The sequence below is a fragment of the Ruegeria sp. YTSA219 genome (assembly GCF_059609985.1).
Genome location: NZ_JBXWMT010000006.1, coordinates 111,280 through 220,712, shown reverse-complemented (window position 1 = coordinate 220,712; position 109,433 = coordinate 111,280). Strand labels below are relative to the sequence as shown.

Annotated in this window: 115 protein-coding genes (2 of these 115 only partly in view); 61 read left to right on the top strand and 54 right to left on the bottom strand. The window is 57.4% G+C overall.

The window, feature by feature from the left end; all coding sequences use genetic code 11:
* Positions 1–430: the 5' portion of an Lrp/AsnC family transcriptional regulator gene (locus AC2FFB_RS11240; RefSeq protein ID WP_496874907.1), read on the bottom strand. The gene continues 32 nt to the left of window position 1, outside the view; the window shows 430 of its 462 coding nt (coding positions 1–430); it begins with the start codon at positions 428–430; the stop codon falls past the left edge of the window.
* 103 nt (positions 431–533) lie between these two features.
* On the opposite strand from AC2FFB_RS11240, the gene AC2FFB_RS11235 reads away from it, so the two are divergent.
* From AC2FFB_RS11235 to AC2FFB_RS11220, 4 genes are all read left to right on the top strand, one after another.
* The gene (locus tag AC2FFB_RS11235; protein ID WP_282027584.1) at positions 534–1,949 is read left to right on the top strand and encodes an aminotransferase class V-fold PLP-dependent enzyme; all 1,416 of its coding nucleotides are present in this window, start codon (positions 534–536) and stop codon (positions 1,947–1,949) included.
* A 65-nt stretch (positions 1,950–2,014) separates the two neighbouring features.
* Complete coding sequence (gene hisC / locus AC2FFB_RS11230) at positions 2,015–3,100, top strand: histidinol-phosphate transaminase (protein WP_496677614.1); 1,086 nt, start codon at positions 2,015–2,017, stop codon at positions 3,098–3,100.
* Positions 3,097–4,017 carry a prephenate/arogenate dehydrogenase family protein gene (locus AC2FFB_RS11225; RefSeq protein WP_496677616.1) on the top strand — a complete coding sequence of 307 codons (921 nt, stop codon included), beginning with the start codon at positions 3,097–3,099 and terminating at the stop codon, positions 4,015–4,017. Before hisC ends, AC2FFB_RS11225 begins: the two co-directional genes overlap by 4 nt.
* A complete protein-coding gene (locus AC2FFB_RS11220) occupies positions 4,014–4,733 on the top strand; it encodes an extensin-like domain-containing protein (RefSeq protein WP_496874906.1) in 720 nt (239 codons plus the stop codon). Before AC2FFB_RS11225 ends, AC2FFB_RS11220 begins: the two co-directional genes overlap by 4 nt.
* On the opposite strand, the gene AC2FFB_RS11215 is transcribed toward AC2FFB_RS11220, so the two are convergent.
* Entirely contained in the window at positions 4,730–5,731 is a 1,002-nt protein-coding gene (locus AC2FFB_RS11215) for a DUF2125 domain-containing protein (protein WP_142636475.1), read from the bottom strand. The two genes, AC2FFB_RS11220 and AC2FFB_RS11215, sit on opposite strands and share 4 nt — an antisense overlap.
* 67 nt (positions 5,732–5,798) lie before the next feature.
* Here AC2FFB_RS11215 and AC2FFB_RS11210 point away from each other — a divergent pair, with 67 nt between their 5' ends.
* The 3 genes from AC2FFB_RS11210 (at position 5,799) to AC2FFB_RS11200 (ending at position 9,263) form a co-directional block, all read left to right on the top strand.
* On the top strand, positions 5,799–6,329 hold the full coding sequence (locus tag AC2FFB_RS11210; RefSeq protein WP_142636477.1) for a gamma-glutamylcyclotransferase: 531 nt from the start codon (positions 5,799–5,801) through the stop codon (positions 6,327–6,329).
* 69 nt (positions 6,330–6,398) lie between these two features.
* Positions 6,399–7,580 carry a biopolymer transporter ExbB gene (locus AC2FFB_RS11205; protein ID WP_282021534.1) on the top strand — a complete coding sequence of 394 codons (1,182 nt, stop codon included), beginning with the start codon at positions 6,399–6,401 and terminating at the stop codon, positions 7,578–7,580.
* A 3-nt stretch (positions 7,581–7,583) separates the two neighbouring features.
* Entirely contained in the window at positions 7,584–9,263 is a 1,680-nt protein-coding gene (locus tag AC2FFB_RS11200; RefSeq protein ID WP_271949158.1) for a peptidoglycan -binding protein, read from the top strand.
* A gap of 137 nt (positions 9,264–9,400) precedes the next feature.
* Here AC2FFB_RS11200 and clpA read toward each other — a convergent pair whose 3' ends face one another.
* Together clpA and gloB are read right to left on the bottom strand one after the other, a co-directional pair.
* Entirely contained in the window at positions 9,401–11,725 is a 2,325-nt protein-coding gene (gene clpA / locus AC2FFB_RS11195; RefSeq protein WP_142636483.1) for an ATP-dependent Clp protease ATP-binding subunit ClpA, read from the bottom strand.
* A 174-nt stretch (positions 11,726–11,899) separates the two neighbouring features.
* Positions 11,900–12,667, bottom strand: a complete 768-nt coding sequence (gloB, locus tag AC2FFB_RS11190) for a hydroxyacylglutathione hydrolase (RefSeq protein WP_496712657.1) — start codon at positions 12,665–12,667, stop codon at positions 11,900–11,902.
* Positions 12,668–12,728: 61 nt separating this feature from the next.
* Between gloB and AC2FFB_RS11185 the strand changes: the two genes are divergently transcribed.
* The 7 genes from AC2FFB_RS11185 to AC2FFB_RS11155 all read left to right on the top strand — a co-directional run bounded on the left by AC2FFB_RS11185 (position 12,729) and on the right by AC2FFB_RS11155 (position 19,097).
* Positions 12,729–13,463 (top strand): class I SAM-dependent methyltransferase, encoded by a 735-nt coding sequence (locus tag AC2FFB_RS11185; protein ID WP_281994985.1) that lies wholly within the window; start codon positions 12,729–12,731, stop codon positions 13,461–13,463.
* Between the two features lie 310 nt (positions 13,464–13,773).
* Positions 13,774–14,334, top strand: a complete 561-nt coding sequence (locus AC2FFB_RS11180) for a F0F1 ATP synthase subunit delta (RefSeq protein ID WP_142636489.1) — start codon at positions 13,774–13,776, stop codon at positions 14,332–14,334.
* Positions 14,335–15,873 carry a F0F1 ATP synthase subunit alpha gene (atpA, locus tag AC2FFB_RS11175; RefSeq protein WP_282027582.1) on the top strand — a complete coding sequence of 513 codons (1,539 nt, stop codon included), beginning with the start codon at positions 14,335–14,337 and terminating at the stop codon, positions 15,871–15,873.
* 15 nt (positions 15,874–15,888) lie between these two features.
* On the top strand, positions 15,889–16,764 hold the full coding sequence (locus AC2FFB_RS11170) for a F0F1 ATP synthase subunit gamma (RefSeq protein WP_496691024.1): 876 nt from the start codon (positions 15,889–15,891) through the stop codon (positions 16,762–16,764).
* 20 nt (positions 16,765–16,784) lie between these two features.
* Positions 16,785–18,209: a F0F1 ATP synthase subunit beta gene (atpD, locus tag AC2FFB_RS11165; RefSeq protein ID WP_142636495.1), complete on the top strand. Its 1,425-nt coding sequence runs from the start codon at positions 16,785–16,787 to the stop codon at positions 18,207–18,209.
* Positions 18,210–18,221: 12 nt separating this feature from the next.
* Complete coding sequence (locus tag AC2FFB_RS11160; RefSeq protein WP_142636498.1) at positions 18,222–18,632, top strand: F0F1 ATP synthase subunit epsilon; 411 nt, start codon at positions 18,222–18,224, stop codon at positions 18,630–18,632.
* Between the two features lie 114 nt (positions 18,633–18,746).
* Entirely contained in the window at positions 18,747–19,097 is a 351-nt protein-coding gene (locus AC2FFB_RS11155) for an H-type lectin domain-containing protein (RefSeq protein ID WP_142636499.1), read from the top strand.
* A 14-nt stretch (positions 19,098–19,111) separates the two neighbouring features.
* Here the strand turns inward: AC2FFB_RS11155 and rpiB are convergent, their stop codons facing one another.
* The gene (gene rpiB / locus AC2FFB_RS11150; protein WP_142636502.1) at positions 19,112–19,564 is read right to left on the bottom strand and encodes a ribose 5-phosphate isomerase B; all 453 of its coding nucleotides are present in this window, start codon (positions 19,562–19,564) and stop codon (positions 19,112–19,114) included.
* 60 nt (positions 19,565–19,624) lie between these two features.
* Complete coding sequence (locus AC2FFB_RS11145; protein WP_142636504.1) at positions 19,625–20,644, bottom strand: ribose-phosphate pyrophosphokinase; 1,020 nt, start codon at positions 20,642–20,644, stop codon at positions 19,625–19,627.
* A 108-nt stretch (positions 20,645–20,752) separates the two neighbouring features.
* Between AC2FFB_RS11145 and AC2FFB_RS11140 the strand changes: the two genes are divergently transcribed.
* Both AC2FFB_RS11140 and AC2FFB_RS11135 read left to right on the top strand, forming a co-directional pair.
* Positions 20,753–21,355, top strand: coding sequence for a 2-hydroxychromene-2-carboxylate isomerase (locus tag AC2FFB_RS11140; protein WP_496693890.1), 603 nt, complete (start codon positions 20,753–20,755; stop codon positions 21,353–21,355).
* A gap of 9 nt (positions 21,356–21,364) precedes the next feature.
* Positions 21,365–22,177 carry an alpha/beta fold hydrolase gene (locus AC2FFB_RS11135; protein WP_496874905.1) on the top strand — a complete coding sequence of 271 codons (813 nt, stop codon included), beginning with the start codon at positions 21,365–21,367 and terminating at the stop codon, positions 22,175–22,177.
* A gap of 16 nt (positions 22,178–22,193) precedes the next feature.
* On the opposite strand, the gene AC2FFB_RS11130 is transcribed toward AC2FFB_RS11135, so the two are convergent.
* From AC2FFB_RS11130 to AC2FFB_RS11100, 7 genes are all read right to left on the bottom strand, one after another.
* Positions 22,194–23,228 carry a threonine aldolase family protein gene (locus AC2FFB_RS11130; RefSeq protein ID WP_496874904.1) on the bottom strand — a complete coding sequence of 345 codons (1,035 nt, stop codon included), beginning with the start codon at positions 23,226–23,228 and terminating at the stop codon, positions 22,194–22,196.
* Entirely contained in the window at positions 23,228–23,701 is a 474-nt protein-coding gene (locus AC2FFB_RS11125) for a YcgN family cysteine cluster protein (RefSeq protein WP_142636512.1), read from the bottom strand. Before AC2FFB_RS11125 ends, AC2FFB_RS11130 begins: the two co-directional genes overlap by 1 nt.
* Positions 23,698–24,630, bottom strand: coding sequence for a bifunctional riboflavin kinase/FAD synthetase (locus AC2FFB_RS11120; protein ID WP_496874903.1), 933 nt, complete (start codon positions 24,628–24,630; stop codon positions 23,698–23,700). Before AC2FFB_RS11120 ends, AC2FFB_RS11125 begins: the two co-directional genes overlap by 4 nt.
* Positions 24,631–24,688: 58 nt before the next feature.
* A complete protein-coding gene (locus tag AC2FFB_RS11115) occupies positions 24,689–25,132 on the bottom strand; it encodes a MaoC family dehydratase (RefSeq protein ID WP_074736482.1) in 444 nt (147 codons plus the stop codon).
* A gap of 100 nt (positions 25,133–25,232) precedes the next feature.
* A complete protein-coding gene (locus AC2FFB_RS11110) occupies positions 25,233–26,108 on the bottom strand; it encodes an HAD family hydrolase (RefSeq protein ID WP_496874902.1) in 876 nt (291 codons plus the stop codon).
* A gap of 126 nt (positions 26,109–26,234) precedes the next feature.
* Positions 26,235–27,155, bottom strand: a complete 921-nt coding sequence (locus AC2FFB_RS11105) for a manganese-dependent inorganic pyrophosphatase (protein WP_496689538.1) — start codon at positions 27,153–27,155, stop codon at positions 26,235–26,237.
* A 100-nt stretch (positions 27,156–27,255) separates the two neighbouring features.
* Complete coding sequence (locus AC2FFB_RS11100) at positions 27,256–28,236, bottom strand: TraB/GumN family protein (protein ID WP_271949178.1); 981 nt, start codon at positions 28,234–28,236, stop codon at positions 27,256–27,258.
* A 136-nt stretch (positions 28,237–28,372) separates the two neighbouring features.
* Between AC2FFB_RS11100 and AC2FFB_RS11095 the strand changes: the two genes are divergently transcribed.
* The 6 genes from AC2FFB_RS11095 (at position 28,373) to AC2FFB_RS11070 (ending at position 34,224) form a co-directional block, all read left to right on the top strand.
* Positions 28,373–29,047, top strand: a complete 675-nt coding sequence (locus AC2FFB_RS11095) for a DUF2161 domain-containing phosphodiesterase (protein WP_142636525.1) — start codon at positions 28,373–28,375, stop codon at positions 29,045–29,047.
* 151 nt (positions 29,048–29,198) lie between these two features.
* Entirely contained in the window at positions 29,199–29,486 is a 288-nt protein-coding gene (locus AC2FFB_RS11090) for a co-chaperone GroES (protein WP_120632017.1), read from the top strand.
* Between the two features lie 55 nt (positions 29,487–29,541).
* Positions 29,542–31,182: a chaperonin GroEL gene (gene groL / locus AC2FFB_RS11085; RefSeq protein WP_142636527.1), complete on the top strand. Its 1,641-nt coding sequence runs from the start codon at positions 29,542–29,544 to the stop codon at positions 31,180–31,182.
* Positions 31,183–31,421: 239 nt separating this feature from the next.
* The gene (locus AC2FFB_RS11080; protein ID WP_496689542.1) at positions 31,422–32,264 is read left to right on the top strand and encodes a DMT family transporter; all 843 of its coding nucleotides are present in this window, start codon (positions 31,422–31,424) and stop codon (positions 32,262–32,264) included.
* Between the two features lie 38 nt (positions 32,265–32,302).
* Complete coding sequence (locus AC2FFB_RS11075) at positions 32,303–33,076, top strand: alpha/beta fold hydrolase (RefSeq protein ID WP_496689544.1); 774 nt, start codon at positions 32,303–32,305, stop codon at positions 33,074–33,076.
* Complete coding sequence (locus tag AC2FFB_RS11070) at positions 33,073–34,224, top strand: alpha-D-ribose 1-methylphosphonate 5-triphosphate diphosphatase (RefSeq protein WP_496693885.1); 1,152 nt, start codon at positions 33,073–33,075, stop codon at positions 34,222–34,224. The genes AC2FFB_RS11075 and AC2FFB_RS11070 overlap by 4 nt, the downstream gene beginning before the upstream one ends.
* 1 nt (position 34,225) lies before the next feature.
* Here the strand turns inward: AC2FFB_RS11070 and AC2FFB_RS11065 are convergent, their stop codons facing one another.
* The 4 genes from AC2FFB_RS11065 to AC2FFB_RS11050 all read right to left on the bottom strand — a co-directional run bounded on the left by AC2FFB_RS11065 (position 34,226) and on the right by AC2FFB_RS11050 (position 36,834).
* Positions 34,226–35,293: a 5-(carboxyamino)imidazole ribonucleotide synthase gene (locus AC2FFB_RS11065; RefSeq protein WP_271949191.1), complete on the bottom strand. Its 1,068-nt coding sequence runs from the start codon at positions 35,291–35,293 to the stop codon at positions 34,226–34,228.
* A 2-nt stretch (positions 35,294–35,295) separates the two neighbouring features.
* Entirely contained in the window at positions 35,296–36,051 is a 756-nt protein-coding gene (locus AC2FFB_RS11060; RefSeq protein WP_496874901.1) for an NAD(P)-binding domain-containing protein, read from the bottom strand.
* On the bottom strand, positions 36,048–36,533 hold the full coding sequence (gene purE / locus AC2FFB_RS11055; protein ID WP_271949196.1) for a 5-(carboxyamino)imidazole ribonucleotide mutase: 486 nt from the start codon (positions 36,531–36,533) through the stop codon (positions 36,048–36,050). Before purE ends, AC2FFB_RS11060 begins: the two co-directional genes overlap by 4 nt.
* Positions 36,534–36,609: 76 nt before the next feature.
* Complete coding sequence (locus AC2FFB_RS11050; protein ID WP_037308505.1) at positions 36,610–36,834, bottom strand: YdcH family protein; 225 nt, start codon at positions 36,832–36,834, stop codon at positions 36,610–36,612.
* Positions 36,835–36,997: 163 nt separating this feature from the next.
* Here AC2FFB_RS11050 and AC2FFB_RS11045 point away from each other — a divergent pair, with 163 nt between their 5' ends.
* From AC2FFB_RS11045 to AC2FFB_RS11030, 4 genes are all read left to right on the top strand, one after another.
* On the top strand, positions 36,998–37,411 hold the full coding sequence (locus AC2FFB_RS11045; protein ID WP_142636541.1) for an Hsp20 family protein: 414 nt from the start codon (positions 36,998–37,000) through the stop codon (positions 37,409–37,411).
* Positions 37,412–37,416: 5 nt separating this feature from the next.
* Positions 37,417–37,641, top strand: coding sequence for a DUF1150 family protein (locus tag AC2FFB_RS11040; RefSeq protein ID WP_142636543.1), 225 nt, complete (start codon positions 37,417–37,419; stop codon positions 37,639–37,641).
* A 92-nt stretch (positions 37,642–37,733) separates the two neighbouring features.
* Positions 37,734–38,618 carry a PhzF family phenazine biosynthesis protein gene (locus AC2FFB_RS11035; protein WP_142636545.1) on the top strand — a complete coding sequence of 295 codons (885 nt, stop codon included), beginning with the start codon at positions 37,734–37,736 and terminating at the stop codon, positions 38,616–38,618.
* A complete protein-coding gene (locus tag AC2FFB_RS11030) occupies positions 38,618–39,478 on the top strand; it encodes a hypothetical protein (RefSeq protein ID WP_496689551.1) in 861 nt (286 codons plus the stop codon). Before AC2FFB_RS11035 ends, AC2FFB_RS11030 begins: the two co-directional genes overlap by 1 nt.
* A 57-nt stretch (positions 39,479–39,535) precedes the next feature.
* Here the strand turns inward: AC2FFB_RS11030 and AC2FFB_RS11025 are convergent, their stop codons facing one another.
* The 4 genes from AC2FFB_RS11025 to trxB form a co-directional block, all read right to left on the bottom strand.
* On the bottom strand, positions 39,536–41,254 hold the full coding sequence (locus tag AC2FFB_RS11025; protein ID WP_142636548.1) for a bifunctional sulfate adenylyltransferase/adenylylsulfate kinase: 1,719 nt from the start codon (positions 41,252–41,254) through the stop codon (positions 39,536–39,538).
* Between the two features lie 217 nt (positions 41,255–41,471).
* Positions 41,472–43,142, bottom strand: a complete 1,671-nt coding sequence (locus AC2FFB_RS11020; RefSeq protein WP_271949208.1) for an adenylate/guanylate cyclase domain-containing protein — start codon at positions 43,140–43,142, stop codon at positions 41,472–41,474.
* Positions 43,143–43,202: 60 nt separating this feature from the next.
* Positions 43,203–43,670, bottom strand: coding sequence for an RES family NAD+ phosphorylase (locus tag AC2FFB_RS11015; RefSeq protein WP_282021516.1), 468 nt, complete (start codon positions 43,668–43,670; stop codon positions 43,203–43,205).
* Between the two features lie 4 nt (positions 43,671–43,674).
* Positions 43,675–44,616: a thioredoxin-disulfide reductase gene (gene trxB, locus AC2FFB_RS11010; protein ID WP_496677643.1), complete on the bottom strand. Its 942-nt coding sequence runs from the start codon at positions 44,614–44,616 to the stop codon at positions 43,675–43,677.
* A gap of 225 nt (positions 44,617–44,841) precedes the next feature.
* Between trxB and AC2FFB_RS11005 the strand changes: the two genes are divergently transcribed.
* The gene (locus AC2FFB_RS11005) at positions 44,842–45,342 is read left to right on the top strand and encodes an Lrp/AsnC family transcriptional regulator (RefSeq protein WP_142636556.1); all 501 of its coding nucleotides are present in this window, start codon (positions 44,842–44,844) and stop codon (positions 45,340–45,342) included.
* 116 nt (positions 45,343–45,458) lie between these two features.
* Here AC2FFB_RS11005 and AC2FFB_RS11000 read toward each other — a convergent pair whose 3' ends face one another.
* Positions 45,459–46,241 carry a Hint domain-containing protein gene (locus AC2FFB_RS11000; RefSeq protein WP_271949219.1) on the bottom strand — a complete coding sequence of 261 codons (783 nt, stop codon included), beginning with the start codon at positions 46,239–46,241 and terminating at the stop codon, positions 45,459–45,461.
* Between the two features lie 305 nt (positions 46,242–46,546).
* On the opposite strand from AC2FFB_RS11000, the gene AC2FFB_RS10995 reads away from it, so the two are divergent.
* Positions 46,547–46,726, top strand: coding sequence for a hypothetical protein (locus AC2FFB_RS10995; protein WP_185956677.1), 180 nt, complete (start codon positions 46,547–46,549; stop codon positions 46,724–46,726).
* A 241-nt stretch (positions 46,727–46,967) separates the two neighbouring features.
* Here the strand turns inward: AC2FFB_RS10995 and pgeF are convergent, their stop codons facing one another.
* Genes pgeF through lgt form a run of 3 tightly spaced genes read right to left on the bottom strand, consistent with a single transcriptional unit; the run spans position 46,968 to position 49,671 of the window.
* Entirely contained in the window at positions 46,968–47,726 is a 759-nt protein-coding gene (gene pgeF, locus AC2FFB_RS10990) for a peptidoglycan editing factor PgeF (protein ID WP_496689554.1), read from the bottom strand.
* Positions 47,723–48,790 (bottom strand): class I SAM-dependent methyltransferase, encoded by a 1,068-nt coding sequence (locus AC2FFB_RS10985; RefSeq protein WP_142636562.1) that lies wholly within the window; start codon positions 48,788–48,790, stop codon positions 47,723–47,725. The genes pgeF and AC2FFB_RS10985 overlap by 4 nt, the downstream gene beginning before the upstream one ends.
* Positions 48,790–49,671: a prolipoprotein diacylglyceryl transferase gene (gene lgt / locus AC2FFB_RS10980; RefSeq protein ID WP_496693879.1), complete on the bottom strand. Its 882-nt coding sequence runs from the start codon at positions 49,669–49,671 to the stop codon at positions 48,790–48,792. The genes AC2FFB_RS10985 and lgt overlap by 1 nt, the downstream gene beginning before the upstream one ends.
* Positions 49,672–49,768: 97 nt before the next feature.
* Between lgt and AC2FFB_RS10975 the strand changes: the two genes are divergently transcribed.
* The 5 genes from AC2FFB_RS10975 (at position 49,769) to AC2FFB_RS10955 (ending at position 52,959) form a co-directional block, all read left to right on the top strand.
* Entirely contained in the window at positions 49,769–50,017 is a 249-nt protein-coding gene (locus AC2FFB_RS10975) for an accessory factor UbiK family protein (RefSeq protein ID WP_142636566.1), read from the top strand.
* Positions 50,018–50,325: 308 nt separating this feature from the next.
* Positions 50,326–50,826, top strand: coding sequence for a type III secretion system chaperone family protein (locus AC2FFB_RS10970; protein ID WP_281972666.1), 501 nt, complete (start codon positions 50,326–50,328; stop codon positions 50,824–50,826).
* Between the two features lie 36 nt (positions 50,827–50,862).
* The gene (gene proC, locus AC2FFB_RS10965) at positions 50,863–51,678 is read left to right on the top strand and encodes a pyrroline-5-carboxylate reductase (protein WP_142636570.1); all 816 of its coding nucleotides are present in this window, start codon (positions 50,863–50,865) and stop codon (positions 51,676–51,678) included.
* Positions 51,671–52,009, top strand: a complete 339-nt coding sequence (locus AC2FFB_RS10960; protein WP_271949232.1) for a tRNA-binding protein — start codon at positions 51,671–51,673, stop codon at positions 52,007–52,009. Before proC ends, AC2FFB_RS10960 begins: the two co-directional genes overlap by 8 nt.
* Positions 52,009–52,959, top strand: coding sequence for a 2-hydroxyacid dehydrogenase (locus AC2FFB_RS10955; protein ID WP_271949234.1), 951 nt, complete (start codon positions 52,009–52,011; stop codon positions 52,957–52,959). Before AC2FFB_RS10960 ends, AC2FFB_RS10955 begins: the two co-directional genes overlap by 1 nt.
* Here AC2FFB_RS10955 and AC2FFB_RS10950 read toward each other — a convergent pair.
* Entirely contained in the window at positions 52,956–53,534 is a 579-nt protein-coding gene (locus AC2FFB_RS10950) for a thymidine kinase (RefSeq protein ID WP_142636576.1), read from the bottom strand. The genes AC2FFB_RS10955 and AC2FFB_RS10950 overlap by 4 nt on opposite strands.
* A 353-nt stretch (positions 53,535–53,887) precedes the next feature.
* Here AC2FFB_RS10950 and AC2FFB_RS10945 point away from each other — a divergent pair, with 353 nt between their 5' ends.
* The gene (locus AC2FFB_RS10945; RefSeq protein WP_142636888.1) at positions 53,888–54,349 is read left to right on the top strand and encodes a hypothetical protein; all 462 of its coding nucleotides are present in this window, start codon (positions 53,888–53,890) and stop codon (positions 54,347–54,349) included.
* A 220-nt stretch (positions 54,350–54,569) separates the two neighbouring features.
* Here the strand turns inward: AC2FFB_RS10945 and AC2FFB_RS10940 are convergent, their stop codons facing one another.
* Positions 54,570–55,694: a beta-ketoacyl-ACP synthase III gene (locus AC2FFB_RS10940; RefSeq protein ID WP_281972669.1), complete on the bottom strand. Its 1,125-nt coding sequence runs from the start codon at positions 55,692–55,694 to the stop codon at positions 54,570–54,572.
* 166 nt (positions 55,695–55,860) lie between these two features.
* On the opposite strand from AC2FFB_RS10940, the gene AC2FFB_RS10935 reads away from it, so the two are divergent.
* From AC2FFB_RS10935 to AC2FFB_RS10925, 3 genes are read left to right on the top strand one after another with little or no spacing between them, the layout of a single operon-like run.
* On the top strand, positions 55,861–56,328 hold the full coding sequence (locus tag AC2FFB_RS10935) for a MarR family winged helix-turn-helix transcriptional regulator (protein WP_496708115.1): 468 nt from the start codon (positions 55,861–55,863) through the stop codon (positions 56,326–56,328).
* Positions 56,325–57,362 carry an efflux RND transporter periplasmic adaptor subunit gene (locus tag AC2FFB_RS10930; protein ID WP_496874900.1) on the top strand — a complete coding sequence of 346 codons (1,038 nt, stop codon included), beginning with the start codon at positions 56,325–56,327 and terminating at the stop codon, positions 57,360–57,362. Before AC2FFB_RS10935 ends, AC2FFB_RS10930 begins: the two co-directional genes overlap by 4 nt.
* 11 nt (positions 57,363–57,373) lie before the next feature.
* Positions 57,374–60,424, top strand: a complete 3,051-nt coding sequence (locus tag AC2FFB_RS10925; RefSeq protein ID WP_496874899.1) for an efflux RND transporter permease subunit — start codon at positions 57,374–57,376, stop codon at positions 60,422–60,424.
* Between the two features lie 60 nt (positions 60,425–60,484).
* On the opposite strand, the gene carB is transcribed toward AC2FFB_RS10925, so the two are convergent.
* Positions 60,485–63,829, bottom strand: a complete 3,345-nt coding sequence (gene carB, locus AC2FFB_RS10920) for a carbamoyl-phosphate synthase large subunit (protein WP_271949249.1) — start codon at positions 63,827–63,829, stop codon at positions 60,485–60,487.
* A 177-nt stretch (positions 63,830–64,006) separates the two neighbouring features.
* Here carB and AC2FFB_RS10915 point away from each other — a divergent pair, with 177 nt between their 5' ends.
* The 4 genes from AC2FFB_RS10915 to aspS all read left to right on the top strand — a co-directional run bounded on the left by AC2FFB_RS10915 (position 64,007) and on the right by aspS (position 68,259).
* Positions 64,007–65,134 carry an aminodeoxychorismate synthase component I gene (locus AC2FFB_RS10915; protein ID WP_496689565.1) on the top strand — a complete coding sequence of 376 codons (1,128 nt, stop codon included), beginning with the start codon at positions 64,007–64,009 and terminating at the stop codon, positions 65,132–65,134.
* Positions 65,089–65,736, top strand: coding sequence for an aminotransferase class IV family protein (locus AC2FFB_RS10910; RefSeq protein ID WP_496689567.1), 648 nt, complete (start codon positions 65,089–65,091; stop codon positions 65,734–65,736). The genes AC2FFB_RS10915 and AC2FFB_RS10910 overlap by 46 nt, the downstream gene beginning before the upstream one ends.
* Positions 65,733–66,404: a CPBP family intramembrane glutamic endopeptidase gene (locus AC2FFB_RS10905; RefSeq protein WP_496689569.1), complete on the top strand. Its 672-nt coding sequence runs from the start codon at positions 65,733–65,735 to the stop codon at positions 66,402–66,404. Before AC2FFB_RS10910 ends, AC2FFB_RS10905 begins: the two co-directional genes overlap by 4 nt.
* 79 nt (positions 66,405–66,483) lie before the next feature.
* Positions 66,484–68,259 (top strand): aspartate--tRNA ligase, encoded by a 1,776-nt coding sequence (gene aspS, locus AC2FFB_RS10900; protein ID WP_142636592.1) that lies wholly within the window; start codon positions 66,484–66,486, stop codon positions 68,257–68,259.
* Positions 68,260–68,453: 194 nt separating this feature from the next.
* Here aspS and AC2FFB_RS10895 read toward each other — a convergent pair whose 3' ends face one another.
* Positions 68,454–69,170, bottom strand: coding sequence for a response regulator (locus AC2FFB_RS10895; protein WP_496874898.1), 717 nt, complete (start codon positions 69,168–69,170; stop codon positions 68,454–68,456).
* Positions 69,171–69,304: 134 nt separating this feature from the next.
* Here AC2FFB_RS10895 and mce point away from each other — a divergent pair, with 134 nt between their 5' ends.
* Both mce and AC2FFB_RS10885 read left to right on the top strand, forming a co-directional pair.
* The gene (gene mce / locus AC2FFB_RS10890) at positions 69,305–69,709 is read left to right on the top strand and encodes a methylmalonyl-CoA epimerase (protein WP_281972677.1); all 405 of its coding nucleotides are present in this window, start codon (positions 69,305–69,307) and stop codon (positions 69,707–69,709) included.
* Between the two features lie 17 nt (positions 69,710–69,726).
* Positions 69,727–70,002, top strand: coding sequence for a DUF1467 family protein (locus AC2FFB_RS10885; RefSeq protein ID WP_496689574.1), 276 nt, complete (start codon positions 69,727–69,729; stop codon positions 70,000–70,002).
* Positions 70,003–70,005: 3 nt separating this feature from the next.
* Here AC2FFB_RS10885 and AC2FFB_RS10880 read toward each other — a convergent pair whose 3' ends face one another.
* Together AC2FFB_RS10880 and AC2FFB_RS10875 are read right to left on the bottom strand one after the other, a co-directional pair.
* On the bottom strand, positions 70,006–70,704 hold the full coding sequence (locus AC2FFB_RS10880; RefSeq protein WP_282021506.1) for an EI24 domain-containing protein: 699 nt from the start codon (positions 70,702–70,704) through the stop codon (positions 70,006–70,008).
* On the bottom strand, positions 70,701–71,279 hold the full coding sequence (locus tag AC2FFB_RS10875) for a nitroreductase family protein (protein ID WP_496874897.1): 579 nt from the start codon (positions 71,277–71,279) through the stop codon (positions 70,701–70,703). The genes AC2FFB_RS10880 and AC2FFB_RS10875 overlap by 4 nt, the downstream gene beginning before the upstream one ends.
* Before the next feature lie 136 nt (positions 71,280–71,415).
* Here AC2FFB_RS10875 and AC2FFB_RS10870 point away from each other — a divergent pair, with 136 nt between their 5' ends.
* Positions 71,416–71,691, top strand: coding sequence for a DUF167 domain-containing protein (locus AC2FFB_RS10870; protein WP_281994966.1), 276 nt, complete (start codon positions 71,416–71,418; stop codon positions 71,689–71,691).
* On the opposite strand, the gene AC2FFB_RS10865 is transcribed toward AC2FFB_RS10870, so the two are convergent.
* Positions 71,682–71,927, bottom strand: coding sequence for a DUF8831 family protein (locus tag AC2FFB_RS10865; protein WP_271949269.1), 246 nt, complete (start codon positions 71,925–71,927; stop codon positions 71,682–71,684). The two genes, AC2FFB_RS10870 and AC2FFB_RS10865, sit on opposite strands and share 10 nt — an antisense overlap.
* Before the next feature lie 122 nt (positions 71,928–72,049).
* Here AC2FFB_RS10865 and AC2FFB_RS10860 point away from each other — a divergent pair, with 122 nt between their 5' ends.
* From AC2FFB_RS10860 to AC2FFB_RS10840, 5 genes are all read left to right on the top strand, one after another.
* On the top strand, positions 72,050–72,757 hold the full coding sequence (locus tag AC2FFB_RS10860; RefSeq protein ID WP_271949271.1) for a M48 family metallopeptidase: 708 nt from the start codon (positions 72,050–72,052) through the stop codon (positions 72,755–72,757).
* Entirely contained in the window at positions 72,754–73,122 is a 369-nt protein-coding gene (locus AC2FFB_RS10855) for a YigZ family protein (protein WP_142636608.1), read from the top strand. Before AC2FFB_RS10860 ends, AC2FFB_RS10855 begins: the two co-directional genes overlap by 4 nt.
* A gap of 64 nt (positions 73,123–73,186) precedes the next feature.
* Positions 73,187–73,444, top strand: a complete 258-nt coding sequence (locus AC2FFB_RS10850) for a DUF6455 family protein (RefSeq protein WP_496693872.1) — start codon at positions 73,187–73,189, stop codon at positions 73,442–73,444.
* Positions 73,445–73,454: 10 nt separating this feature from the next.
* Positions 73,455–73,727: a DUF6455 family protein gene (locus AC2FFB_RS10845; protein ID WP_271949276.1), complete on the top strand. Its 273-nt coding sequence runs from the start codon at positions 73,455–73,457 to the stop codon at positions 73,725–73,727.
* Entirely contained in the window at positions 73,724–73,981 is a 258-nt protein-coding gene (locus tag AC2FFB_RS10840) for a DUF6455 family protein (RefSeq protein WP_271949278.1), read from the top strand. Before AC2FFB_RS10845 ends, AC2FFB_RS10840 begins: the two co-directional genes overlap by 4 nt.
* Here AC2FFB_RS10840 and AC2FFB_RS10835 read toward each other — a convergent pair whose 3' ends face one another.
* Positions 73,982–74,224: a CDGSH iron-sulfur domain-containing protein gene (locus AC2FFB_RS10835; protein WP_142636614.1), complete on the bottom strand. Its 243-nt coding sequence runs from the start codon at positions 74,222–74,224 to the stop codon at positions 73,982–73,984.
* 226 nt (positions 74,225–74,450) lie between these two features.
* Here AC2FFB_RS10835 and AC2FFB_RS10830 point away from each other — a divergent pair, with 226 nt between their 5' ends.
* Positions 74,451–74,639: a hypothetical protein gene (locus tag AC2FFB_RS10830; protein ID WP_142636616.1), complete on the top strand. Its 189-nt coding sequence runs from the start codon at positions 74,451–74,453 to the stop codon at positions 74,637–74,639.
* Between the two features lie 131 nt (positions 74,640–74,770).
* Positions 74,771–75,127 carry a diacylglycerol kinase gene (locus tag AC2FFB_RS10825; protein ID WP_496693871.1) on the top strand — a complete coding sequence of 119 codons (357 nt, stop codon included), beginning with the start codon at positions 74,771–74,773 and terminating at the stop codon, positions 75,125–75,127.
* 34 nt (positions 75,128–75,161) lie between these two features.
* Here the strand turns inward: AC2FFB_RS10825 and rimO are convergent, their stop codons facing one another.
* Complete coding sequence (gene rimO / locus AC2FFB_RS10820; protein WP_496693870.1) at positions 75,162–76,550, bottom strand: 30S ribosomal protein S12 methylthiotransferase RimO; 1,389 nt, start codon at positions 76,548–76,550, stop codon at positions 75,162–75,164.
* 96 nt (positions 76,551–76,646) lie between these two features.
* On the opposite strand from rimO, the gene AC2FFB_RS10815 reads away from it, so the two are divergent.
* A complete protein-coding gene (locus AC2FFB_RS10815) occupies positions 76,647–78,605 on the top strand; it encodes an AsmA family protein (RefSeq protein WP_496874896.1) in 1,959 nt (652 codons plus the stop codon).
* Positions 78,606–78,636: 31 nt separating this feature from the next.
* Here the strand turns inward: AC2FFB_RS10815 and AC2FFB_RS10810 are convergent, their stop codons facing one another.
* From AC2FFB_RS10810 to AC2FFB_RS10795, 4 genes are read right to left on the bottom strand one after another with little or no spacing between them, the layout of a single operon-like run.
* Positions 78,637–80,133 (bottom strand): phosphomannomutase/phosphoglucomutase, encoded by a 1,497-nt coding sequence (locus AC2FFB_RS10810; protein WP_496712743.1) that lies wholly within the window; start codon positions 80,131–80,133, stop codon positions 78,637–78,639.
* Between the two features lie 14 nt (positions 80,134–80,147).
* Positions 80,148–80,981 (bottom strand): 3-deoxy-8-phosphooctulonate synthase, encoded by an 834-nt coding sequence (gene kdsA, locus AC2FFB_RS10805; RefSeq protein ID WP_142636626.1) that lies wholly within the window; start codon positions 80,979–80,981, stop codon positions 80,148–80,150.
* Positions 80,982–80,986: 5 nt separating this feature from the next.
* A complete protein-coding gene (locus AC2FFB_RS10800) occupies positions 80,987–82,561 on the bottom strand; it encodes a KpsE/RkpR family capsule polysaccharide export protein (RefSeq protein ID WP_496874895.1) in 1,575 nt (524 codons plus the stop codon).
* Positions 82,539–83,198, bottom strand: coding sequence for an ABC transporter ATP-binding protein (locus AC2FFB_RS10795; protein ID WP_142636630.1), 660 nt, complete (start codon positions 83,196–83,198; stop codon positions 82,539–82,541). The genes AC2FFB_RS10800 and AC2FFB_RS10795 overlap by 23 nt, the downstream gene beginning before the upstream one ends.
* Positions 83,199–83,426: 228 nt before the next feature.
* On the opposite strand from AC2FFB_RS10795, the gene AC2FFB_RS10790 reads away from it, so the two are divergent.
* Both AC2FFB_RS10790 and AC2FFB_RS10785 read left to right on the top strand, forming a co-directional pair.
* The gene (locus AC2FFB_RS10790; RefSeq protein WP_496712749.1) at positions 83,427–84,014 is read left to right on the top strand and encodes a uracil-DNA glycosylase family protein; all 588 of its coding nucleotides are present in this window, start codon (positions 83,427–83,429) and stop codon (positions 84,012–84,014) included.
* Positions 84,007–84,795, top strand: coding sequence for an SseB family protein (locus tag AC2FFB_RS10785; RefSeq protein ID WP_281972684.1), 789 nt, complete (start codon positions 84,007–84,009; stop codon positions 84,793–84,795). The genes AC2FFB_RS10790 and AC2FFB_RS10785 overlap by 8 nt, the downstream gene beginning before the upstream one ends.
* A 45-nt stretch (positions 84,796–84,840) precedes the next feature.
* On the opposite strand, the gene yghU is transcribed toward AC2FFB_RS10785, so the two are convergent.
* On the bottom strand, positions 84,841–85,719 hold the full coding sequence (gene yghU / locus AC2FFB_RS10780; RefSeq protein ID WP_496821906.1) for a glutathione-dependent disulfide-bond oxidoreductase: 879 nt from the start codon (positions 85,717–85,719) through the stop codon (positions 84,841–84,843).
* A 246-nt stretch (positions 85,720–85,965) separates the two neighbouring features.
* Here yghU and AC2FFB_RS10775 point away from each other — a divergent pair, with 246 nt between their 5' ends.
* A complete protein-coding gene (locus tag AC2FFB_RS10775) occupies positions 85,966–86,484 on the top strand; it encodes a YHS domain-containing (seleno)protein (protein ID WP_496712751.1) in 519 nt (172 codons plus the stop codon).
* 53 nt (positions 86,485–86,537) lie between these two features.
* Here AC2FFB_RS10775 and AC2FFB_RS10770 read toward each other — a convergent pair whose 3' ends face one another.
* Positions 86,538–87,215 carry a J domain-containing protein gene (locus AC2FFB_RS10770; RefSeq protein WP_246097226.1) on the bottom strand — a complete coding sequence of 226 codons (678 nt, stop codon included), beginning with the start codon at positions 87,213–87,215 and terminating at the stop codon, positions 86,538–86,540.
* A 198-nt stretch (positions 87,216–87,413) separates the two neighbouring features.
* Entirely contained in the window at positions 87,414–88,280 is an 867-nt protein-coding gene (gene metF / locus AC2FFB_RS10765; RefSeq protein WP_496706658.1) for a methylenetetrahydrofolate reductase [NAD(P)H], read from the bottom strand.
* A gap of 93 nt (positions 88,281–88,373) precedes the next feature.
* Between metF and AC2FFB_RS10760 the strand changes: the two genes are divergently transcribed.
* Together AC2FFB_RS10760 and AC2FFB_RS10755 are read left to right on the top strand one after the other, a co-directional pair.
* Positions 88,374–89,279: a LysR family transcriptional regulator gene (locus tag AC2FFB_RS10760; protein WP_142636644.1), complete on the top strand. Its 906-nt coding sequence runs from the start codon at positions 88,374–88,376 to the stop codon at positions 89,277–89,279.
* 96 nt (positions 89,280–89,375) lie between these two features.
* Entirely contained in the window at positions 89,376–90,161 is a 786-nt protein-coding gene (locus AC2FFB_RS10755) for an inositol monophosphatase family protein (RefSeq protein ID WP_142636646.1), read from the top strand.
* A 54-nt stretch (positions 90,162–90,215) separates the two neighbouring features.
* Here the strand turns inward: AC2FFB_RS10755 and bhcD are convergent, their stop codons facing one another.
* From bhcD to bhcA, 4 genes are read right to left on the bottom strand one after another with little or no spacing between them, the layout of a single operon-like run.
* Positions 90,216–91,196, bottom strand: a complete 981-nt coding sequence (gene bhcD, locus AC2FFB_RS10750; RefSeq protein WP_496690987.1) for an iminosuccinate reductase BhcD — start codon at positions 91,194–91,196, stop codon at positions 90,216–90,218.
* Positions 91,197–91,209: 13 nt separating this feature from the next.
* Complete coding sequence (gene bhcC, locus AC2FFB_RS10745) at positions 91,210–92,373, bottom strand: 3-hydroxy-D-aspartate aldolase BhcC (protein WP_496874894.1); 1,164 nt, start codon at positions 92,371–92,373, stop codon at positions 91,210–91,212.
* Positions 92,374–92,384: 11 nt separating this feature from the next.
* Positions 92,385–93,356 carry a beta-hydroxyaspartate dehydratase BhcB gene (gene bhcB, locus AC2FFB_RS10740; protein ID WP_281972689.1) on the bottom strand — a complete coding sequence of 324 codons (972 nt, stop codon included), beginning with the start codon at positions 93,354–93,356 and terminating at the stop codon, positions 92,385–92,387.
* Between the two features lie 11 nt (positions 93,357–93,367).
* Entirely contained in the window at positions 93,368–94,558 is a 1,191-nt protein-coding gene (gene bhcA, locus AC2FFB_RS10735; RefSeq protein WP_496874893.1) for an L-aspartate--glyoxylate aminotransferase BhcA, read from the bottom strand.
* Between the two features lie 189 nt (positions 94,559–94,747).
* On the opposite strand from bhcA, the gene AC2FFB_RS10730 reads away from it, so the two are divergent.
* Positions 94,748–95,590 (top strand): IclR family transcriptional regulator, encoded by an 843-nt coding sequence (locus tag AC2FFB_RS10730; RefSeq protein WP_281972691.1) that lies wholly within the window; start codon positions 94,748–94,750, stop codon positions 95,588–95,590.
* Here AC2FFB_RS10730 and AC2FFB_RS10725 read toward each other — a convergent pair.
* Together AC2FFB_RS10725 and putA are read right to left on the bottom strand one after the other, a co-directional pair.
* Positions 95,555–96,298 (bottom strand): rhomboid family intramembrane serine protease, encoded by a 744-nt coding sequence (locus tag AC2FFB_RS10725; protein WP_281972692.1) that lies wholly within the window; start codon positions 96,296–96,298, stop codon positions 95,555–95,557. The two genes, AC2FFB_RS10730 and AC2FFB_RS10725, sit on opposite strands and share 36 nt — an antisense overlap.
* A gap of 42 nt (positions 96,299–96,340) precedes the next feature.
* Positions 96,341–99,742 (bottom strand): bifunctional proline dehydrogenase/L-glutamate gamma-semialdehyde dehydrogenase PutA, encoded by a 3,402-nt coding sequence (gene putA / locus AC2FFB_RS10720; RefSeq protein ID WP_496712761.1) that lies wholly within the window; start codon positions 99,740–99,742, stop codon positions 96,341–96,343.
* Positions 99,743–99,850: 108 nt separating this feature from the next.
* On the opposite strand from putA, the gene AC2FFB_RS10715 reads away from it, so the two are divergent.
* Positions 99,851–100,333: an Lrp/AsnC family transcriptional regulator gene (locus tag AC2FFB_RS10715; protein WP_142636662.1), complete on the top strand. Its 483-nt coding sequence runs from the start codon at positions 99,851–99,853 to the stop codon at positions 100,331–100,333.
* Between the two features lie 30 nt (positions 100,334–100,363).
* A complete protein-coding gene (locus AC2FFB_RS10710; protein WP_496689625.1) occupies positions 100,364–100,930 on the top strand; it encodes a tetratricopeptide repeat protein in 567 nt (188 codons plus the stop codon).
* A 47-nt stretch (positions 100,931–100,977) separates the two neighbouring features.
* Here AC2FFB_RS10710 and AC2FFB_RS10705 read toward each other — a convergent pair whose 3' ends face one another.
* The 7 genes from AC2FFB_RS10705 to AC2FFB_RS10675 form a co-directional block, all read right to left on the bottom strand.
* On the bottom strand, positions 100,978–102,867 hold the full coding sequence (locus AC2FFB_RS10705; protein ID WP_496693858.1) for a PhoX family protein: 1,890 nt from the start codon (positions 102,865–102,867) through the stop codon (positions 100,978–100,980).
* Positions 102,868–103,073: 206 nt separating this feature from the next.
* Positions 103,074–104,069, bottom strand: coding sequence for an ABC transporter ATP-binding protein (locus tag AC2FFB_RS10700; protein WP_496874892.1), 996 nt, complete (start codon positions 104,067–104,069; stop codon positions 103,074–103,076).
* Positions 104,066–105,100: a Gfo/Idh/MocA family protein gene (locus tag AC2FFB_RS10695; RefSeq protein ID WP_496874891.1), complete on the bottom strand. Its 1,035-nt coding sequence runs from the start codon at positions 105,098–105,100 to the stop codon at positions 104,066–104,068. Before AC2FFB_RS10695 ends, AC2FFB_RS10700 begins: the two co-directional genes overlap by 4 nt.
* Entirely contained in the window at positions 105,097–105,936 is an 840-nt protein-coding gene (locus AC2FFB_RS10690; RefSeq protein WP_271949335.1) for a carbohydrate ABC transporter permease, read from the bottom strand. The genes AC2FFB_RS10695 and AC2FFB_RS10690 overlap by 4 nt, the downstream gene beginning before the upstream one ends.
* Positions 105,937–105,946: 10 nt before the next feature.
* Positions 105,947–106,861 (bottom strand): carbohydrate ABC transporter permease, encoded by a 915-nt coding sequence (locus AC2FFB_RS10685; protein WP_142636674.1) that lies wholly within the window; start codon positions 106,859–106,861, stop codon positions 105,947–105,949.
* 65 nt (positions 106,862–106,926) lie between these two features.
* The gene (locus AC2FFB_RS10680) at positions 106,927–108,180 is read right to left on the bottom strand and encodes an ABC transporter substrate-binding protein (RefSeq protein WP_281994953.1); all 1,254 of its coding nucleotides are present in this window, start codon (positions 108,178–108,180) and stop codon (positions 106,927–106,929) included.
* Positions 108,181–108,204: 24 nt separating this feature from the next.
* Positions 108,205–109,089: an N-acetylmuramic acid 6-phosphate etherase gene (locus AC2FFB_RS10675; protein WP_281994952.1), complete on the bottom strand. Its 885-nt coding sequence runs from the start codon at positions 109,087–109,089 to the stop codon at positions 108,205–108,207.
* Between the two features lie 171 nt (positions 109,090–109,260).
* On the opposite strand from AC2FFB_RS10675, the gene AC2FFB_RS10670 reads away from it, so the two are divergent.
* Positions 109,261–109,433: the beginning of a glucosamine kinase nucleotide-binding domain-containing protein gene (locus AC2FFB_RS10670; protein WP_496689635.1), read on the top strand. The gene runs 703 nt beyond the window's last position; 173 of the gene's 876 nt are visible here — the first part of the coding sequence; its start codon is at positions 109,261–109,263; its stop codon lies beyond the right edge, outside the window.

Below are 109,433 nucleotides of genomic sequence, written 5' to 3'. Positions count from 1 at the left end.
CCTCCATCGCGAAATATGAAGTTACGCTGTCCAGCTCGACTTTTTCGATGAGGCGTTGATAGACCTTGTCGTACGAAGCCATATCCTGCGTAACAACCTTGAGCTGATAGTCGTAGTCGCCGCCAATGCGGTGGAAGTCCACGACCTCTGGTATCGTCAGAACATGCCTGCGAAAGGCCTGTAACCACTCGGCCGAGTGGTGCCGCGTACGCAGCATGACGAAGACCACAAGGCTCAGCCCTAGTTTTTCGCGCGCGATTTGCGCCGTCGATCCGATGATGACGCCCTGATCATTCAGGGCCTTCAGCCGACGCCAGCAGGCGTTTTGCGACAGCCCGATGCGGTCGGCCAGTTCACGTTGGGACAGCGTAGCGTCGGTTTGCAGTTCACGCAGCAGGCGGTGGTCAGTATGATCTAGATTTTTGGACATTCCAAATCATATGACACAAGATTTATGAATACCATCTAAAAATATGCATTATATACACAACACATATCAATCATATTTGTTGGGAAACTTCGGAGTCCGTATAATGACACTTTCCCAATTTCGTTCTGACATTGAAGCTGCTGTTCGTAGCGACACGTTGCGCGATGGCTTAATCGGCGAGAATGTAATGATCCCGGGGCTGCGCGGGGACATACCTTTGGTTTACGCGGATTATGTCGCGTCGGGTCGCGCATTGAAGCAGGTCGAGGATTTTGTGGCCGCGCATGTGTTGCCGTTTTATGCCAACAGCCACACCGAGGCGTCTTATTGCGGGGCCTACATGACCCGACTGCGCCGCGAGGCCCGTGCGGAAATCTCCCGGATTGTTGGCGCCGGGGAAAATGATGCGGTGATCTTTACGGGATCGGGCGCTACAGCGGGTCTCAACCGGCTGGTCAATCTGTTGGGGATCGAGGCTGCTGCACGACCAGTGGTAATGATCGGCCCATATGAGCACCATTCGAACATCCTGCCGTGGCGGGAAAGCAAAGCGCTGGTGATTGAAATCCCCGAAGCACCCGAAGGGGGTGTCGATCTGTCGGCTTTAGAGCGTGCCTTGGTTGAAAACGCGGATGCGGATCTGATCGTCGGATCATTTTCGGCCGCTTCGAATGTGACGGGCATAATCACTGATCCCGACCCGGTTACGCGGCTGCTCAAGGCTAATGGCGCTGTAGCGGTTTGGGATTATGCGGGCGGTGGGCCTTATCTGCCAATGGAAATGGGCCCGGCGGATGCGCGCAAGGATGCGATCGTGGTCTCTCCTCATAAATTTGCCGGTGGGCCCGGCGCGTCTGGTGTATTGATCGTCAATCAAAACGTTGTGCAGCGCACATGCCCCAGCTGGCCCGGTGGTGGCACTGTGAGTTTCGTGTCCCCTTGGGGGCATGACTACAGCGCCGATCTTGCAACGCGCGAAGAGGCGGGAACGCCGAATGTCATAGGCGACATCCGTGCCGCGTTGGCTTTCATGGTCAAAGATGCAGTTGGCGCAGACGAAATCGCAAGGCGCGAGGCGCTTTACAACCAGATGGCATTGGAAGGGTGGGGAGATAACCCAGGTCTGACCTTGTTGGGCGCGGACAATCCACATCGGTTGCCGATTTTTTCCTTTCTTGTTCATGACAGTAAAGGTCAGCCGGTGCACCAGCAGTTATTCACCCGGATGCTGAGTGATGTTTATGGCATTCAAGCCCGGGGTGGGTGTGCTTGTGCCGGGCCGTATGCCCATCGGTTGCTGGGTATTGATCGTGCAGCCTCGGAGCAGTTGCATGCGGCGCTTGGTGCTGGAGAAGAGTTGAAAAAACCCGGTTGGGTGCGTCTGAACTTTTCATATCTGATGTCCCAAGAGACTGTCCGCTTCATCATCGACAGCGTCAATGACCTGTCCCGGCGGACCGAAGAGTTTACTCCCTTTTACGACGCCGACCCGGCGACAGCCCGCTTCAAGGCGGCATAAGGGAATTGCCGCTTTTCTCAACGCTTTGAGACGGGTATGAGGGGCTTCTAAATACGGAGCCTCTTATGACCCAGATCACCCCTCAACCCGGCATTATGGACATCGCGCTTTATCAGGGCGGCCAGTCGAAGGTGGCGGGGGTCGACCATGTGATCAAGTTGAGCTCGAACGAAAACCCCTTTGGCCCCAGCCCCAAAGCGATCGAGGCAGTACGGGACAGTGCGGCCACCCTGAATCGGTATCCCAGTACAGATCACGCCAGTCTGCGTAAGGCCATTGGCGAACGCCACGGGCTGGACCCAGCGCGCATTATCTGCGGCGTGGGCAGTGACGAGGTGCTGCAATTCGTGGCACAGGCTTATGCCGGTTCGGGGGATGAGGTTATCTATACCGAACACGGATTTTCGATGTACCCGATCATCGCTCGGATGGCGGGGGCAACTCCGGTGATGGTGCCTGAAACCGATCGTCACGTGGATGTGGACAACATTCTTGCCGCTGTGACTGACCAGACCCGGATCGTGTTCGTGACCAATCCGGGCAATCCGACATCGACCATGATCCCCGAGGCTGATCTTATCCGACTGGCCGAAAGCTTGCCGCAGACTTGTCTGATGGTGATTGATGGCGCCTATGCCGAGTTTGTCGAAGGGTTCGACGGAGGCCGCGCTCTGGTGGATCGGTTCGAGAATGTGATCATGACGCGGACCTTTTCCAAGATCTATGGACTGGGCGGGATGCGGGTCGGTTGGGGCTATGCGGCGCAAGAGATCATTGATGTGCTGAACCGGGTGCGCCAGCCCTTCAACCTGTCGCTGACTGCGTTGGCCGCTGCCGAAGCCGCCATAAAGGACGAAGAGTACCTGACCTTTTGCCACAGCGAAAATGCACGCTTGCGGGTTTGGCTTTCGGCCCAGTTGTCCAAAATCGGCGTATCTTCGGATGCGTCCAGCACCAATTTTATTCTCGCCCGCTTTAAGGATCAGGCCGAGGCCGAAGCGTGCGACGATTACCTCAAGACACAGGGTTTGATCGTGCGCCGCGTCGCGGGATATAACCTGCCAAATGCTCTTCGGATCACGGTTGGGGACGAGGAGGCTTGTCGCCGTGTCGTTGCGGCCATAACCGCTTTCAAAGGGGGCGCCGCATGAGCCAGGTATATGACCGCGTTGCGCTGATCGGTTTGGGCCTGATCGCATCGTCGATGTTCTGGGCGATTAAACGTGCTGGATTGGCCGCCGAAGTAACCGGCTATGCCCGGTCCGAGGCCACGCGCGACACCGCGCGCAAGATTGGCCTATGCGACCGGATCTGTGACACCGCGCAAGAGGCCGTTGAGGGTGCAGACCTTGTGGTTCTGTGCGTGCCTGTTGGCGCGATGGGTGCGGTAGCGCAGGAGATTGCGCCTGCCCTGAAGTCGGGCGCGACCGTGTCAGATGTGGGTTCGGTAAAGCGACACGTCATTCAGGATGTCTCACCTCACATCCCGCAGGATGTTCATTTCATTCCCGCGCATCCGCTGGCCGGGACCGAGCATTCCGGCCCTGAATCCGGATTTGCCGAGCTGTTCGATAATCGGTGGTGCCTTTTGGTGCCGGTAGAGGGCTCGGACCCGGAGGCCGTTGCGCGACTACGCTCGTTGTGGACGGGTTTGGGTTCGAATGTTGATGAGATGGATGCCGATCACCATGATCTGGTTCTTGCAGTGACATCCCATGCGCCACACCTTATCGCCTATACGATGGTCGGCGTAGCGGATGATCTGCGCCGTGTGACCGATAGCGAGGTCATCAAATACTCGGCCGCGGGCTTTCGGGATTTCACCCGGATCGCGGCCTCGGACCCGACTATGTGGCGCGATGTGTTTCTGACTAACAAGGATGCGACGCTAGAGATATTGGGGCGTTTCACCGAAGAACTGTTTGCGCTGCAGCGGGCCATTCGTACAGGTGACGGCGATCAGCTGTTCGATTATTTCACGCGCACACGTGCGATCCGGCGCGGGATCATTGATGCCGGGCAGGATACGGATGCCCCGGATTTCGGTCGCGGGAAAACCAACCCATGAGGCGCGGCTGGAGCGTTCTGTCGATTGGGTGGTTGGTACTTGGTGCCACAATGGGGAATGCAACGCCGTCTGAACACCGGTTGACCCCCGATGACCAACCGGTTCTGGCCTTTGCCGCTCCGGCCGGGATGCAGCCAGAGTTGCAACCGAATACGCTGGTACAGCAGGTGCTGTTCAAAAAGCGTAAGCTGCGCAAAACATCGGTCTGCGGGAATATCGAAATTCAGGGCAAGCCGGTGGGTAATGTTCCCGGCAAGATCAAAGCCTGCGGGATCAAGGAAGCGGTACAGATCACCTCAGTTTCTGGTGTGTCGCTTAGCCGTCCGTCCACCATGGATTGCGGCACAGCAATTGCGCTGAACCAATGGGTCGAGAAAAGCGTGAAGCCCACCTTCAAAAGGCGCGGTCCCGTTGTCGAACTGCAGGTCGCGGCCCACTACGCATGCCGAACGCGCAACAACCGCAAGGGTGCGCGGATATCGGAACACGGTAAGGGCCGGGCCATAGACATATCAGGTTTCAAGATGGCGAATGGCGAGGTTGTGACCGTTCTGAACGGTTGGCGCAAGAACCCGTCAAAGAAGCAACTGACCAAGATCTGGCGCGCCGCCTGCGGGCCGTTCGGAACGGTACTTGGCCCGAATGCGGACCGGTATCACCGGGATCATTTTCACTTGGACACAGCCCGGTATCGCCGTGGCCCGTACTGCCGTTAACGCAGGATCAACCGTGGGGCCGGACCAAGGGGTAGCGGGCCAAGCGCCACATAGCCCTCACGGAAGTTCAACTGCAGATCCAGCGAATCGGGATTGCCCCCCAAGCCAGCCATGAATTTCAGGGCACGTGTCACAGGGTCTACCGCCTGATCGGGCAGGGCCCCTGCGGCGTTGGCCATGGCAACCATCTCACGCCAATTTTCGGCCTTGATCGAAATCTCTCCGGTAGGAATACCCTGATCGTCTACGTCCAGCTCTCCGGCAGCGAACAGGCGCAATGCACCCCATTTCATCTCAGCCAGACGCAGGTCGATCCGGGTGGGCTGAGGTCGGCTTTGTTCCAGTGCAGATCGATCCCACGGTTTGTCAAAGGTGGCGACCATATCCATTTCCAGCGCATCGAATGTCTGGGGCAGTGTGGTGGCGGAATGCATCATGGCGCGCAGATCATCGCCGGGGGAAAAGCCATCGATCCGCGCGCTGATCGCATAGGCTTGAGGATTTTCGGTTTGCTCCATCACCAGACCAAGCGTGGTTCCCGCTGCTAGCAAATCAGCATCATTGGCAACGGACCATGGTCCGGCAGTCAGAGACATTTTCTCTAGCACCAGCGCGACACCAGGTTGCAACTGCAGCTCGGCCTGCAGGTCAGCTGCAACGATGGTCGACGTTTGATCGAAATAGGACAGCAGCTGCGGCGTTTCCGCGAAACGCAGAACCTGTCGACCCGGCCAGATCGCGGGGCTTTGGAATTCGATCCAGTCGGCGCTCCAGGCGGTGCCGTTGACCGGGTCGGCCAGAGCGGGGCTGTTCAGTCGGGTGACGTGGTTGAATGGATAGCCTGCTGTGGCTACGTCCGAAAAATCGGCCAGCCAGCCTCTTTCTTGTTGGTTGTCGAACCAAGTTGTGATCGCGTTGCGCAATCCATATCCGGCGACGAACCAATAGGCGCTCCAGATCGCAGTGATGAAAATGACTACTCGTATTAGCCCGCGCATTGCTAATGGCCCTTTTTCCCGCCTTGAAATTGATGTTTATAGGCGCAAACGGGCAAGGACCAGTGCTATGACGATGTGGGTTTTCGGATATGGGTCGCTGCTGTGGAATCCCGGCTTTCCCGTGTCCCGCAGCGAACGCGCAACCCTGAATGGATATGCGCGGTCTTTCTGCATGAGTTCGATTCATCACCGCGGAACCGAAGAGAAACCCGGCCTTGTTCTGGCGTTGGATGAACAGCGTGACACCCTGTGCAAAGGTCTGGCCCTCGCCGTCGAGGCAGGCCACGAAGAGCGTACCTTGCATGAACTGCGCGAGCGCGAGCTGATCTCGTCGGCCTATGTCGAAAAGATGCTTGATGTGCATTTGGAAACGGACGAGGTCGTAACGGCTGTCACCTATGTTATCGACGCAGATCACGTGCAGTATTGCGGGGGCATGCCGTTGGAAGACCAGGCGCAGATCATTGCCCATGCTGTCGGCGGGCGCGGTCCAAATACCGAATACCTTTATAACACAGCTGAACATCTGACCGAGATTGGTCTGCGTGATCCCGATCTTGAGTGGTTAGCGCAACGGGTGCGAAGCATTACCTCATAAACCCTTGGCGTCACCGGCAGATTTTCGGTAGATTCGCGTCAGAGCAGAAAAGAACCGGGAAAAACGCGCATGGCGCAGGCACAACAGGGCGCGAGACCGCATTTCTCGCAACCCATTCGTCAGATCGTAACGATGCTTGTGGCGATCGGCCTGGCTGGTATGGGCATCTTCATGGCGCTGCCTTACGTTTTGCCGGTTTTCTATGCAAACCCGTATCTGAACGGTTTTATCCTTCTGGTATTTTTCGTCGGCGTAATTGCCTGTTTTTATCAGGTGACACAGTTGATCGGTTCGGTGCGCTGGATCGAGTCCTTCGTTGGTGGCGTTGTTCATGAGGACGCGCGCACGCCTCAGCTTTTGGCACCGCTGGCGTCGCTGCTGCGGGACCGGGGTGCGCGGTCGCAGATCAGTTCCAGTTCGACCCGGTCTATTTTGGATTCGGTGGCCGAACGGGTCGAGGAAGAGCGTGAGATCACGCGTTATATCACCAATGTTCTGATCTATCTTGGGCTTTTGGGAACGTTTTTTGGCTTGGCCACGACGGTCCCCGCTATTGTCGACACGATCCGCAGTCTCAATCCGCAGGATGGCGAAGAAGGTCTGGCCGTGTTCAATCGCCTGATGGTTGGCCTTGAAACCCAACTGCAGGGAATGGGCGTGGCCTTTGGGTCTTCGTTGCTGGGCCTTGCCGGATCGCTGATTGTGGGGTTGCTGGAACTGTTCGCGGGCCACGGGCAGAACCGGTTTTATCGAGAGCTCGAAGAATGGTTGTCCTCGATCACCCGTGTCGGCTTTGCAGCAGGCGATGACGGCAGCAGCACCGAACTGGCGGTTCTGACACCGGTTCTGGATGCAATGTCCGAACAGATGAACGCCCTGCAGGACTTGTTTTCGGCGCAGGAAACCGACCGGGCCGAGCTGTCGGGCAAGCTGGGGCATCTTGTCGGCGCAATCGGAGATATGAACCAGCGTCAGTCTGAGACCGAGAATGTCACCGCTGCGCTGGAACGTGTCGCACTGGGGCAGGACGCTCTGCTGGATCATCTGCGGGAACAGGGGACCAGCGAAGGAATAGACGCAGAAAGCCGCATGCGCCTGCGCTCGATGGATGTTCAGTTGCTGCGTATCCTCGAAGAAATTTCTGCAGGCCGCCAAGAAAGCATGAGCGAGCTGCGCAAGGACATCGAACTGTTGGTCAAAGCTCTTACATTGCCCCGAGGCGCCGTTCGAACCGCTCCGGAAGGAGAGTAATCCATGGCTCTGTCCCGTCGCACAGGTCAGCGGTTTCAGGGGTCGGTCTGGCCGGGTTTCGTGGATGCGATGACCGGGCTGTTGATGGTGCTGACCTTTGTGTTGACCATCTTCATGGTGGTGCAATTCGTGCTGCGCGAGACGATTTCGGGGCAAGAGGATGAACTGACCGCCCTGTCCGGCGAAGTGGCGGCCCTTGCGGGTGCGCTTGGGTTGGAAGAACGGGAAAACAGCCGCCTTCAGGCCCGGTTAGGGGCGCTGAATGCGACCCTGACGCAGGCCGAGGAAGATCTGGCGCAGGCGGAAACCAGGATCACGTCATTCGAAGCACAGGTCGCATCTCTGTTGGCCGATCAGGAGCGGTCGCTGGGGGTTATCGCCTCACTGGAATCTGAGCGTTCGGAATTGCTGAATGAACAAGAGGCCCTGAACCTGGCCCTTGCCCAAAGCCGTGCCGAGGTCGATGCCCAGGCCGAGGCCGCCCGGCTTGATGCTGCCCGCCGCGAAGCGCTTGAAGCGTTGGTGGCGGATCTGGAACAAAATGAGGCCGCGCAGGCCGCATTGGTCACCGAGCTTGAAGGCCAGCTTGACGCCGAAGAGGCCGCGCGCCTGGCCGAAGCTGCGGCTGCCGAAAACCTGCGCAATCGTCTGCAGGACGCGGATGCGGAACTGACCGCTATGACGCTGGCTCTGGAAGCGCAACGCAAGCAAGCCGAAGAAACCCTGACCCTGTTGGCCGCTGCGCAAGCTGCCAAGGCTGAGCTCGAGCGGCAATTTGGTGAACTTGATAGTCAGGAGTTGCAGGCCCAGCTGCAAGCGGCATTGGCCGCCCAAACCGACGCTCTGACAGCGGAGCAGATACAGCGTACATTGGCCGAAGAACGCGCAGCCTTGCTGGCCGTTGCGCGTGAGGCAATCTCTGCCGAGAAAGCCGTTTCAGCAAAGGCGCAGCGTCAGACTGCCTTGCTAAACCAGCAGATGGCAGCCCTGCGCGAGCAGTTGGGTGGATTGCAGGCCTTGCTGGACGATTACGAAGACCGCAACGCCGCCGCTGATATTCGTATTCAAACATTGGGTCAGGATCTGAACGCCGCACTCGCCCGCGCCGCCTCGGAAGAGCGTCGCCGCCGTTTGTTGGAAGAGGCCGAGCGCGCCCGGCTTGAGGCCGAGGCCGAAGCCCTTTCGGGCCAGAACCAAGAACTTACGGCGCAGGCCGAGGATCTTCAGCGATATCGCTCTGAATTTTTCGGCCGGTTGCGCGATGTGCTGGGTAATCAGGAAGGCGTTCGGATCGAAGGCGATCGGTTTGTGTTCTCGTCCGAAGTACTGTTCGATACAGGATCAGCAGTGCTGTCGCCCAAGGGTCAGCTTGAGATCGCCAAGGTGGCCAATATACTGCGCGGTGTCGCGGCTGAAATTCCCGAAGGCCTGAACTGGGTTATTCGCGTGGACGGCCATACCGACAATGTCCCGCTGGCCGGAACTGGCCGCTATCGGGACAACTGGGAGCTTAGCCAGGGACGCGCCTTGTCGGTTGTCCGTTATATGGTCGATGCGCTGGGTATTCCACCGCAACGTCTGGCGGCCAATGGCTTTGGTGAATTCCAACCCTTCAACCCCGCAAACACCCCAGAAGCGCGCGCTCAAAATCGCCGGATCGAATTGAAGCTGACCGAGCGCTAATTGCAGCAAGGAAGGCCCATTGTCAGAGTTGGGTGGTTTTCCGGGCGCCCCTGAGGTTTTCTTTTGAGACAGGTGACACGGCTTAGGCAAGAAAAAAGCCCGGCGTAGAAGCCGGGCTTTGATTTGATGCGCTGCTTTTAATCTGCAGTCAGAAGCGGGGGTTTGTCGCCAGGGATGCGCGGTTGATCGGGGCCAAAAATGTCCAGATCCAGCTCTCCCTTCTTGACCGAGACGCGAACGACACCGCCCTTGGCCAGCTTGCCGAACAGCAGCTCCTCGGCCAGAGGTTTCTTGATGTGTTCCTGAATGACGCGTCCCAATGGGCGTGCGCCCATCTTGTCGTCATAGCCTTTGTCGGCCAGCCATTCGGCGGCTTTTGGCGTCAGGTCGATGGTCACATTGCGGTCCAGTAGCTGTGCTTCAAGCTGCAGCACGAACTTCTCGACCACCTGCAGGATGACCTCTTTCGGCAGCGGCGCGAAGGAAATGACAGCATCCAAACGGTTGCGGAATTCCGGCGTGAACATACGTTCGATCGCGGCGGTATCCTCACCTTCGCGGCGGTCGCGGGCAAAGCCGATGGCCGCCTTTGCCTGTTCTTGCGCCCCTGCATTCGAGGTCATGATCAGCACCACGTTGCGGAAGTTCACCGTGCGACCATTGTGGTCGGTCAGCTCTCCGTGGTCCATCACTTGCAGCAGGATGTTGAACACGTCCGGGTGGGCTTTTTCAATCTCATCCAGCAGCAGAACGCAATGCGGATGCTGGTCGACGCCATCAGTCAGCAAACCGCCTTGGTCGAACCCGACATAGCCCGGAGGCGCACCGATCAGGCGGCTGACCGCGTGTTTCTCCATGTATTCCGACATATCAAAACGCAGCAGTTCCACTCCCAGCGTATCCGCCAGCTGTTTCGCGACCTCGGTCTTTCCCACACCGGTTGGGCCAGCAAACAGATAGTTGCCGATGGGCTTTTCCGGCTCGCGCAGACCGGCGCGCGCCAGTTTGATGGCGCTGGACAGCGCCTCAATCGCCACGTCTTGTCCGAAGACCACCCGTTTGAGCGACTTTTCAAGGTCTTTCAGAACCTCGGCATCGTCCTTGGTGACATTCTTGGGTGGAATGCGGGCGATCTTGGCAACAACGGCCTCAATCTCTTTGACGCCGATGGTTTTGCGACGCTTGCTTTCAGCAACCAGATGCTGGGCCGCACCGGCTTCGTCAATCACGTCGATCGCCTTGTCGGGCAGCTTGCGGTCATTGATGTAGCGTGCTGACAACTCGACCGCGGTTTTAATCGCGTCGGCTGTATATTTGATCTCGTGATGCTTTTCGAAATAGGGCTTCAGACCGCGCAGGATTTTTACGCTGTCCTCGACCGAAGGTTCGTTCACGTCAATCTTCTGGAACCGGCGGCTGAGCGCGCGATCCTTTTCGAAATGCTGGCGAAACTCTTTGTAGGTGGTCGAACCCATAGTGCGCAGTTTTCCACCCTGAAGGGCCGGTTTCAGCAGGTTCGAGGCATCCATTGCCCCGCCCGAGGTGGCACCGGCACCGATGACGGTGTGGATTTCATCAATGAACAGAACCGCGTCTGGGTGATCCTCAAGCTCGGTCACGACCGCTTTCAGGCGTTCTTCGAAATCACCGCGATAGCGGGTGCCCGCCAGCAATGCACCCATATCCAGCGAATAGATGGTGGTTTCTGACAGGACATCGGGGGCCTCGCCAGAGATGATCTTAAATGCCAGTCCCTCTGCGATTGCGGTTTTGCCAACGCCCGGATCACCGACCAGAAGCGGGTTGTTCTTGCGCCGGCGGCATAGCACCTGAATGCAGCGCTCAACCTCATCGGCACGACCGATCAGCGGGTCGATATCGCCCGCGCGCGATTTCGCGTTCAGGTCGATGCAGTATTTCCCCAGCGCGCTTTCTTTTTGCTCGCCATCGGCGGTGCTGGCCGGAGTTTCCTCTTCTGCCTGATCCGCGCCCGATACCGAACGGCTTTCGCCGTAGGCCGGGTCCTTGGCCACACCATGGGCGATGAAATTCACCGCATCGTACCGGGTCATATCCTGTTCCTGCAGGAAATAGGCTGCGTTGCTTTCGCGTTCGGCAAAGATCGCGACCAGAACATTCGCCCCGGTCACTTCGGTCCGGCCCGAACTTTGAACATGGATCGCAGCGCGCTGGATCACACGTTGGAAAGCGGCTGTCGGTACAGCCTCGGACCCGTCAATATCGGTGACAAGGTTCGATAGGTCTTCGTCGATGAATTCCACCAGAGTGCTGCGCAATTCGTCAAGATCGACGCTGCAGGCTTTCATCACGCGGATCGCATCGGGCTCTTCCAACAATGCCAGAAGCAGATGCTCCAGCGTTGCGAATTCATGTCGCCGTTCATTCGCAGCCGCCAGGGCCGCGTGGATGGCTTGTTCTAGTGTGCTCGAGAATGAAGGCACGCGGGTGCTCCTCTGTCTTGGGTCAGAAGGGGGCGGGCTGAAGGCCGGATCCCCATCCCAACCATGTCCTCATACTATTAGAGTTTGGTTGATCAGAGCCCGGCTTCAAGGGTTTTCTTGCTCTTGACAGTCACATTTGTTGTGACCGTGGCTGTGAAGTAGGTGAAATAGGTATCAAAACCGATCTTTTCTAGCCCTGATTTCAGCAAAAATTTTGGCTGGTTCGGCGCCTGCCATACCCAGATGCGCCTGAATCGCCGGGTCAGCGGCGCGCAGGAAGGGGTTAGTGGCCTTTTCCAGCGCCAGAGTGGAGGGAACTGTAGGCTGTTGTGCGGCTCGGGTGCTGTCAATTTCTGCGACGCGTTTCTGCAGCGCAGAATTTCCTGGATCGACGGTGAGAGCGAATTTGGCATTGGACTGCGTGTATTCGTGCCCTGAACAAACCAGCGTGTCATCCGGCAAGGCGCTCAGTTTACACAGCGATTCCCACATCTGCGGTGCGGTGCCTTCAAACAGGCGTCCACAACCCATTGCCATCAGGCTGTCGGCGGTAAAGACCACCGCGCTTTGCGGCATGTGAAAGGCGATGTGACCAAGAGTATGCCCCGAAACGTCCAGAACAAGGACGGGTTCCCCGCCGATTTCAAAACTGTCGCCGTCATTGACCTGTTGATCCAAAGGTGGCAGGCGATGTGCGTCGGCTGCCGCGCCGATCACCGTCGCCGGGTGCTGTTCCAAAATGGCCGGCAACCCGTCTACGTGGTCGAAATGGTGATGCGTGAGCAACACATGAGACAAGCCCCAGCCACGTCGTTCCAGTTCTGACAGAATCGGTTCGCTTTCGGGCGCGTCGATTAATGCGGTGTTGCCGCTAACCGCGTCATGCGCCAGAAATGCGTAGTTATCACTGAGACATGGGATGGTGACGATCTCAAGAGGCATGGCCTTTTGCCCTTTCGTTGCTAGACTGCGCTCAGCTAATCCGATTGGCCAGGTGTCCGCAATGCATCTTGATGTGCAGGATCTGAGGAATTTCTACTACCGCAGCACTCTTGGTCGTGCAGCGCAGGCGGCCATTCGTGGGCGAATGATTGATCTGTGGCCCGAGGCCAAAGGTCAAACCGTCGTAGGGTTTGGCTTTGCTGTGCCGTTGTTGCGGCCCTACCTGAAAGATGCGCGCCGCGTCATCGGGCTGATGCCCGGGCCGCAGGGGGTGATGCCCTGGCCTGCTGGAATGGCCAACGTATCTGTTTTGACGGAAGAGACCTTGTGGCCGATTGAAACGGGCCATGTGGACAAGCTGGTGGTGATGCATGGACTTGAAACGTCACAACGTCCCGCCGAATTGCTGGCGGAATGCTGGCGTGTGCTTGGTCCCGGTGGACGGGCGCTTTTTATCGTACCGAACCGTGCGGGGCTGTGGTCACGGACCGATCGAACGCCATTTGGATTCGGGCGCCCTTATTCTGCCTCGCAGTTGGAAAGCCAGCTAAGGGCGCATCACTTTATGACGGATAACTATTGTTCCGCCTTGTATTTGCCTCCGTCCTTCCGTCGGTTCTGGTTGAAATCCGGCAGCCTGATAGAGAAAACTGGCCAGCGTTTGCCGACGATCATGGCAGGCGGCGTTCTGATGGTTGAGGCGACAAAGCAAATCAGACCGCCCAGCGGAACCGTCACCAAAGCGACAGGGCGCCGTCAGATCAAGGCGCTGGATGGCCTGCTCAAGCCAGCCTAGCGCAACGCCGGTACTAGCTTCCATCATAAGGCCGAAACACGCGAAAATGGCTGCAGGAATCGCAAAACCTTGCGGTTTGGTAACATTTTTCACCCTCATCAGCCGTATAAAAGGGTCGCACCCAAGCTAAGTATCTGAAATAGAACGCTTTGTGGATAAGGTGCCCATGGTGATAATATGTTGCTAGCTGGGTTTACCTCTGCTACATCCCCGTTGATTTTGATCCCCGGCCTTATGGACGGGGTTTCTTCACGCCCCCGGGTAGCTGCCGCAACGCGAATTCGGGGCCCAAAATATCGGAAGGGTGGACGTGTCCGAACCAGCTTCGATTTCCACAGGCATCGCCGAGCGCTATGCCACAGCGATTTTTGAGATCGCTAAAGAGAATAAAGACCTGGCAGGTCTGGAAACCGGAATCAACGATCTGGCAGCAGCATTGGGTGACAGTGCCGATCTGCGCGACCTGATCGCCTCGCCTCTGGTTTCGCGCGCTGAACAAGAAGGCGCGATTACAGCGATTGCCGACAAGATGGGTCTGAACGCCATCCTGCGCAACACGCTGGGTCTGATGGCGCAGAAACGCCGTCTGTTCGTTGTGCCGCAACTGGTGCAGGTTCTGCGCGACATGCTGGCCGAAGAGCGTGGCGAAGTGACCGCCGATGTCGCCTCGGCCAAGGCGCTGACTAAGACACAGATGGATAAACTGTCCAAAACGCTGTCCGAGCGTGTGGGCAAGACCGTGACAATAAATGCGACCGTTGATGAAAGCCTCATCGGCGGTCTTGTCGTTAAAGTGGGCTCGAAGATGATCGACAGCTCGATCCGCTCCAAGCTCAACTCCCTACAGAATGCAATGAAAGAGGTCGGATAAATGGGAATCCAAGCTGCAGAGATTTCTGCAATCCTGAAGGACCAGATCAAGAATTTTGGTCAGGAAGCCGAAGTGGCCGAAATCGGTCGCGTGCTGAGCGTCGGTGACGGGATTGCCCGTGTATACGGCCTGGACAATGTGCAAGCCGGTGAGATGGTCGAATTCCCCGGTGGCATCATGGGCATGGCGCTGAACCTGGAAAGCGACAACGTCGGTGTTGTTATCTTTGGTTCTGACCGTGACATCAAAGAAGGTGACACTGTTAAGCGCACCAACTCGATCGTGGACGTGCCAATCGGCAACGGTCTGCTGGGTCGTGTTGTTGACGGCCTGGGCAACCCGCTGGACGGCAAGGGCCCGATCGAATCCACCGAGCGCGGCGTTGCAGACGTCAAAGCGCCGGGCATCATCCCGCGTAAATCGGTTCACGAGCCGATGGCAACCGGCCTGAAATCGGTCGATGCGATGATCCCGATTGGCCGTGGCCAGCGTGAGCTGATCATTGGCGACCGTCAGACCGGTAAAACTGCCGTTGCTCTGGACGCAATCCTGAACCAGAAAGTGTACAACGAAGCAGCGGGCGACGATGAGTCCAAGAAGCTGTACTGCGTTTACGTGGCCATCGGCCAAAAGCGTTCGACTGTTGCTCAGCTGGTGAAGAAACTGGAAGAATCCGGTGCGATTGAATATTCGATCGTTGTGGCCGCAACCGCGTCCGATCCGGCGCCGATGCAGTTCCTGGCACCCTATGCCGCGACCGCGATGGCTGAGTTCTTCCGTGACAATGGCCGCCACGCGCTGATCATCTATGATGACCTGTCGAAACAGGCCGTGTCCTATCGTCAGATGTCGCTGCTGCTGCGTCGTCCGCCCGGACGTGAAGCCTATCCTGGCGACGTTTTCTACCTCCACTCCCGCCTGCTGGAGCGTTCGGCGAAGTTGAACGAAGATTTTGGCGCGGGCTCGCTGACGGCTCTGCCGGTTATCGAAACCCAGGGTGGCGACGTTTCGGCGTTTATTCCGACCAACGTGATCTCGATCACCGACGGCCAGATCTTCCTGGAAACCGAGCTGTTCTATCAGGGTATCCGTCCTGCTGTGAACACCGGTCTGTCGGTTTCGCGTGTGGGCTCCTCGGCTCAAACCAACTCGATGAAGTCGGTTGCCGGCCCGGTTAAGCTGGAACTGGCTCAGTACCGTGAAATGGCTGCCTTCGCGCAGTTCGGTTCCGACCTTGACGCCGCAACCCAGCAGCTGCTGAACCGTGGTGCGCGTCTGACCGAGCTGATGAAACAGCCGCAGTACTCACCGCTGACCAACGCTGAAATCGTTTGCGTCATCTTCGCCGGAACCAACGGTTACCTCGACAAGATCGACGTATCCGAAGTTGGCCGCTATGAAGCTGGTCTGCTAGCGCATCTGCGTGGCAAGCACGCGGATCTGCTTCAGTGGATCACGGACGAAGATCCCAAGATCAAGGGTGATGCTTCCGACAAGATCAAGGCTGCGCTGGACGAATACGCCGCAACCTTCGCTTAAGGGAGAGGCGGGCACATGCCAAATCTTAAGGATCTAAAAAACAGGATCGAGTCGGTCAAATCGACCCGCAAGATCACCAAGGCCATGCAGATGGTCGCGGCCGCAAAACTGCGCCGCGCCCAGGAATCTGCCGAAGCCTCGCGCCCCTATGCCGCACGGTTCAATGCCGTGATGGCGGGGCTGGCGGCATCGGTCGGGGGCAGCGACAGCGCCCCCAAGCTGCTCCGTGGTACGGGCAGTGATGATGTCCATCTGCTGGTTGTCATGACAGCTGAACGCGGCCTGTGTGGCGGCTTCAACTCGAACATCGCCAAGCTGGCCCGCGCCAAAGCTTACGAGCTGAAGGCAAAAGGCAAGACGGTCAAAATTCTGACCGTTGGCAAAAAAGGTCGTGATGCAATCAAGCGCGACTTTGGCGACCTGTTCGTGGGCCATGTCGATCTGAGCGAGGTCAAACGTCTGGGGTATACCAACGCGCAGGACATCGCAAAAGACGTCCTGTCCCGTTTCGACGCGGGTGAGTTCGACGTAGCCACGATCTTCTACTCGAAGTTCGTCAACGTCGTAAGCCAGACCCCGACGGCACAGCAGATCATCCCTGCCTCGTTCGAGGATGTCGAAGGGGACGACAGCGGCGCGGTCTTTGATTACGAGCCCAGCGAAGAGGCCATCCTGGCCGATCTGCTGCCCAAGGCGGTTGCGACTGCGATCTTCTCGGGACTGCTCGAAAACGGGGCCTCGGAACAGGGTGCACGGATGTCCGCGATGGACAACGCGACACGCAACGCGGGTGAGATGATCGACAAGCTGACGATCCAGTTCAACCGTTCGCGTCAGGCCGTGATCACCAACGAGCTGATTGAAATTATTTCCGGCGCCGAAGCGCTGTAGAGACAAACCGGAGACGAAACATGGCGAATGCAAAAGGCAAAGTCACTCAGATTATCGGGGCCGTCGTCGACGTGCAGTTCGATGACGCACTGCCTGAAATTCTGAACGCGCTGGACACCACCAACAACGGCAAGAAGCTGGTTTTGGAAGTGGCACAGCACCTGGGCGAAAACACTGTCCGCACCATTGCGATGGACGCGACAGAAGGTCTTGTACGTGGTGCCGAAGTCACGGACACCGGCGCACCCATCGCGGTTCCGGTCGGCAACGCCACCCTGGGCCGTATCCTGAACGTTGTGGGCGAGCCCATCGACGAAAAAGGTCCCGTGGAAACCACCGAAACGCGCTCCATCCACCAGGACGCGCCGGATTTCGCGGATCAGGCCACTGAATCCGAAGTTCTGGTGACCGGCATCAAGGTTGTTGACCTGCTGGCCCCTTACGCCAAAGGCGGTAAGATCGGCCTGTTCGGCGGCGCCGGTGTTGGCAAAACCGTTCTGATCATGGAACTGATCAACAACATCGCCAAAGTGCACTCTGGCGTGTCCGTGTTCGCCGGTGTTGGTGAGCGGACCCGTGAAGGCAACGACCTGTATCACGAGATGATTGAATCCGGCGTTATCGTTCCCGACAAGCTGGAAGATTCGAAAATCGCGCTGGTTTACGGCCAGATGAACGAGCCTCCGGGAGCCCGTATGCGGATCGCTCTGTCGGGTCTGACCCTGGCGGAACAGTTCCGTGATGCAACCGGTGCCGACGTTCTGTTCTTTGTCGACAACATCTTCCGCTTTACGCAGGCGGGTTCCGAGGTTTCGGCTCTGCTGGGTCGTATTCCTTCGGCGGTGGGCTATCAGCCGACACTGGCGACCGACATGGGCGCGATGCAGGAACGCATCACCTCGACCAAATCCGGGTCGATCACCTCGGTTCAGGCCGTATATGTTCCTGCGGATGACTTGACCGACCCTGCGCCGGCCACCTCGTTCGCACACTTGGATGCGACCACCGTTCTGAACCGTGCGATTTCAGAAAAGGGTATCTACCCTGCCGTTGACCCGCTCGACTCGACCTCGCGTCTTCTCGACCCGGCCATCGTCGGTGAAGAGCATTATACCGTTGCGACTGACGTTCAGCAGATCCTCCAGCGCTATAAGTCGCTGCAGGACATCATCGCGATCCTCGGCATGGACGAACTGTCGGAAGAAGACAAACTGACCGTGGCCCGTGCCCGTAAGATTGAACGCTTCCTGTCGCAGCCGTTTGACGTGGCCGAAGTCTTCACTGGCTCGCCTGGTGTTCAGGTTCCTCTGGATGTCACCATCGCGTCGTTCAAGGCCGTTGTGGCCGGCGAATACGATCACCTGCCCGAGGCAGCCTTCCTGATGGTTGGCGGCATCGATGAAGTGATCGCCAAAGCGGAAAAGATGGCCGCAGAAGCCGCCTAAGGAGCACACCTGATGGCAAACACGATGCACTTTGACCTCGTCAGCCCCGAGCGGAGCCTTGCTTCGCTCGCGGTGACTGCGGTCCAGCTTCCCGGCGCGGACGGGGACATGACGGCGATGCCCGATCATGCCCCCACCATCACCACGTTGCGCCCCGGTCTGCTAAAGGTCGAGGCACCCGAAGGGTCCAGCGAATACCTGGTCACCGGCGGGTTTGCCCAGATCAATGGCGACAGCATGTCGGTTCTGGCCGAAAAGGCCATTCCGGTCTCTGAAGTGACCCGCGCGCATCTGGACGATCTGATCGCCGAGGCACGTGCGTCGCATGACGCGGCCAAAGGCGGCGACGATCAATCAGTCGTCGACGATGCGGCCAAGCTGCTGGCCGATATGGAAGCTCTTGGGACACATATGAGCCTGTAAGTTTCAGGACATGTAGATTTAGAAACGGCCCTGCCTGTGCGGGGCCGTTTTTTTGTGGTGATTTTGGATGAAGGGCGGTCTAAGGTTCCGTAATTCTTTATAAAAGACGACAAAATGCAGACTTTTAGTACCCATCCGATTGGAATCGACCAAGGCGAAGTTGTGCTGTTCTCCGACTTCGCAGATGGCGGTGACATGTGGACAGGCGAGGGGCCGCGCGAACGACGCTCGGACATAGAATTCAGCCAGCCATTCCGTTCCGCGCCTGTTGTACAGATCAGCGTGTCACTGTGGGATGTTGATACATCTTCGGCATTGCGCGCCGAGGTCAAGGCCGAGGACATCACGCCCGAGGGATTTGCTGCGGTGTTCCGTACCTGGTCGGATACCCGCATCGCGCGCATCCGAATATCTTGGACAGCGTTCGGCGAGGTGCCACATGAGGATGACTGGGATATTCTGTGAAGCCAGCCTTGGGTTTAGGACTCGTCCGATGCCTCTATCATGGCGACCCGGTGTGCATGCCGTCCGCCTTCGAATTCGGCTGACAGGAAGGCATCCACTATATCCAGCGCCTGACCCTCACCCACGACCCGGGCGCCGACAGACAGCATGTTGGCGTCGTTATGCTGGCGGATCATGCGTGCGGAAAAGGCATCCGAGCAGACACCGCAGCGAATGCCGGGGACCTTGTTGGCCGCCATCATGATACCTTGACCCGTTCCACACAGAACGATGCCAAGCTGACAATCCCCGGAAGCCACTGCTTGGGCGGCGGCCTTGCCATGAACAGGGTAATGGGTGCTCTCAGGTGTCTTGGGGCCGATATCGACGACGTCCCATCCCTGGGCCGCAATATGAGAGGCAACCGCCTGGCGTAATTCGATGGCTGCGTGGTCGCTGGATAGAACAATGCGTTTTGAGGCTGTCACGGTAAACTCCGACCTGTATTGCAGAAAGAAAAGAGGCGGCCCTTGGGCCGCCGCGTTCGATCAATCCCTATGATACATCGACTCGTAGATCGGCGTCAGGGTCTTATCCTCGAACAGTGACGATACACTGGTGCCGTTCCAGATATTCAGGATCGCCTGCGTAAAGATCGGGGCTGTGGGCACGATGCGGATGTTCTTGGCCTTGGTAATTTCTTCTGTCGGCTGGATCGTGTCGGTCAGCACCAGAGATTTCATCACCGAATTGGTCACGCGTTCGACCGCAGGGCCGCTCATGACGCCGTGTGTGATGTAGGAATGAACTTCTTTCGCACCATTATCCAGCAGTACTTGCGCCGCTTTGCACAGAGTACCGGCCGTGTCGCACATGTCGTCAACGATCAAACAGATCTTGTCTCTGACATCGCCAATTACGGTCATCTCAGCGACTTCGCCGGCTTTTTCGCGGCGTTTGTCCACGATCGACAGCGGGGCGTTGATCCGCTTGGCCAACTCGCGCGCGCGGGCCACGCCGCCCACATCGGGCGAAACGACCATGATCTCGTCGAGGCTGTCCTTGAACTGATGTTTCACATCCAGCGCAAAGATCGGCGAGGCATAAAGGTTGTCGACAGGCATGTCGAAGAACCCCTGAATCTGCGCTGCGTGCAGATCCATGGTCAGGATGCGCTCGATCCCGGCGCCAGTCAGCATGTTGGCCACCAGCTTGGCACTGATCGGTGTGCGGGCCTTGGTGCGGCGGTCCTGGCGGGCATAGCCGAAATAGGGGATCACGGCGGTAATCCGTTGGGCCGACGAACGGCGCAGCGCATCAGCAATGATGAGCAGCTCCATCAGATTGTCATTGGCCGGGTTCGAGGTGGGCTGGACGATGAACATATCTTCGCCGCGCACGTTCTCGAACACTTCGACAAAGATTTCACCGTCGTTAAACCGTTCGACCCGGGCATCGACCAGACCCTGATCGACGCCGCGATACAGGCTCATTCGGCGTGCAATGGATTCGGCAAGCGGAAGATTAGCGTTCCCAGCGATTAACTTGGGTTCGTGAAGTGTCGGCATCGGCTGAGGTCCCCGGGCAGCAATGGCAAATGTGACAGATTCGTGATGTTGACACCGCTTAGCATGGCCTTACCGTCCAGCAAAGATAACGCTGCGGAGAAAGTGAACATGGCCCAAATTGACTACTATTTTGCGACACTCTCACCATACACCTACCTGGCGGGACTGCGCCTGGAGGAGATTGCGGCCAAACATGGTGCGACAATCAACTACAAGCCGCTTGATATCGTCGCCCTGTTCGGACGTACGGGAGGTGTTCCGCCCAAGGACCGCCATATCTCGCGCATCGAATACCGGATGCAAGAAATGCAGCGACAGTCAAAAAAGCTGGATATGGCGTTCAACCTGCAACCGGCCCATTGGCCCACCAATGCGGCGCCGTCTTCCTATGCCATTATCGCGGCCATTCAGGACGGGTCGGGGAATGTGGGGCAGCTGGTGCATTCCTTTGTGCGCGCCTGCTGGGCCGAGGAAAAGGACATCGCGCAGGACGACGTGATCCGCGCTTGCCTGGCTGACGCTGGGTTTTCCCCGGATCTGGCCGTTAGCGGCTTGCTGCTCGGGGCTGAGACCTATACCGCCAATCTGGAAGAAGCCGTGGAACGCGGAGTTTTTGGAGCTCCGTTCTATATAACGGAAGACGATCAGCGGTTCTGGGGCCAAGACAGGTTGGACGATCTGGACAGGCATCTGGCCGGGCTGAAGGGATAGGACAACATAATGGCCGTTGCGCAGAACCTGCGTGTCACGCAGTTGGGGCAGGGTGATCGCCCTGTGCTGGCCTTGCATTGCACCATTGCTCATTCCGGGGTCTGGGCAGGCCTAGCCGCGGCGATGAAAGGGCAGGCAAGTTTTATTGCACCGGATATGCTGTCCCATGGGCGCAGCCCGGACTGGGATCGCCAGGGGGATCTGTATGACCGGCTGACCGAAGCCACACTTGAACATCTGACCGAGCCGATGGGCGTGATCGGGCATTCTTTTGGCGCGGCGATTGCATTGCGGCTGGCGGTCGAGCATCCCGCGTTGGTTCGCAGTGTCGTACTGATCGAACCGGTGTATTTTGCCGTGGCACAGCAGGATGCCCCGGACCTTGTGGCGGAATACGCGCATGTTGCCCAACCCTGTATGGACGCGCTTGCATCAGGCGACGAACCTCTGGCGGCAAGGCTGTTCAACCGGTTGTGGGCCGGAGATAGGGGGCCGCGTTGGTCAGACATGCCCGAAACTGCACGGGCGGGGATGGTGCGTGGAATTCATCTGGTATCCGAGGTCGAAAACGAACTGATAATGGATTCCAAAGGCTTGCTACGGCCCGAGCGGATCGCACACGCCAATATGCCGGTATTGCTGCTGCATGGCGCGCTCACCCACCCAGTGATGGTCGCGATAAACTCTGGATTGAAATCCCGTCTTCCAATGGCCGAAAGCGCCGTGATCGAAGGGGCAGGGCATATGGCTCCGATCTCTCACCCGACAGAGACCGGCGCTCTGATCGAGGCTTTTTGGAACAGACTGCCTGCCACTGCCTGAAGCTTCGGGCGCGTCGTTACAAGAGCGCGATGAACCGATCAATTTGCGCAGGCTCGATGGACCAGTCACAAACCAGCCGACAGGCTAGAATTTCGCTGTCATCTGCCCCGTCCAGCTCTGCCCCCCACAGGTGGTAAACAGCACCTGAGGCATGCAGTTGCTTGTGTTGGGCGCGTGAAAACTGGGCAAAAATCATATTCGCCTGCGGCGCGTGCAGGAAAGAGGCACCTTTGGCCCGCAATCCCTCGGTCAGACGGGCGCAGTTGTTATTGGCCTGACGGGCCAGTGTCAGCCACAGATCATCCTGCAGATACGCCGCCATTTGAGCGGACAGATAGCGGTGCTTGGAGAACAGGTGCGCCCCGCGCTTGCGGCGCAATTCGAATTCCCAGGCTTTGCTTTCATCAAAGAAGACAACGGCTTCGACGCCCATTAGCCCGTTTTTGGTCCCGCCAAAACTGACCGCATCCACGCCTGCTTTCCACGTCATCTCGGCGGGTGAGCAGTTCAACGCAACAAGGGCGTTGGAAAAACGCGCACCGTCTAAATGGACTGGCAGCCCATACTCTTTGGCCACGGCGCAGAGCGCCTGCAATTCTGACAGGGTGTAAACAGACCCTCGTTCGGTCACCTGCGTAATGGATACAGGTCCGCGCTGCGGTCCATGCACGCCGCGTGTTTCTTCGGCCAGAATCGAGCCGCGCAGCGCGTCCGGCGCCATCTTGTCCGCGCCCGGAACCAGCGTCAGCTTGGCGCCGCTGTAAAACTCGGGCGCGTTGCACTCATCCTCGTGGATATGTGCCACGGGTGAGCAGAACACCGTCTCCCACGGCTGCGCCAGCGTCGCCAGCGCCAGCGAATTCGCGGCCGTCCCGGTGGCCACCAGATACACGGCGGCGCCAGGTGCCTCGAACACCCCGCGAATGCGATCCCGGACCTCATTCATCAAGGTGTCGGTTCCATAGGCCATCTGATAGCCCTGATTGGCAGCATTCAGCGCTTCCATGACCGCCGGGTGAACCGGCCCCGAATTGTCAGAGGCAAAGTACATTAGCTGGGCTCCTCGATGATATGATCTTCCCACTCTTCCAGCGGAGTTTCGAATTCGGACACGGTCCGCCCCTGCACCGAGACTCCGGCGGCATGAACGCTGTCCGGTGTGCCCGAAATCAACGGGTGCCAATCGTGTAGGGGTTTGCCCTCCCACAACAGGCGATAGGCACAGGTCTGTGGCAGCCAATAGGCGTGATCGTTGATATTGCCCGGCGTCATCACGATACATTCCGGCACAAATTGGTGGCGGATATCGTATTGGGTGCAGCGGCAACTTTCGTCATCCAACAGACGGCAGGCGACGCAGGTCAGCGCAACCTCACCGGTGTCTTCATCTTCCAGTTTGTTCAGACAACATTTGCCGCAGCCATCGCACAAAGCTTCCCATTCAGCTTGGTTCATGCGGGTTAACGGTTTTCGTTCCCAGAACCTGGGGGCCAGGCCGGTGCGGTCGATCGGATCCGTTGTCATCGGTCCGCCAGCAGGCCGCGGGCCTTGTCGCAGTCGGCATCCATCTGCGCGATCAGGCCGTCCAGACTGTCAAAGGTCATCTCGGGGCGCAGGTATTCTACCAGACCCACCGACAGGGTCGCGCCATAAAGGTCACCCGAGAAGTCGAACAGGAAGGTTTCGATATTGGGGACCTCACCATTGAACATCGGTCGCGTCCCAACCGAGGCTGCGCCCTGATAGCTGCCCAGATGAGGTCCATCCAGAACATCGACCAGAACGGCATAGACGCCGAATCTTGGCGGATGCAGCCCCTCAATGGACATGTTTGCGGTGGGAAATCCCAGTTCACGGCCCCGTTGTTCGCCTCCGATCACCTCGCCTTCGATCCGGTGCCAGTGACCCAACATAGTAGCGGCATCCTGCGGGCGGCCCTCGGTCAGTGCAATACGGATCGCAGTGGATGAAACGACATTTTCGGACCGCTCCATCAACGGAGCGATGGTGACACCGAACCCCATCTCTTGCCCAAAGAGCACCAAGTCATCAGCGGTGCCGCTGCGGCCTTTGCCGAAACAGAAATCGGCACCTACGACGACATGCGACAGGCCGAGCCCGTCGCAGATCACGTTGCGGGCGAATTCCCTTGGCGTCAGGCCAGCCAATGCGGCGTTGAACGGCAGCTCATACAGCTTTTCGACCCCCAGTTTTGCTAACCGGTGCGCGCGGGCATTGCCGCGCATCAGGCGAAAGGGCGGGGTGTCCGGGGCGAAATATTCTCTGGGATGCGGCTCGAATGTCAGTACGCCCAAAGGTGCACTCGGCGCGGCGCTGCGGGCCAGTTCGATCACAGATTGGTGGCCGATATGAACGCCGTCGAAATTCCCGATCGCCACGCTGGCGCCGCGATCTTGGGGTTCGATGAATTGGAGGTCACGAATGATGCGCATAGCGACTGCCTAGCGGGACAGGCGCGCTTGTTCAAGGGTCTGAGACCCCCGGAAACGCTCAGTCGAATTTGCGCGACGGGGCCAGCACCATGGCTTCGCCGACCAGCACCTTCTTGCCATCCACTGCGCAGTGACAATCGAGCTTGACCCGACGCTTGGCAAAATCAATGTCGATCACCTTGACCTCGGCATAGACCATGTCACCCGGGCGAACAGGAGCGAGAAACTTCAGCGACTGCCCCATGTAAACTGTGCCGTGGCCTGGCAACTGCTCGCCGATCACGGCCGAGATCAGACCCGCGGTCAGCATCCCATGCGCGATGCGCCCCTCGAAGATCGTGTCGCGGGCGTAATCGTCGTCCAGATGTACGGGGTTTCTGTCGGTCGACACCTGAGCGAACATTTCGATATCCTCGTCCGTCACCACTTTGCGAAGGTGACGGGACATGCCCATCTCGATGTCTTCAATACAGATCGTGCCGCGTGGAAGATTATCCAACATGTTGCCCTCACTCGAATTCATCGGGCAACAAAAAAATCAAAGTCACCCCTGTTGGGAAACTTTATTACTTTGCAACTGCAGAAAATCAAGCCTTTTCTGACTACCTAAGGCGGCCGATCGTATAGGTCGGATTTATCTTTTCCTTTTGAATATAATCAGTTAGGGATTCATGATGCGGATGTGCTTCGGTTTTTGTCTCGGCCGCGGCTAGCCCGCCCGAGATGAAAAGAGAATCAATGCCTTCCCCCATTCCACCCAGAATGTCGGTGTGCGGACCGTCTCCGATGACAAGAATGTCCCCATCGGGAATGTCGTGGCCAAGTTTCTGCAACCTGCGGCGGGCAAGATCATAGATCGGCGGATGAGGCTTTCCGAAATATAGGCTTTCGCCACCCATTTCCGTATAAAGCCTGGCTAATGCACCTGCGCACCACTCCCGAACCTCGCCGCGGTCCACCACAATATCGGGATTGGCACAAAGCAGCTTCAGCCCCTTTTGTTTGGCGTACAGGAAATCAGCACGGTTCACGGACGGATCGGCCATGGGATCGAAGGGGCCGCAACAAGCAATGCCCTCTGCCTCGGCCAGCGGCACGCGCTCGATATGAATCGGGTGGTCCAACAACTTCAGCGGTTCAAAGAATCCCGCGTCCCGCTGCCATTCGCCCATGAAATAGACCTTTTCGCCCACTGCGCCCCGGAACATGGCCGACCGGGCCGAATCTCCGCTGGTTGCAATCGTGTCATAGGCGTCGTCTGGGACATTGAATTGCGCCAGCTGGGTGGCGACTCCAGCACGCGGCTTGGGAGAGTTGGTCACCAGGACAACAATGCCGCCTTGCGCGCGATAGGCCTGCAGGGCCGCAACCGCTTCGGGGTAAGCAGTGATGCCATTGTGTACACAGCCCCAAAGATCGACGAACAGGGCCTTATAACGGCTGGAAACCTCGGGCAATGCGTGGATGATCTGCGTCATGATGGACCCCCATTGATCTGCAAAGAGTGTCGTTTGAGCCTAAGACAGTGCGTGTGGTGTTTGGCCAGTAAGGGCAATGCCTAGCAAAAAAGGCGCCCGATCAAGGCGCCTTTGGTGATTTTGGGATCAGACCTTGAGGTTCGGAATGATCTGTTTCTTACGGCTCATGATCCCGGGCAGAACGACCACGTCGCCATCAACCGAGGCGTCAAAGCTTTTCTCGGCCACGGCTTTGACCAGATCGTTGGGAACCAGCAGGGTGGCTTCTTCGTTCAGAATATCGACCACGAACAGCAATACCTGATCGACACCGTCTTCTTTGGCTACGTCGGCCATCGACGCCGCAAGGCTGTCTTTGCGGTCCAGCACGACACCCGGTGCTGTGGTTTCCAGAACCGAAACGCGGAATTTGGTGCCGTCGACTTCGTATTCCTTGCTGTCCATCCGGATCAGCTCGGCGTCCGAGAATGAGGACACATCTGATTTGGCCGCGAACATTTCTGCAGCATAGGCCGAGACGTCCAGACCCAGATCCGCGGCCAGTTTTTCGGCCACAGCGCGGTCATGCGCGGTTGTGGTGGGCGAGCGGAATTCCAACGTGTCCGACAGGATGCAGGTCAGCGCCGCGCCTTTGATGGCATCGGGCATTTTGGCGGCATCGTCGCCGATCATGTCGACCATGATAGTGGCGGTGCAGGCCAGCGGCCGCACGGTGATGTCGATCGGGCCTTTGGTTTCCAGACCGCCGACCAGTTTATGGTGGTCGATAATGGCGCGAATATCGGCGCCGTTGATGCTGGCAGGTAGCTCGGCGGGGTTGTTCGTGTCGACAATAACAACCGGTGCGTCAGCCTCTACGTCTGCGATGATGCGCGGCTTGGGCAGGTCCCAGTGCTGTAGCATAAAGGCTGCTTCAGTGTTGGGTTCGCCCAGCAGGACAGGCTCGGCCTGTTCGCCTTTGATTTCGTTCATGTACCACGACCACAGGATCGGCGAACCAGTGGAATCAGTGTCGGGGGATTTATGTCCAAATACGAGGGTTGTCATTTCAGCGTCCTGAGGAGAGTAGATTTGGGCGCCTTATAGGGTGGTCTGGCACACTTGTCACCCGCCCCTGCGTAAACTGCGACGAAGGGTAAGGCCGGGCCTAGAAAGCGGCACGTTTTAGCGTGTATCCAGCCTGTTCCAACTGGTTCAACAGACCATGGTCATCGCCCAAATGTCCGGCGCCCACAGCAATGACCACCGTTTGGTCCTGAATGGCCAATATGTGCTGCATCCAGTTGTTGTTGCGCCCGACTAGAAGTTGCTGTTCGAAACTGGACCACTCTTCGTCGAAAACCTCTTGCGACAGACCGGATGTTTCAAGCCCCTGTAGTCTGGCAAATTGGATGATCTCTGCGTGCTTTTCTTCCAGATAGGCATTGACCATAGTCGCCAGCTGATCCTCGCTGCTTTCAAAGGCACTGGCCATGCGGATCAGTGATTGCACCTGCTTTTCGATCGGGTGCTGGTCAAACATCGCCATCAGATCGTCAATCTGCTCTAAAGAGTACTGGGGGATGTCATGGGCTTCGGCCATGTCGGTCAGGCGCGCGTCCATTCCATAGCTGGCTTCCGGATTCTCGGTCATGCATGGGGGGACACCCAGCATCATGCTCAGAAACCAGGGGCGCATTTTTGCAGCCATCCAACTGGGGATGCCACGCTCTGCCAGGCCGCTGGACAGGGCGGCCCAGTCTTCTTCCGGCATCAGCTCAATCAGGGTGGGACCTGAGGTGATCAGAACAGGGCTGAGGTCTTTGGCCAGTTCCTGTTCAAATGCAGTCATTTCGTCCTGGGTCACTTCGAAATAGAACGCATCCGCCTGGCTGAGTGTCGGTTCCAGCCTTTCTGTGACGGCGTCCATACGCGGGTCGTTTGTGTGCAGCGTTCCTATCAGATGCAGAACTGTATCGCCTTTTGTCGCGATCCAGTGATTGCCTTCCGGGTACGGGAAGTCGGCCAAAGCCTGCTGCAAATCAGCTTGCGCCTCTGGACTTAGGTCAGACCTCAGGTCGCGCCCCTCGCAGGCCGCTTGGGCCGAGAAAGGTACCAGCAGACAAGCCAAAAAGATCAAAAAACGCATCGTACCATCCTGGTTGGATCAATCCCTATATGGGGTGCGACCTTGCCGGGGCCAAGGCCGGTGTTCAACCTGCCAGGATGGACACTGACCTGATCTGTGTCTGGCATTCCACAGTAATTCGAATAGCATGAGCCACATGGACCGCGAGCAGGATCTCTACCCCCCAATCAAGGCGCTGTTAGAGCGTCAGGGCTATACCGTCAAAGGCGAGGTCGGTGCGGTCGATGTCATGGCTGTTCGTGAGGGTGAAGAGCCTGTGATTGTAGAGTTGAAGTTGCGTTTCTCATTGGCGCTGTTTCACCAGGCAATCACCCGACTGAAGGTTACTGAAAATGTCTATATCTGTGTTCTCAAGCCCCGCGGACGCACGGCCAGGCGGGCGTTGAAGGACAACACGGCGCTATGTCGAAGGTTGGGCCTTGGCCTGATAACTGTTCGGGCGGATGGCGTTGTCGAGGTGCATTGTGACCCTGGGCCCTACGCCCCGCGAAAGGACAAGGCCAAAACAGCGCGGCTGCTGCGCGAGTTTGACAGGCTTGAAGGTGATCCGAACGCAGGCGGTGCCACACGCCACGGCCTCGTCACCGCCTATCGTCAGGATGCTTTGCGCTGTGCGGCGCATCTTGCAGAATGTGGTGCCACAAAAGGGGCAGATGTTGCTAAGGCAACCGGTGTTTCGATTGCGACCCGGCTGATGCGCGAAAACCATTATGGCTGGTTCGACAAAATTGCAAAAGGTGTCTACGCCTTGTCGGAATCCGGACAAGAGGGTCTGAAGCACTGGGCCTATAGCTGGGATCAGCCTGACTGAGTCCCAAGGATAAAAAATTCTTCACGCTTGTTGACTCAGGGAATTCGACCCCCTAGCTATACGCCGTTATCACTCGCAAGGGTCGAGTGCTAACGCCTCACCGCAAGGTGAGGGGAGGATAAATAAACTTTGAGCCCAAGGAGCTGCAAAGATGGCATTGAAACCGCTTCATGACCGCGTGTTGGTTCGCCGTACCGAAAGCGATGAGAAAACCGCTGGTGGTCTGATCATTCCAGACAGCGCAAAAGAAAAGCCCAGCGAAGGCGAAGTTGTTGCGACCGGCGAAGGCGCACGCAAGGACAGCGGCGAGCTGATCGCAATGGCTGTAAAAGCTGGCGACAAGATCCTGTTCGGCAAATGGTCGGGCACTGAGGTTCAGGTCAACGGCGAAGAGCTGCTGATGATGAAAGAAAGCGACATCATGGGGATCATCGAGTAAGCCCACGCGCTTCCTCTGATCTTCATCCCAATACATTTTCTCAAGGAGAAACGACATGGCTGCTAAGGACGTCAAGTTCGACACCGATGCCCGTAACCGCATGCTGGCAGGTGTGAACATCCTGGCCGACGCTGTCAAAGTGACCCTGGGCCCCAAAGGCCGCAACGTGGTTCTGGACAAATCTTTCGGCGCACCGCGCATCACCAAAGACGGTGTTTCGGTTGCCAAGGAAATCGAACTGGAAGACAAGTTCGAAAACATGGGCGCGCAGATGGTGAAAGAAGTCGCCAGCCGCACCAATGACGAGGCCGGCGACGGCACCACCACAGCAACCGTTCTGGCTCAGTCCATCGTCAAAGAAGGTCTGAAGCAGGTTGCAGCGGGCCTGAACCCGATGGACCTGAAGCGCGGCATCGACCTGGCAACTGCCAAGGTTGTTGAAGGCATCAAGAACGCCTCGCGTGAAGTCAAGGACTCGGCTGAAGTTGCTCAGGTTGGCACCATTTCTTCCAACGGTGAAACCGAGATCGGCCAGCAAATCGCAGACGCGATGCAGAAGGTCGGCAACGAAGGTGTTATCACCGTCGAAGAAAACAAAGGCCTGGAAACCCAGACCGATGTTGTCGAAGGCATGCAGTTCGACCGCGGCTACCTGTCGCCTTACTTTGTCACCAACGCTGACAAGATGGTTGCAGACCTCGAAGACTGCATGATCCTGTTGCACGAAAAGAAACTGTCCTCGCTTCAGCCGATGGTTCCGCTGCTCGAGCAAGTGATCCAGTCGCAAAAGCCGCTGCTGATCATTGCAGAAGACGTTGAAGGCGAAGCGCTGGCAACTCTGGTTGTAAACAAACTGCGCGGCGGCCTGAAAATTGCTGCTGTCAAAGCACCGGGCTTCGGCGATCGCCGTAAGGCCATGCTGCAGGACATCGCAATCCTGACCGGCGGTCAGGTCATCAGCGAAGATCTGGGCATGAAGCTTGAGTCCGTGACCATGGACATGCTGGGCACTGCCAAGAAAATCGAAATCACCAAAGACGAAACCACCATCGTCGACGGTGCTGGCGAAAAAGCCGAGATCGAAGCGCGTGTTGCTCAGATCCGCACCCAGATCGAAGAAACCTCGTCGGACTACGACCGTGAAAAGCTGCAAGAGCGCGTTGCCAAACTGGCAGGCGGTGTTGCTGTTATCCGCGTCGGCGGCATGACCGAAGTTGAAGTGAAAGAGCGTAAGGACCGTGTGGACGATGCTCTGAACGCGACCCGCGCTGCTGTTCAAGAAGGCGTTGTCGTGGGCGGTGGTGTTGCTCTGGTTCAGGCCGGTAAAGCACTGGACACTCTGCAAGGCGCAAACGCTGATCAGGACGCAGGCATCAACATCGTTCGTAAGGCAATCGAAGCGCCTCTGCGCCAGATCGCTGAAAACGCAGGTGTCGACGGTGCGGTTGTTGCGGGCAAAGTTCGCGAAAGCGACGATGTGGCATTTGGCTTCAATGCGCAGACTGAAGAATATGGTGACATGTTCGCATTCGGCGTGATTGACCCGGCCAAAGTTGTCCGTACCGCATTGGAAGATGCAGCGTCGGTTGCCGGCTTGCTGATCACTACCGAAGCAATGGTTGCTGACAAGCCGCAGAAAGATGGACCTGCTGGCGGCGGCATGCCCGACATGGGCGGCATGGGCGGCATGATGTAAAACGTCGAATTCGCTTAGACGAATTCTGGCGGCCCCACAGGCGCTTGGCAGTATAGCCAAACTGCCCAGAGGGGAGCTGCAGAGCTAAGGAACGGAGTCGCCTTCGGGCGGCCCCGTTTCGTTTTGGCACGCCGCTTATGACTGAAACTGTGGCTCAAACTGTTCCGAGGTCGACGGTCTAACCGGTCCCTTCAGGAAAGTGAGTACCCAAACCGGTGTGAAACCGGTATCGGGTTGATATGCGACTGTTCCTTCTGACCGCCCTCACCATGTGCGCCTTTGCAGCGAACTCCATTCTGAACCGGATGGCCGTTGAAGGCGGCGATAGCGACCCGGCGGGGTTTGCGGTTATGCGCGTTCTGGCAGGGGCGCTGATGCTGGCGGTGCTGGTTTTGATACGTGGCGGCAGCCTGCCGTTGCGCAGCCCTCGCCGGTTCATTGGCGCTGGCGCCTTGTCGCTTTACATGATCGGGTTCTCGATCGCCTATCTTACACTGGATGCCGGGCTGGGCGCCTTGATCCTATTTGGGATAGTGCAAATCACGATGTTCGTGGCCACTGCCGTGACTGGAAATTCACCGACACGACAGCAACTTCTGGGAGCGGCGATTGCACTGGGTGGCCTCGCCTATGTGCTTTGGCCGTCGGGCACGGTTCAGGTGGATCCGGTCGGAGCCGCCCTGATGTGCGCTGCCGGGATTGGCTGGGCAGCATATTCTCTGGCGGGACGGTCCGAGCCAAATGCGCTTGCCGGGACGGCGGCGAATTTCGTCATTGCCCTTCCGGTGACGGCCGGAGCTTTGCTGCTGTTCGGCGGAGGTTGGCAGATGACGGGCACCGGTTTGTTGCTGTCGGCAATATCCGGGGCGGTCACTTCGGGGCTGGGATATGCGTTGTGGTACCATGTTTTGCCCCAACTGGCACCGACCGTTGCAGCTGTGGTGCAGTTGAGCGTGCCCGTGATTGCTATTCTGGGCGGTGTCCTCTTGCTGAGCGAAACAGCAGAGGCCCGGCTTTTGATTGGCGCAGCGCTGGTGTTGGGCGGCATTGCGCTGGCGGTGCTGCGACGTCAGCGGGGGTAGGGCTTTCATCAGCGGCGCTAAGACATTATCTGGCGCTTATGAAAATTCTGATCGCCCTGCTTATCTTTCTGCTCCCCGCCGCGGCCAGCGCGAAATGCGTGGTCTTGTTGCATGGTCTTGCACGGACCGAGGCCTCTTTCACCGTGATGGAGCAGCTGTTCAAGTCACATGACTATTCGGTTGTGCGCCCGGGCTATCCCTCGACCGAGATCGGTATTCCCGAACTGGCCGAACAAACCATTCCTGATGCCTTTGCGGCTTGTGGCGATGACACTGTCAATGTGGTAGCACATTCGATGGGCGGCATTTTGTTGCGCTATTGGCTCAAGGATCATAGCCCGGAAAACCTGGGTCGTGTCATCATGCTGGGGCCGCCCAATCAGGGCAGCCAACTGGTCGATGAACTTAGCGCGTGGGAGGTGTTCGGCTATCTCAACGGACCTGCGGGCCTTCAACTGGGCACAGGCGCCGAAGGGATCCCGGGTCGTCTACCGCCGGTGGATTTTGAACTAGGTGTTATCGCTGGCGAAAACTCCTTAAACCCGGTATTTTCTTCACTGATTGATGGGCCTGATGACGGTAAGGTTTCCGTTGAAAGCACCAAGGTCGAAGGAATGACTGATCACCTGGTTCTGCCGGTGACCCACACGTTTATGATGAACAATCCGCGGGTCATGGCTCAGGCCCTGCACTTCATCGAATTCGGCCAGTTCGACCCGCAGATCACCTGGCTTGACGGGGTGATGGAAGCTATTGATGAGATCTGCATCGGACAGGATTGCTCGGAACCTGACTCGGAGTCCACGCAATGACCGCATTAAGCCTGACCCTGACCGGTGCAGAGGTTCTTCTGCCCGACGAGGGGCTGACGGATGCCGATCTGTCTATTGCCGATGGCGTGGTTCAGACAGGCCCTGCCGGGCGGCAGATCAACCTGTCAGGATATCTGGTTCTGCCCGGTATTATCGACCTGCATGGTGATGGGTTTGAACGGCACATCGCGCCCCGTCGCGGTGCCATGAAGCAGATGAACGAAGGGATCCTCTCGGTCGAGGCTGAACTGGCGGCCAATGGCATCACCACAGCCGTTCTGGCCCAGTTTTACAGTTGGGAAGGTGGGGTGCGCGGGCCTGAGTTCGCAGGGCAGGTGTTTGATGCCATTGCGGCAGTCAAGGACCACACCGTCACCGATCTGATGCCCCAGCTTCGGTTCGAAACGCATATGCTGGACAATTACGCCGGACTGGCAGAAAAGATTGCGGCTTGGCAGGTGCCCTATGTCGTGTTCAACGACCACCTGCCGCATGACCGTCTGGCTGAGGGGCGTAAGCCCCCGCGTCTGACCGGACAGGCGCTCAAGGCCGGTCGCAATCCCGAGGTGCATTTCGAAATGCTGCTGTCGATGCATGCTCGCCGGGATGAGGTGTATACCGCACTGGATGTACTCTGTACTGCTTTGACAAAGCAGGGCGTCCGGATGGGCAGCCACGATGACGCCACAGCCCAAACTCGCGCCGATTGGCGCGCGCGGGGCGCGCGGATTTCAGAGTTCCCCGAAACGCTGGAAGCCGCCGAGGCCGCCCGCACCGCCGGGGATCACATCATCCTGGGATCGCCCAATGTGGTGCGCGGCGGGTCGCATAAAGGGAATGTTAGCGCGCTGGACCTGATTGCGATGGGGCTGTGCGATGCACTGGCCTCGGATTATCACTATCCCAGCCCGCGCCGGGCAGCCTTGATGCTGGCCAAATCCGGCCTTCTGGACATGGCGGGCGCATGGGCGCTGGTGTCGTCAGGGCCAGCCCGCGTACTTGGGTTGCAAGATCGCGGCACGCTCACCCCCGGGCAGCGTGCCGATCTGGTCATTCTGGAGGCAGATACAAACCGTGTCGCGGCAACGCTGGCTGCCGGGCGCGTCAGCTATATGGCCGGGGATATCGCCGCGCGGTTTGTCGGCTGATTTACCGCGTGATGCGGTTAAAATGACCCATCTTGCGGCCTGCCTTCACCTCGGCCTTGCCATAAAGATGCAGCGCAACATCACGTTCGGTCGCGAGTTCAGGTACGCGGTCCATATCGTCGCCGATCAGGTTCTCCATCACCACGTCTGAATGACGCTGCCCGTCGCCCAGAGGCCAGCCTGCCACGGCACGGATATGTTGCTCGAATTGATCCACCGCGCAGCCATTCTGTGTCCAATGGCCCGAGTTATGCACGCGCGGTGCGATCTCGTTCACGATCAGACCCTGCGGGGTCACGAACAACTCGACCCCCATGACGCCGACATAGTCCAAGGCGTTCAGGATATTTGCCGCCAACAGGATCGCATCTGTGCGCTTTGCTGCGGGCAGGCGGGCAGGGACGGAGGTGGTATGCAAAATGCCATCGCGATGCACGTTCTCACCGGGGTCGAAACAGGCGACCTGACCATCCAATCCGCGCGCGGCAATGATCGAAACCTCATGGCTGAAATCGACAAAGCCTTCCAGGATCGCAGGCGCACCCGCCATGTCTGCCAGAGCAGTTTCAGCGTCATCGGGGCTGAGTAGCCGGGCCTGTCCCTTGCCGTCATAGCCAAATCGGCGGGTCTTCAGGATGGCAGGGGTGCCGATCTGGTCAATCGCAGCCTTCAGGCTGTCCAGATCCGTGATATCGGCGAAGGGTGCGGTATTCAGGCCCTGACCTTGCAAGAAAGCCTTTTCGTTCAGTCGATCCTGACTGACCCGCAGCGCCTCGCGCCCCGGGCGGATGGGGCGGTGGACTTCCAGAATGTCCAGTGCTTCGGTGGGGATGTTCTCGAACTCATAGGTGATGACATCGACTGCTTCGGCAAAGGCCTTGAGGGCCTCGGCATCATCATAAGAGGCGGTGGTCACACGATCCGCCACATGACCCGCAGGCGGGGTCGCACCGGGTTCATAAATATGCGACACAAAACCCAGCCGGGCTGCAGCAACGGACAGCATACGGCCCAGTTGACCGCCGCCCAAAATCCCGATTGTCGCGCCGGGGGCAAGCATTTCCACCATTCTCAACTCTCCAAACGTTTGCCAATAGCGCCAAGTGCTCCGTGCAATGCCTTGTGCGCGCCCTGATCTTGCAGGGTCTGTGTCATTTGCAGGCTCAGCGTGCCGTCAGTGGCCAGCGCATCGCGTTCGGCCTCTAGGCGGCCTGCGGCCTTCTTATCCATCGCGTGCAGAAAGCCCGATACCAACTGGGTGGTGTAGAATTCGGCCCCGGCTGCGTCTCCGGTTGTGTCTCCCAGCCAAGTTGCTCCGGTCGCCATCAGGTCCAGAAGGCCGGGAACCATGGCGCAAATGGCGAAATGGGCGTTCAGTGCCGCCTCATCTGCGACCTTGATCACCGGGTTTTCCGGTGCGAACAAATCGGCCAGCAGTTGATCGTTGCCGAAAGCGACAAGCGGGCAACCACCGGCTTCCAAAAATCCCAGCGGAATGGTTTGCACGATTGCCGGCGCCGGAGAACAGAGCTCGGTTAGTTCATCTTTCGAGACTGATGCCATGACCGAGACGATCTGATTGTCGGATCGAAACGTTAAGGCGGCCAGAACGTCCGCAGCGATATGTGGGCGCAGGCACAGGAACACGATCTCGGATGCATCTATCACGGCCTGTGGCGTCGTGACAGACACACCCAGTTCAGCCTTTAGCGCGGCTGAAACCTGGTCATTGCGTTCTGTCACGGAGATCTCGTGCCCTTTACGGGCCAAAAAACGCACCATCGGGGCCGCAATATGGCCCGTGCCGATGAATCCGATCCGGCTCATCCCTCGGGTTCTTCGGGGATTGAGGCCGATAGCGCGTCGCGCCAGGCATCCAGCCGGTCGGCCAGAGCGTTATCCTGCAGCGCCAGAATGCCAGCGGCCATCAATCCCGCATTGGCACCGCCTGCCGACCCGATCGCCATAGTCGCAACCGGGAACCCTTTGGGCATCTGAACAATGGAATAGAGCGAATCGACGCCAGACAGTGCCCGCGTCTGCACCGGAACGCCGATCACAGGAACGCGTGTTTTCGAGGCCATCATACCCGGTAAATGCGCGGCCCCGCCGGCCCCTGCAATGATCACCTGCAATCCGCGCGAGACAGCAGTCTTGCCATAGTCCCACAAGCGATCTGGGGTGCGGTGCGCTGAAACGATGCGTTTTTCATAGGCCACGCCCAACTCATCCAGAATATCTGCGGCTTCTTTCATCGTGGACCAGTCTGACTGGCTTCCCATGATGATCCCCACTTTAACGTCGCTCATCCGCTTGCGTCCCTGCCTTCCGAAAGAGCGCGAACTATAGCCAAATCCGCCTTTGTGGCAATGCGGTTCAGATGTCTCAGGCGATGATATCCGGGGTCAGGCGGTCTTCGATCAGGCGAATGATGTCTTTCAGGCGCAGTTTCTGCTTTTTCAACCGTTTGATCGTCAGTTGATCCGAGGTGCCAGTGGCCTGAAGCGCCTCGATTGCTTCGTCAAGATCACGGTGTTGACGGCGGAAAACTTCCAGCTCTACCCGCAGAACCTCATCAGTTTTCATCGAAAGATCGGTGGGCGCGTTCATTGGCGACTCAGAGTTGTTGTGGTGCTTGTCACACAAGATAGTGTGTCAGGCTTGATCCGGCCAGACCTTGTGGACATCGCTGTATATTCCCATATTCTATTATACGCGGTTGCCAGAATGGGGCCGCACAACACGTCGCTTTGGCAATAAAGGACGAAAATACGTGTCTAAACTTACTCTGGGCTCATACCCGCATCTTTTGGGGTTCGAGCAGTTGGAACGCCTTCTGGAGCGGTCTGCAAAGGCCGGAAATGAGGGGTATCCGCCCTATAATATTGAACAGACCTCGAATTTTTCCTACCGCATTACCCTGGCTGTGGCTGGGTTTGCAGAAGAGGACCTGTCGATTACCATCGAAGATCGACAGTTGGTGATCCGGGGACGTCAGCGCGACGACAGCGAAGGACGTATCTTTCTACACCGTGGGATCGCGGCACGTCAGTTTCAGCGCATGTTCGTGTTGGCCGATGGGGTCGAGGTTGGCGAAGCGATCATTGAAAATGGTCTGCTGCATGTGGATCTGACCCGCGCCGTGCCCGAAACCGTGGTGCAAACGATCAACATAAGGAAGGGGTAAGAGCAATGAATACACCGTTTGAAATCAACGCCGAAGGCGATCGGATCGTCTATGTCAAAACAGTTGAAGTCGCCGATCTACCTCGGGAAGTTCGCGAACAGGCCGGAGATCTGAGCCTGCTATATGCGGTACACGATGCCGACGGCCAGCAACTGGCACTGGTTGCTGATCGCAAGCTGGCGTTTAACCTGGCGCGCGAGCATGATTTTTCACCGGTGGCCGTGCACTAAAGCGGCCTCCGTACGTTTTCCTCGTGACATCCATGGCCTGTCGGGCGAGACAGTCGAACCTATGATGGTTCGAATATCGGAGTGCACGACACATGAATTGGTTCGACTTTGACTGGGTAGACGCCTTCAGCGATCGCGCCTTTGGTGGCAATGGGTGCGCTGTTGTTCATGGTGGGGCAGCTCTGTCCGAAGACGTCTGCATGGCCTATGTGCGCGAGACGTCCTTGGTTGAATGCACCTTTACTGGCCCGTCCGATGTGGCCGATTTCCGGGTTCGTTATTTTCTGGCCAGTCGCGAAATCCCCTTTGCCGGGCATCCCACGATCGCAACCGTAGCTGCAATGCAGTCCAGAGGAATGCTGCAAGGCAATACCCTGACGCTTGAAACCGGCGCGGGGATCGTTTCGATCTGCATCAGCGGTGATGAAATCGAGATGACGCAGATTGCACCACAATTCGGCGCCTATGTTCCCGCCGAGCTGGTCGCCTCTGCCATCAGCCTGCCCAAAGAGGCGATCATCTCGCCGCCGCAATTTGTTTCTACCGGGCTGCCCTTCTGTGTCACTGTTCTTCGTGATCACGACGCCCTGCGCGCGGCAAAACTGGTCGAAAGGCCTTTGCGCGAGATTGCCGAAAAGGCGGGCTTTTCCGGCTCCGATATGGCCGAACCTTTTCTTGTAACGCTCAAAGGCGCGACCAAAGCAGGCGATACATTCTCGAGATTGCTGTTGGCCCCGCCCAGCCCGCCCGAGGATCCGTTTACCGGATCTGCCACTGGTGCGATGGCGGCGTATCTCTGGAAACATGGGCTGATGCCAAAGGACGTTTTTATTGCCGAGCAAGGCCATGATATGGGGCGCCCCGGTCAGGCGACTGTTACCCGAGCTGGCCCATCGGATGCGATGACAGGCATCAAGGTCGCCGGTCGCGGGCATATCCTTATGCGGGGTCAGGTTAATTTACCAGATGCCGGATGATGACAGAACCTGCAATCGCCATACTGCCCTATGGGCATCGGTTGGGGCCGAAACTGGCCACGGTTCCTTTGTCGGAACTGACTTGGCCCGAAGGTTGCCCGGATCGTCTGATCGGAAAAAAAGTGGGCGATCTTGCGCACACGGACCATCTGATCATGTACCCCAATTCCACCGTACATTTGCGTCTTCGTCGGGGAACACGTGCGCGGATATCTTTGATGATGGGAGAGCCTTCGGCCATCCATGCCAAACATGATCGCATGTTGCGCTATACGTGGCGGCGGTTCTTCCGGGTGCTGACCTTTCATGATGTATTGTTGCAAGGTATCCCAAACGCCGTGTTTCTGCCTTATGGCGTGACGATGGTGCCTGATTGGCGAGAACTTTTGGTCGAGAAATCTAAATCCTGTTCTTTGATCGCCTCGGCCAAACGTGATCTCGAAGGACATCAGCTGCGCCATTCCGTGATCGACTGGGTTCGTGAATCCGGGGCAGATGTCGATATTATGGGGCGTGGCTATACTCCGTTTGACCGAAAGTCTGACGGGCTGGCCCCATATCGCTATTCGGTGGTGATCGAGAATGTGCGGGAGCGAAATTACTTTTCGGAAAAGCTGACAGACGCGATCTTGTGCTCGACTGTGCCGATCTATTGGGGCTGTCCCAATATTGGTGATTTCTTCGACACATCCGGGATGGTCCTGTGCGATTCCGAGGCCGACATTCGGAGTGCGATTCAAGCCGCTTCGGTCGATGACTATGCCGCGCGTCTAGATGCCCTGCGGGCCAGCCAGTCCAAAGCGGCGGAATTTGGTGATTTCGAAGGACGCGCTGTCGCCGCCATTCGGGCAGAACTATAATCCAATAGAAAAAGGCCCCCGGAAACCGAGGGCCTTTTGCTTGATTCTTTGCGCAGGTTACGATCCGGCGATCAAACCCATGCTTTCCAGCTTGAGCAGAACCTGGTGGGCACAGTTGTCTACGTCCACATTCTCGGTCTCGACGCTCAGCTCAGGATTGGCAGGTACGTCGTAGGGATCGGAAATTCCGGTGAATTCCTTGATCTTGCCTTCACGCGCCAGCTTGTACAGGCCCTTGCGGTCGCGGCGTTCGCATTCTTCGATGCTGGTGGCCACGTGAACCTCGCAAAAAGCGCCGAACGCTTCGACATCTTCACGGACGGCGCGGCGGGTCGTGGCGTAGGGTGCGATTGGGGCACAGATAGCGATGCCGCCGTTCTTGGTGATCTCGCTGGCCACATAGCCGATGCGGCGGATGTTCAGGTCGCGGTGCTCTTTCGAGAAGCCCAGTTCCGATGACAGGTTTTTACGAACAATGTCACCATCCAGCAGGGTCACCGGACGACCGCCCATCTCCATCAGCTTTACCATAAGCGCGTTGGCGATGGTCGATTTGCCCGAGCCGGAGAAACCGGTGAAGAATACGGTAAAACCCTGCTGACTGCGCGGCGGTTTGGTCTTGCGCAGTTCGGTCACAACCTCAGGGAAGCTGAACCATTCGGGGATTTCCAGGCCTTCGGCCAGACGGCGGCGCAGTTCTGTGCCGGAGATGTTCAGGATCGTGACGTTGTCTTTGTCGGCGATCTCGTCATTCGGTTCGTATTGAGCGCGTTCCTGCACAAAGACCATGTGCTTGAAATCGACCATTTCGACGCCGATTTCATCCTGGAACTGGCGGAACAAATCCTGTGCGTCGTAGGGGCCATAGAAATCTTCGCCGGCTGAGTTCTTGCCGGGGCCTGCGTGGTCACGGCCGACAATGAAATGCGTGCAGCCGTGGTTGGCGCGGATCAACCCGTGCCACACCGCCTCGCGCGGGCCTGCCATACGCATCGCCAGGTTCAGCAGTGACATCGAAGTTGTCGAGGCCGGGTACTTGTCCAGAACAGCCTCATAGCAACGTACGCGGGTAAAGTGGTCCACGTCGCCCGGCTTGGTCATACCAACAACCGGATGGATCAGCAGGTTGGCCTGCGCCTCTTTGGCGGCGCGGAAGGTCAGTTCCTGATGCGCGCGGTGCAGCGGGTTGCGGGTTTGGAACGCAACAATACGGCGCCAACCCAGCTTGCGGAAATAGGCGCGCAGCTCGTTCGGTGTGTCGCGGCGAGCGCGGAAGTCATAGTGAACGGGCTGTTGGATACCAACAACAGGACCGCCCAAGTAAACCTTGCCCGCAGTGTTGTGCAGGTAGTTGACCGCCGGGTGAGCATCGTCATCTGCGCCAAAGACCTTTTCCGCCTCGCGCGCCTTGTTCGGCGTCCAGCGGTCGGTCACAGTCATGGTGCCCAAAATGACACCTTCTTGGTCGCGCAGTGCAATGTCCTGACCCAGTTTGATGCCCTCAGCGAAGTCTTCGCTGACATCCAACGTGATTGGCATCGGCCAAAGGGTGCCGTCGGCCAGGCGCATGTTTTCGACGACATTGTCGTAATCGGCCTCGCTTAGGAACCCTTTCAGCGGGTTGAACCCGCCATTCATCAGCAGTTCCAGATCACAGATCTGACGAGGGCTCAGGTCCCAGCTTGTCAGGTCGGCAGCTTCTACTTTCAGTTTCTGTGCGGACTCGTACGAAACATAAAGTTCAGAGATCGGCGCCAGATTGCTTAACATCGTCATGGGAATTCTCTTGTCGAAGGATGGATTGGCCAGTGATTCAGGGGCGTTTGCCGGGCATGTGCCCCGGCGGCCGGGTGAAGTCCAGATGGATTTATGAAACAAAGGACGATATGCGCGGTTTTTCTCCGGATTGGAAGGATTTTCCACATTTTGACGCGAAACCCGACGACAATCCCTTGGATAAAGGCCAAATAGACCGGTTTGAATGAGTGTGTTCTCAGGCGGCAATCTTGGGGCTGAGGTCGGATGCACGTTCGACCGGCAGGGCAGAAATTGGCCTTGTTACCCCACGCAACTGGAAGGGGCGCAGATCGTTCTGCCAACCGTCATGCCCCGCTGCCTTCAGCAGATCGCCCGAAACCAAAAGCTCGACACCCAACCCCTTGGTCTCGGCTTCCAATCGGCTGGCGACATTCACGGCGTCGCCGATAATCGTGCGGCTTGCAGTGCCCACGGCGCCGATTTCGCCCAGAACCAGATCGCCCAGATGTAACCCCATTCCAATGCGAATAAGCGGGCTGCCCTCGGTTTCGAGTTGCTCGTTGAACCGTTGCAATGCGCGGCTGACATTGGCTGCAGCTTTCATCCCGGCCCGTGCTGAACTTGCAGCATCGGTGGTTTCAAACACTGCCAGCAGCCCGTCACCCATATACTTGTCGACCACACCCCCATCCGAGGTGATGGCTGGTACGATGGCGTCAAAGAACCGGTTGAGCAGGAAAACGATGTCATAGGGCAACTGCCCGGTGGTCAGTGCCGTGAACCCACGCATGTCCAGAAACAGCACCGCCAGTTTACGTTCCTGCCCCTGACTGGCATGGGCGCGATTGCGACCGCTACCGGGATTGTACATCCGAAAGGCCGTGATTGGCTCGGTCGGGCGGATCTGACAGGCCAGGCGTGCGCCTTCGGGTGCTTTTACGGCAGCCAAGCTGCGGGCCTCGATCTCACTGGGGACGGGGAGCTGATCTGCACCATTCTCGACAATAACGCGACAGGTGGTGCAGCGCCCCTTGCCACCACATAGCGCAGTGTGGGGAATGCCGTTGGCCTGAGAAATCTCAAGCAGAGTCATGCCTTTTTCGGCCACAATTTCGGGGCCTTCCACATATTTGATGCGCACCGAATGCCGGCGTCGCAAAATTTTGCGCACCAGAAACACAAGCAATGTAGCGCCAACCGCCAGCCCGAATGCAAGCAGCGTATCTTGCCTCACACCCATCAGAGCCTGAAATGCCTCGGGCGATGGCCAGTTGTAATGTTCGATATACTGATCGCGCAGAAACGGGTCGGCGAAATCAGCCCAGATGCGTCGGCCCTCTGTCAAAAGACCTGCCAGAGCGAAAGACGGAATGAACACGGCGAGCCCGATCAAATAAGGTAGCGTCCTTTGCCACCAGGATGTCAGGCGCAGCCACATGTGAAGACCGATGCAACTGTGGACCCAAACCACCAGCAAAAGCAGGCTTTGTGTCCAGATTGCATAGCTGGGCCACATTAGCGCGATGATATAACCCATCTCATCATTAACCCCGAAAACTGAATGTGCGTATCGGGTGTGAACAAGGTGCGAGATCAGTTGCAGTGGAATCACAAATCCAAGCACCACCTGTAGCCCCAGACTGAAAGGCATTCGCATGGTTCTGCGCTGAGCTAACGAATACAGCGCCAGCCCAAAATGCACGAGCAAGGCCAGATATAGAATCGCGCTGCCGATGTTATTGCGCGTAATGACATGGCGGCCTTTCTGCATTCCGTGGAGATAATCAGTATGAAACAGTCCCAGACCGATATTGATGAAGTGAAAGAAGGCAAAGATGAACAGGATCAGGCCGCTCATGATCCTCAGCCGGGTAGCCCACCCGCCTTGCCATAGTACGCTTTTCACTCGGTTCACCTGTGTTCGTTTTGCTCGCATCTCAGAGTCTGTAACGGCGCAGAGCGGGGGTCAAGCGAAGCCTCTATGCCCCGGCAACCAGGGATGCGGATCCCCATCCAGGCACACTACCTCTGGCGAGGTGCTAAACAAAACCGCATGACTGAGTTCTGGCCGGGATCGCGAGCTGTATAGCAAGCCATCGGCGCCTTTGGCGCGGGCGTCATCCGAAAATAGCCAGGTGGGTGAGGCGCCTTCTTTTTCGTGGGTATCCTGCCACACGACCGAGGCTTCGCTGCGCCCCCGCAGATCTACCAGCCGAGCGCCGGTGATCCGGCATTTTTGAAGAATGCGTGGTGGATCAGATGGGCAGACATAGCGTTTGATGGCTATTTCGGCACCCTCAGCGCTCAGCGAAGAATAAAGCGCGAATTGGCCCGCATAATGAAAACGCCCCTCTGGCGCCCGTGCTGGGGCCAAAGGGGCGTCTATCTGTGACAGGAACAGAATTCTCCAGATCGGGCCGGAGAATTCGATCACCTGATTAATCCTGCTCGGCCAGGAACCGTTCAGCATCCAGCGCGGCCATACAGCCCATCCCGGCGCTGGTAACGGCTTGACGGTAGATGTGATCTGTCAGGTCTCCGGCAGCAAAGACACCTGGAATGGAGGTTTCTGTGGAGCCCGGTTTGGTGATCACATAGCCGCCCATATGGGTTTCCAGCGAGTCCTTGACCAGCTCATTCGCGGGCGCGTGGCCGATGGCGATGAAAACACCTTTGCAGGGGATTTCGCGAATCTCACCGGTTTTCACATTCTTGACGCGCACGCCTTCGACACCCAAAGGCGCATCGGTTCCGGTGACCTCGTCCAGTTCGTGGAACCACAGGGGCTCGATCTTGTCGTTCTTCATCAGCCGATCCTGCAGAATCTTTTCGGCGCGCAATTCATCGCGGCGATGGATCAAGGTGACCTTGCTGGCAAAGTTGGTCAGAAACAGCGCCTCTTCCACGGCGGTATTGCCGCCGCCGATTACAACGATCTCCTGCCCGCGATAGAAGAACCCGTCGCATGTGGCGCAGGCGGAAACGCCAAAGCCTTTGAACTTCTCTTCCGAGGACAATCCCAGCCATTTCGCCCGCGCGCCAGTGGCCAGAATGACCGCATCGGCGGTGTAGATGGTGCCGCTGTCGCCCTTTGCGGTGAACGGGCGTTTCGAGACATCCAGATCGCTGATGATGTCGCCGATGATCTCGCACCCCATCGCGGCGGCGTGCTCCTGCATCTTGATCATCAGATCAGGCCCCTGGACTTCGGTAAAACCGGGATAGTTCTCGACCTCGGTGGTGGTCGTCAGCTGTCCGCCCGGCTCGATGCCCTGAACCAGGATCGGTTCCAGCATCGCACGGCTGGCATATACGCCCGCAGTATAACCGGCAGGTCCTGATCCGATTATCAGAACCCTGGTGTGTTTTGTTTCGGCCATGATACCCCCGACTCGATCTGCCTGATACGGGCCTGCGGCCCCTTGGCGAATGGATATAGCGACCCCCTTGAGGCGCTTAAAGCCCCTTCGTGCCGTATCGGAGAATCCGTTTCACAACTCGCGCTAGAAAAATACCTGGAAAACCAAAGAATATTGCGCAAACGCGAAACATTATTGCGCATCCCTTGGGTGCTGATATAACAACCGAAAATTCAGGAGCTTTTTATGGTCGCGACACGGCTGGACGAGATTGACCGCAAGATTCTGGCAGAATTGCAGGCAGACGGTCGCATGACCAATGTAGAGCTCGCGAAACGTGTGGGAATTTCCGCGCCTCCGTGCCTGCGGCGCGTGCGCACATTGGAGGACTCGGGCCTTATCCGCGGATACCACGCGGAAGTGAATGCGCGTGAGCTGGGTTTTGAGGTTCAGGTCTTTGCAAGCGTCGGACTGGAAAGCCAAGCCGAAGCCGAACTCAGCGCATTCGAGGAACGCTGCCGCGAGTGGCCACTTGTCCGTGAATGCCACATGTTGAACGGCGAAGTGGATTTTATTCTGAAATGCGTCGCTCCTGATCTCAGCAGCTTTCAGCAGTTTTTAACAGGCGAGTTGCTGACCACGCCAAACGTAGCCAGCGTTAAAACCTCACTTGTGATACGCGGCGCTAAGGACGAGCCCGGTGTACCGTTTGACGTCCTGGAAGAACGAATGAACCGGACGGCGTAAAGCGCATCCTTTTGTGACGGCTGGTGCACGGCGGCAGAATCGCCGTGACAACCAGAAACAAAACCCAACTAATTAAAATCTGCATAAAGCCCCCACTTTGCAGTACTGGTTAAAACTCAGGCAGTGATTGCGTCCACCTCTCCATCTCCGGCACGCGGTAACTGCAGCGGGCCAAAGTCATTCAGCGATTCGACATGCTCGAACAAGTTCAAATAGATTGAGCGAAGCGAATGGCTGATCATCCGAACCGCATTTACGCCTGGATGATATGATTCAAACTGTAATCCGTCTACCTTGATAACCGAATGGCGTTTCAGACAGATGTGAAACAATTCGATTGGGGTAGGCGGTAGCATCTCGATGACGCCCATCCCGTCTTGGAACTCGTGTGCGGGCGTCAAAACAGGAGATCCGCCATACAAGTGCCGCAGATGTGCTGGGGTGCCTAACAGGCGCGCAGCCGGACCGACAGTCACGCCTGACATCGGTTTTTGCATTCCGAAGGTATCCGCCATGATGCGTGTCAGCGGGCGCGTGCGACCACGCGAGTCTTCGCGCCCGGGGATCAAAGTAACCGAGCCCTTCCAGACCACGGTTTCCGAAGTTCCATTCTGGGTCAAAACCGTATCGCCAGGTAAAAGATCTTCGATCGCTATCGGCCCGTTTTCGGTTTCGACAAGCGAACCCCGCGTAAAGGCACAAAACGCATCCTCGAACATGGGCAGCGCTGGCGCGATGTGGCGGGTTTGGGATACCTCGCCATTGCTCAACAATGAACTGACCTCATAGCGCCGCAGCTGCGCTTTTTGTTTTGTTGTATTTCTTGGAATCTCGCGCAGCATTGTCGACGTATCGACGGCGTTTCTGGCGGCGCGGGCCAAAGAATGTGGAATAGTCATACTAATTCCGTCCCCTCAAACATCCGCTCAGGAAGGCTGAACCCCCGTACAGGCCCGCCTGATCGGTTTTCTTTGTCTTGAATGCTATGGCGACTTCGAGACGTCGGCTGTAACGGCCGCGCGGTGCGATGGAATTTCGCAAACTCTTGGTCAACACATTGACCCCCCAGACAAACTCACAACTCGCAGACGAAAATTGTCTACGCACACAAACCCCTAAACACATTCACAGAAAGCGTCTGTGAAGCGCCACACACCGGATCGGAGCACCCCCGCTGTGTGTCTTGACCCTCAAAGCCGGCAGAATGGCTTTGGTAGGCCTGTCTAATCAGCGTCGCGAAGCCAAACGGCGCGCCACACTGGCAGAACGGCTGGAAACCCGCTTCCACGGCATCTCCAGTTTTTGCTCTCTGGACGCTTTCAGAACAGCGCTGAGAAAGCGGGATCTTTGTTTCATCCTGTTGTCCTACTCGTTCAAGGCTTAGTGCCTAACGACCCAATCTGAGCCTAACGTGTCGCCATATTGAGGCGGCCATAAGGCTGACGCGGGTTGAATCTGGGACAAAAGAAAGTTGGTTGTTTCCTTTTCTTAATCTAGCCGCGCTCACATTCGGAAATATGCAGATAACCATCTGAGAGAGGGCAATAAAACCTAATTTTGGCGACTCATATAGACACAACAAATGTGGCGAAAAAGCGGCGATTTCGCCACAATCAGGACGCGCGTCACAGTTTGATTGCGGAAATCAGGCGGCCGTAGTCGGCTTCTTTTGCATGAACCGATCGGCGGTACGAATAGAATCTGTTCGGGTCCGAATAGGTGCAATGACGAATCCACTCTGCATGCCCGACACCAGCCTGACGTAACCGGTGCAGCCCATAGGACGGGAGGTCAAATTGCATCCGATCACCCGTTCCATTTGCGAAGAATCGCAGGTTTTCTGATGATTCAGTGGCAAATTCTTCTAGGAACTCGGGTCCGACCTCATACACAGTTTGAGAGATTGTGGGCCCTATGACAGCCACTGTATTCTCGCGCCGTGCTCCTAGCGCCTCCATGGAGTCCAACGTGGCCTCAAGCACACCGTCTAGCGCGCCGCGCCAACCCGCATGTGCAGCTCCTATCACTTTTGCGTGGGTGTCGGCAAAAAGAACAGGTTGGCAATCCGCCGTGAGGATGGTCAGCGCCAGCCCGGGATAGGCCGTAACCAACGCGTCTGCTTTAGGCTTTTCCCCGTCGATTGGACCATCAACAGTTATGACCGTCGGTGAATGCACCTGATGCACCCCGATAAGGGATCCGGGATCGACCTCCATCGCATCCGCTACGCGGTTACGGTTTATCGCGACAGCCTCGGTCTGGTCAGATGATCCATGACCGCAGTTGAGCCCTGCAAATATCCCGGATGAGGCCCCGCCTCGGCGGCAGAAAAAACCATGGCGTACGGATGACAAGAGATCCGAAGTCAGAATTTCCAGCGTCATGATTCCAGTCCCGGTGGTAATGCGGCATAAGATGGGTACAGGCCCAGTACTTTGAACAGGTTTCCCATTTCCTCTGGGTGCGTCAACCGGCGATGTGCGGCTATCAACGCCTCAAGCTTGGACCCGCTGAGTGGTTTCGCCAATGCTTGCGCCCGCGCAGTGATGCCCAGCCGTTCCAGAAAAACGCCTTGGGGTGTCAGGCGCGAATGGGCGCAGCCCGCAGCTCGCGCTGCGCTCGCCAGAGGTTCGAAGTCCACATGGGCGGTCAGATCAGCTTGTCCGGGGCTGGAAAGCGGGTCTATCGGCTTGTGGGCATGTAGCGCCTGAAAAGTATCCCCAAGCGAATGCCAGTCGCCATAATCCAGGATCAGTCCGGCCCCGCCATGTGTCGCGATCCGTCCGGCGATCACAGTGATGATCGGTATGGCCGAAGGGCAAAGCTCGACCAGATCCCCATCCTGCGTGTCCTCAAGCCGGTTCTTCAAAGCGATCTGTGGCGACCGCGGCCCCAGGCCAAAAGCCAGTGATTCGTCCTTCATCCCGATCAAACGTTCCCGCCAATCGCTGTCATCGCGGATGAATTGGCGAATGGGCAGAGCGTCAAAGAACTCGTTTGCCACCAGCAAAAGCGGGGAATCGGGTAGATCGGTGACCGATGTAATCCAGCGTGGAGCATAGGCATCCAGCGTCTTTGCCTGAATGGTGCGCAGGGTTGGTGAGGCCTCAAGCAGAACAATATCTGCCGCCGCGTGAAAGCCATCCACGCCCTGTGTTGCACGCAGTATGTCAGCCATCAGCGTTCCGCGCCCGGGACCCAGCTCCGCTAGCGTGAAACGGCCCGGACGCCCCTGGTCAATCCAGCATTGCGCAAGGCTGAGCCCGATCAGTTCGCCAAACATCTGGCTGATTTCCGGGGCGGTGATGAAATCGCCCTGCGGGCCAAGGGGATCGCGGGTGGTGTAATATCCCAGTGTCGGGTGCAGCAGGCATTCGGTCATATAGTCGGCTACACTCATCGGGCCGTCTTGTGCGATACGAGCCTGTAAGAGGTTGGCGAGGGTCATCACTTGGCCTTAACGCGTAAAGCCAGCCAAAGGCCAAGGGCAATCATTGGCAAAGATAGCAACTGGCCCATGGTCAGGCCGTAGCCGCCCATTTGCCAGGCAAGTCCAAGCGGATTTCCGGGTGAAACAAACTGCGCATCGGGCTGCCGGAAAAACTCGACAATGAAACGCGATGCGCCATAGCCGGACAGAAACACTCCCGTGACCAATCCAGGTCTTTGGAAAGCGTGGCGCCGATAGACCAGCCACAAGAGCAAGGCACCCAGCAGCAACCCCTCAAGCGCGGCTTCGTAAAGCTGAGAGGGGTGGCGGGCGCAAAGACCAATAACCTCCGGGCAGTTTTGGGCGGCGGCACCGGGGAATACAAAGGCCCAGGGCAGGTCGCTGGGCCTTCCCCACAGTTCGGCGTTGATGAAATTCGCGACACGACCCAATAACAGCCCAGGCGGCACGGTATGCGCGATCAGATCAGCAAGCGGCAAAATCGAAATTTGGTGACGTCTTGCATAGATATATGAGGCCACGACGACGCCTAGCAATCCACCGTGGAAGGCCATGCCGCCCTGCCAGACCATCAGAATTTCGATCGGGTTCGAAAGGTAATAAGTTGGTTGATAAAACAGCACGAACCCAAGTCGCCCGCCCAGAATCACGCCCAGGATGATCCAGGTGATCAGATCCTCAAGCTGGGCGGGTTGCATAGGTGGCGCCTTGTCGGGCCACAGGGCGGGGCGCTTTAGGGCGATCACCCCCAGGCGCCATGCAATCACAATCCCGGCGATATAGGCGAGGGCGTACCATCTAAGTGCGAACTCCATCCCGAACAGCGAGATCGAGAAAAGTTCGGGCGACAGATCGGGGAAATTCAGAACAGCCTGCATGTGCGTCTCATTGCCCGGGCTTTGAGGGTTAAGTCAACCTTGAGCCTGCGCCAATCATTCCCCATATAGAGACCAACCGCCAAATCGGAGGATAACCATGCAAACCCGCAACAAGATTCTGGATGATGTTTCCCAACTCATGACCAACGCCATGGGTGTTGCCCAAGGCGCAAAGGACGAGGCGGAGAACGCCATGAAGTCGATGATCGACCGTTGGCTGGCTGATCGCGATTTCGTCACACGCGAAGAATTCGACGCTGTCCGTGCCATGGCTCAGAAAGCGCGCGAGGAAAACACAGCGCTCGAGGCGCGCATTGCAGCGTTGGAAGCCAAGCTGGGCGAATAATCCCCCGCGAAATTTTCGAAAAAAGACAAACGCCGCGCAATCCGGTTCTGGGTTGTGCGGTGTTGTGCATCATGCCGTCTTGCGGGAATTAATCAAGACAAAGCTGCATCTGATGCCAATATTTTGATCCCCGTTGCCAGCTATCCACAACTTATTGCTGTTATCCCCAAAAATGGGGGTTGTCAGGCCACCACCCACAGCGCACCATATTTAGTACAGGCCTATGGGGGAAGCCCGGCTTGTAGAGCAGGCAACTAGCGCTGGGGCGCTGCCAGCCCCGAAGTGCTAGAAATTAGTGAGGTGGCATTATGGCCCTTTCCGAGCAGTTTCTTGAAGAAGACCTTCATCCAATCGACATTGTTGAACATCTTGCCGAACATCACGATTGGGACTTTGATCGGATCGGGGATGATCAGATCGCAATGGCTGTCGAAGGACAGTGGCGCACCTACTCGATTACGCTAGCCTGGTCGAATTATGACGAAACGCTGCGTATGGTGTGCTCGTTCGAGATGGAGCCACCTGAGGCGCGCGAGGCCGAGCTTTATGAACTGCTGAACAAGATGAACGATCAGTGCTGGGCCGGGGCCTTCACATACTGGGCCAATCAGAAGCTGATGGTTTACCGCTACGGTCTGGTTCTTGCGGGTGGTCAGATGGCCAGCCCGGAACAGATTGATACGATGATCACTGCAGCGGTCCTGAGCGCCGAGCGTTATTATCCCGCGATCCAACTGGTCACATGGGGCAACCGTACCCCGGAAGACGCGATGCAAGTCGCCATTGCAGAGGCCTACGGCCGCGCGTAAAGCTTTGCCCCGAGCCAAATAAGCGGAGGGGCAATCATGGACATGTCACGCGTCGCCGAACAGGGGCTGGTGCTTTTGGGATGCGGAAAGATGGGATCGGCCATGCTTGCCGGGTGGTTAGAGCATGGCCTTCCTGCCTCGTCAGTCTGGGTGATTGATCCTTTCCCGTCGGATTGGCTGAAATCGTCGGGCGTCAACATCAATACCCCGCTACCCGAAGCGCCTGCGGTAGTGCTGGTCGCGGTAAAGCCACAGATGATGGGCGATGCACTGCCCGCAATTACAGCCCTGGGCGGTGGGCGCAGCCTGTTCGTGTCGGTGGCGGCGGGCACCTCGATCTCAACATTCGAAGAGGTGTTGGGCCAGAAAACACCAATCGTGCGTGCCATGCCGAACACCCCGGCGGCGATCCGACAGGGAATCACGGCGTTGATTGGAAATTCTGCTGTTTCGGATGCGGATCTGGCCCTAGCCGAAAACCTGCTATCTGCGGTCGGTGAGACGGTCAGATTGCAGGATGAGGCGCAGATTGATGCCGTTACCGGGCTGAGCGGGTCCGGCCCTGCCTATGTATTCCACCTTATAGAAACGCTCGCTGCTGCGGGTCAGGCTCAGGGCCTGCCACATGATTTGGCGATGAGGCTGGCCAAGTCCACGGTCGCCGGGGCAGGGGCCTTGGCCATGGCGTCTGACGAGGACCCTTCGCAACTGCGCGTCAATGTCACTTCGCCTAATGGAACCACGCAGGCCGCGCTTGAGGTCCTGATGCACGACGAATTCGGTTTTCCCGACCTGCTGCACCGCGCTGTTAAAGCCGCAACTGATCGGTCCAAGGAGCTGTCTCGTGAGTGAAATTACATTCGACGATTTTCTCAAGGTCGACATTCGCGTCGGCGAGGTTATCCGCGCCGAGCCCTTCCCCGAAGCGCGCAAGCCAGCGATCAAGATGTGGATCGATTTTGGACGAGATATCGGCGAGCGGAAAACCTCGGCCCAGATCACTGCGCATTATGATCCCGCCTCATTGGTGGGCAAGCAGGTGATGGCGGTGGTAAATTTCCCTCCGCGCCAGATCGGCAAGTTCCTGTCCGAAGTGCTTGTTTTAGGATTGCCCGATGAGACTGGTGAGATCGTCCTGATCGGGCCGGATGGCAAGGTTCCAACCGGTGGGCGGATGCACTGATGCGTGTGTTCATTGCCCGACCGATGACCGCCTCTGTCGCAGCACGTGCACGCGCAGAGTTTGACGCAGAGATGCGCAGTGAAACCTTGCCGATGTCACTCAAGGAAATGGGGCATGCGCTGTCCGAATTCGATGTGGTGGTGCCGACCTTGGGCGACCTGTTTTCTGCCCAGATCTTTGCTGAGGTGCCGGAACCGCGGTGCAAACTGCTGGCAAACTTTGGGGTTGGGTATAATCACATAGATGTGGAGGCGGCCCGTCAGGCCGGAATCGCGGTGACCAATACGCCGGGCGCTGTCACAGATGCGACTGCCGATATTGCCATGACATTGCTGCTGTCCACGGCCCGCCGCGCCGGAGAAGGCGAACGGCTGGTACGTTCAAACCTTTGGCAGGGCTGGCACCCGACACAGATGTTGGGCCATCACGTGACCGGCAAACGGGTCGGCATTGTGGGCATGGGGCGCATTGGGCAAGCCATCGCGCGACGTTGCCACTATGGGTTTGGTATGCACGTCGCCTATCAATCGCGCAGTCCAAAGGAGTTAGAGTTTCCGGCGGATTATGTCTCAGACCTCAAAGCTTTGGCTGCCGGTGTCGATTTCCTGATCCTGGCTGTGCCGGGCGGTGCCGAAACCCGGCATCTGATCAATGCGCAGGTGCTGCAGGCGATGAACGCTGCTGCCATCCTGATCAATATTTCTCGGGGAGAGGTATTGGATGAATCGGCCCTGATTTCGGCGTTGCAAGAAAAGCAAATCGCGGGTGCGGGTCTGGATGTCTACGAATTCGAACCCGCAGTGCCGCAAGCTCTGATAGATTTGCAGAACGTGACCCTGTTGCCCCACCTGGGTACCGCGACTGAGGAGGTCCGCAGCGCTATGGGGCACATGGCGCTAGATAATGTTGCGGCCTTTGTTCAGGGGCGCCCGCTGCCGAATCCGGTTTAGGTGCCCACGGCCTCGCGCCAATGCCTGCGGCACAGCGAGACATAGGTTTCGTTGCCACCAATTTGGACCTGAGCACCTTGGGTGATGGGATTTCCATTCTCGTCCTGACGAATCACCATTGTTGCCTTGCGGCCGCATTCGCAGATCGTGCGAACCTCACGCATCTCATCCGCCAGCGCCAGCAAGGCGGCCGATCCGGGAAACAGCCGGCCCTGAAAATCGACCCGCAACCCATAAGCCAGCACCGGCACGTTCAGGTCATCTACGGCGCGGGCCAGTTGCCAGACCTGATCTTCGGTCAGGAACTGGGCTTCGTCGATAAAGACACATGCAATTTTGCCTTGCGCCAGACGGGCTTCGATCATGGCGAAAACATCATCATCGGTGTCAAAAGTATCAGCCTCGGATGATATCCCAATCCGCGAGGCAATTTTCCCAGCACCGGCGCGCCCATCCAATGCAGCCGTCATCAGGTAAGTATCCATGCCGCGCTCGCGATAATTATGCGAGGCCTGCAGCAACACGGTCGATTTGCCCGCGTTCATAGTCGAGTAGTTGAAGTAAAGTTTTGCCATGGCTCGGGTCTAATTCGCCAGCCCCGCCTGGGCAAGCCATCTCATGTGGCGAAATGAGCGACGCCGCCGTTGTCCAGTTAGGGGATGAGCTCACGCTCTTTGGGGATGGAGCCCCTGCACTCACAACAGCGACGCCTTCGGCCTATAAGCGGCCTAAACGAAGCGGGGCTAATATGTGCCCCGCTATCACTCGCTACCGGCATTATTGCCGCCACTCACTCACAAAACCCTCGCATATCTGAGGGATAGCCAACATATCGCATTTCAATTATGAATCAGGTATGGGAAATTTCATTTCCCTTTCCCCCGCAATGGCAGATGTAGTGGGGAAGGCAGGTAGCAAAGGTAAAAACATGGCAGATATCGGGGCCTATCTCAAAAAGCACACCGAAGCGTTGGTCAAGGACGTTGGAATTGAGTCCGCGTGCGAGATCACGGGTAAATCCAAAGCCACGCTTGGCCGATATTATTCAGATAATGCAGAGCATGCTGATCGGTTCATGCCGGTTGATGCGGTTGCACGCCTTGAAGCGGTGGCCAACTTTCCGCATGTGACGTCGGCGTTGGCCGACCTCAAGAACATTACGCTGTCATATGATGGCCGCAACACGGACGCTCCTCGCACCGGAGGTGTGAATTCGGATGTCATCGCGTTGAGCCAACGCTTTGCCATGCTTATGACCGAATATCAGTCAGCTATCGAAGACGGTATCATCACGGTCAACGAGGCCAAACGCCTGTTGAAGGAAACCAGCCTGCTGCAGCATGTTCTGATCGAGATGAAGCTGCACCTTGAAGAAGAAAGCGTGAGCTGAGGCAAGGGAAGTTGCGTGTCTTGATCCAGTTTGGTGTGCGTACCGATACTCATGACATGCTAGGTCAAACTTGACCCGATCTGAACGCTCGCATGCTGGGGCTTTTGCCGCTTGCCGCCGGACGGGGTGATGCCAGTGCTGAAACAAGGATCAAACAACCAAGCAGGGTCGAATAAGCCCGGCTTTCTTGTACGAATTTGTGGTTGCGCGGAGTGTTGTCTTAACCGTGGCGTTTCACGATTACCGAACCCACGGAATACCCTGCTCCGAAGGAACAGATAAGGCCGATCTCGCCATCGGTGAAATCGTCCGAGTATTTCGAAAATGCGATGATCGACCCTGCCGAGGACGTGTTCGCATAGTCTTGCAGGATGTTTGGCTGCTCTCCGGGGGCGGGTTCGCGGCCCATGACTTTTTTACCGATGAAATCATTCATCGTTTTGTTCGCTTGATGTAGCCAAAGACGTTTGAGATCGGCGTTGCTGATACCTTCGGCGTCCATATGGTCGGCAATGTGCTTGCTGACCATTGGAAGAACCTCTTTGAACACTTTACGGCCGTTTTGCATGAACTGCATGTCGCGGCGGTCGGTCAATCCCTCTGGCCGAGTGCGACGCAGGAAGCCATTATTGTTTCGGATGTTGTTGGAAAAATCCGTGGCGCAGCTGGTCGACAAAATCTCGAAATGCGGTCCGGTCGCATCCTCGATCCGTTCGATCACGGTGGCCGTTGCCACGTCACCAAAAATAAAGTGGCAATCTCGGTCACGCCATTCCAGGTGGCCCGTGCAAATCTCGGGGTTTACCACAAGCGCACATTTGACCGAACCGGACCTGACCATATCCGCCGCCGCCTGAATGCCGAACGTGGCCGAAGAACAGGCAACGTTCATATCGAATCCGAAGCCTTTGCATCCCAGCGCCTGCTGGATCTCAATCGCGATTGCAGGATAAGCCCGTTCATGGTTCGAAGCCGCGCAGATTACCAGATCAACATCGTCCCCGTTGCGCCCTGCCTGTGCCAGCGCTTTCTTGCAGGCGTCAACGGCCATTTCGGTCATGATGCCAGGTTCATCGTCAGAGCGCTGACGAAACAGCGGGTGCATCACGTCGGGATCCAGAACGCCCGCTTTGTCCATCACATAGCGGTTTTCGATTCCGGAGGCCTTCAGAATGAACTCTTCAGACGAATGCTGCATCGGTTCAACGTCACCAGCGGCAATCGCCTCTGCGTTCTGGGTGTTCATCTTGTCGGCATATGCATTGAAGGCCGAAACGAGCTCGGCATTCGTAATGACATTATCTGGCGTGAAAACACCCGAGCCGGTGATTGCTGGCGTATACATGTTGGGTCCTGGATTTCTGGATTCACCTAAAATGCCGTTATGATTGGTATTGTTCAAGAGAGATTGACCCGAGGGAATGTTAAGCTTGGTTGGAAATTGAGCTTCAGTTCTTGAATAGTTCGTTTTTCGAAGTATATACGCGTCAAATTCTGCAAGGAATCATCCCATGGCCCATGATCATAACACTCTGTTGCATCGCTTAAGCCCCGAGATGCAGGCGATGATGGGTGTGTATGCGCTCTATTGGAAGCTCGAGGAGAGCTTCGATGCCATCGAAATAGAGCTGAGCCATCAGGAATGCCATATGGTGATCAAATTGGATCAGCCCAGGCGCATGGGCGTTTTAGCGGCTGACATGCTGTCAGTTCCTTCGACAATCACGTCGACCGCCGATGCCTTGGAAAAAGCGGGCTATCTGAGGCGCGAACGCGACCCTGAGGACCGCCGGGCATGGCTTTTGGTTTTGACCGAAAAAGGCACAGAAACACGCCAGATGCTTGTGGCCCAAGCGGGCGCCCTGTTTCAGCGCGCGTCCGGACTGACCAAAGATGAAACGGCAGAATTCGCAAGACTGGCCCGGAAGATCCGGGAAAACATACTGAAAACTGGAATTCCCGAGGGACTGAAGAAATGAAACTGATCTCTGCTTTGGGCGTGGCCCTGACCATTCTCTCCAGCTCAATCATGGCTGAAGAAGCTGCCAAGCCGGTAAAGCTGATGGTGGTAAAGGAAACCACACCTGGGTTCACACGTCAGTTCTTTGGTCGCGTCGCTGCGCGGCAAACGGTTGATCTGGCCTTTCAGGTGGCTGGACAGATCATTGAAATGCCAGTGGCTGAAGGATTTGTCATCCCCAAGGGTGAGCTGATCGCCGAGCTGGATCGCGAGCCGTTCCAGCGCCGCTATGATCGTGCCGTTCTGCAGAAAGATCAGGCGGATCGGACCCTGGCCCGCCTGTCTCGGCTGCGGGGAACTGCGGCCAGCCAAGTGGCTGTGGACGACTCTGAGACTGCGGCGCAACTGGCTGATATCGCTGTGCGTGACGCGCTATACGACCTGGAACAGGCGACATTGACGGCACCGTTTAACGCGCTGGTGTCCAGCCGGGCGGTCGAGGCCTTTACCACTGTTTCCGCAGGTACCCCGATCGTGCGCATCCATGATATGTCCGAACTTCGGATTGAGGTCGACGTACCCGAAATTTTGTTTCAACGGTCGGGCCAGCAGGATGACATCACCATCACCGCGAAATTTCCGGTGAGCGACGAAGTCTTCCCGCTTCAGATCCGCGAATTCGACGCCGAATCTTCAAGTGTCGGTCAAACCTTCCGCATCCAATTTGGCCTGACACCGCCTGAAGGGCTGCAAATTCTGCCTGGTTCGTCGGCTACTGTGACTGTTCGGGTCAAGGACCAGAAACGGGGGATCTTTGTTCCGCCTACAGCCATTGTGGCCGATGTCGAAGGGGCGCTGGGCGTAATGGTGTTTTCTCCGACCGGGGCTGACCAAGGGACACTGCGCCGCATCCCCGTTACCATCGAGCCCACGGAAACTGGTGATGTCAACGTACTGGGCGGCCTAAGTGACGGGGAAGAAATCGTTGTCGCCGGCGGCGACGTTTTGATTGACGGTCAGGTGGTGCGCCGCTTTACCGGTCTTGCCAACTAAGGGGCGGATTGATGAACATCGCACGCGCATCCATTGATCGCCCTATCTATACATGGCTGGTCATCCTGATCGCCTTGTTCGGCGGCATCTGGGGATTTCTGTCGCTTGGCCGTCTGGAAGATCCAGCCTTCACAATCAAAAACGCCGTCATCGCAACCCAGTATCCGGGGGCAACGGCTGAACAAGTGGCGCTGGAGGTTTCAGAGCCACTGGAATCCGCTATCCAGCAGATGGGCGAGGTCAAGACAATCACATCAGTGAACCAGCCCGGTTTTTCGCTGATCGAGGTCGAGATTAACTCAGCCTATGATGGGACCGAGCTACCGGAGATCTGGACCAAATTGCGCGCCAAGGTCCGTGACGCCTCACGGGAGCTGCCATCGGGGGTGGGTGAACCGCTGGTCAATGACGGGTTTGGCGATGTGTTTGGTTTGTTTTATGCGGTCACGGCCGAGGGCTTCTCGGACGCTGAAAAACATGAGCTTTCCACATTTCTTCGGCGCGAACTACTGACGGTTGACGGTGTCGCGGATGTCGAGGTGATGGGCCTGCCGCAAGAGGCGATCTTTATCGAACCCGACCTGTCTATTTCGGTGAACCAGAACGTGCCTCTGCAGGCGCTTACCGACGCGATTACAAATGCGGACTCGGTAAACTCGTCGGGGTCATTGCGATCAGAAGATGGCCGGACCGCAATATTAACCGCCGAAGGGTCCGATACGGTTTCCGCCATTGCTGGCCTTTCTGTTGGATCGCAGGGCCAGGTTATCAACCTGTTCGATATGTCGAATGTACATCGTGGTCGCCTAACCGATCCTAATGTCATCATCCGGTTCAACGGGACCGAAGCTTTCACTCTGGGTATCGCTGGGCTTTCGACTGATAATATCGTTGAGGTCGGCAAGCGTGCTGACGCGAAATTTGCCGAGTTGGATTCTCAGATCCCCTATGGTGTCGAAATCCTGCCGATTTACCAGCAGCACGTCGTTGTTGAGCGGGCATCGAACGACTTTCTGGTGAACCTCGCGCTGTCGGTCTCTATTGTTGTTGCGGTTTTGGCCTTGTTCATGGGTTGGCGCGCGGCTTTGGTTGTGGGAACAACTCTGTTGCTGACCGTGGTTGGCACGTTGTTGTTCATGGCATTGTTCTCGATCGAGATGGAACGAATTTCGTTGGGCGCTTTGATCATCGCGATGGGTATGTTGGTGGACAACGCCATTGTGGTGGCCGAAGGAATGCAGATTGCAATGCTGCGCGGCAAGAATTCGCGCGATGCGGCGGATGAGGCTGCGGCCAAAACGCAAATCCCGCTGTTGGGAGCAACGGTGATTGGCATCATGGCTTTTGCCGGGATTGGTCTTAGCCCTGATGCGACGGGCGAGTTCTTGTTTTCGCTATTTGCTGTTATCGGGATATCGCTGCTGCTGAGCTGGACCCTGGCGCTGACGGTGACTCCGATGCTTGGGCACTATTTCTTCAAGCAGGGCAAAGAAGGTGAAATTGATGCCTATGGCGGGATCATGTTCCGTGTTTATGGCGCGATCCTAAACTGGGCGCTGCGGTTCCGTTGGATGGTGATTGCAATGCTGGTGGGCATTACCGTGGTCTGTTTCGCAGGATTTGGTTTGGTCAAACAACAGTTCTTTCCAGACTCGAATACGCCGCTGTTTTTCGTGCATTACAACCTGCCGCAGGGCACACCCATTGCGCGCACCGCCGAGGATATGGCTGTTTTCGAAAACTGGCTGGCGGATCGGGACGATGTGGTATCTGTCACGACATTTGTTGGGCAAGGAGCAACTCGTTTTTTGTTGACCTACTCTTCGGAAAAACCGAACCCCAGCTACGGTCACATGATCATCCGGACGGAAACCTTGGATGACATTCCGGCTTTGCGGGCGGATCTCGAGGCGTTTGGCTCGGCGCAGTTCCCCGAAGGCAAGTTCCGCACCAAGCGGCTGGTCTTTGGTCCTGGCGGCGGTGATCCAATTCAGGCCCGTTTCTCGGGAAGCGATCCGGCGGTGCTTCGGCAACTTGCGAATGAGGCTGTGCAGACGATGCGCGCGGCCTCGCCCAATGCGCTGAACGTCTATCACGACTGGCGCGAACAAGGGCTGGCTGTCCAGCCAATTTATGCGACCGAACGGGCGCAGACCGCAGGGGTGTCGCGCGAAGATATCGCGGCGACTCTGCAATTCTCGACCGATGGGATCACTGGTGGTGTGTTCCGCGAACGCGACCGCCTGATTCCGATCATCTTGCGCCGCCCGGTGGACGGGGATTATTCGATCGTGGATCAGGTTGTATTCTCGGACCAGTCGCAGAAATTCGTGCCGATCGAGCAGATGGTCGACAGGTTCGAATATAAGGCACTCAATACGCTGGTTCATCGCCGGGATCGTGTGCTGACCATTACGGTAGGGGCCGACATCCCGCCGGATTTGACAGCTGCGCAGGTTCATTCCGAAGTCCGCACAGCCATCGAAAGCATGGAGCTGCCAGCGGGCTATCGACTGGAATGGGGTGGAGAGTTCGAGAATGCTGGCGATGCAAATAAAAGCCTGGGTCGTCAGTTGCCGTTGAGCCTGTTGATCATGGTTCTGATTTCGGTGCTGATATTCAACGCCATTCGTCAGCCGATCATTATCTGGCTGTTGGTTCCGATGTCGGTAAACGGAGTGGTGATCGGTCTGCTGGGCACGGGTCTGCCGTTCACATTTACGGCGCTACTGGGACTGCTTAGCCTATCGGGAATGCTGATCAAGAATGGTATCGTTTTGGTCGAAGAGATCGATTTGGTACGTGCAACCGGGCAGGGGCTGCGTGAATCGATCATCGAGGCTTCGGTCTCGCGTTTGCGCCCGGTGATGCTGGCCGCAATCACGACGATTTTGGGTATGGCTCCGTTGTTGACGGATGCGTTCTTCAGGTCGATGGCGGTGACCATCATGGGTGGTCTGGCCTTTGCCACGGTCCTTACCATGGTGGCGGCCCCCGTGTTCTACATGGTGTTCTTCCTGCCGGAGGAACGGCGCAAGAAACCACCGCAGCCGGTTGTCTAAATGAAAAACCCCCGGTCATGGACCGGGGGTTTTGCTTTATTCTGGTGTAGTGGGAGAAGGTCAGCCTTGCAGGGACCTGACCTCGACATCACCTTCGGCCTGCGCCTTTATCGCCAACGCGGCAGCGTGGCTGGCGGCGGCGGTGGTGAAATATGGGATCTTGTCATAGAGCGCGATGGACCGGATGGCCTTGCTGTCCTCGACCGCCTGTGCACCTTCGGTGGTATTCATCACCAACTGTACCTGACCATCTTTAAGCATGTCAGCCACGTCGGGGCGACCTTCGTAGACCTTGTTGACCAGATCACAGGCAATACCGTGCTCGGCCAGCCAGCTTTGCGTTCCGCGGGTGGCGACAAGGGCAAAGCCCTGTGCGGCCAGAACCTGTGCGGCCTCAAGCATGGCAGGCGTCTTGTCGGCATCCTTGATCGAAATAAACGCACGTCCCGAGGATGGCAGCACCATTCCCGCACCCATCTGTGCTTTGAGGAAGGCGCGGGGGAAGTCGCGGTCCCAGCCCATGACTTCTCCGGTCGAGCGCATCTCAGGCCCCAGAATAGTGTCGACGCCGGGGAACCGGGCGAAGGGCAGCACCGCCTCTTTCACCGAGAACCACGGCATATCCGGGTCTGCCAGTGTCATCTGGTCGGCGATCTTGGTGTCGTCCACGGTCTTGTAAGCCGGGCGCAACGGGAAATCCGCGAGCTTCTCGCCGGCCATCACACGCGCGGCGATGGAGGCAATGGCGCTGTCCGTGGCTTTGGCCACAAATGGCACGGTGCGTGAGGCGCGCGGGTTGACTTCGATCAGGTAGATATCGTCATCCTTGATCGCAAATTGTACATTCATTAGGCCGACAACGTTCAACGCCTTGGCCAGCTTGAAAGTCTGATCCTTGATCCGGCTAATCACCTCTTTCGACAGCGAGTAGGGCGGCAGCGAACAGGCGCTATCGCCCGAATGCACGCCAGCCTCTTCGATATGCTGCATGATGCCTGCGACATGTACGTCCGTGCCGTCGCACAGGGCGTCGACATCCAGTTCAACCGCGCCCGCCAAATAGCTGTCCAGCAGCACGGGGCTGTCGCCCGAGACCACCACGGCCTCGTTGATATAGCGCCGCAGCTGGTCCATATCGCGCACGATTTCCATCGCGCGGCCACCCAGTACATAGGACGGGCGGATCACTAGCGGAAAGCCGATATCCTCGGCGATTTTCAGCGCCTGCTCGTCGGTCGAGGCAATGCCGTTATTGGGCTGTTTCAGGCCCAGATCGTTGACTAGCGCCTGGAAGCGTTCACGGTCTTCGGCCAGATCGATGGCGTCTGGCGTGGTGCCGAGGATCGGGATGCCTTCCTCTTCCAGCGCATTTGCCAGTTTCAGCGGGGTCTGACCGCCGAACTGCACGATTACTCCGTGCAACGTGCCGTTTTCTTGTTCCTTCGTCAGGATTTCCATCACGTGCTCGAAGGTCAGAGGCTCGAAATACAACCGATCCGAGGTGTCGTAGTCGGTCGACACGGTCTCGGGGTTGCAGTTTATCATGATAGTTTCATAGCCCGCTTCAGTCAGTGCGAAACAGGCGTGACAGCAGCAATAGTCAAACTCGATCCCCTGACCGATCCGGTTCGGGCCGCCGCCAAGGATGACGACCTTTTTGCGATCGCTCGGGCGTGCCTCGCACTCAACATCACCCATCATAGGGGCTTCGTAGGTCGAGTACATATAGGGCGTCTGCGCCTCAAACTCGGCAGCGCAAGTGTCGATGCGTTTGAACACTGCGTTAACACCCAGATTGCGGCGGGCGCGGCGTACATTGCCTTCGTCACGGCCTGTCAGGTTGCCCAAGCGCGCATCGGTAAAGCCAAGCATTTTCAGCCTGCGGATGCCTTCTTCGGTCACCGGCAGGCCGTCTTTGCGCAACTGACGCTCGGCCTCGATGATCTCGCGGATGCGGGCCAGGAACCAAGGGTCAAATTTGGTGACACCAAAAATCTCATCATCGGTCAAACCGTGACGCATGGCCTGCGCGATGGTGCGCAGACGGTCGGGGGTTTGCTTGCTGATCGCTTTGATCACCGCGACTTTGTCACTGACCTCGTCCCAGACACCAACGTTCAGGCCGGGGATTTCCACTTCATCAAAGCCAGTCAGGCCGGATTCCATCGAGGCCAGCGCCTTTTGCATCGATTCGTGGATCGTGCGGCCAATGGACATGGCCTCACCCACCGATTTCATCGCCGTGGTCAGGTAAGGTTCAGAGCCGGGGAACTTTTCGAACGCAAATTTCGGAATTTTTGTCACGACATAGTCGATGGTTGGCTCGAAGGAGGCGGGCGTGACCTTGGTGATGTCATTGTCCAGTTCGTCCAGCGTATAGCCAACAGCCAGTTTGGCCGCGATCTTCGCAATCGGGAACCCGGTCGCCTTGGACGCCAGCGCGGACGAACGCGACACGCGGGGGTTCATCTCGATCACGACCATTCGGCCGTCTTCGGGGTTGATCGCCCATTGTACGTTCGAACCGCCGGTCTCGACCCCAATCTCGCGCAGAACGGCGATGGAGCCGTTGCGCATGATCTGGTATTCTTTGTCGGTCAGTGTCAGGGCAGGGGCCACGGTGATCGAGTCGCCGGTATGCACACCCATCGGGTCGATATTCTCAATGGAACAGACGATGATGGCGTTGTCGGCCGTGTCGCGTACCACCTCCATCTCATACTCTTTCCAACCCAGCAGGCTCTCATCGACGAGGATTTGGTTTACCGGCGAGGCATCCATGCCCGAGCGGCAGAAGTGAATATAATCCTCGCGGTTATAAGCCACACCGCCGCCGGTGCCGCCCATGGTAAAGGCGGGGCGAATGATGGCAGGCAGGCCGATGTCTTCCAGATCGCCCAAGGCAATCTGGACGCCAGCATCAAGATCGGTGGAGCCGTCGTCGCGCTTGGGGGCGGTAACAATGGTGGCCTTGGGGTTTTCGATGCCCAGCCGATCCATCGCTTCGCGGAATAGTTTGCGGTCTTCGGCCATTTCGATGGCGTCGCGGGTCGCACCGATCATCTCGACACCGAACTCGTCCAGTACGCCCATCTCTTCCAGTGCAAGTGAGGTGTTCAGTCCGGTCTGCCCACCCATTGTGGGCAACAAGGCGTCGGGGCGTTCCTTCTCGATGATCTTGGCGACAACTTCGGGCGTGATCGGCTCGATATAAGTGGCATCAGCCAGACCGGGATCGGTCATGATTGTCGCCGGGTTTGAGTTTACCAGAATGACCCGGTATCCTTCTTCGCGCAGGGCTTTACAGGCCTGTGCGCCTGAATAGTCGAATTCGCAGGCCTGACCGATGACAATGGGGCCCGCCCCGATGATCATGATCGACTGGATGTCGGTTCTTCTCGGCATAGCCTGTTTCCTTCGGTTAACTGCGAGTCAGGGCACCGCCCGCGTGCCCAAATTGTTCTGCGTTATAGGGACCGCGCCAAAAGGTTCAAGAGGTATCGGAAACAGGGGCGAAATTGCCGCTTTCCCCTCTTTCCCTTACCGCCGTATTGTCTATACCGCGCAGCACGACAAATGAGGATGCACGTGCGTATTCGTTTTGATCAGGGGCCGGCCGGATCGGGAACTTATTTCGAACGGCCAGACCGGGTGATCCGCGCAGACAAAGCGGAAGACGTGCCACAGGCTTTGGCGGCGCTGGATGAGGCACGCGCGGATGGGGCCTGGCTGGCCGGTTATGCAAGCTATGAGCTTGGATATGCGTTGGAACCCCGCCTGTTGGTCCGGATGCCTACTGACCGCCGCCTGCCACTGCTGTGTTTCGGCGCCTATGATGCGCCAGGCCAGGCCGATCTGCCCGCACCCCTAGGCGGTGTTGCCGAATTCACACCGCGCTGGGACGAGGCAAGATATGCACGCGCCTTTCAGCTGGTCCACGATGCGATCGGGGCCGGGGATATCTATCAGGCCAACCTGACGTTCCCCATTGATCTGACGGTCCAAGGCGACAGCGCCGCGCTTTATGCCGCACTGGCAGCAGGCCAGCCCGTTGGTCACGGGGCGTTGGTGCTGCAGGATGGTCTGCCCGATCTGCTCAGCCGTTCGCCCGAGCTGTTCTTTCGCACCGATGCTGATCGGATGATCGAAACCCGCCCGATGAAGGGCACGCAGCCGCGCAGCGAAGACATGGCCGAGGATGCGCGCCGCCGCGATTTCCTGTCGGTTGACGACAAGAACCGCGCCGAAAACCTCATGATCGTCGACCTTCTGCGCAATGATATCAGCCGCGTCGCTTTGCCGGGGTCGGTGAAGGTGCCCGAGCTGTTCAAGGTCGAAACATATGCAACCGTGCATCAGATGATCTCGCTGGTGCAGGCACAGCTGCATCTTGGGGCAGAACTTTCCGATATCCTAAACGCGTTATTTCCCTGCGGCTCGATCACAGGCGCGCCCAAAATTCGCGCGATGGAGATCTTGACCGATCTCGAACCCTGGCCACGCGATATCTATTGTGGTGCTATCGGTTGGGCCGCGCCAGACGGGCGATCCGAGTTCAACGTGGCTATTCGCACGCTGATGGTCGACGGCAACAAGGCCACGCTGAATGTGGGTGGGGGCGTCGTTTGGGACAGCACTGCCCCATCCGAATATGAGGAAGCGCTATGGAAGGCACGTTTCGCCCACCAGCTGACCCTGACTTCCGTCTGATCGAAACGCTGGCATTCCGGCCAGAGAGCGGGTTTGTGCGTGTTGGAAAACATCTGGCCCGGATGGAGCGTTCGGCACGGGCATTGGGGCTTCCTTTCGATGCAGGGCGCGCGATTGCAACGCTTGACCAAGTTGCGGGTTCAATCTCGTTGCGCTGTCGATTGACGATGGACATCAGTGGCGGGTTTGGCGTGACAACTGGTGCACTGGCGGATAACCCGTCCGTCTGGCGGGTCGCAGTTTCCAATACGAGGCTTGCCGCCTCTGATATCTGGTTGCAGCACAAGACGACGCAGCGCGATGTTTATGACCGGGCCCGGGCGGCACTGCCCGAGGGCGTAGATGAGTGGCTGTTTCTGAATGAGCGTGACGAAGTGTGCGAGGGCACCATCACTAACATCTTTCTGGGCATGCCCGATGGTCGTTGCCTGACGCCGCCCTTGTCCTCCGGTTTGCTTCCCGGGATCTTGCGCGAAGACTTGCTGGAAAATAATAAAGTCAGCGAGGCGGTGCTGACCATGACCAACCTGCAAAGCGCGGAAAGGTTCTGGATGGGCAATTCCTTGCGAGGCCTGATCTGGGCAGAATTGGCGGTACTGTGAACAGGCAAACCGATTGGGCTGAAGCCGCAGCATCTTCCCGTTGGTTGCGACTGGAATTCGGTTTGTTCTTCGTCGCCATACCTGTGCTGATCGCCGTACTTTTCCCGCCAAACTGGATGTTTCCATCGCTGTTTACCTTTACGGCCATCGGGATCGTGTTGTTGCATTTCACGCACGGATTTGCTTGGGCTGAATTGCGATATAACTGGCGCAACTGGTCCTGGCCCGAAGTCGCCGGCTTTGCTGTGGGAATGACACTGTTTTGTGTTGCGCTAGTACGACTGACCCGTCCCGAAGCTGCCTTTTTCCTGTTGCACAACCAACCCGAGCTGCTGGCGATGATTTGGGTGTTTTACCCATTCGTTTCCGCCCTGCCGCAAGAGCTGCTGTTCCGGTCGCTGTTCTTTCGTCGTTACCACGCGATCCTGCCCAATGGACGCACAGCTTATCTGCTGAATGCATCGCTCTTCTCGCTTGCGCATTTGATGTATTGGAGCTGGATCGTAGCTCTGATGACATTTGCCGGAGGGTTGCTGTTCACCTGGGCCTATCGCAAACGCGGATCGTTTTTCTATGCGGTTCTGCTGCATGCCATCGCGGGGAACATCATCTTTGCGGTGGGTCTGGGCATCTATTTCTACTCAGGCAACGTGCAAAGGCCGTTTTGACGGTGCGACTTGCCTTGACTTTCCCAGTCTGACGCGGTGTATCGGCCCGACCAATTCTGCGCCCGAAGGGATATGATCCATGCACGCCTATCGCAGCCACACCTGCGCCGCTCTGACCGCCGCCAATGTCGGTGAAACCGTTCGCCTGTCTGGCTGGGTGCATCGGGTCCGAGATCACGGCGGCGTTCTATTCATCGACCTTCGCGATCATTTCGGCGTCACACAGGTTTTGTGCGACGGCGACAGCGCGGCATTCGCCGAACTGGAAAAAGTCCGCTCGGAATGGTGTATCCGTATCGATGGCACAGTCAAAGCGCGCGCCGCCGATCTGGTGAACGCGAAATTGCCCACGGGCGAGATCGAAGTTTACGTGCGCGAGTTGGAAGTACTGGGCGCCGCTGACGAGCTGCCGCTGATGGTGTTCGGCGATCAGGAATACCCTGAGGAAACGCGCCTGCGCTATCGCTATCTGGACCTGCGCCGCGAAGTGATGCAGCAGAATATGACCTTGCGCTCGGACGTTGTTGCCTCGATGCGCCGCCGGATGTGGGATCAGGGCTTCCGCGAGTATCAGACGCCGATTATCACCGCATCGTCGCCTGAAGGCGCGCGTGACTTCCTTGTGCCGTCGCGTTTGCACCCGGGCAAGTTCTACGCGCTGCCGCAGGCCCCACAGCAGTTCAAACAGCTGATCATGGTATCGGGCTTCGACAAGTATTTCCAGATTGCGCCCTGTTTCCGCGACGAAGATCCGCGTGCCGACCGCTCACCCACCGATTTCTACCAGCTTGACCTTGAGATGTCGTTTGTTGAGCAGCAAGACGTATTCGACACGATTCAGCCCGTTCTGACCGGCGTGTTCGAAGAGTTCGGCGGCGGCCGTAAAGTCGATCAGGACTGGCCGCAGATTTCCTACAAGGACGCGGCCCTGTGGTATGGCAGCGACAAGCCCGACCTGCGGAATCCTATTAAAATGCAAGTGGTCTCCGACCACTTCCGCGGGTCTGGCTTCGCGATTTTCGCGAAGCTGTTGGAGCAGGATGGCACCGAAATTCGCGCCATACCAGCGCCCACAGGCGGCAGCCGCAAGTTCTGCGATCGCATGAACGCCTTTGCCCAGAAAGAGGGTCTGCCCGGTATGGGCTATATCTTCTGGCGCGATCAGGGTGAAGGGATGGAGGCCGCTGGTCCACTGGCCAAAAACATTGGCCCTGAACGGACCGAGGCGATCCGCCAGCAGTTGGGTCTGGGCGTCGGAGACGCTGCGTTCTTCCTGGGCGGCAAACCGAAAGCCTTTGAAAAGGTGGCCGGCAGGGCGCGCGATGTGATCGGTGATGAACTGAACCTGACCGAGAAAGACCGCTTTGCCTTTGCCTGGATCGTCGATTTCCCGATCTATGAGCAAGACGAAGAAACCGGTGCGATCGACTTTGAACACAACCCCTTCTCGATGCCGCAGGGCGGGATGGAGGCGCTGAACGGCAATCCTCTGGACGTGCGCGGTTATCAATATGACCTGGCCTGTAACGGATACGAGCTGGTCTCGGGCGCGATCCGGAACCACAAGCCCGAGATCATGCTGAAGGCTTTTGAGCTGGCTGGCTACGGCGCGGATGAGGTGAAATCCCGCTTTGGCGCGCTGTTCAACGCCTTCCACTATGGCGCCCCGCCGCACGGTGGCTGTGCAGCTGGTATCGACCGGATCGTGATGCTTTTGGCCGATGAAGCCAATATCCGCGAAGTCATGATGTTCCCGATGAACCAGCGTGCCGAGGATCTGATGATGCAGGCACCGTCCGACCCGGCCTCGGACCAGCTGATGGAGTTGGGCCTGCGGATTATCCCTCAGGACTGATAGAAAACCCGCCACAGTCGCCTGTGGCGGTTTTTTCTGTTTTCAACCCATTCCCAATTCGCTGTTAGCGGGTTTACAGGAAATGGTCCTTTTTCCTCTCGCGGCTGTTCCGAATGTCACGCGCGCTGACGCGTGTCTGTCTGTATGCCCACAAACAAAGGAGCGATGCGGTAATTAGATATGCGGTTGTCACTTCAGATAGCCTCGCGCTGTTCCAGACGGGCCTGCACTATTCCCGCAACCTGGGCTGTCAGAGCGGTGATGGGCATACCTGCGGCGCGTGAGGCTGCCAACTGCTGGGCGGCTTCGGCCAGAACCGTATCTTCCGCATCACGGGCAACGCCGCGCAGGAATTGGGCCGCATAGTCCAGTGACCGATGGTCATTCGGTCCGGCCAGAACATCTGCGATATGTGCCATGTCGTCCTGATAGGCCATAGGATCGGGGCATATCACCTCATCCTGAACGGCGTGGAGTGTGCAGGGGCGGCGGTCTTCAGGTAGAAAATTCAGAATAGACGACTGGAAATAGGACAGTGAGTTAAGCGGTTTGGCAAGAAACCCGTCCGCGCCAACCTCTGTCGCAAGGGTTTCTGAATTGTCGTCGCCTGACATGCCCAGGATCGCTCCGATCCGGGGCGTAGTCATGGCCAATTCGGCAATCAGATCAGCACCAGAGCCATCTGGCAGCCCCATATCCACCAAGATCACCGAAGGTCGATAGATCTGAAGATGGCGCCGGGCGGACTTCAGGCAATCGGCCCGCCTGATCCGCGCACCCGAATGCAAACACATTAACCGGATAGCGTCGCAGGCATAGCGGCTGTCTTCAACAACCAAAATGGTTTGTCCCAGCAGCGGCCGCGTGGCCGTTGGCTGTGCGGGTGCGGTGAAGGGGCTCGAATCGTCCATGGCAGAACTCCTATTCAGCAGATGCTTCACGCTAGGAACTTCTGGCTAACACGGGGTTAACGGCAATTTGGCGCACTTGTCCTTTGCCTGATCTGTCCCCATAACCGCTGCAACTCAGAAGGTAGGAGAGTTCCATGATTGGCCGCTTAAACCACGTTGCCATTGCCGTCCCTGATCTTATGGCGGCGTCTGAACAGTACCGCAGCGCTTTAGGTGCCAAGGTTGGCACGCCGCAGGATGAACCTGATCACGGCGTTACTGTGGTGTTCATTGAATTGCCCAACACCAAGATCGAGTTGCTTTATCCTTTGGGCGATGACAGCCCGATCAACGGTTTTCTAGAGAAGAACCCCGCCGGCGGAATCCATCATGTCTGCTATGAGGTGGAGGATATCATTGCCGCGCGTGATCACCTGAAAGAAACCGGCGCCCGGGTGCTGGGTAGCGGTGAACCCAAGATCGGCGCGCACGGGAAACCGGTTCTTTTCCTGCATCCCAAAGATTTCAACGGCTGTCTGGTCGAGTTGGAACAAGTATAAACACCGGAGGTGTACACATGACGATCACTGCAGGACTGGTTCTGTTTGCCGTCATCTGGTTCATGACGCTTTTGGTGATTCTGCCGATCCGCATCAAGACCCAGGGTGATTTGGGCGAGGTCGTTCCCGGCACCCATTCAGGGGCCCCGGAAGTGCATCACATGAAGAAAAAGCTATGGATCACCACCGGGGTGTCGGTCATGCTCTGGGCTATCATTGCAGGGATTATTATTTCGGGCGTGATTTCGGTACGGGATTTCGATTGGCTAAATCAAATGGAGCCGCGAAACTAGGCGTCAGGGCGTTGGCCCTGACAGCTTATGAAAGATATGCGTGAATGTAGCAGCTCCGATAATCGGGATCACAAGGTTCACCAGCGGAATAGACAGTGGGATGGCCATCAATGTGCCCGCAAGCCAAATTGTTGACGAATGTTGTGCCCGCAGTTTTCGCGCGCCCTCACGCCCGATACGGCGCATGGCTGCCAGCGTAAAATACTCACGCCCCAGCAGAAATCCGTTCATCGCCCAAAAGATAAACGGGGCCAGTGGCGTGAAGATCGCATAAAGGATCAGCGCCAGAAGGTTGGCCAGGATCAACACGCCCATAAAGCCAAGCGCGTCAGTGATCGCATCGCCTATCGGGATGCGTGGAACCGCGGGCAGGCTCGGATAATGCCTGTCCTCTACAGCTTGCGCGACATCGTCCAGAAACACAGACGTGATGGCTGAGGCGACGGGAATCATCAGAAACACTGGCAGGATCAGCACCAGGAAAATGCCGGAATAGCTGAGGACGTCATTCAGCCAGGGAACTGCACCAATGAATGGGAGCGATATCTCGTCCCCTGACAGCCGGTTGATCAGCCAAATTGCACCGGCGCAGGCTGCGATCAGCATCAGGATGGTCAGGCCGATACCTCGCAGCAGAACCCCGCGGAATTTCGGGTCTCCGATCTGACCAAGCGCTGAAAAAAAGGCGTTGAGGATGATCATTCTGTGACCCATTCGGTCAGGGCATCAACATCCGGGCGGGGGCGTTCGGGCGGGGTCGAGCCCTCGGTCGCGATATGGATCAGACCGGCAACCCGTTCGTTATCCTGCAATTCAAACGCCTTGCGACAGAATTCCGGATCGTGGGTTTGCCAGCCAGACAACCAATTCGCGCCCCATCCTGCGGTCAAAGCAGCGTTCAGCAAAGCAAGGCAAACAGCCCCGGCAGAATAGGTCTGCTCGATGGCTGGAATCTTTTCCGAAGGCTTCTGAACCTCGATCACAGCGACGGCGAGATGGCCTAAATCGAACTGCCCGCGCGCTTTTTCAATGTCTTGAGGGGATTTGCCAAGCGCCTCACCGCATTCCTGCGTTAGCCCTGACAGGCGCCCCATTGCGCCTTTTTCAAGCACGATGAACCGCCAGGGTTCCAGTTTTCCGTGATCCGGGCTGCGGGCTGCTGCGGTCAGCAGGGGCATCAGCTGCTCACGGTCGGGGGCTGGTTCAATCAACGTTTTGGCTGGGCGCGATCGACGGTTCTGCAGAAACTCAAAAGCGGCCGGATTCTTCAAGGACATATGTTAACTTCCTTTACATAGGCTGTCTGTATCTGGTTGAACGTCTGGCGAGTTTCAAGTGCAATCGGCTGGACCAGTTGGATCAATTTCATTCCCCGCCCAACCGTGCAAGGGTCTTTGTTAACAGAAGGTGCCAATGGGAAAACCGAAACTAAGAAATCTTCCAGACCTGAGCGACCGTGTTGCACCGAATGCTGAGATTGCGGTCAGGGTTACCCCGAAAGCCGCAGCAGACAGGATTTTGGTTCGGGACGGAACGATCAGAATATATATCACTGCACCGCCCGAAAACGGCAGGGCAAATGAAGCCACACGTGAGCTTCTGGCGGTGGCGCTGGGGGTTGCTCCGTCCGCACTGATCCTGAAGCGCGGCCAGACATCGCGCGAGAAAGTCTTTGTGTGTCAGGCCTGATCGGGGGTTTCGCGAATTTGGTAAACACCTTCGGGCAGATCCAGTGCCGCAGCCAGATCACGAACCTGTTCGGGCGAAAGCGTAATCTTCTGAACCTGGTCAGTGCGCGGATCCAGTTGTTCCAGCGTTACGCATTCTGCAAAATTGTTAATAACCACATCCTCGTTCAAAGGCTTTTCGCCTTCGTCCACCAGGGTTATGACCGTCGAGTCGAATTCATGCTCAATCGAAAACATGTGTCCAGCTTGCCGGGCGGAACATTGCAATGCAACCCGTTCTTGGGAAATCGTCCGGTGGCGAACCGCCTTGTGTCGGGCTATGTTCGACGAAAAGGCATGACCGGACCAAAGGAAATAGTATGCGTCGCCTGATCTTGATGATATTTGGTCTGGTTCTGTCGGCCTGTGACACCGGTTCGTTACGCGTTCAGCCGGTAGAGGAATGGCAACAACCTTCAACTGATTTTCAGGTCGATGTGCTGACCTTTCGCGAAATCAGTCAAAGGGTCGGGGATGTGGCGCGCGCAGAGTGCAAGCGGCGCAGTAATGTCAGCAACTGCGATTTTTCGATCGTGGTTGATCTGAACCCTCGCGCACCAGCAAATGCTTTTCAAACCTTGGATGACGACAATCAACCAGTCATAATCTTCACCCGCGCGATGATTCAATCGGTGGAAAACGCCGATGAACTGGCCTTTGTGATGGGGCATGAATCTGCTCATCACATCCTGCGCCATATTCCCCGCCAGTCCGAAAACTCACGGGAAAGTGCCGCGATTTTTGGCGAGCTTGCACGCATAGCGGGGGCAAATGACGCCGATCTTGAACAGGCGCAGAAGCTGGGCGCGCAGGTGGGTGCCCAGATTTATGTCAAGGACTTTGAACTGGAAGCGGACCGGTTGGGAACGATCATCACGCACCGGGCAGGTTATAATCCCTTGTTAGGAGCCCGCTATTTTGCCCGAATTCCTGACCCGGGCGATCGTTTTCTAGGCACCCATCCACCGAATGCTCAGCGCGTCGAAATTGTTTTGGAAACCTCGCGGCAGCTTGGGCTGACACAATGACGGGACTGAAACGGTTGGGGGTTGTCTTGACGGACCGCGGATCGAAATATGCGGTGTCCGGCGCTTTGGTCAGTTCCCGTGACGAGGTGGCAGCTGTCCTGCAGGACCTGAAATCTGACAAAAGCTATGCCAAGGCCACGCACAATACCTGGGCCGCAATCCTGCCTACTGGTGCGCTCAAGGCGGATGACGGGGAAAGCGGTGCCGGAATGGTGATTCTGCGCATGCTGGAAAGGGCCGAACTGAGCGGTCATATCGTCATTGTCACTCGATGGTATGGCGGAAAAAAGCTGGGCGGTGATCGATTTCGCCGGGTTCAGGATGCAACACGGGCTTATCTGGACGAACTGGAATTGGGACTTTGACCTGCGTCAAGGCTTGGGCTGTTTCGTATTGCTAGTCTGATCGGACAAAGCGAAACGGAAAGGAATGCCAATGCCCGATCGCGAAACGCTTAGGCATCATGCTGGTCTTGTTGACCGTATGGCTGGCAAGCTGGGGGTGGATCTGCAGGAATCTGCAATCGCTGGACATATATCGGTGGATCAGATTACCGATGCGGTTCTGCGATGCACCGATTGCCCGAACCCGGGCCATTGCCAATCATTTTTGAATCAACCGGTTCTGGCAACGCAGACACCCGAATATTGCCGGAACCAAGATTTGTTAAGCAAGTTGATCCCTTAGGGGGGCCGCAATGCCGCGCCTTGGACACCTCATGACCCATTTGCGCCTTGTGTTGAGGATGGGGCAAGCGACAGGTACGGATATTGTGCGGGCCCACAATAAAGGTCGGCTAAGTCAGGAAGACTGGGCTGAAATGATCCGCCTGTGTCAGGGATGTGGCTGGGCGGCTGCCTGCCCGGATTGGATGGAAAGACATCCAGATGTTGCAGGAGCACCGCAAACCTGCCCGAACAAACATCAATTCGCCGCGTTGAAAGTAATACAAATGCAGGAATTGGGATGAAACACGCTGTACTGGGCGACGTGGAAAAGCACTTTTGGCTAACTCGATCCGTTGCCCGATGCCTTAAGATCTCGTTGACCGAAGCCATGTCCGACGGGCGGTTGAGCCCGGATGAATACGCCGAGATGGTAACGCGTTGCCGGGCCTCGGACTGTCACGAGAAATGCACGATATGGCTGGCGGCGCAGCAATCTGATCCCCGTTCAGCGCCCGGGTTCTGCGTAAATAGCCAGGTTTTCAACCGGCTGAAGTGATCAGATCTTGGAATGTGTCCCGTCGCAAAACGGTGGGTTAGCGCAGTTTTTACAGCCGCAGAAGAACAGTTTCTTGCTGGTATCAGCCGTGAACTTGACCGGTTCAAAGCCGGTTCCTTTGTGAGATCCATCACAAAATGGCTGCCGATTGGACCGGCCGCACGAGCACCAGAAATAGCTTTTTCCTTCGGTTACTTCGATTGGATAGGGCGCTTTTTGCGCAATGACTGGACCTTCTGGCATCTGGTTTCTCCGTTCGCTGACTTTCCCCAGTCTATCGCCTGAACAGATGTGCCGAAAGCAGTAGCTGCCACGCGGCACCCATTCCATAGGCAATCCCCCCGGCATGGTTTTGCCTGCTTTCGCAAACGCGCTGTTGATTTTATTGCAAAATTACCAACCACACCGTATTGTGAAGTCGGCCCCATGTTCAGGGCAATAACAGAAATTAACTAGAGGAATGACGGACATGAAACTCAAATTTGCTGCCGTTAGTGCGTTTGCCCTGGTTCTGGCTGCTTGCTCGCAACAGGAAGAGCCGACACCGGTATACATTACCCCAGATTATGACAAATACGGCACGCCGAGCTGCCCGGCAGGGACAGATCTGGCGACGACCGAAGCAGGTCAGACCGTATGTAATCCGACTGCTCAATAAGATTTTCGCGGGCGGATTCCGACATGGCCGCCCGCACAATCGAACAAAAAAGCCGCCCTATGGGTGGCTTTTTTATTGCCTGTCATACGGTGTTCGGGTTTCTGTTTGACCTATTGAATTACCGAGGTCGCATGAGAAAACTTGTCGCCCATCTAAAGGACCGCATCCGCTGGAGCAGGCAGGGATTGGCTGCCACTTGGCACGGTGAATACTCGTTCCGCGCTTGGGTCTGCGCTAATCTTGTTTCTGCGGGTCTGGCCCTGTGGCTGCCCCTGAGCGATGGCGTTCGGGCTCTGATACTGGTGATCGGTCTGTTGGTTCTGGTGGCCGAACTGTTCAACACGGCGATCGAACGGGCGGTGGATCATACTTCGACCGAACACAATCTATTGGCCGGGCAAGCCAAAGACGCCGCCAGCGCTGCGGTGGCACTGACTGCTTTGGCTGGCGGATTGGCCTGGGTAATCGGGCTGTTGAGCCTTTTCTGACTGCCGCTGGGTCGGTCAATTCAGTTACGTGTGGTTAGCGCAGCTTGCCCCATAGATCATATTCCCCGGCCTCGTCCACCTCGACCGAGACAATGTCGCCCGGCTTCAGGGCCTCAAACCCCTCGTCGATGAACAGATTGCCGTCGATCTCGGGCGCATCTGCGGTGGTGCGACAGGTCGCGGCCTCATCGTCGATATCATCCACGATGACATGCAGGGTATGGCCGACCTTGGCGGCCAGTTTGGCCCCGGAAATCGCCTGAGCCTTTTCCATGAACCTTTCCCATCGGTCTTGTTTGACATCGGCGGGCACATGGTCAGGTAGGTCGTTGGATCGGGCTCCTTCGACGTTCTCGTACTGAAAGCAGCCGACGCGATCCAGTTGCGCCTCGTCCATCCAGTCCAGAAGGGTCTGGAACTCAGCCTCGGTCTCGCCGGGATAGCCCACGATAAAGGTGGATCGCAGAGTGATGTCAGGACAGGTCGCGCGCCAGGCGGCGATCTCGTCCAATGTTCTGGCAGCTGCAGCGGGGCGGGCCATTCGTTTCAAAACATCCGGATGTGCGTGTTGAAAAGGGATATCCAGATAGGGCAGCACGTTGCTGCCCGGATCCGCCATCAGCGGGATCAGTTCACGTACATGCGGGTAGGGATATACATAGTGCAGACGAATCCAGGCATCCAACTGACCCAATTCACGCGCCAGATCGGTGATATGGCTGCGGACCTCACGGTCTTTCCAGGGATTCACGTCATACTTCCGGTCCAACCCATAGGCCGACGTGTCCTGAGAGATCACGAGCAATTCGCGCACACCGTTATCGACCAGCTTTTCCGCCTCGCGCAGAACAGCATGCGCCGGACGGCTGGCCAGTTTGCCGCGCATGTCCGGGATGATGCAGAACTTGCATTTGTGGTTACAGCCCTCGGATATCTTGAGATAGCTATAGTGGCGCGGCGTCAGTTGAACGTTGGCCGCAGGCAGCAGATCCACGAAAGGGTCGGGATCAGGCGGCACGGCCTTGTGTACCGCGTCCAGCACCTGCTCGTACTGATGTGGTCCGGTGACGGCCATGATACGGGGGTGATGCTCGCGGATGTAATCGGGTTCGGCCCCCAGGCATCCGGTTACGATAACCTTGCCGTTTTCCACCAAAGCCTCGCCGATGGCATCCAGAGACTCCGCCTTGGCGCTGTCCAGAAATCCGCAGGTATTCACAATCACGGCATCCGCGCCTGAATAGTCCGGCGAGATGCCGTATCCTTCGGCCCTCAGGCGCGTCAGAATCCGCTCGCTGTCGACCAAAGCCTTGGGGCAACCCAGCGATACCATGCCGATGGTCGGCTGGTTCGGACGTGGTGTATCAGTGATCCGGGCAGCAGGTGCCAGGTCGGGGCGGAGGTTTGGCGGGTTTGTGGTCATGGCGCGGCATATAGTGGGGAAAGCTTCCCCTTGCAAATGCGCTGCCGTCTTTGAATGATCTTTTTATAGCGTGCCAAATAAGTCGGAGAGCAGAAAATGAAATGGCTAATGCGCATCCTGTTCCTTTTGGTGGCTGTGGTCGGTCTTGTCATCGGCGCGTTGCTGCTGATGCCGGGCGACAAGTTGGCGACCATTCTGGCCGAGCAGGTCAAGGCACAAACCGGGCGTGATCTGAAACTGTCGGGGGGCGTTAAGCTGTCCTTCTGGCCTGTGCTGGGCATGGAAACCGGGGCGGTTTCCTTCGGAAATGCCTCGTGGGCGGGGTCTGAGCCGATGCTGAGCGCCGAAAGCCTGGCGGTTGGGGTCGATACCTTGGCCATTTTGTCCGGCGATGTGCTGATCAAACGGATTATTGCCGAGAATCCGACCCTCAGACTTGAACTGTCAGACGGGCGCGGAAACTGGGAGTTTGACACGGCCGTCGCCCCGACAGCCAGCGGCTCGGGTGGATCAAAACCGGCCGATGCATCGCGTGCGGTGACACTGGAGCATCTGAAACTGACTCAGGCGCGTCTGATCTTTGTTGAAAATGGATCGGCCCGATTTGATGTCGCAGATGTGGATTTGTCTGCCAGTTGGCCAGCAGTCTCGGCCCCCATGGTTCTGGATGCACAAATGCCGGTTCCGGGCGGTGAGGCCCGCGTGGATATCAAGATACCCGACTTGCCGGCTTATGCCACGGGCGCGGCATCCGAGATTGAACTTGCACTTGCGGCCCCTGGTGGTGACATCGGATTTGACGGGCGCGTCAACCTTGCCGGAGAGATGGACGGCAAGCTGCAGTTGAAAACCAAAGACACGGAAAAAATGCTGGCCGCGTTCGGTCAGGAGGGCGTTGGAGTGCCGCACGGGTTGGGCCGCGCTGCGAACGTGTCGGGGCAGATGACTTATACCAGAGATGGTCGCATATCTGTGCGCGATCTGGTGGCTTCACTCGACAGTAACCGTTTTACAGGCGAAGTTGATATTGTCATTTCCAACCCGCCACAGATCACTGCTCGGTTGGATGCCAGTGATCTTGATCTTTCTCGCTATAATCAAAGTGGTCATACGGTCTCGTCCAGTTCCGGCGGTTCCGGCTCGGGTGCTGCCTCGGAGGGGTGGTCAAGGGAACCGATCGACGCCTCGGCGCTGGCTTTGGCCAATGGTGAAGTTCGACTGACAGCCAAATCTATCGCGCTGCCCGAGCTGACGCTTGGCCCCAGCGACCTGACAATGCGGCTGGACCGGTCTCGGGCTGCATTGGAGATGAACCCGGCAACCTTGTTTTCCGGAACGCTGAACGGGCAGGTGGTGGCCAATAATCGGAATGGGTTGTCCGTTGGCGGCAAGATAAAGGCCAAGGGCATTGACCTCAAACAAGCTCTGACAGCCTTGATCGGGGTCGAGCGGCTGTCCGGGACCGGGTCAGGATCATTCGAGTTTCTGGGCGTTGGCCAGAATGAGAATCAGATCATGCGTTCTCTCAGCGGTAAGGGCCGCTTGGATGTAGGAAAGGGGTTGATATCGGGCTTTGACCTTGATCGTCTCATGGGACGAGGCAAAGGATCGGGTGGCACCACCGTGTTCAACAGCCTGACGGCTAGCTTCACCATTGATAAGGGCGTTATGCAGAACAACGATCTGTTGATGTCGCTGGACAATTTCCGCGCGGATGGCAAAGGAAAAGTCGGGATCGGAGCGCGCAATATCGACTATCTGTTCACGCCAGTCGCTCTGCGTGCGAATTCGGGAGAGGGCCTGTCGGTTCCGGTGCGTATCGTTGGACCATGGAGCAATCCGTCGATCAAGCCGGACCTGACCAAGGTGATCGAAGCGGCCGCCGGAGGAAAGGTCAAAGAGCTTGAGGATGATGTCAAAAAGAAAGTCATCGACAAGATAGGCGGCGATACCGGTACGGCCGGGACTGACGGGGACAGCGTCGAGGATGCGCTGAAGAACAAGCTTGAGGACGAGGCCAAGAAAGGACTGCTTAAGCTGTTTGGCGGAAATTGAAGTGTCGGGGCCAGCGCCCCGACACCAACGCTCAGATGGTCTGGTCGTAATCTCCGACACCCGGTTCGGTTCGGATAACCGCGTCGATATCCGCAAAAATGGCACGCATCTCTTCTTCGCTTTCGCTGCTTTCGCAGACGACCACCAGATTGGGCGTATTCGACGAGGCGCGGACCAACCCCCAGCTGCCATTGTCCAGAATGACTCGGGCACCGTTGACAGTGACCACTTCTTTGATCGGGCGACCTGCTAGCGTCTCTCCGGCCTCGGATTTGGCGACCAGCTTTGCGACCAAACGGTCGAGTATGTCGTATTTTTCGATATCCGCTGCATAGGGGGACATGGTCGGTGTCGACCATGTTTTCGGTAGTGCCTTTCGCAGGTCGGACATGCTTTGGTCCGGGTTGCGGTCCATCAGTTTACAGATCTCAACCGCGACGCGCATGCCGCAATCATAGCCACGGCCAATCGGTTCGGCCAAAAAGTAATGCCCCGACTTTTCGAACCCAGCCAGCGCGTTGATCTCTTTGACTCGCCGCTTCATGTGGCTGTGGCCGGTTTTCCAATAATCTGCCTTGACCCCGCGGGCCTTCAACTCGGGGTCGCTGGCAAAAAGGCCGGTTGATTTCACGTCGGCGACAAAGGTGGCATTGGGGTAAATCTTGGCCAGATCGCGGGCCATGATCACGCCGACCTTATCAGCAAAAATCTCCTCCCCCTCGTCATCCACAACGCCACAGCGGTCACCGTCACCATCGAACCCCAGCGCCATGTCGGCACCGCTGGCTTTCACGGTATCGGACATGTCGTGCAGCATTTCCATCGCTTCTGGGTTCGGGTTGTAATGCGGGAAAGTATAGTCCAGCTGGTTATGGCTGGGCACGACTTCTACCCCCATGCGTTCAAAGATTTCCGGGGCAAAGGCGGATGCTGTGCCGTTCCCTGTGGCACAGACCACTTTGAGAGGTCGGGATATTCTGAAATCGCCGACCAGATCGTCGATATAGGCCTCTTTCACGCCATCAACGAATTCGTAGGACCCGCCAGGGTGGGTCTGCCCTTCGCCATTCAGAACAATGTCTCGCAGCTCTGACATCTCGTCCGGGCCATGGGTCAGGGGACGTTCGAACCCCATCTTGACCCCGGTCCAGCCATTTGGATTGTGGCTGGCCGTGACCATGGCCACGGCTGGAACGTCCAGATGGAACTGAGCGAAATAGGCCATCGGGCTAAGCGCCGGACCGATATCCTTTACCTGAATTCCCGCCTGTATCAGGCCCAGGATCAGGGCATTTTTTATGGCCAGAGAATAATCACGATAATCATTGGCTACAGCAATCACGGGTTCAATCCCACGCTTGCGCATCTGTGTGCCCAGACCCAACCCCAGTGCGGTCATGCCCGGCAGGTTGATCTCTTCTGGATATTTCCAGCGGGCATCATATTCGCGAAAGCCGGTTGGCTTGATCATTGCGTCGCGCAGAAAGCTCCAGGTGTTCGGAGTCACCTCGGGGTTGGGTTTGGTCATGGGAATACTCTTGTTCAGATCTGGATAGGGTTGGCCTTGGCCAACGCATCAAAACGCATCAATGTATCGATGAGCTGCGGCATCTGGTCCAATGGGATCATATTAGGACCGTCGGAAGGTGCAGTATCAGGGTCCTGATGGGTTTCGATAAAAACCGCACCGATGCCAAGCGAAACCGCAGCGCGGGCCATCACAGGCGCGAATTCTCGCTGCCCACCAGTTGAACCACCTTTGCCGCCAGGCTGCTGTACCGAGTGTGTGGCATCCATTACGACCGGGTATCCCGTTTTGGCCATCTGCGGCAGGCCGCGCATGTCAGCGACCAACGTATTATATCCAAACGAAGTTCCGCGTTCTGTCAGCAGGATGTTTGTGTTCCCAGTGCTTTCGACCTTGCTCACGATGTTGCCCATCTCCCATGGGGCCAAAAACTGTCCTTTTTTGACATTAACCGCCTTGCCGGTTTCGCCAGCTGCGAGCAGCATATCTGTTTGTCGGCATAGAAAGGCAGGGATTTGCAGCACGTCCACAGCCTCGGCCGCAATCGCGCACTGGGCTTCGGTATGTACGTCAGTCAGCACTGGAATACCCAAGGTTTTGCGGATGTCATCCAGAACCTTGAGCCCTGTGTCTATTCCCATACCTCGCGCACCCGACAGCGAAGTTCGGTTCGCCTTGTCGTACGAGGCTTTAAAGACGTACTGCGCCCCGGCGGCGTCGCAGGCCTCTTTCATTTTTCCTGCGATCATTTGGGCATGATCGGCAGTTTCCAGTTGGCAGGGACCGGCGATGATCGTCAGCGGAAGATCATTGCCGACCGTGAGATCGGAGATTTTTACATGTTTCATGTGTCTTACGAGGATACCTGTTCACGAAGGACCGACGCGGTAAGCGAGATCATCAGGTAGATACCAGCAAACAACAGGAAAGCCAAAATCGTATTTTCGAACTTGCGCGGATAGCTGGGTTCCTGACTGGGAACAGGATTGACGGAAACCGTCAGATACCGAACCTGACGATTGGCTTCGGTCCTGGTAGTCTCCATATGCTGCATAGCTGATTGCAGGATCATATCCCGAGCGGCCAGATCGGCCTGTGCCATCTGAATCCGAACACTCAGCCTGGCCAGCGAATTCTCGCCGGCAGAGACATCCAGCATTTCGGCGTTCAATTCCTCCAGCACAACCGTAAGCCGTGCGATATCGGCCTGTGCGCCATCCACCTTGGCTTTGTTTGGGCGGCGATTGTCCAACAAGGCTGCAAGCTGCAGTTCTTTGTCCTGAATAAGCGTCTCGATTTCGTTTATGCGGCCCCGCAACCCGGCAATGACGCTTTCAGGGTCAAGGATTGCGCCTTGCAGCTGAAGCTCGATCAGGTCTTCCTGAGCTTTCTTGCGTTCTTCCTGAGCGCTTACAAACCCTTCCCGGGCATCTTTCATCTGGTCTTCGCGTTTCTTTTCGGTCAGCGCGTTTACCCGTTGCTCGGCATAGGAAATCAGTTCTCGGGAAAACGCGGCCGAAGTCTGGGGGTCAGGTGTCGCCACCTCCATCCGGATCAGGCCATCGGTCGGGTCATATCCGACCGTGATCATGCGTTTGTACAGCTTGTAAGCCTCTTCGAGACTGGCGTCCGGGGACAATCGCTGAATGGGGTCGATCCAGTCCTGTTTGAACACATCAGCGAAACCGGCCTCTGTGTCCAAAAGTTCAAGCGCATCTTTCGATTCCAGAAACTCCTGGGTGGCAACCGAATCCTGCGTGGTCGCAAATTGGGTCCCTGCCAGAAGCCCTCCGATAGAGCCCGCGCCCCCGTCCGCCTGAAGGATCAGAAAGGCAGAGTTGCTGGCGTACATTGGGGTCGCGATCCGATAGAAATAGAGACCCACGACAAAGGTAGGTAGCAGGACAAAGGCCGCAAGCCGTGCAAACAGAGCGAACAGTTTGCGACGGCGGCGGCGGGCGATGTCCCTCTGAATCTGTCCGATTTCACGTTCACGCCGCTCAGCCGGGCTCATCTCGGGTCCGGGCAAGTTCTCTGGTGCATCTTTCACGGTCTGGGGCAGGTGGATCGTGACGCGATCATTCGTCTGCTCGTCCGAAGTTTTCTTTTCCGAGGCAAGGTTCAGCAGACTGGAGCGTTCAAACGGATCAATTCCCTTTTTGCGCAACAACCGAACTGCATCATAGTCCGAAGTCGCCGCAAGACCGTTTTTCTGGGCAAGACGACGTGCCACCCTCAGTTGGCGGCCGGTCAATCCCTCGCGTTTGATAGCGTCGATCTCGGTCCCTACTGGCGGTTCATTTGCTGCGCCGGGCGCCTGTGTGGCCTGGCGAATGCGCGAGATCGCGTCTTCGCGCGTTTCGGCATTTCCCGCAGACCGCCGTTTGCGGCGCCAGTTGTATTTATCAGCCCTGGGTTTGGTAGTCATATAACTGCTTTGCCTCTTCCAAGGTTTCGAACAAGTGAAGCTGACCATCCACTAATACCGCCGCCTGACGCGCGAATTTTTCAAGCAGGGCCGGGTTGTGAGAGACGATGACCAGTGTTGTTGTGCGCAGCCGTTCCTGCAGAATGTCGCCTGCCTTTTTGTTGAATTCAACATCCGTTGTGGCCGGCATCCCTTCGTCGATGAGGTACATGTCGAAATCCAGAGCCAGCATCAACGCGAATGTGAACCGCGACCGCATACCGGATGAATAGGTCGCCAGCGGTTGATTGAAATATTCACCCAGGCCACACAGCCAACTGCAATATGCCTCGACATAGTCCGGGTCCATACCATAGATCTTGGCGATATAGCGCGAGTTCTCCAGAGCCGACAGCTTGTTTGAAACTCCGCCGGTAAATCCCATCGGAAAAGAGACGCGGCAGGATTTGCGAATGACCCCTTCGTCGGGTTTCTCTAGTCCGGCCATCATGTTGATCAGGGTGGTTTTCCCGGTACCGTTCGGGGCCAGAATACCGATGGATGTGCCAAGTTCGACGCGAAAAGACACTCTGTCCAGAATCACCTTTCGGCGCGTCCCGGTCCAAAAGGACTTGCTGACATTTTCAAACTCAAGCATCCAAGGCCTGCGGGTTTATCTTGTTGTTGCTCCGTTCGGATCGGCGAAAGAACGGTACCTCTACGGCGCCATATAGGCCACATTATGTCGAATTATGAAACAAATGATCAATGCGTTCCGGGGGTCGTTTTTGGTAATGTGACTTTTGCATCTGTTGGCGTCTGGATGTGTGTTACCTATCTTGCTTTCAGAACACCAACCACCTGATGCGGCACTGATAGCGATCTCATGAACCCACTCGAAAAAGAAATAGAGGCCTGCCGTATTTGTGCCGACCGATTTGCGGCAACCGAAACCGCGCATGAACCAAGACCCATTGTCTGGTTCCGCAAAGACACGCCCATTTTGGTCTGTGGTCAGGCTCCGGGGGCACGAGTGCATGCGTCGGGTCGCCCTTTTACCGACCCTTCCGGTGATCGGCTTCGGGCGTGGTTGGGTGTTGATGAGGAGCTGTTTTATGACCGTTCGCGTGTCTCGATCGTTCCAATGGCGTTTTGCTTTCCCGGCTATGATGCGCGCAAGGCAGATTTGCCTCCTCCGTCAGTATGCGGTCAGACTTGGCACGATCGGGTCATGGCGGATCTTGGGCCTGTGCCGTTGACCATTCTTGTCGGGGGGCACGCCCAAAGATATCACCTGAAATCACGTGGGTCAGTCACCGAAACCGTCCGCAACTGGCGGGACTATGCGCCGCGGGTCTTTGCCTTGCCTCATCCGTCCTGGCGGAATACGGCTTGGATGAAGAAAAACCCGTGGTTCGAAGCCGATCTGTTGCCGGTTTTGCGCGCACGGGTGCAAGAGGTTCTGAATGACTGAGATTTCGGCTCTGGACGCCGCCCATGCCGCGGCTGAGGCCGCTCCGCAGGATGATGCCGCCCGTCTGCGTTTCTTTGAACGGCTGGCTGACAGTGAGCTGTTCCTGATGCTGACGGAAGAGGCAAAGAACGAGAATATTTCGCCCGAATTGTTCGACGTGGCAGACGGGCGTTTTGTGCTGGCTTTCGATCGTGAAGACCGGCTGGCCCGCTTCGCAGACCGCCCGGTGCCCTATGTTGCGCTGTCGGGGCGGGTTTTATCGTCTATGTTGTCGGGGCAGGGGATCGGGCTGGGGTTGAACCTTGAAGTTGCCCCGTCCTCGATGTTGATCCCGCCCGAGGCATTGGGCTGGTTGGTGGAAACTTTGCAGCATGGTCCCGAAGAGGTGCAACAGCACCTGTCCGAGTTCCTGGCTCCATCGGGGTTGCCCGACGAACTGCTGACAGCTTTGGACGCCAAGCTGGCTACGGCCATTGGGTTGGCGCAAGCCGCCTATCTGGTCAGCACCAAAACGGCTGAAGGTGGTTTCGGGCATTTGCTGGGATTTGTCGATGCCGTCGAAGGGGCAGAGGCAGCTCTGGCTAAGGCCGCGTCCGAAGCGCTTACCTTTTCCGGGGTCGAAGCTGGGGCAATGGACGTAGGTTTTTTCAAATCAAGTGACACGGCCGCAGCGTCTTTGGCGCGGGTGGGTTTGCGGTACGATCTGCCGCAGCCTGAGGCACGTGTGAATGCGCATATCGCTCCTGGGCGCGATCCGGACAAACCGCCTTTGCTTAAGTAATGGCAGAATGGGGCTTCGCAGATTGATCCGCGAAGCCCGGTTTGTTTACTCGGCTGCCGGCTCTAGCTTGTCCTGTGTACGCGTTTCAAAGTCGCCAGCCTCGTGGCGTTCGTGAAGCTGTGTATGCTTTTCGCCGAAGGCACGATTGACCATGCGACCGCGTTTCACGGCGGGACGGGCGTCAATCTCCTTGGCCCAGCGCATGACGTTCTTGTAGGATTCGACGTCCAGGAACTCGGCTGCGCTGTACAGGCGCCCAAGAACCAGTTGTCCGTACCAGGACCAGATCGCGATATCGGCGATAGAGTAATCCTCGCCTGCGATATAGGTTTTCTCGGACAACTCCCGATCCAGAACATCCAGCTGCCGCTTGGTTTCCATGGCAAAGCGGTTGATGGGATATTCCCATTTCTCGGGCGCATAGGCGTAGAAATGGCCAAACCCGCCACCCAGATATGGTGCACTGCCCATTTGCCAGAAAACCCAGTTCATCACCTCTGTCCGTTCGGGCCCGGATTCGGGTAGGAAAGCGTTGAACCTTTCAGCCAGGTGAAACAGAATCGAGGCACTTTCGAACACGCGCACAGGTTTTTCACCGGACCGATCCCACAGGGCAGGGATCTTAGAGTTCGGGTTGGCCTCTACAAAGCCCGAACTAAACTGATCTCCCTCGCCGATGTTGATCAGCCAGGCGTTATACTCGGCCTCTTCATGGCCTAGCGCCAGAAGCTCTTCCAGCATGACGGTTACTTTTACCCCGTTCGGAGTAGCAAGCGAATAGAGCTGCAGAGGATGGCGCCCAGCAGGCAAATCCTTGTCATGAGTTGCCCCCGCAATCGGGCGGTTGATATTAGCGAATTGTCCGCCGTTTTGGCTGTCCCATGTCCAGACCATAGGGGGCGTATAGGTCGATTGCTCGCTCATTTATTGCCTTTCTCAGCAAAGTTCGGGTGAATTATCCGTTCGCTTGAACAGCTAATATTGCAAAGGGCAAAGTCCAACCCTGCCTGTTGGGAAGATTTTGTAACATTCAGTGCAAAAGACTTCACGTTTTCTCATTCGATGTCACAGCGACGCGAGCGGGACTGCGTTCGATCGAGGAATCACCTATTCTCTGCACAGCCCCGTATTCCGGGCCGATCATCCATCCAATAAAAAAGGACCGCCCTTATGAAACGACTTGCCTGGACCTTAGTTGCGACCTTGGCATTTGCCATGCCTGCCCTTGCAGGAGATCAGTATGTGGACGGCACCGGCTATGCGGTGTCGGGATATGACGTGGTTGCCTATCGCAGTCTGGATCAGGTTGCTGTCGGTCAATCACAGCCCGAAGCCGTTCGCGGAAGGTCAGATATTACGGCCGAATACAACGGCGTTACCTGGGCATTCTCGACCGAAGAGAACCGGGACAAGTTCCTGGAAAACCCTGCTTATTATGCGCCGCAATATGACGGTCACTGCGCCTATGGCGTGTCACGCGGTGGCAAGGTGCCTGCGAACCCGAACCTGTGGCGGATTGTTGATGACAAGCTGTATCTGAACATTACCGATGTGGTTGTCGGGTTCTTTGAAGAAGATATTCCCGGTAATATCAATCTGGCTGAAGGAAACTGGCCGGGCATCGAGGCCGACGGGGCCTCCAGCAGCGTGATCCCGAAGTTTACCTCCGAAGGCCCGGTCGCAAACTGAGAGTTCTGCAACGGATGCAAAGCCCGGCATTGATTTGCCGGGCTTTTTGTTTGTCATCCGGCCAACCAGTACTCATCCTGCGTTTGCTGGTCGGCGTTGAATCTGATCCGCACGCTGCGGGCGCCCGGAAATTTCTTGGTCGCAAGCGCAACGGGTACGACAACTTCGCCAGTGCCCGCATCTTTGGACTGAAAGCTCAGAATCTCTGTCTTGACGCGCTTGGAGCCAGCGAGAACACTCGTCGGCAATGCGACGCGGTTAGCACCTTCGCAGACAGGTGCGGAAATGAAATAAGTCAGGTTGCGGCCATGCAAGCCGACAGCGTCCGGAATGTGGTCAGCATCTTGCAGGCGATCCGCATCTTGACTGTCCACCGGGGTGTCCTGCAAGTGGGGCAGCGCCGTATTCAGCATTGCACGACAGGCATCAATATCTTGGGTTTCCAGCTGAATAACGCGTTTGCGCAATCGGGGGCGGCGTGGTTTCCCCGCCGCCGAGCCCGCCAGACCTTTCCCAGCCAGCCCCTCGCTGCGCAGCAAATCATAGGCCGCCTTGGCGTTGGCCAAGGCCGCACCGTCTCCGCCATTCTTGTCGGGGTGGGCTTCGAATGCGATGTTGCGCCAGGCTTCTCGAATGTCATCTGAACTGGCGCTTTGAGCCAGACCAAGTGTGCCGAAGGCATTGGCGCGGGCACTAACCTTGTCAAAAGGTTCCATACTAAATTCACTCATAAACAAACTATACGGCCCCACAATGAATGGGCGGTTGCTAAAGTCAAATTTGTAACAGAATTGAACGGTTTATCGCGACAATGATTAAGGCTGCAGCTGGATTGTTCAAGTGGCCCAGTCAGACAGGGTAATCCCAACTTATTCCGCAAAAACACCCGGGGTTTTGGCCTCGGGTGCACAGTCTGAAACAAGCGGATATCAAGCGACGTTCTGAAGCTCGGCCTTTGGTGTGACTCCAAGGGCAAAGCACACATCCCGGGTCAGTTCCGGCCGGTTCAGGGTGTAAAAGTGGAGCTTGTCTACTCCGCCCTCGATCAGGTCTGAACAAAGTTCTGTGCACAACGCGGTGGCCAGCAGGTCTTCGCGGTCGTCACGAATGGCCTTCTCAAAGGCATTCTCGATCCAATCCGGAATATGTGTCCCGCATCTGCGTGCAAAGTTGCGCGCCCCTTTCCAGTTTTCGATTGGCAGGATGCCCGGAACGATGGGCTTGTCGATCCCTGCCTTTTCACAGGCATCGCGGAAGCGGAAAAAGGTCTCGGCCTCAAAGAAGAACTGAGTCAGGGCTTCGTCGGCCCCAGCGTCCAGCTTGGCCTTTAGCCAATCGACATCGGCGGAAAAATCCCGTGCTTCGGGGTGTTTGTCTGGATAGGCGCCAACACGGATGCTGAACATCTCGGTTTCTGCCAGTGCTTCGATCAATTCGACCGAGTCCGCGAACCCTTCCGGGTGCGGCGCGAACCGATCCTGACCCTTGGGTGGATCGCCGCGCAAAGCGACGATGTTCTCCACGCCCGCCCGAGCAAAGGTATCTGCGATTTCCAGTGTTTCCTGACGTGACGCATCCACACAAGTCAGATGTGCAGCAACAGGCAGGCCAGAGGACTTGTGCAGTGTGGCCACCGCATCGCGCGTCAGCTCGCGCGTGGTGCCCCCCGCGCCATACGTGACAGAAACAAAGCGCGGTTCAAGCGGTGCCAGTGTTTGCACCGTATCCCAAAGGCGGAATGAAGCCTCAAGTGTCTGTGGCGGGAAAAATTCAAATGAAACTTCTGGTCTTGTCATCTCGGCCTCACGGGTGAAATCTCTGACCCTTGTGCCAGCTTACGCATTGTGAGACAAACTCATATTATTCAAGAACAACATGAGTTCCACGCAATGCATATCGAATTCCGCCACCTGCGTACGATCAAGGCGATCCATGAATGTGGCGGGCTTGCCCGTGCCGCAGATCAACTGAACATCACTCAATCCGCGTTGAGCCATCAAATCAAAGGCCTAGAGGATCAGGCCGGGGTCGAATTGTTCTTGCGCCGGTCCAAACCGATGAAACTTTCGGCGGCCGGTTTGCGGCTGTTACGCCTGGCCGAGCAGATCCTGCCGCAGGTCGAGGCGACACAGCAGGAGTTCTCTTCTTTGCGCGACGGGCGCACGGGCCGTATGCATATCGCCATTGAATGCCACGCCTGTTTTGAGTGGCTGTTCCCGGTGCTGGAATCCTTTCGTAAATCCTGGGGCGATGTGGATGTCGATATCCGGCCCGGCCTGGCCTTTGATGCCTTGCCGGCTTTGCAAAAAGAAGAGGTCGATCTGGTCGTTTCCTCGGACCCAGAAGATCTGCCCGGTGTCGAATTCATCGAACTCTTTGACTATGACGCGGTGTTTGTCGCGGCTTCGACACACCCGCTTGCCCAGAAAGAGTTCATTGAGGCCGAGGATTTTCGCGGCCAGACCCTGATTACCTATCCGGTCGAACGCACACGGCTGGATGTGTTCAGCCAGTTGCTGATCCCTGCGCGGGTCGAACCGGCCGCGATCCGGCAGGTTGAGCTGACCGCAGTGATCCTGTTGCTGGTCGCGTCGAACCGGGGGATATCTGTGCTGCCGGACTGGGTAGTGCGTGAGGTGAAGTATAATTCCGACTATGTTACCCGCCCGCTGACCAAGGCAGGCATTACACGTCGCCTTTATGCTGCAGTGCGCACCGAGGACCTTGAGAAACCCTTTGTGCAAGAGCTGATCAAGTTGGCCAAAACCGAGGCGCGCAAGCTGCAGGAGCAATAGGCACAAAACGCGGGTCTGCTATGCGTATCATTCCTCTTGGCAAGGGCGCATTGCCCCAGTATACGCGCGGTTTGACCGGACAGGAGCCTTTGGACAATGGTTGGCAGTGCAAACCTCAACATCATGATCAAAGCCGCGCGCAAAGCGGGGCGTTCACTGGTCAAGGATTTTCGTGAAGTCGAGAACCTTCAGGTGTCGATGAAAGGCGCCGGGGATTTTGTGTCCAAGGCAGACATTGCAGCCGAGGCGATCCTGAAAGAGGAACTGCTTGGCGCGCGCCCGACCTATGGCTGGCTGGCCGAAGAGGGCGGCGAGATTGCCGGCGAAGATCCCACCCGCCGCTGGATTGTGGATCCGCTGGATGGCACCACGAATTTTCTGCACGGCCTGCCGCACTGGGCGATCTCGATCGCGTTGGAACATAAAGGCAAAATTGTTGCCGGTGTGATCTATGACGCCGCCAAGGACGAGATGTTCTTTGCAGAAAATGGCGAAGGCGCATGGATGAACGACACCCGTATCCGCGTTTCGGGTCGTCACCGCATGATCGAGTCGATCTTTTCGACCGGGCTGCCTTTTGGCGGACGGTCTGACTTGCCTGCGACCCTGCAGGATCTGGCACGTCTGATGCCAGTCTGCGCCGGTGTACGTCGGTGGGGCGCAGCAGCGCTGGACATGGCTTATGTTGCTGCTGGCCGGTATGAAGGCTTTTGGGAACGCCGTCTGAATGCCTGGGATGTTGCCGCCGGGATCATCATCGTGAAAGAGGCTGGTGGCTTTGTGCAGGCTTTGAACCCGGAAGGTAACGTGCTGGAGGACGGCGAGGTCATCTGTTCCAACGAGCCCATCTTTGATCAGTTTTCCAAGGTCATCCGGGGCTGAGCCAGCAACAGACAGGTCAAGCAAGCGCGCCCGATTGAGGCGCGCTTTTTCGTTTCAGAGGGTCGCGCGCTGGGCTAGATCGGCCTCTTCAGCCAATCGTGCAGCGACTGAGGCGACTGCAAGATCCTGCAACCCGACCCCGGTTCCATCAAACAGAGTGATCTGATCGTCGCTTGTTCGACCGGGGTGGTCGCCATTGATGACGGCGCCGATGGGCGCGATTGCATCCTCGGTCAAGGCGCCAAGGCTGATGGCATGTTGGGCCTCGCCGATTGTCACGGACTGGGCGACCTCGTCGGTAAAGACAGTCGCCGCAGCGACGAGATCCGCGTCAACCTCCTGTTTGCCTTTGGTGTCGGTGCCCATGCAAGCTAGATGCGTGCCGGGCTTGATCCAGTCTTTCATCAAGAGCGGCTCAAAAGCCGAGGTGATGGTGATGATCACATCCGCCTGTGCGCCCAGCTCCTGTTGGCTGACGGCCTCGAATTCCAACCCAACCTCAGTGGCCACAGCTGCAAGGCGGGGCAGCATGTCGGGATGCGGGTTCCAGGCAATGACCTTTTCGAAGTCGCGCTGTTCCGCCGCCGCCCGCAGCTGGAAAGTTGACTGATGTCCGGCCCCGACCATACCAAGTACTCTTGCGTCTTGCCGCGCCAGATGCGCGATCGAAACCGCCGAAGAGGCCGCTGTGCGCACCGCTGTCAGGTAATTGCCCCCGACAAGCGCGGACAATCGCCCGGTATCGGGGTCGAACAGAAACACCGTGGATTGGTGGTTGGTCAGGCCCTTCGCCGCATTGCCCGGCCAGTATCCACCGGATTTGAGGCCCAGCACCTGACCGTCGCGGTCAAATCCCGATTTGAACCCATAGAGAGCGTCGGCATGGCCCAAAGCCTCGCGGATAACGGGAAAGTTCCACGCGCCACCTTTAGCCATCGCACCGAACACAGCCTGTACAGCGTCAAAGGCCTGCTGGCGTCCTACCAGTTTCTCGCACAGATCTTCGCCTACAATCAGCAGACCGTCGCTTTTCATAACATCCCTCATCTCAATAGGCTTTCCCGCGGGCCGAGACCGGCCACAGGGCTTCGACTTTGCCGCCCCGTACGCCCACATACCAATCATGGACATTGCAGGTGGGATCACAATGGCCCGGCACCAACCGCAGCTTGTCATTGACTTTCAGTACGCCGTCTGGATCCCCGATAACCCCATGCTCGTCCGAGCACTTGAGGTATTCGACATCATCACGCCCGAACACAAAGGGCAGGCCGCTATCGACCGACTGCGCCTTGAGGCCGGCGTCGCAGATGGCCTTGTCTGCTTTGGCGTGGCTCATGACGCTGGTCAGGATGAACAGCGCATTTTCCCATTCTCCCTGATCAATCCGCTGGCCGTTCTGATCTAGAATCCGCCCATAATCCGCGTCCATGAAGGCGTAAGAGCCGCATTGCAATTCGTTGTAAACGCCCGAGTTACTTTCGAAGTAATAGGAACCGGTGCCGCCGCCCGAAACCAGTTCGCACTCGATCCCTTCTGCTTTCAACCCGGCGACAGCGTCTTTGACCATGGCAATGGCTACATCCAGCTTCTCTTTACGGGCCTCATAGGTGTCGAGATGTTGCATCGCACCCTGATAGGCCTGAATGCCGGTGAATTTCAGATTTGGCGCTGCTTGCACAGCTTTGGCAATCTTGATGACCGCCGGTGTCGTGGTTACACCACAGCGCCCTGCGCCGCAGTCGATCTCGATGAACACTTCCAGTTCTGTACCGTGACGCGAAGCGGCAGCCGAAAGGTCGGAGATATTGTCGATATCGTCCACGCAGACAATGATACGTGCGCCGAAATTGGGCAGCCGTGCCAGTCGGTCAATCTTGACCGGGTCGCGCACCTGGTTGGATACAAGGATGTCCGTAATGCCGCCACGGGCAAATACCTCGGCTTCCGACACTTTCTGACAGCAGACGCCGACCGAACCGCCCAACCGTTCCTGCAGCTTGGCCACATCGACCGATTTGTGCATCTTGCCATGAACACGATGGCGCATCCCATGGGCCTTTGCGAAATCGCCCATCTTTCGGATGTTGCTCTCTAGCGCGTCCAGATCAAGGATCAGGCAAGGCGTCTGTATCTCGCTTTCGTCCATGCCGATCGCGGCAGGGATGTCGAAGCCGACCTCGAGGTCTTCAAAATTTACGGTCTTGTTCATGTTGTTTCTCCTTACCCTTTCAGCCAGGGCAGTTTGTCCAGGTCTACATTGCCACCGGTCACGATGACCCCAATGCGCTTGCCTTGGAAAACCTCTGGGTTCTTCAAAATGGTTGCCAGAGGGACCGCCGAAGACGGCTCCATCACCACGCGCAGGTGCTTCCAGGTCAGTTTCATCGCTTCGATGATTTCCTCTTCCGAGGCGGTAAAAATATCGGTCACGTGGTTGGATACGAAATGCCAGGTGTTTTCTTTCAGGGGCACCAGCAGCCCATCCGCAACTGTCTTGGGTGCGTCGTCTGCGATGATATGACCGGCCTTGAATGACCGGTAAGCGTCATCCGCCTGTTCCGGTTCCGCTGCATAAATTGCGGTCTCGGGCGCAAGGTTCGAAACCGTCAGACAGGTGCCTGAAATCATGCCGCCACCGCCGATGGGCGCGATAACGGCGTCCATACCACCAGTCTGTTCCAGCAGTTCGGCGGAGCAGGTGGCCTGACCGGTAATCACACGCGGGTCGTTATAGGGGTGAACAAATTCGCCACCGGTTCGGGCCTGAACCTCGGCAAATGTTGCTTCGCGCGAGCTTGTCGAAGGGTCACATTCGGTGATTGTACCGCCATATCGGCGAACTGCATCCTTCTTGGCCTGCGGGGCTGTGCGCGGCATGACCACGTTGCACGGAATACCGCGGCGGCCGGCCGCATAAGACAAAGACAAGGCGTGGTTGCCGCTGGAATGCGTGCAGACACCCTTGGGCATCAAATGGTCTGCAAGGCCGAATACAGCGTTGCAGGCCCCACGCACCTTAAAGGCCCCGGCTTCTTGGAAATTTTCGCATTTGAAGAACAGCTGCGCGCCGGTCAGGTCATTCAGGTGGTCCGAAACCATGACCGGAGTTCGGCGGATATGCGGTTTGATCCGATCATGCGCGACACGCATGTCCTCGATCGTCAGATCCGCGGCAGAGGGGTGATCCAACATTGTCATTCTCCTTACGCCGCGGCCTCGGTTCGGTTGCCGGGTGTGGCGCGAAAGTGTTCCTGGGCTGCGGCGACGCCAGAGCCCAACGTGATCGGATAGCTTAGATCGGCCATTGCCATCTCGATCGTACAGAGTCCGGACAGGACCATCGCATCTGTCAGACTGCCCAGATGCCCGATACGGAACGCCTTGCCGTGCAACTGGCCCAGGCCAACACCAAAGGACATCCCGTAGGTGTTAAAGGCATGGTCGGTCAGAATGTTGCTGTCGAACCCTTCGGGCACGTAGATTGCGCTGACCGTGTCCGAGTAAAGGTCTGGCGATTGAGCAACCAGTTCCAGCCCCCAAGTATCGACGGCGCGCCGGACACCCTCGGCAAGCCGATGATGACGGGCGTAAACATTAGGTAAGCCTTCTTCAAACAGCATCTTCAGGCTTTCACGCAGCCCGTAGATCAGTTGCAGAGGTGGTGTATAGGGAAACCCTCCGGTCGCATTGGCCGCCATCATATCCCGGAAATCGAAAAAGGTCCGGTGCAGCTCTGCGGTTTCCATCGCGTCCAGCGCTTTCTGGCTGACGCAAAGGATGGCCATGCCAGTGGCCAGCATGAATCCCTTCTGCGATCCCGAAACCGCGATGTCGACGCCCCAGCGGTCGAACTCGAACGGTACAGAGGCCAAAGAGCTGACGCAGTCCACCATCAAAAGCGCCGGGTGATTGGCGGCATCCATCGCCCGCCTTACAGCCCCGATATCCGAAAGCACCCCTGTCGCCGTTTCATTATGAGTGACCAGAACGGCGCGAATTTCATGCGCTTTGTCCCCAGTCAGAACCGTCTGAAATTGGTCGGCGGGGGCGCCGCTGCCCCAAGGGCAGTCGATGACCTGAACGTCAAGCCCGTGACGTGTACACAGATCAATCCAGCGGTGGCTGAAAATGCCATAGCGCGCAATCAGGACCTTATCACCGGGGCTGAGCGTGTTGGTGATTGCAGCCTCCCATCCACCTGTGCCGCTGGCGGGAAAGGTAACGATCTGGGCCGTAGCGGTATCAAAGACCTTCTTTGTGTCTTCCAGTACGGGTGCAAATGTCTGGACAAAGTCCGGCGCGCGATGATCCTGCGTCTGGACCTGCATGGCCAGGCGCAATCTATCAGGTATGTTGGTCGGGCCGGGAATGAAAACCGGGTTTTGGTTCGACATGGCTTGTTCCTCTGCTTTGGAGATAAGTGTCCGGGAAAAAGCTGCATTACGCAATTTTCTTGAAAAATATTTTCATTTATTGAAGGTAAATATTAAGCTACTGATATATTGAACTTTTCCGTTTTTCATTTTTACATACAAGAAATCCGGACGCGAGAAACTTTGGACAGCTGAAAGGAAATGCCTGGGATGGAAACGCAGAAAAGGCCACGCGGCAGACCAAAATCGCTGTTCAAGGAAAGCTCGGCCGGGACCATGCAATCGCTGGATCGGGCGCTTAGCGTTTTGACCACAGTAGCCAGTCTGGAACGCGCAGCACTCAGCGATTTGGCGCGCGAAGTTGATGTGCCCACGGCCACAACACACCGAATTCTGGTGACGCTGCAGAAGCACGGTTTCGTCGCCTTTGATGAAGAGCGTCAAGAATGGATGATCGGGATCGAGACCTATCGCACCGGAGCGTCCTTTCTACGCCGTAATGGTGTTATCGAAATCGGAAGGCCCATTTTACGCCGGCTGATGCAGGATAGCGGCGAAACGGCGAATCTGGCCGTTCCGGACGGGGCCGAAGTGGTGTTTGTGGGGCAGGTCGAAACGGCCAATCCGATCCGGGCTTTTTTTCCACCGGGCGCGCGGACACCGATGTATGCCTCGGGCACCGGTAAGGCGATCTTGGCCGCGTTGAACGAGGCTGCATTGATCAAAGCGCTGGGCACGTTGGACACAAAGGTCTTCACGCCTCAAACACTGGTGCCCGGCGATGCACTGCAAAGCGATCTGGATCAGACCCGGGCCCGCGGGTGGTCGCATGATCGGGAGGAACGATACGAGGGGATGTCATGCATCGGTGCGGCCATCTTCAACGACCGGGGGGAACCCTGTGCGGGCATTTCCGTATCTGGCCCTACCGCCCGGTTCAGCACTGAACGCGCGCCGGAATTAGGCCGATTGGTACAAGCCGCCGCGCAAGAGGTTACCTTGCTCAGCGGTGGGCGCTTACCGGCGCGGGATGCGGGGGATGCGGGATTGTGACAGCTTGTATTCGTGCTCTGGATGGGGCGGATGCCCATGGGTGCGGTTCCAATAGTCACTCGCGCCGCGCCGCAACCAAAGGGGTATGCACAAGAGCAAACCAACAAGGAAGCCCCCGGTATGGGCCCAATAGGCGACGCCGCCCTCGTCGGGGTTGCTGGACAGGCTTCCAATGAACTGCATACCCAGCCACACGCCTAGCATGACAAACGCCGGGATCGAGAAGACACGGAAATAGATCACCAGAACAAGCAGGATGTCCACGCGCGCTTTGGGGAACATCAACAAATAGCCACCCATGACGCCAGCTATTGCGCCAGACGCACCAATCGTAGGGACCAGAGATTGTGGCGCTGTGACGACGTGGATCAGACCGGCCCCGATACCGGCGGCAAGATAGAACAGCAGAAAGGGCAGGTGGCCCATCTCGTCTTCGAGGTTGTCGCCGAAGATCCACAGGAACAGCATGTTTCCTGCCAGATGCATCCAGCCGCCATGCAGGAACATCGAGGTCACGAGAGTCTCAAGCGTATAGCCGTCCGTAATCCGGGCGGGCACCACCGCATAGTCGGTATACAGCTGGGTGATCAGCCGCTGGTTCTCCATGCTTCCCGCATAGCTGAGGAAAATCAGGATATTTGCAGCCATCAACAGATAGATGACATACGGTGTGCGTCCCGAAGGGTTATGGTCACGAATTGGAAACATGGTGCGACGCTGGGCGGTTGGCTGCCCAGCGTCAAGGCCTGTTTAGGCCGCACCCCCCAGCAATGCGGCATTCCCACCCGCAGCAGTGGTGTCGACACAGACATGTCGTTCTCCCAGAACGCGGGTGCGATCTGGCTGGCCGGGGATCAGAGGGATGATCGGGCCTGCACGCCGGGACAGATGACGCTCGATTTCCTGACCGGTTGCGTCGTCGCCCCACCACAATACGCCCGAGAAGCCAGTCAGGTTTTCAAGCCGGTGCAGGTCTAACGCGCCGATAGCAGTGATAGCCCGCCCGCCCAGTGCTTTGACCGCGTTGGCCTGCGCTTGTGCGGCTTCAACTCCGGGACCCATACACAATAGCGGTGCGCGTGAGAATTCACTCAGGCGGTTCGATTCACCCGTCGGACCGGGCAGCAACCGCGCCCTGATCTCAGCAGATTTTCCTTCTGGCAATGGTAGATCGGTCATATCGGTGGACCATTGCTCGGGACTGACCTGCCGGTCCGGGGCGCAGAAGCGGGTCAGGTAGTTCGGCCCGCCCGCCTTTGGGCCGGTCCCCGACAGACCCTCGCCGCCAAAGGGTTGCGATCCAACTATGGCGCCGATCTGGTTGCGATTGACGTAGATGTTTCCGGCATGAACAGCTTCGGTGATGTGCTGAACGCGGTCGTCGATCCGTGTGTGCAGGCCAAAGGTCAGCCCATATCCTGTGGCGTTGATATCGGCGATGATCTGATCCAACTCCGAGGAATTGAACCGCACTACATGCAGGACGGGGCCAAACACCTCGCGCTCCAACTCGGCAATGCCGGGGATTTCGATAAGGGTTGGGGCGATGAACGTGCCGTCGCCGGGGACGGACATCTCTTTCAGGACACGCCCTTCGGACCGTGCCAATGCGATGTGATCAGCGATACCAAGGCGTGCATCTTCGTCGATCACGGGACCGCAATCGGTTGAAATCAACCAGGGATCGCCAACCAGCAGCGCGTCCATGGCCCCTGTCAGCATGGTCAGAAGATCATCGGCAATGTCTTCTTGGACATAAAGACAGCGCAACGCCGAGCACCTTTGTCCCGCTGATTGGAATGCGCTTTCGATGATCGACTGAACCGCCTGTTCGGGCAGGGCGGTGCTGTCCACGATCATCGCATTCAGACCACCGGTTTCCGCGATCAGAGGCGTTCCCGGTCGCAAGTTTCCGGCCATGGCTGCACGGATTTTCAGGGCGGTCCCGGTCGAGCCGGTAAAGGCCACTCCCGACACCCTCGGGTCCGAGGTCAGGGCTGCGCCCACCGATGGACCGCCCGGCAGCAACTGTAGCGCGCTGCGTGGCACTCCGGCCTCGTGCAGCAATTCAACGGCGCGATGCGCGATCAATGGTGTCTGCGGTGCGGGCTTTGCCAATACCGCATTCCCAGTGGCCAAAGCGGCGGATATTTGACCGGTGAAAATGGCCAGCGGAAAGTTCCACGGGCTGATACAGGTGAACACACCCGCTGGTTCTGCGTCGGGTATATTCGCCGCATAATAGCGCAGGAAATCTACCGCCTCGCGCAGTTCGGCGACTGCATCGGGCAGGGACTTACCAGCCTCACGGGCCAGCAGGGCGAAAAGTTCACCGAAATGGGTCTCGTAAAGGTCGGCGGCGGCATTCAGAACCTGCGAGCGTTGATCTGCCACTACCTGCCAAGGGGTGGCTGCAGTCAAAGCAAGCTCGACATCTTGTGCGCTGGCCGGGGCAACGGCACCGGGGCGATCCCGCGACTGTGCGGGGTTGACGATGGGCTGATCGTCATCGGGCCGCGCATCGCCGGACAACAACGGGCGCGCATACCAGTGATGCGTCCGAAACGCGTCCCGCGCGGCGTTGACCCGGTCCAAAGTGGGAATGTGCCGCAGGTCAAACCCCTGCGAATTGGGCCGCTCGGGTTGAAACAGCTCGGGTCCGGTTGGAATGGCGCGCGCCGGTTCGAGGAGAGTGAGAAACGGATCGGCCGCAACCTCCTCCGGGGGAACAGTATCATCCACGATTTGGTTCACGAATGAAGAGTTTGCACCATTCTCAAGCAGTCGCCGCACCAGGTAGGCCAGCAAGTCACGATGGGCCCCGACAGGCGCATATATGCGGCAGCGTGTGTTGTTTGCGTTCTTAACCAGATGGTGCAGGGTTTCTCCCATCCCGTGCAGCCGCTGAAATTCGAAAGGCTGATCAGTTGCCATTTGCAGAATTGTACTGACCGTATGGGCGTTATGGGTGGCAAACTGCGGATAGATCCTGTCGGTCATGCCCAGCAATTTTCGCGCATTAGCAATATAGGAGACATCGGTCACGGCCTTGCTGGTAAACACCGGAAAACCCTCTACGCCTTCAACCTGAGCGCGCTTGATTTCGGTATCCCAATAGGCGCCTTTGACCAGCCGCACCATCAGTTTGCGGTCATAGCGCTCGGCCATTCCATAGAGCGCGTCCAGAGCGATTCCAGCACGCGGACCATAGGCCTGAACCACAATTCCGAACCCGTCCCATCCTGCGAGTGCAGGCTCGGCCATTACCGCTTCGATGACCTGCAGGGACAGCGACAGGCGGTCGGCCTCTTCGGCGTCGATGTTCAGGCCCATGCCAGCGGCTTTGGCCAAAAGGCACAGAGCGCGCAGGCGCGGGACAAGCTCGGCCATCACTCGCTGTTCCTGGGCCAACTCATACCGGGGGTGCAGTGCTGACAGCTTTACCGAGATGCCTGGATTGGCGCGAATGTCATCATGGGTGCAGGCCTCTGCAATGGCGGTGATGGCACGGGAATAAGACAAATGATATCGGGCCGCGTCGGCCTCGGTCCGTGCGGCTTCACCCAGCATATCGTAGGAATAGGTATAGCCCTTGGCCTCCATCCCGCTGGCACGTTCCATGGCCGACTGGATGGTCTCGCCCAGCACGAACTGACGACCCATTTCCTTCATTGCGCGCCCGACGGCCGTGCGGATAACCGGTTCACCCAGTCTTTTGATCGCACCTCGCAGGGCACTGACAGGCGAGGGCTTGCCGTCGTCGAGGACTTTACCGGTCAGCATCAGCGCCCAAGTCGAGGCATTCACCAGCGGCGAGGAGGATTGCCCAAGATGCTTGCCCCAGTCGGACGGCGCGATCTTGTCTTCGATGAGAGCATCGATCGTGTCGGCATCCGGCACGCGCAGCAGCGCTTCGGCCAGACACATCAGCGCCACGCCCTCATCGGTAGACAGGCCATATTCGGCCAGAAACACCTCCATCATGCCCGGCGATGTACTGGATCGAATATCACGCACAAGCTGGGCGGCTGCCGCACAGATTTGGGCTCGATCAGTTTCAGACAGCGCGGCATGATCGATAAGATTGTCGAGAACGGCGGTTTGATCAGCGTAGGTTTGGCTGTCGATATGGGTGCTCAGGCTGTGTGACATGAATCCTCCAGGCTTTTGTTGAATATAATGTCGATTTCTCAGGACGATTGCCGTATTTTTTAATTCATCTGGTCGGATGGACTGTATTTAGGGGATAATGCCGTGCAAATGAGCTTTCCGGATTTGGATCGGTTTGATCGAGCGATCTTGGCGATTCTCTCAGAGGATGGGCGCATATCAGTTGCCGACCTAGCGCGGCGGATCGGGCTGTCGAAATCCCCAACCCAGGCGCGTCTAAAGCGACTTGAGGCTAGCGGGGTGATCACCGGGTATCGCGCCTTACTGGACCCGATCCGACTGGGGCTGGACCATGTGGCTTTTGTCGAGGTGCGCCTGACCGACACAAGAGAGAAGGCACTGGCCGAGTTTAACGCCGCAGTCCGCAAGGTGCCCGAAATCGAGCAAGCCCATATGATCGCGTCGAATTTCGACTATCTGCTGAAAATCCGCACTGGTTCAATGTCGGAATACCGCGCCGTTTTGGCTGAGAAGATATCCTCGCTTCCGCATGTGGCGAATACCTCGACCTTTGTGGCGATGGAGGCAGTTAAGGAAACCGTTGTTTCAGGCGCTTTGGACAGGGTGGGTTGACGAATTGCGCAAGCGCGTCACCATACGCGTATGAAGCGTTTTGTGTTCCCTCTGCTAGTGTTGGTGGCCCCTCCTGGTGTCGCCTGGTCTGAAGAATGCCCGTCCTCGCCGGATCATACCGAAAGCATCTCGGCCGTAATCGCGCAAATTCAGGATGTTGGAAACGAGGCCGAAGCCCAGACATTTTCCAATCAATTATGGGAGTTCTGGACCGATGCGCCCGACGCTGTTGCGCAGGCCGTTCTGGACCGGGGCATGACCCGCCGCAGTGGCTGGGACCTTCGGGGCGCCATCGAGGAGTTTGACAAGCTCATCGAATACTGCCCGCACTATGCCGAGGGGTACAATCAGCGCGCCTTTGCATATTATCTTAGCCAGGATTTCGCATCTGCACTGCCGGATCTGGACAAGGCGATCGAGCTGTCTCCGAACCATGTCGCGGCGATCAGCGGGCGCGCCCTGACGCTGCTTGGCTTGCATCGGATTGATGAAGCCCGTGCGGCACTGTCACATGCCTTGGAGCTTAACCCCTGGCTGTCCGAGCGCCACCTGATGGCTCCGGGCGGACCGTTGGAGCCGCCAGGTAAGGATATCTGAGGAATAGATGTCCCCGATCCATAGGACCGGGGACAATCTGGAACAGCTTAACCGACCAGCCCGTTATCGGTGCGCTTGATCGTGATCACCGATGAGCGCGGCGTGCCTCCATCCGGCCATTCGCTGCCGGGATGCTGAATGCCGACAAACATGGTGCGCAGATCGCTGGACCAAGCCAGCCCCGTGACCTCACACCCGTTTGGACCGGTCATGAAGCGGGCGATTTCGCCCGTGACCGGATCACCGACCAGCATCTGGTTGTTGCCGTGGCCTGCAAAGTCTTCTTCGTTGTCGTCATTGCCGTCGGTCTGGATCCAGACCAGACCAGTCGAGTCAATGGTCATTCCGTCGGGTGAGTTGAACAGGTTGCCCTCGTTCACATTGGCCGATCCGGCGCGGGCGTCAGAATGCACTGTCGGATTACCCGCCATGACATAGAGATCCCAAACGAACGCGTCGGCTGCGTGGTCGTCGTTGTCCGGTTTCCAGCGAACGATCTGGCCATATTTATTGGCCTCACGCGGGTTGGGGCCATTGGTCGACGTGTCGTCTCCCCCGGCATTTGGTTTCACGCCGCGGTTCTTGTTGTTGGTTAGGCAGCAATAGGCTTCGACCGCTACCGGGCTGGACGCCACCCATTCAGGGCGATCCATGGTCGTGCCACCCGCCTTGGATGCCGCCAATCGGGTGAAGATCGCAATATCCGCCGCATCCATGCCGGTTGCATCCGGCGTCAGCGGCAGCCAGGTGCCTGTCATGTCGTCATCGAATTTCGCCACATAAAGCGTGCCGTCGTTCAACAGATTCTGGGTTTCGCCGCCGGGCTGATAGGTGCCGTTCGAGACGAATTTGTACAGATACTCGCCCCGCTCATCATCACCCATATAGACAACCACGCGGCCATCAGCGGCCAGAGTCACCTCGGCATTCTCATGCTTGAAACGGCCAAGACCGGTGTGTTTGACCGGGGTGCTGTCCGGTTTGGTCGGGTCGATTTCAACGATCCATCCCACTCGGTGCGGCTCGTTTGGGTTTTTGGAGGTGTCGAACCGCGGATCGAACAGTTCGTAGCCATTCCAGCTTTCGGCTTTGACGCCATAGCGCTTGAAGCCGTCCGCGACCTTTTGATCGTAGCTGGCGTTTTCGTCGCTGGACCCGAAATAGCCGTTAAAGTTCTCTTCGCAGGTCAGATACGTGCCCCAGGGCGTCTTGCCTGCACCACAGTTGTTCATGGTGCCCAGCGAGGTTGTGCCGGTCGGGTCGGCCTCGGTCTTCAGCAGGTCGTGGCCGGCAGCGGGGCCGACGATGTTCATCTCAGTGTTGTGGTGGATGCGCCGGTTGAACGGGCTGTCCTTGACCACGGACCAACCTTCGGGGCCTTCGGTGATTTCCATCACCGTCACACCCTGCAGGTTCTGCAGTTTGCGCACGTCGTCAGCACTGGCCGGAACACCTTCCTGCGCAGCGGGCAGGTTGATTTTACCGTTCGGATATTCGTGATTGATCGCAATCAGCTCATGACCTTGGAAGGTAAAGGTCTCCATGCCGTCGGTATTCTCGCCAAAGATGCGGTCCGAGTTCTCGACCGGGCCGCCCTCGGCGAGGTCATAGCCATCGGCATCCGAAAACAGCGGATCGCCCCAGCGCATCAAGATCTTCCACTCAAACCCTTCAGGCACATGGACGGTGCCATCAGTTTGTGCGGCAATCGGGGTGAAAGCGAACCGGGATGCTGCTTGTGCCTGCGCCGAGGTCGAGCCAAGCAGGCCGGTTCCCAACGCAGCCGCGCCAGAGCCGAAGGCCACGACGCCGGACAGAAATCCACGGCGGGAAATGGCGCTTTCGACGACACGGTCAAAGTCGTTTTCTTCAGGGCGGGGGAAATGCAGCTCGTCCCAGTCGTCGGCGGAAAGTGTGGTAGGGTCAACGTCTTTCATGGATTGCTCCTGGCTGTCGGTGAAAAGTCGATGAAACGCATTTAGGGGGCATTTGTGACAGGGTGATAACAGCACCATTAACGATGGCGCCGGGATACTCAGGAAACAGATTTACTCGGGATGCGTAAGGATACGCCGATGTGATCAGCCCGTCAAAACGGGCTGATCACATCTTGTTTTTATTGGCTTTTTGACAGGAAAAGCGGTCAGGTAAGGCGCTGACCGTCCGCATTGAACCGATAGGCCTTGTCCGGAGAATAGGCGAAACGCAATTCCTGCCCTTCGGATATCGCATGCTGGCCAAACAGCCGGGCGGTTATGGCGTGTTCGTTGATCTGCGCGATGACATTTGTGTCTCCGCCCAGCTTCTCAACATGGCTGACACGCGCGGTGAGTGGTCCGTCATCTGCAACAAACAGGTCCTCGGGCCGGATGCCAATCGTGTTCTGACCGCTTTCGTTCAGCAACCCCTGCGGCAGGAAATTCATTGACGGAGAGCCGAGGAACCCGGCCACGAACTGGTTCGCGGGGTTGTTATACAGCTCCATCGGGCTGCCGATCTGTTCCACCCGGCCGTCGCGCAGGACAACGATCTTGTCGGCGAGCGTCATGGCCTCGGTCTGGTCATGGGTGACATAGATCATCGAGGCGTCCAGTGCGCGATGCAGATTGGCGATCTCGATCCGCGTGTTCATGCGCAGCGCGGCATCCAGATTGGACAGGGGCTCATCAAACAGGAACAGTTTGGGTTCGCGCACGATGGCGCGGCCAATGGCAACCCGCTGACGCTGACCGCCCGACAATTCCGAGGGGAAGCGATCCAGATAGGGCTCGAGGTTCAGCATCCGGCTGGCTTTGGCCACGCGGCCTTCGATTTCCGATTTGGGCTGCTTTTCCTGCTTCAGTGCAAGGGTCATATTGCCCCGAACGCTGAGGTGGGGATAGAGCGCATAGCTTTGGAATACCATCGCAATGCCGCGCTTGGATGGCGGCACCAGATTGACTTGCTGACCGCCAATGTTGATCTCACCGGACGATGCATCCTCGAGCCCCGCAATCACCCGCAACAGGGTGGATTTGCCGCAGCCTGAGGGGCCGACAAAGACGACAAACTCGCCGTCTTCGACCTCAAGCGTGATGTCCTTCAGAACATGCACATTGCCGAAAGATTTATTGATTTTGTTCAGCGTCAGGGCGGTCATGTCGCTTGCTCCTCAAAGGAAACGGGCTGGCCAGTGCGGATGCTTTCATCTGCGGCCAGGCAAATGGCAAGGGATTGGACAGCGTCATTCATATGACGCGTCAGGTCTATGTCTTTGGCGATGGCGCGCAGCATATAGCCCTGTTCGGCATCGCAGAGTTCCTGGTGACCGGGTTCACCGGGCATGTCGATAGTGTGGTCGCCTTGCGGTGTGTGGACTAGCAGACCGCCAACCTTTGTGTGGCCGTCAATATCCGCCGAGGCACCCTTGTTCCCGTCGGTGATCGAGACCGAACCGTTGGGCGACACTATATCTTTCACGAAGAACGCGGTTTCCGACATCATCGGGCCCCAGCCGGCCTCATACCAGCCGACCGAGCCGTCATTGAAAACCACCTGAAACTGCCCGTAATTGTACATGTCAGGCGCGATCTCATCTGACAGGCGCAGACCCATTCCGTGGACACGGACGGGCCGGGCATCGGTGATCTGACACATCACATCGACATAGTGAACGCCGCAATCCACGATGGGCGAGGTGGTCTGCAACAACGCTTTATGCGTCTCCCATTCCGCGCCGCTGGATTGCTGGTTCAGGTTCAGGCGGAATACATAAGGCCCACCCAGGTTGCGGGCCTCGGCAATCAGCCGCACCCACGAGGGGTGGTGGCGCAGGATGTAGCCAACAACCAATTTGCGGTTCAGTCGGGTGGCGGTTTCGACCACGCGCCGCGCATCAGCGACATTGGTGGCCAGCGGTTTCTCTACAAAGACATGCGCCCCGGCTTCCATCGCCGCACAGGCATAATCCGCATGGCTGTCGGAATAGGTGGCGATCACGACCAGATCCGGGTTTGTTTCGGCCAGCGCGGTTTCGAAATCCGAATAGGCAGGATAATCCGCCAGATCGGGGTCATCCACGCGCCCGGATCGGTTCACCAGCCCAGCAATTTGCACGTCCGGGTGATGGTGATGGGCCAGCGCGTGGCTGAACCCCATATTGCCAAGACCTGCGATCAGAACACGTGTCATTTGACAGCCCCTGACGTGATGCCGCGGATCAGCTGGCGTGAGAATATGACATAGAGAACCAGGACCGGCAGGATTGCCATCGACAAGGCTGACAGGACCGCGTTCCAGTCGGTGACAAATTGACCGATAAAGACCTGGCTGCCCAGCGTCAGGGTCTTGGTCTCCTCAGCCGGGGCCAGGATCAGCGGGAACCAAAGGTCGTTCCAGATCGGGATCATGTTGAACACCGCCACCGTCGCCATGGCGGGCCGCACCAGTGGCAGCACCAGGCGGAAGAAGATCGTGTATTCCGACAGCCCGTCGATGCGCCCGGCGTTTTTCAGGTCATCACTGACCTGCCGCATGAATTCAGACAGGATAAACACCGCCAGCGGCAAACCCTGTGCCGTATAGACCAGGATCAGCGCCCAAAGTGAGTTCACCAACCCGGTCGCCACCATCATCTCAAGGATTGCGACGGTGCCGATGCGGATCGGGATCATGATCCCCAGTGCCAGATATAGGCCCATCAGCAGGTTGCCTTTGAACTGGTACTCGGACAGCGCATAAGCCGCCATGGCACCGAACAGCAGGATAAAGAACAGGGACGCCACGGTGACGATCATCGAGTTCTGAAAGTAGAGGAAGAAATCCCCCTGCTTCATCACCGTCTCATAGCCGATCAGCGAAAAACTGTCTGCGTTGGGCAGGGCCAGCGGTTCGCGAAAGATCGATCGGCGGGTTTTGAAGCTGTTGATCAGGATCACAAAGACCGGGAACAGAGCGATCAGTGTATACAGGATCAGCCCAGCGTGCATCGCTACGGTGTTGAGGGGGTTATGGCGTGCTTTGTTCATCACTTGGCCCTCACAGTTGATACCGGCGCATCCGGGTCTGGATGCCGAACAGATAGATACAGACGCCCACCAGGATGATTGCGAACATGGCCCCGGCGATGGCCGATCCCATATGCGGGTCGCCTAGTTGCAACTGGAAGCCGAAGAATGTGCGATACATGAAAGTACCTAGAATATCGGTTGAGAAATCTGGCCCCGCCAGCGCGCCTTGTGAGGCATAGATCAGGTCGAATGCGTTGAAATTGCCCACAAAGGTCAGGATCGAGATGATCCCGATCGACGGCAGGATCAGCGGTAGTTTGATCTTCCAGAAGGCCGAGGCCCCGGTGATGCCGTCGATCTCTCCGGCCTCAAGGATTTCTTCGGGGATGGTCAGCAGGGCGGCATAGATCAGCATCATCGGGATGCCTACGAACTGCCAGACCGAGATCAGCGCCAGCGTGGTCAGTGCGTATTCCTCTTTGCCCAACCACGGTGCAAAGAGGGACTTAAGCCCAACAGCATCCAGCATCGAAGGCGCAATGCCCCAGATCGGCGACAGGATCAGTTTCCAGGCAAAGCCCACGATCACAAAGCTGAGGATCGTAGGAATAAAGATCGCCGAGCGATACAGGGCGGCAAACCGTAGGCGGGGGTGGCTGAGAAGGGCGGCCAGCGCGATGCCGATCGGGTTCTGAACCAACATATGGATCAGGAAGAACCAAAAATTATTACCCAGAGCATTCCAGAATTGATCCGACCAGTTGGGATCGAAAAACAGGGTCCGGAAATTCTGCAATCCGACAAACACGCGAGCCTGATCAACCTCTGTATACAGTGCAAGGCGCAGTGTGTTGAACAGCGGGAAAATCATCACAGCGGTATAGACGAGTACGGCAGGTGCCAGAAATACAACGATATGCCAGCGAATGCGGGGGCGGGTCATGGGATTGCTTTCAAAGGGGTGTCGGAGTTACCCGGGCGGTCGGCACCGCCCGGGTATAGATCAGCTTATTGATGCGGAGCGTACCAGGAGGCCAGGCCTTCCTGCAGTTCGACACCCAGTTCCTCGGGGGATTTTGCACCTTTGATGGCAGCAACAGAAGCGCCCCAGGTATCGTTTTCAAGGTTCGGTGTGCCACGCGACAGGATTTGATAGGTCGAGCGGATGGTCGATTCACACTCTTCGCGCCAGCCTACGATTTCCTTGGCCAGCGGGTCCTGCAGCTCGACCGGAGTGTTCGAGAGCGGGAAGAAGCCAGGCAGGGCGTTGCCGAAGATTTCGGCGAATTCCGGGCTTGCGACCCAGGCCAGGAACGTCTCGGCAGCTTCGGGATTCGCGGTGGCCGCATTCATACCAATGCCAATGTCGGTGTGGTCCGAGATATAGCAGGTATCGCCCGCATTCTGGACTGGCGGCTTAAAGGCGCCCATTTCGAAATCGGCCTGCGCATTGAAGCCCGAAATTTCCCAGGATCCCGCAGGGTAGACGGCTGCGCGACCCAGGGTAAAGATGTTCTGGCTGTCGGGATAAGTCTGCGCCTCATATCCGTCACCCAGATAAGCGCCCCAACGGGCCAGGGTGGCATAGGGGGCGGTCCAGGCTTCATCGGTCAGCTTTTGCTCGCCCGCGATCAGCGCCTGGCGGCCCTCTTCGCCTTTCCAATAGTTCGGACCGATGTTGTTATAGCCCATAGTGGCGGCTTCCCACTGGTCGTTGGTGCCCATCGCCATCGGGATATAAGTGCCGTCTTCCTTGATCTTGTCGAGGGCGGCAAAGAACTCGTCCTCGGTTGTGGGAACTTCGATACCCAGTTCGGCAAACGCGTCCTTGTTATAGATGAACCCGTGGATCACCGACGCCATCGGAACGCAGAAACTGGCCGAGCCGTCATCCGTTTGCCAGGCCGACTTGGCGACATCCGAGAAGTTGTTCATCGCTTCGACACCGGACAGGTCGCTCAGATGACCGGCCTCATACAGGGCCAGCGATGCGTCGAACGGTCGACAGGTGATCAGGTCACCCGCCGATCCCGCATCCAGTTTCGAATTCAGTACGGCGTTGTATTCCGCCGGGGCCGAGGGTGTGAATTGCACTTTGATGCCGGGGTGTTTGGCCTCAAACGCAGGGATGATCTGGTCCTGCCATAGGGTCAGGTCGTCATTTCGCCAGCTTTCGATGGTCAGGGTCACATCTTCCGCATAGGCAGCCGACGCCATCAACGTCGTGCCCAGCAGAGCAAGTTTCAAGCTATTCTTAGTCATCCATATTCTCCCGATTGATGGTTATTATTCTATGGCCAGTGCGGCCGTTAGGATTCCGTCTGATGTTCGTAGGCGTTCAGTGGCTTCGGATGCCGAAACACCTTTTGCGGCGACAAGCACGGCGGGCTTCACATCACCGCGTGTTGCTTCCAGTGCGCGCTTTGCTGCGTCTGTGTCCACCTCGGCAATGCGGGTTACGATTCCGGCCGCGCGGGCGCGCAGTTTGTCATTGTCCGCGCGCAGGTTGACCATCATGCCGCCATGTACGTGGCCAAGGTCCAGCGCCATCAGCGACGACAGCATATTCAAAGCGATCTTTTGCGCCGTTCCCGCGCCCATCCGCGTTGATCCCGAAATCAGTTCGGGCGGGGTGGCTAGCAGGATCGGGATGTTGGTCTGTGTCAGCAGGGGACTGTTGGCGTTATTGGCGATGCCGATCAAGGTCGCGCCTTTTGCACGGGCGATGCTTGCGGCTGTCATCGTGTAGGGGGTCGACCCGCTTGCGGATACGGCGATCACCGTGTCCCGGGCTGACAAACTGTTCAGCGCTTCACGCAGGTCACCGTCGGCGTCTTCGGAATCACCCGACATCTCGACACCCGTCGGAAGACCACCAGCCATATGGATTCGCAACTGGTCTGGCGTGATCGAGAATGTTCCGCCCAGCTCTTGCGCGTCAGCCGCCGCCATCAAACCGGACGAGCCTGCCGCAACATAGTGCAACATGCCGCCCGACCGGAGCGTCCTGGCCATCGCAGCGGCGCCCAATGCAATAGCCTGTGTGGCCGAGCGCACCGCCGCTGCCGCAGCGATCTGCCCCTCGGCCAGCAACAGCGCCGACCCTGTCAGGTCTTCGCGGCTCAGGCTGGTGGCGTCGCGGTGCAGTTGTTCGGTTGACGGCAGCGTCAAGAGAATCCCCTCCCAGGTTTCCCGATTACAATACCTATTTAATACCACCTGTCCAACATTTTCTTTTCAGTGAAGGTTTTGTGCTGTTCTTATAGGAAAAACTGCAATATTTGCGAGTAGCGCCAAAATCTAGGCTTTTCTAAATCAAATAGGTATTGTATTGGTATTGTCATGATTGAGTCCCTGCATAATGCTGTATTGGCCGTTGATGGCGGTGGAACGCGCTGTCGTGTGGCCTGTGAGGTTGCTGGAATCGCTCACAGCGTTGAAGTTGGCGCTGCAAACGTCTCGACTGATTTTCAGGCTGGCGTTTCACAGATAAAGCTGGGGTTGGACCAGCTGTC

Excerpts from the sequence above, each read along its gene's own strand:
- AC2FFB_RS10835 (WP_142636614.1), bottom strand. The coding sequence starts at position 74,224 with ATGCCAGAAGGTCCAGTCATTGCGCAAAAAGCGCCCTATCCAATCGAA.
- AC2FFB_RS10865 (WP_271949269.1), bottom strand. The coding sequence starts at position 71,927 with ATGTTTTCGATTGAGCATGAATTCGACTCGACGGTCATAACCCTGGTG.
- metF (WP_496706658.1), bottom strand. The coding sequence starts at position 88,280 with ATGACAAGACCAGAAGTTTCATTTGAATTTTTCCCGCCACAGACACTT.
- AC2FFB_RS10730 (WP_281972691.1), top strand. The coding sequence starts at position 94,748 with ATGGAAACGCAGAAAAGGCCACGCGGCAGACCAAAATCGCTGTTCAAG.
- AC2FFB_RS10955 (WP_271949234.1), top strand. The coding sequence starts at position 52,009 with ATGCGTGTGTTCATTGCCCGACCGATGACCGCCTCTGTCGCAGCACGT.
- AC2FFB_RS10710 (WP_496689625.1), top strand. The coding sequence starts at position 100,364 with ATGAAGCGTTTTGTGTTCCCTCTGCTAGTGTTGGTGGCCCCTCCTGGT.
- AC2FFB_RS10795 (WP_142636630.1), bottom strand. The coding sequence starts at position 83,198 with ATGCTTGAGTTTGAAAATGTCAGCAAGTCCTTTTGGACCGGGACGCGC.
- AC2FFB_RS10775 (WP_496712751.1), top strand. The coding sequence starts at position 85,966 with ATGAAACGACTTGCCTGGACCTTAGTTGCGACCTTGGCATTTGCCATG.
- AC2FFB_RS10945 (WP_142636888.1), top strand. The coding sequence starts at position 53,888 with ATGGCAGATATCGGGGCCTATCTCAAAAAGCACACCGAAGCGTTGGTC.
- proC (WP_142636570.1), top strand. The coding sequence starts at position 50,863 with ATGGACATGTCACGCGTCGCCGAACAGGGGCTGGTGCTTTTGGGATGC.
- AC2FFB_RS10705 (WP_496693858.1), bottom strand. The coding sequence starts at position 102,867 with ATGAAAGACGTTGACCCTACCACACTTTCCGCCGACGACTGGGACGAG.
- AC2FFB_RS11205 (WP_282021534.1), top strand. The coding sequence starts at position 6,399 with ATGGCGCAGGCACAACAGGGCGCGAGACCGCATTTCTCGCAACCCATT.
- AC2FFB_RS10700 (WP_496874892.1), bottom strand. The coding sequence starts at position 104,069 with ATGACCGCCCTGACGCTGAACAAAATCAATAAATCTTTCGGCAATGTG.
- AC2FFB_RS10870 (WP_281994966.1), top strand. The coding sequence starts at position 71,416 with ATGGGAAAACCGAAACTAAGAAATCTTCCAGACCTGAGCGACCGTGTT.
- AC2FFB_RS10680 (WP_281994953.1), bottom strand. The coding sequence starts at position 108,180 with ATGACTAAGAATAGCTTGAAACTTGCTCTGCTGGGCACGACGTTGATG.
- AC2FFB_RS11105 (WP_496689538.1), bottom strand. The coding sequence starts at position 27,155 with ATGACAACCCTCGTATTTGGACATAAATCCCCCGACACTGATTCCACT.
- AC2FFB_RS10715 (WP_142636662.1), top strand. The coding sequence starts at position 99,851 with ATGAGCTTTCCGGATTTGGATCGGTTTGATCGAGCGATCTTGGCGATT.
- rimO (WP_496693870.1), bottom strand. The coding sequence starts at position 76,550 with ATGACCACAAACCCGCCAAACCTCCGCCCCGACCTGGCACCTGCTGCC.
- hisC (WP_496677614.1), top strand. The coding sequence starts at position 2,015 with ATGACCCAGATCACCCCTCAACCCGGCATTATGGACATCGCGCTTTAT.
- AC2FFB_RS10830 (WP_142636616.1), top strand. The coding sequence starts at position 74,451 with ATGAAACTCAAATTTGCTGCCGTTAGTGCGTTTGCCCTGGTTCTGGCT.
- trxB (WP_496677643.1), bottom strand. The coding sequence starts at position 44,616 with ATGGCCGAAACAAAACACACCAGGGTTCTGATAATCGGATCAGGACCT.
- AC2FFB_RS10790 (WP_496712749.1), top strand. The coding sequence starts at position 83,427 with ATGAACCCACTCGAAAAAGAAATAGAGGCCTGCCGTATTTGTGCCGAC.
- AC2FFB_RS10950 (WP_142636576.1), bottom strand. The coding sequence starts at position 53,534 with ATGGCAAAACTTTACTTCAACTACTCGACTATGAACGCGGGCAAATCG.
- AC2FFB_RS11225 (WP_496677616.1), top strand. The coding sequence starts at position 3,097 with ATGAGCCAGGTATATGACCGCGTTGCGCTGATCGGTTTGGGCCTGATC.
- AC2FFB_RS10910 (WP_496689567.1), top strand. The coding sequence starts at position 65,089 with ATGGAAGGCACGTTTCGCCCACCAGCTGACCCTGACTTCCGTCTGATC.
- AC2FFB_RS11100 (WP_271949178.1), bottom strand. The coding sequence starts at position 28,236 with ATGCGTTTTTTGATCTTTTTGGCTTGTCTGCTGGTACCTTTCTCGGCC.
- carB (WP_271949249.1), bottom strand. The coding sequence starts at position 63,829 with ATGCCGAGAAGAACCGACATCCAGTCGATCATGATCATCGGGGCGGGC.
- AC2FFB_RS11095 (WP_142636525.1), top strand. The coding sequence starts at position 28,373 with ATGGACCGCGAGCAGGATCTCTACCCCCCAATCAAGGCGCTGTTAGAG.
- AC2FFB_RS10885 (WP_496689574.1), top strand. The coding sequence starts at position 69,727 with ATGACGATCACTGCAGGACTGGTTCTGTTTGCCGTCATCTGGTTCATG.
- AC2FFB_RS10995 (WP_185956677.1), top strand. The coding sequence starts at position 46,547 with ATGGCTTTGGTAGGCCTGTCTAATCAGCGTCGCGAAGCCAAACGGCGC.
- purE (WP_271949196.1), bottom strand. The coding sequence starts at position 36,533 with ATGAGCGACGTTAAAGTGGGGATCATCATGGGAAGCCAGTCAGACTGG.
- AC2FFB_RS11185 (WP_281994985.1), top strand. The coding sequence starts at position 12,729 with ATGCATCTTGATGTGCAGGATCTGAGGAATTTCTACTACCGCAGCACT.
- mce (WP_281972677.1), top strand. The coding sequence starts at position 69,305 with ATGATTGGCCGCTTAAACCACGTTGCCATTGCCGTCCCTGATCTTATG.
- AC2FFB_RS10810 (WP_496712743.1), bottom strand. The coding sequence starts at position 80,133 with ATGACCAAACCCAACCCCGAGGTGACTCCGAACACCTGGAGCTTTCTG.
- gloB (WP_496712657.1), bottom strand. The coding sequence starts at position 12,667 with ATGCCTCTTGAGATCGTCACCATCCCATGTCTCAGTGATAACTACGCA.
- AC2FFB_RS11090 (WP_120632017.1), top strand. The coding sequence starts at position 29,199 with ATGGCATTGAAACCGCTTCATGACCGCGTGTTGGTTCGCCGTACCGAA.
- AC2FFB_RS10985 (WP_142636562.1), bottom strand. The coding sequence starts at position 48,790 with ATGACCCTCGCCAACCTCTTACAGGCTCGTATCGCACAAGACGGCCCG.
- AC2FFB_RS11060 (WP_496874901.1), bottom strand. The coding sequence starts at position 36,051 with ATGAGCCGGATCGGATTCATCGGCACGGGCCATATTGCGGCCCCGATG.
- AC2FFB_RS11070 (WP_496693885.1), top strand. The coding sequence starts at position 33,073 with ATGACCGCATTAAGCCTGACCCTGACCGGTGCAGAGGTTCTTCTGCCC.
- AC2FFB_RS10725 (WP_281972692.1), bottom strand. The coding sequence starts at position 96,298 with ATGTTTCCAATTCGTGACCATAACCCTTCGGGACGCACACCGTATGTC.
- AC2FFB_RS10880 (WP_282021506.1), bottom strand. The coding sequence starts at position 70,704 with ATGATCATCCTCAACGCCTTTTTTTCAGCGCTTGGTCAGATCGGAGAC.
- AC2FFB_RS11005 (WP_142636556.1), top strand. The coding sequence starts at position 44,842 with ATGGTCGCGACACGGCTGGACGAGATTGACCGCAAGATTCTGGCAGAA.
- groL (WP_142636527.1), top strand. The coding sequence starts at position 29,542 with ATGGCTGCTAAGGACGTCAAGTTCGACACCGATGCCCGTAACCGCATG.
- AC2FFB_RS11125 (WP_142636512.1), bottom strand. The coding sequence starts at position 23,701 with ATGACAACGGATCCGATCGACCGCACCGGCCTGGCCCCCAGGTTCTGG.
- bhcD (WP_496690987.1), bottom strand. The coding sequence starts at position 91,196 with ATGAAAAGCGACGGTCTGCTGATTGTAGGCGAAGATCTGTGCGAGAAA.
- AC2FFB_RS10770 (WP_246097226.1), bottom strand. The coding sequence starts at position 87,215 with ATGAGTGAATTTAGTATGGAACCTTTTGACAAGGTTAGTGCCCGCGCC.
- AC2FFB_RS10845 (WP_271949276.1), top strand. The coding sequence starts at position 73,455 with ATGCCGCGCCTTGGACACCTCATGACCCATTTGCGCCTTGTGTTGAGG.
- AC2FFB_RS11210 (WP_142636477.1), top strand. The coding sequence starts at position 5,799 with ATGACGATGTGGGTTTTCGGATATGGGTCGCTGCTGTGGAATCCCGGC.
- atpD (WP_142636495.1), top strand. The coding sequence starts at position 16,785 with ATGGCGAATGCAAAAGGCAAAGTCACTCAGATTATCGGGGCCGTCGTC.
- AC2FFB_RS10800 (WP_496874895.1), bottom strand. The coding sequence starts at position 82,561 with ATGACTACCAAACCCAGGGCTGATAAATACAACTGGCGCCGCAAACGG.
- putA (WP_496712761.1), bottom strand. The coding sequence starts at position 99,742 with ATGTCACACAGCCTGAGCACCCATATCGACAGCCAAACCTACGCTGAT.
- AC2FFB_RS10850 (WP_496693872.1), top strand. The coding sequence starts at position 73,187 with ATGCCAATGCCCGATCGCGAAACGCTTAGGCATCATGCTGGTCTTGTT.
- AC2FFB_RS10925 (WP_496874899.1), top strand. The coding sequence starts at position 57,374 with ATGAACATCGCACGCGCATCCATTGATCGCCCTATCTATACATGGCTG.
- AC2FFB_RS10685 (WP_142636674.1), bottom strand. The coding sequence starts at position 106,861 with ATGACCCGCCCCCGCATTCGCTGGCATATCGTTGTATTTCTGGCACCT.
- AC2FFB_RS11000 (WP_271949219.1), bottom strand. The coding sequence starts at position 46,241 with ATGACTATTCCACATTCTTTGGCCCGCGCCGCCAGAAACGCCGTCGAT.
- AC2FFB_RS11080 (WP_496689542.1), top strand. The coding sequence starts at position 31,422 with ATGCGACTGTTCCTTCTGACCGCCCTCACCATGTGCGCCTTTGCAGCG.
- kdsA (WP_142636626.1), bottom strand. The coding sequence starts at position 80,981 with ATGAAACATGTAAAAATCTCCGATCTCACGGTCGGCAATGATCTTCCG.
- AC2FFB_RS10975 (WP_142636566.1), top strand. The coding sequence starts at position 49,769 with ATGCAAACCCGCAACAAGATTCTGGATGATGTTTCCCAACTCATGACC.
- AC2FFB_RS10760 (WP_142636644.1), top strand. The coding sequence starts at position 88,374 with ATGCATATCGAATTCCGCCACCTGCGTACGATCAAGGCGATCCATGAA.
- AC2FFB_RS10815 (WP_496874896.1), top strand. The coding sequence starts at position 76,647 with ATGAAATGGCTAATGCGCATCCTGTTCCTTTTGGTGGCTGTGGTCGGT.
- AC2FFB_RS10840 (WP_271949278.1), top strand. The coding sequence starts at position 73,724 with ATGAAACACGCTGTACTGGGCGACGTGGAAAAGCACTTTTGGCTAACT.
- AC2FFB_RS11155 (WP_142636499.1), top strand. The coding sequence starts at position 18,747 with ATGCAGACTTTTAGTACCCATCCGATTGGAATCGACCAAGGCGAAGTT.
- AC2FFB_RS11075 (WP_496689544.1), top strand. The coding sequence starts at position 32,303 with ATGAAAATTCTGATCGCCCTGCTTATCTTTCTGCTCCCCGCCGCGGCC.
- bhcC (WP_496874894.1), bottom strand. The coding sequence starts at position 92,373 with ATGAACAAGACCGTAAATTTTGAAGACCTCGAGGTCGGCTTCGACATC.
- AC2FFB_RS10695 (WP_496874891.1), bottom strand. The coding sequence starts at position 105,100 with ATGACACGTGTTCTGATCGCAGGTCTTGGCAATATGGGGTTCAGCCAC.
- AC2FFB_RS11050 (WP_037308505.1), bottom strand. The coding sequence starts at position 36,834 with ATGAACGCGCCCACCGATCTTTCGATGAAAACTGATGAGGTTCTGCGG.
- AC2FFB_RS11025 (WP_142636548.1), bottom strand. The coding sequence starts at position 41,254 with ATGACGATGTTAAGCAATCTGGCGCCGATCTCTGAACTTTATGTTTCG.
- AC2FFB_RS11120 (WP_496874903.1), bottom strand. The coding sequence starts at position 24,630 with ATGCGCATCATTCGTGACCTCCAATTCATCGAACCCCAAGATCGCGGC.
- AC2FFB_RS10930 (WP_496874900.1), top strand. The coding sequence starts at position 56,325 with ATGAAACTGATCTCTGCTTTGGGCGTGGCCCTGACCATTCTCTCCAGC.
- AC2FFB_RS10690 (WP_271949335.1), bottom strand. The coding sequence starts at position 105,936 with ATGAACAAAGCACGCCATAACCCCCTCAACACCGTAGCGATGCACGCT.
- AC2FFB_RS11040 (WP_142636543.1), top strand. The coding sequence starts at position 37,417 with ATGAATACACCGTTTGAAATCAACGCCGAAGGCGATCGGATCGTCTAT.
- AC2FFB_RS10855 (WP_142636608.1), top strand. The coding sequence starts at position 72,754 with ATGACGGGACTGAAACGGTTGGGGGTTGTCTTGACGGACCGCGGATCG.
- AC2FFB_RS11110 (WP_496874902.1), bottom strand. The coding sequence starts at position 26,108 with ATGACGCAGATCATCCACGCATTGCCCGAGGTTTCCAGCCGTTATAAG.
- AC2FFB_RS11135 (WP_496874905.1), top strand. The coding sequence starts at position 21,365 with ATGGCCGTTGCGCAGAACCTGCGTGTCACGCAGTTGGGGCAGGGTGAT.
- pgeF (WP_496689554.1), bottom strand. The coding sequence starts at position 47,726 with ATGACGCTGGAAATTCTGACTTCGGATCTCTTGTCATCCGTACGCCAT.
- AC2FFB_RS11035 (WP_142636545.1), top strand. The coding sequence starts at position 37,734 with ATGAATTGGTTCGACTTTGACTGGGTAGACGCCTTCAGCGATCGCGCC.
- AC2FFB_RS11140 (WP_496693890.1), top strand. The coding sequence starts at position 20,753 with ATGGCCCAAATTGACTACTATTTTGCGACACTCTCACCATACACCTAC.
- AC2FFB_RS11030 (WP_496689551.1), top strand. The coding sequence starts at position 38,618 with ATGACAGAACCTGCAATCGCCATACTGCCCTATGGGCATCGGTTGGGG.
- lgt (WP_496693879.1), bottom strand. The coding sequence starts at position 49,671 with ATGCAGGCTGTTCTGAATTTCCCCGATCTGTCGCCCGAACTTTTCTCG.
- AC2FFB_RS10785 (WP_281972684.1), top strand. The coding sequence starts at position 84,007 with ATGACTGAGATTTCGGCTCTGGACGCCGCCCATGCCGCGGCTGAGGCC.
- AC2FFB_RS11220 (WP_496874906.1), top strand. The coding sequence starts at position 4,014 with ATGAGGCGCGGCTGGAGCGTTCTGTCGATTGGGTGGTTGGTACTTGGT.
- AC2FFB_RS11235 (WP_282027584.1), top strand. The coding sequence starts at position 534 with ATGACACTTTCCCAATTTCGTTCTGACATTGAAGCTGCTGTTCGTAGC.
- aspS (WP_142636592.1), top strand. The coding sequence starts at position 66,484 with ATGCACGCCTATCGCAGCCACACCTGCGCCGCTCTGACCGCCGCCAAT.
- atpA (WP_282027582.1), top strand. The coding sequence starts at position 14,335 with ATGGGAATCCAAGCTGCAGAGATTTCTGCAATCCTGAAGGACCAGATC.
- AC2FFB_RS11170 (WP_496691024.1), top strand. The coding sequence starts at position 15,889 with ATGCCAAATCTTAAGGATCTAAAAAACAGGATCGAGTCGGTCAAATCG.
- AC2FFB_RS10755 (WP_142636646.1), top strand. The coding sequence starts at position 89,376 with ATGGTTGGCAGTGCAAACCTCAACATCATGATCAAAGCCGCGCGCAAA.
- AC2FFB_RS10970 (WP_281972666.1), top strand. The coding sequence starts at position 50,326 with ATGGCCCTTTCCGAGCAGTTTCTTGAAGAAGACCTTCATCCAATCGAC.
- AC2FFB_RS11200 (WP_271949158.1), top strand. The coding sequence starts at position 7,584 with ATGGCTCTGTCCCGTCGCACAGGTCAGCGGTTTCAGGGGTCGGTCTGG.
- AC2FFB_RS10860 (WP_271949271.1), top strand. The coding sequence starts at position 72,050 with ATGCGTCGCCTGATCTTGATGATATTTGGTCTGGTTCTGTCGGCCTGT.
- AC2FFB_RS11130 (WP_496874904.1), bottom strand. The coding sequence starts at position 23,228 with ATGTACTTTGCCTCTGACAATTCGGGGCCGGTTCACCCGGCGGTCATG.
- AC2FFB_RS11160 (WP_142636498.1), top strand. The coding sequence starts at position 18,222 with ATGGCAAACACGATGCACTTTGACCTCGTCAGCCCCGAGCGGAGCCTT.
- AC2FFB_RS10825 (WP_496693871.1), top strand. The coding sequence starts at position 74,771 with ATGAGAAAACTTGTCGCCCATCTAAAGGACCGCATCCGCTGGAGCAGG.
- AC2FFB_RS11215 (WP_142636475.1), bottom strand. The coding sequence starts at position 5,731 with ATGCGCGGGCTAATACGAGTAGTCATTTTCATCACTGCGATCTGGAGC.
- bhcA (WP_496874893.1), bottom strand. The coding sequence starts at position 94,558 with ATGTCGAACCAAAACCCGGTTTTCATTCCCGGCCCGACCAACATACCT.
- bhcB (WP_281972689.1), bottom strand. The coding sequence starts at position 93,356 with ATGTTGGATCACCCCTCTGCCGCGGATCTGACGATCGAGGACATGCGT.
- AC2FFB_RS11145 (WP_142636504.1), bottom strand. The coding sequence starts at position 20,644 with ATGCCGACACTTCACGAACCCAAGTTAATCGCTGGGAACGCTAATCTT.
- AC2FFB_RS11065 (WP_271949191.1), bottom strand. The coding sequence starts at position 35,293 with ATGGTGGAAATGCTTGCCCCCGGCGCGACAATCGGGATTTTGGGCGGC.
- AC2FFB_RS10895 (WP_496874898.1), bottom strand. The coding sequence starts at position 69,170 with ATGGACGATTCGAGCCCCTTCACCGCACCCGCACAGCCAACGGCCACG.
- yghU (WP_496821906.1), bottom strand. The coding sequence starts at position 85,719 with ATGAGCGAGCAATCGACCTATACGCCCCCTATGGTCTGGACATGGGAC.
- AC2FFB_RS10935 (WP_496708115.1), top strand. The coding sequence starts at position 55,861 with ATGGCCCATGATCATAACACTCTGTTGCATCGCTTAAGCCCCGAGATG.
- AC2FFB_RS10940 (WP_281972669.1), bottom strand. The coding sequence starts at position 55,694 with ATGTATACGCCAGCAATCACCGGCTCGGGTGTTTTCACGCCAGATAAT.
- AC2FFB_RS10875 (WP_496874897.1), bottom strand. The coding sequence starts at position 71,279 with ATGTCCTTGAAGAATCCGGCCGCTTTTGAGTTTCTGCAGAACCGTCGA.
- AC2FFB_RS11115 (WP_074736482.1), bottom strand. The coding sequence starts at position 25,132 with ATGTTGGATAATCTTCCACGCGGCACGATCTGTATTGAAGACATCGAG.
- AC2FFB_RS10915 (WP_496689565.1), top strand. The coding sequence starts at position 64,007 with ATGCACGTGCGTATTCGTTTTGATCAGGGGCCGGCCGGATCGGGAACT.